Origin of the sequence: Bradyrhizobium sp. CCBAU 53351 (genome assembly GCF_015291745.1) — a bacterium.
In the GTDB taxonomy this organism is placed as follows: Bacteria; Pseudomonadota; Alphaproteobacteria; order Rhizobiales; family Xanthobacteraceae; genus Bradyrhizobium.
The window spans coordinates 4700103-4814636 of the sequence record NZ_CP030059.1 but is presented as its reverse complement, the minus strand read 5'-3'; the positions used below and the strand labels follow the sequence as shown (position 1 = coordinate 4814636).

General features: G+C 62.9%; 108 protein-coding genes and 3 tRNA genes (1 of these 111 cut by a window edge). 72 read left to right on the top strand and 39 right to left on the bottom strand.

Going from position 1 to position 114534, the window contains the following annotated elements; genetic code table 11:
* Positions 1-1827, top strand: partial view of a bifunctional diguanylate cyclase/phosphodiesterase gene (locus XH83_RS22815; RefSeq protein ID WP_194402978.1) — the 3' portion only. The gene continues 636 nt to the left of window position 1, outside the view; 1827 of the gene's 2463 nt are visible here — the last part of the coding sequence; its start codon lies off the left edge, out of view; it ends in the stop codon at positions 1825-1827.
* On the opposite strand, the gene XH83_RS22810 is transcribed toward XH83_RS22815, so the two are convergent.
* Together XH83_RS22810 and XH83_RS22805 are read right to left on the bottom strand one after the other, a co-directional pair.
* Positions 1813-3081, bottom strand: coding sequence for a serine hydrolase (locus tag XH83_RS22810; RefSeq protein ID WP_194402977.1), 1269 nt, complete (start codon positions 3079-3081; stop codon positions 1813-1815). The two genes, XH83_RS22815 and XH83_RS22810, sit on opposite strands and share 15 nt — an antisense overlap.
* 63 nt (positions 3082-3144) lie before the next feature.
* Positions 3145-3708 carry a nitroreductase gene (locus XH83_RS22805; RefSeq protein ID WP_194402976.1) on the bottom strand — a complete coding sequence of 188 codons (564 nt, stop codon included), beginning with the start codon at positions 3706-3708 and terminating at the stop codon, positions 3145-3147.
* 142 nt (positions 3709-3850) lie between these two features.
* On the opposite strand from XH83_RS22805, the gene XH83_RS22800 reads away from it, so the two are divergent.
* Both XH83_RS22800 and XH83_RS22795 read left to right on the top strand, forming a co-directional pair.
* Complete coding sequence (locus tag XH83_RS22800) at positions 3851-4153, top strand: type II toxin-antitoxin system HigB family toxin (protein WP_194402975.1); 303 nt, start codon at positions 3851-3853, stop codon at positions 4151-4153.
* A gap of 10 nt (positions 4154-4163) precedes the next feature.
* Positions 4164-4535 carry a type II toxin-antitoxin system HigA family antitoxin gene (locus XH83_RS22795; RefSeq protein WP_194408370.1) on the top strand — a complete coding sequence of 124 codons (372 nt, stop codon included), beginning with the start codon at positions 4164-4166 and terminating at the stop codon, positions 4533-4535.
* Between the two features lie 6 nt (positions 4536-4541).
* Here XH83_RS22795 and thrS read toward each other — a convergent pair whose 3' ends face one another.
* Positions 4542-6587 (bottom strand): threonine--tRNA ligase, encoded by a 2046-nt coding sequence (gene thrS / locus XH83_RS22790; RefSeq protein WP_194402974.1) that lies wholly within the window; start codon positions 6585-6587, stop codon positions 4542-4544.
* 187 nt (positions 6588-6774) lie between these two features.
* Between thrS and XH83_RS22785 the strand changes: the two genes are divergently transcribed.
* Both XH83_RS22785 and XH83_RS22780 read left to right on the top strand, forming a co-directional pair.
* Positions 6775-7947, top strand: coding sequence for an MFS transporter (locus XH83_RS22785; protein WP_194402973.1), 1173 nt, complete (start codon positions 6775-6777; stop codon positions 7945-7947).
* Positions 7948-8037: 90 nt separating this feature from the next.
* Positions 8038-8427, top strand: a complete 390-nt coding sequence (locus XH83_RS22780; protein ID WP_194402972.1) for a hypothetical protein — start codon at positions 8038-8040, stop codon at positions 8425-8427.
* A gap of 48 nt (positions 8428-8475) precedes the next feature.
* On the opposite strand, the gene XH83_RS22775 is transcribed toward XH83_RS22780, so the two are convergent.
* The gene (locus tag XH83_RS22775; protein ID WP_194402971.1) at positions 8476-8802 is read right to left on the bottom strand and encodes a GrlR family regulatory protein; all 327 of its coding nucleotides are present in this window, start codon (positions 8800-8802) and stop codon (positions 8476-8478) included.
* 167 nt (positions 8803-8969) lie between these two features.
* Positions 8970-10292, bottom strand: coding sequence for an alpha/beta hydrolase (locus XH83_RS22770; RefSeq protein ID WP_194402970.1), 1323 nt, complete (start codon positions 10290-10292; stop codon positions 8970-8972).
* Positions 10293-10611: 319 nt separating this feature from the next.
* Here XH83_RS22770 and XH83_RS22765 point away from each other — a divergent pair, with 319 nt between their 5' ends.
* Both XH83_RS22765 and XH83_RS22760 read left to right on the top strand, forming a co-directional pair.
* Complete coding sequence (locus XH83_RS22765; protein WP_194402969.1) at positions 10612-11979, top strand: APC family permease; 1368 nt, start codon at positions 10612-10614, stop codon at positions 11977-11979.
* A 2-nt stretch (positions 11980-11981) separates the two neighbouring features.
* Positions 11982-13196, top strand: coding sequence for a hypothetical protein (locus XH83_RS22760; protein ID WP_194402968.1), 1215 nt, complete (start codon positions 11982-11984; stop codon positions 13194-13196).
* Here XH83_RS22760 and XH83_RS22755 read toward each other — a convergent pair whose 3' ends face one another.
* Both XH83_RS22755 and yidD read right to left on the bottom strand, forming a co-directional pair.
* Positions 13197-13406, bottom strand: coding sequence for a hypothetical protein (locus tag XH83_RS22755; RefSeq protein WP_194402967.1), 210 nt, complete (start codon positions 13404-13406; stop codon positions 13197-13199).
* Positions 13407-13498: 92 nt separating this feature from the next.
* Positions 13499-13837, bottom strand: coding sequence for a membrane protein insertion efficiency factor YidD (gene yidD, locus XH83_RS22750; protein WP_194402966.1), 339 nt, complete (start codon positions 13835-13837; stop codon positions 13499-13501).
* A gap of 228 nt (positions 13838-14065) precedes the next feature.
* Between yidD and XH83_RS22745 the strand changes: the two genes are divergently transcribed.
* Positions 14066-14965, top strand: coding sequence for a hypothetical protein (locus XH83_RS22745; RefSeq protein ID WP_194402965.1), 900 nt, complete (start codon positions 14066-14068; stop codon positions 14963-14965).
* Positions 14966-15101: 136 nt separating this feature from the next.
* On the opposite strand, the gene XH83_RS22740 is transcribed toward XH83_RS22745, so the two are convergent.
* Positions 15102-15557, bottom strand: a complete 456-nt coding sequence (locus XH83_RS22740; protein WP_126257965.1) for an iron-sulfur cluster assembly scaffold protein — start codon at positions 15555-15557, stop codon at positions 15102-15104.
* A gap of 242 nt (positions 15558-15799) precedes the next feature.
* Here XH83_RS22740 and folE point away from each other — a divergent pair, with 242 nt between their 5' ends.
* The 4 genes from folE (at position 15800) to XH83_RS22720 (ending at position 19473) form a co-directional block, all read left to right on the top strand.
* Positions 15800-16477 (top strand): GTP cyclohydrolase I FolE, encoded by a 678-nt coding sequence (gene folE / locus XH83_RS22735; protein ID WP_194402964.1) that lies wholly within the window; start codon positions 15800-15802, stop codon positions 16475-16477.
* Positions 16478-16501: 24 nt separating this feature from the next.
* Positions 16502-16924 (top strand): phosphoribosyl-AMP cyclohydrolase, encoded by a 423-nt coding sequence (hisI, locus tag XH83_RS22730; RefSeq protein WP_194402963.1) that lies wholly within the window; start codon positions 16502-16504, stop codon positions 16922-16924.
* A gap of 108 nt (positions 16925-17032) precedes the next feature.
* A complete protein-coding gene (locus XH83_RS22725) occupies positions 17033-18094 on the top strand; it encodes a lytic transglycosylase domain-containing protein (RefSeq protein ID WP_194402962.1) in 1062 nt (353 codons plus the stop codon).
* A gap of 203 nt (positions 18095-18297) precedes the next feature.
* Positions 18298-19473: a DUF2336 domain-containing protein gene (locus tag XH83_RS22720; protein WP_194402961.1), complete on the top strand. Its 1176-nt coding sequence runs from the start codon at positions 18298-18300 to the stop codon at positions 19471-19473.
* 103 nt (positions 19474-19576) lie between these two features.
* Here XH83_RS22720 and XH83_RS22715 read toward each other — a convergent pair whose 3' ends face one another.
* From XH83_RS22715 to XH83_RS22705, 3 genes are all read right to left on the bottom strand, one after another.
* Positions 19577-20155, bottom strand: coding sequence for an Hpt domain-containing protein (locus tag XH83_RS22715; RefSeq protein WP_194402960.1), 579 nt, complete (start codon positions 20153-20155; stop codon positions 19577-19579).
* A gap of 29 nt (positions 20156-20184) precedes the next feature.
* Positions 20185-20730 (bottom strand): response regulator, encoded by a 546-nt coding sequence (locus XH83_RS22710; protein WP_008549760.1) that lies wholly within the window; start codon positions 20728-20730, stop codon positions 20185-20187.
* A 97-nt stretch (positions 20731-20827) separates the two neighbouring features.
* Entirely contained in the window at positions 20828-21607 is a 780-nt protein-coding gene (locus tag XH83_RS22705) for an NAD kinase (RefSeq protein ID WP_194402959.1), read from the bottom strand.
* Positions 21608-21849: 242 nt separating this feature from the next.
* Here XH83_RS22705 and XH83_RS22700 point away from each other — a divergent pair, with 242 nt between their 5' ends.
* Positions 21850-23418, top strand: a complete 1569-nt coding sequence (locus tag XH83_RS22700) for a S10 family peptidase (protein ID WP_194402958.1) — start codon at positions 21850-21852, stop codon at positions 23416-23418.
* Here XH83_RS22700 and XH83_RS22695 read toward each other — a convergent pair.
* Positions 23408-24793: a serine hydrolase gene (locus tag XH83_RS22695; RefSeq protein ID WP_194402957.1), complete on the bottom strand. Its 1386-nt coding sequence runs from the start codon at positions 24791-24793 to the stop codon at positions 23408-23410. The genes XH83_RS22700 and XH83_RS22695 overlap by 11 nt on opposite strands.
* Positions 24794-24901: 108 nt before the next feature.
* A complete protein-coding gene (locus XH83_RS22690) occupies positions 24902-25447 on the bottom strand; it encodes a tetratricopeptide repeat protein (protein WP_194402956.1) in 546 nt (181 codons plus the stop codon).
* A gap of 248 nt (positions 25448-25695) precedes the next feature.
* Here XH83_RS22690 and XH83_RS22685 point away from each other — a divergent pair, with 248 nt between their 5' ends.
* The 4 genes from XH83_RS22685 to XH83_RS40400 all read left to right on the top strand — a co-directional run bounded on the left by XH83_RS22685 (position 25696) and on the right by XH83_RS40400 (position 28192).
* Complete coding sequence (locus tag XH83_RS22685) at positions 25696-26061, top strand: His-rich protein BRANT (RefSeq protein WP_194402955.1); 366 nt, start codon at positions 25696-25698, stop codon at positions 26059-26061.
* A gap of 203 nt (positions 26062-26264) precedes the next feature.
* The gene (locus tag XH83_RS22680; RefSeq protein WP_194402954.1) at positions 26265-26699 is read left to right on the top strand and encodes a hypothetical protein; all 435 of its coding nucleotides are present in this window, start codon (positions 26265-26267) and stop codon (positions 26697-26699) included.
* Positions 26700-26986: 287 nt separating this feature from the next.
* Positions 26987-27694 (top strand): outer membrane protein, encoded by a 708-nt coding sequence (locus XH83_RS22675; protein ID WP_194402953.1) that lies wholly within the window; start codon positions 26987-26989, stop codon positions 27692-27694.
* Positions 27695-27949: 255 nt separating this feature from the next.
* Complete coding sequence (locus XH83_RS40400; protein ID WP_194402952.1) at positions 27950-28192, top strand: DUF6719 family protein; 243 nt, start codon at positions 27950-27952, stop codon at positions 28190-28192.
* A 27-nt stretch (positions 28193-28219) separates the two neighbouring features.
* On the opposite strand, the gene XH83_RS22665 is transcribed toward XH83_RS40400, so the two are convergent.
* The 3 genes from XH83_RS22665 to XH83_RS22655 all read right to left on the bottom strand — a co-directional run bounded on the left by XH83_RS22665 (position 28220) and on the right by XH83_RS22655 (position 29624).
* The gene (locus XH83_RS22665; RefSeq protein WP_194402951.1) at positions 28220-28474 is read right to left on the bottom strand and encodes a hypothetical protein; all 255 of its coding nucleotides are present in this window, start codon (positions 28472-28474) and stop codon (positions 28220-28222) included.
* A gap of 305 nt (positions 28475-28779) precedes the next feature.
* Positions 28780-29154, bottom strand: coding sequence for a hypothetical protein (locus XH83_RS22660; RefSeq protein ID WP_194402950.1), 375 nt, complete (start codon positions 29152-29154; stop codon positions 28780-28782).
* A 269-nt stretch (positions 29155-29423) separates the two neighbouring features.
* On the bottom strand, positions 29424-29624 hold the full coding sequence (locus XH83_RS22655) for a hypothetical protein (protein ID WP_194402949.1): 201 nt from the start codon (positions 29622-29624) through the stop codon (positions 29424-29426).
* Positions 29625-29930: 306 nt separating this feature from the next.
* Here XH83_RS22655 and XH83_RS22650 point away from each other — a divergent pair, with 306 nt between their 5' ends.
* The 3 genes from XH83_RS22650 to XH83_RS22640 all read left to right on the top strand — a co-directional run bounded on the left by XH83_RS22650 (position 29931) and on the right by XH83_RS22640 (position 33065).
* The gene (locus tag XH83_RS22650; protein WP_194408369.1) at positions 29931-30638 is read left to right on the top strand and encodes a class I SAM-dependent methyltransferase; all 708 of its coding nucleotides are present in this window, start codon (positions 29931-29933) and stop codon (positions 30636-30638) included.
* Positions 30639-30726: 88 nt separating this feature from the next.
* Positions 30727-32556, top strand: coding sequence for a PQQ-binding-like beta-propeller repeat protein (locus XH83_RS22645; RefSeq protein ID WP_194402948.1), 1830 nt, complete (start codon positions 30727-30729; stop codon positions 32554-32556).
* A gap of 95 nt (positions 32557-32651) precedes the next feature.
* On the top strand, positions 32652-33065 hold the full coding sequence (locus XH83_RS22640; RefSeq protein WP_194402947.1) for a GFA family protein: 414 nt from the start codon (positions 32652-32654) through the stop codon (positions 33063-33065).
* Between the two features lie 13 nt (positions 33066-33078).
* Here XH83_RS22640 and XH83_RS22635 read toward each other — a convergent pair.
* Both XH83_RS22635 and XH83_RS22630 read right to left on the bottom strand, forming a co-directional pair.
* A tRNA-Thr gene (locus XH83_RS22635) sits at positions 33079-33153 on the bottom strand.
* Between the two features lie 157 nt (positions 33154-33310).
* Positions 33311-33805: a hypothetical protein gene (locus XH83_RS22630; RefSeq protein WP_194402946.1), complete on the bottom strand. Its 495-nt coding sequence runs from the start codon at positions 33803-33805 to the stop codon at positions 33311-33313.
* 284 nt (positions 33806-34089) lie between these two features.
* Between XH83_RS22630 and XH83_RS22625 the strand changes: the two genes are divergently transcribed.
* Positions 34090-34572 carry a hypothetical protein gene (locus XH83_RS22625; RefSeq protein WP_194402945.1) on the top strand — a complete coding sequence of 161 codons (483 nt, stop codon included), beginning with the start codon at positions 34090-34092 and terminating at the stop codon, positions 34570-34572.
* A gap of 45 nt (positions 34573-34617) precedes the next feature.
* Positions 34618-35091 carry a hypothetical protein gene (locus XH83_RS22620; protein ID WP_194402944.1) on the top strand — a complete coding sequence of 158 codons (474 nt, stop codon included), beginning with the start codon at positions 34618-34620 and terminating at the stop codon, positions 35089-35091.
* A 61-nt stretch (positions 35092-35152) separates the two neighbouring features.
* Here XH83_RS22620 and rlmB read toward each other — a convergent pair whose 3' ends face one another.
* On the bottom strand, positions 35153-35983 hold the full coding sequence (gene rlmB / locus XH83_RS22615; protein WP_194402943.1) for a 23S rRNA (guanosine(2251)-2'-O)-methyltransferase RlmB: 831 nt from the start codon (positions 35981-35983) through the stop codon (positions 35153-35155).
* 216 nt (positions 35984-36199) lie between these two features.
* Here rlmB and XH83_RS22610 point away from each other — a divergent pair.
* Positions 36200-36285: transfer RNA gene (locus XH83_RS22610), tRNA-Tyr, on the top strand.
* Between the two features lie 103 nt (positions 36286-36388).
* On the opposite strand, the gene XH83_RS22605 is transcribed toward XH83_RS22610, so the two are convergent.
* The gene (locus tag XH83_RS22605; protein ID WP_194402942.1) at positions 36389-37420 is read right to left on the bottom strand and encodes an LLM class flavin-dependent oxidoreductase; all 1032 of its coding nucleotides are present in this window, start codon (positions 37418-37420) and stop codon (positions 36389-36391) included.
* Between the two features lie 149 nt (positions 37421-37569).
* Positions 37570-38436 (bottom strand): LysR family transcriptional regulator, encoded by an 867-nt coding sequence (locus XH83_RS22600; RefSeq protein WP_249132135.1) that lies wholly within the window; start codon positions 38434-38436, stop codon positions 37570-37572.
* A 168-nt stretch (positions 38437-38604) separates the two neighbouring features.
* Between XH83_RS22600 and XH83_RS22595 the strand changes: the two genes are divergently transcribed.
* The 3 genes from XH83_RS22595 to XH83_RS22585 are packed head-to-tail and all read left to right on the top strand — an operon-like array spanning position 38605 to position 41722.
* Complete coding sequence (locus XH83_RS22595; RefSeq protein WP_194402941.1) at positions 38605-39963, top strand: MFS transporter; 1359 nt, start codon at positions 38605-38607, stop codon at positions 39961-39963.
* Complete coding sequence (locus XH83_RS22590) at positions 39960-40457, top strand: GAF domain-containing protein (RefSeq protein WP_194402940.1); 498 nt, start codon at positions 39960-39962, stop codon at positions 40455-40457. Before XH83_RS22595 ends, XH83_RS22590 begins: the two co-directional genes overlap by 4 nt.
* Positions 40458-40474: 17 nt before the next feature.
* A complete protein-coding gene (locus tag XH83_RS22585) occupies positions 40475-41722 on the top strand; it encodes an amidohydrolase family protein (protein WP_194402939.1) in 1248 nt (415 codons plus the stop codon).
* Positions 41723-41758: 36 nt separating this feature from the next.
* Here XH83_RS22585 and XH83_RS22580 read toward each other — a convergent pair whose 3' ends face one another.
* Positions 41759-42739, bottom strand: coding sequence for an NADPH:quinone oxidoreductase family protein (locus tag XH83_RS22580; protein ID WP_194402938.1), 981 nt, complete (start codon positions 42737-42739; stop codon positions 41759-41761).
* A 55-nt stretch (positions 42740-42794) separates the two neighbouring features.
* Complete coding sequence (locus XH83_RS22575) at positions 42795-44852, bottom strand: ATP-dependent helicase (RefSeq protein WP_194402937.1); 2058 nt, start codon at positions 44850-44852, stop codon at positions 42795-42797.
* 121 nt (positions 44853-44973) lie between these two features.
* On the opposite strand from XH83_RS22575, the gene XH83_RS22570 reads away from it, so the two are divergent.
* Positions 44974-45564, top strand: coding sequence for a TMEM175 family protein (locus XH83_RS22570; protein WP_194402936.1), 591 nt, complete (start codon positions 44974-44976; stop codon positions 45562-45564).
* Positions 45565-45573: 9 nt separating this feature from the next.
* On the opposite strand, the gene XH83_RS22565 is transcribed toward XH83_RS22570, so the two are convergent.
* On the bottom strand, positions 45574-45954 hold the full coding sequence (locus tag XH83_RS22565) for a YciI family protein (RefSeq protein ID WP_194408367.1): 381 nt from the start codon (positions 45952-45954) through the stop codon (positions 45574-45576).
* A 197-nt stretch (positions 45955-46151) separates the two neighbouring features.
* Here XH83_RS22565 and XH83_RS22560 point away from each other — a divergent pair, with 197 nt between their 5' ends.
* Positions 46152-46337 (top strand): hypothetical protein, encoded by a 186-nt coding sequence (locus tag XH83_RS22560; protein WP_194402935.1) that lies wholly within the window; start codon positions 46152-46154, stop codon positions 46335-46337.
* A 23-nt stretch (positions 46338-46360) separates the two neighbouring features.
* Entirely contained in the window at positions 46361-46564 is a 204-nt protein-coding gene (locus XH83_RS22555; RefSeq protein WP_194402934.1) for a hypothetical protein, read from the top strand.
* Between the two features lie 10 nt (positions 46565-46574).
* Here the strand turns inward: XH83_RS22555 and XH83_RS22550 are convergent, their stop codons facing one another.
* Complete coding sequence (locus tag XH83_RS22550; RefSeq protein WP_194402933.1) at positions 46575-47288, bottom strand: ABC transporter substrate-binding protein; 714 nt, start codon at positions 47286-47288, stop codon at positions 46575-46577.
* A 337-nt stretch (positions 47289-47625) separates the two neighbouring features.
* On the opposite strand from XH83_RS22550, the gene XH83_RS22545 reads away from it, so the two are divergent.
* The gene (locus XH83_RS22545) at positions 47626-50037 is read left to right on the top strand and encodes an ATP-binding protein (RefSeq protein WP_194402932.1); all 2412 of its coding nucleotides are present in this window, start codon (positions 47626-47628) and stop codon (positions 50035-50037) included.
* A 343-nt stretch (positions 50038-50380) separates the two neighbouring features.
* A tRNA-Gly gene (locus XH83_RS22540) sits at positions 50381-50454 on the top strand.
* Positions 50455-50526: 72 nt separating this feature from the next.
* Here XH83_RS22540 and XH83_RS22535 read toward each other — a convergent pair.
* Both XH83_RS22535 and XH83_RS22530 read right to left on the bottom strand, forming a co-directional pair.
* Positions 50527-51600 (bottom strand): hypothetical protein, encoded by a 1074-nt coding sequence (locus tag XH83_RS22535; protein ID WP_246776302.1) that lies wholly within the window; start codon positions 51598-51600, stop codon positions 50527-50529.
* Between the two features lie 1446 nt (positions 51601-53046).
* Positions 53047-54402, bottom strand: coding sequence for a hypothetical protein (locus XH83_RS22530; RefSeq protein ID WP_194402930.1), 1356 nt, complete (start codon positions 54400-54402; stop codon positions 53047-53049).
* Between the two features lie 98 nt (positions 54403-54500).
* Here XH83_RS22530 and XH83_RS22525 point away from each other — a divergent pair, with 98 nt between their 5' ends.
* Positions 54501-55343, top strand: coding sequence for a hypothetical protein (locus XH83_RS22525; RefSeq protein ID WP_194402929.1), 843 nt, complete (start codon positions 54501-54503; stop codon positions 55341-55343).
* On the opposite strand, the gene XH83_RS22520 is transcribed toward XH83_RS22525, so the two are convergent.
* Both XH83_RS22520 and XH83_RS22515 read right to left on the bottom strand, forming a co-directional pair.
* Positions 55324-56307: a hypothetical protein gene (locus XH83_RS22520; protein ID WP_194402928.1), complete on the bottom strand. Its 984-nt coding sequence runs from the start codon at positions 56305-56307 to the stop codon at positions 55324-55326. The two genes, XH83_RS22525 and XH83_RS22520, sit on opposite strands and share 20 nt — an antisense overlap.
* 328 nt (positions 56308-56635) lie before the next feature.
* Entirely contained in the window at positions 56636-57442 is an 807-nt protein-coding gene (locus XH83_RS22515; RefSeq protein ID WP_194402927.1) for a serine protease, read from the bottom strand.
* Positions 57443-57499: 57 nt separating this feature from the next.
* Between XH83_RS22515 and XH83_RS22510 the strand changes: the two genes are divergently transcribed.
* The 8 genes from XH83_RS22510 (at position 57500) to XH83_RS22475 (ending at position 70034) form a co-directional block, all read left to right on the top strand.
* Positions 57500-58432: a MazG nucleotide pyrophosphohydrolase domain-containing protein gene (locus tag XH83_RS22510; RefSeq protein WP_194402926.1), complete on the top strand. Its 933-nt coding sequence runs from the start codon at positions 57500-57502 to the stop codon at positions 58430-58432.
* 61 nt (positions 58433-58493) lie between these two features.
* Entirely contained in the window at positions 58494-59420 is a 927-nt protein-coding gene (locus XH83_RS22505) for a hypothetical protein (protein WP_194402925.1), read from the top strand.
* A 271-nt stretch (positions 59421-59691) separates the two neighbouring features.
* A complete protein-coding gene (locus XH83_RS22500) occupies positions 59692-59880 on the top strand; it encodes a hypothetical protein (RefSeq protein ID WP_194402924.1) in 189 nt (62 codons plus the stop codon).
* Between the two features lie 125 nt (positions 59881-60005).
* Positions 60006-61037: a DNA cytosine methyltransferase gene (locus tag XH83_RS22495; protein WP_246776301.1), complete on the top strand. Its 1032-nt coding sequence runs from the start codon at positions 60006-60008 to the stop codon at positions 61035-61037.
* Complete coding sequence (locus XH83_RS22490; protein WP_194402922.1) at positions 61034-63946, top strand: ATP-binding protein; 2913 nt, start codon at positions 61034-61036, stop codon at positions 63944-63946. The genes XH83_RS22495 and XH83_RS22490 overlap by 4 nt, the downstream gene beginning before the upstream one ends.
* A 65-nt stretch (positions 63947-64011) precedes the next feature.
* On the top strand, positions 64012-65835 hold the full coding sequence (locus XH83_RS22485; protein ID WP_194402921.1) for a response regulator receiver domain: 1824 nt from the start codon (positions 64012-64014) through the stop codon (positions 65833-65835).
* Positions 65835-66287, top strand: coding sequence for a very short patch repair endonuclease (locus XH83_RS22480; RefSeq protein ID WP_194402920.1), 453 nt, complete (start codon positions 65835-65837; stop codon positions 66285-66287). The genes XH83_RS22485 and XH83_RS22480 overlap by 1 nt, the downstream gene beginning before the upstream one ends.
* 93 nt (positions 66288-66380) lie before the next feature.
* The gene (locus XH83_RS22475; RefSeq protein ID WP_194402919.1) at positions 66381-70034 is read left to right on the top strand and encodes a hypothetical protein; all 3654 of its coding nucleotides are present in this window, start codon (positions 66381-66383) and stop codon (positions 70032-70034) included.
* 112 nt (positions 70035-70146) lie between these two features.
* Here the strand turns inward: XH83_RS22475 and XH83_RS22470 are convergent, their stop codons facing one another.
* The 3 genes from XH83_RS22470 to XH83_RS22460 are packed head-to-tail and all read right to left on the bottom strand — an operon-like array spanning position 70147 to position 71767.
* Positions 70147-70872, bottom strand: a complete 726-nt coding sequence (locus XH83_RS22470; protein ID WP_194402918.1) for an SOS response-associated peptidase — start codon at positions 70870-70872, stop codon at positions 70147-70149.
* Positions 70873-70875: 3 nt separating this feature from the next.
* On the bottom strand, positions 70876-71325 hold the full coding sequence (locus tag XH83_RS22465) for a hypothetical protein (RefSeq protein ID WP_194402917.1): 450 nt from the start codon (positions 71323-71325) through the stop codon (positions 70876-70878).
* A gap of 46 nt (positions 71326-71371) precedes the next feature.
* Positions 71372-71767 carry a hypothetical protein gene (locus XH83_RS22460; protein ID WP_194402916.1) on the bottom strand — a complete coding sequence of 132 codons (396 nt, stop codon included), beginning with the start codon at positions 71765-71767 and terminating at the stop codon, positions 71372-71374.
* 145 nt (positions 71768-71912) lie between these two features.
* Between XH83_RS22460 and XH83_RS22455 the strand changes: the two genes are divergently transcribed.
* Both XH83_RS22455 and XH83_RS22450 read left to right on the top strand, forming a co-directional pair.
* Positions 71913-72845 carry a Ku protein gene (locus XH83_RS22455; protein ID WP_194402915.1) on the top strand — a complete coding sequence of 311 codons (933 nt, stop codon included), beginning with the start codon at positions 71913-71915 and terminating at the stop codon, positions 72843-72845.
* A gap of 146 nt (positions 72846-72991) precedes the next feature.
* The gene (locus tag XH83_RS22450) at positions 72992-73609 is read left to right on the top strand and encodes a cell envelope biogenesis protein TolA (RefSeq protein ID WP_194408366.1); all 618 of its coding nucleotides are present in this window, start codon (positions 72992-72994) and stop codon (positions 73607-73609) included.
* 27 nt (positions 73610-73636) lie between these two features.
* On the opposite strand, the gene XH83_RS22445 is transcribed toward XH83_RS22450, so the two are convergent.
* Entirely contained in the window at positions 73637-73900 is a 264-nt protein-coding gene (locus tag XH83_RS22445) for a hypothetical protein (RefSeq protein WP_194402914.1), read from the bottom strand.
* A gap of 927 nt (positions 73901-74827) precedes the next feature.
* On the opposite strand from XH83_RS22445, the gene XH83_RS22440 reads away from it, so the two are divergent.
* The 7 genes from XH83_RS22440 to XH83_RS22410 all read left to right on the top strand — a co-directional run bounded on the left by XH83_RS22440 (position 74828) and on the right by XH83_RS22410 (position 86312).
* Positions 74828-75790, top strand: coding sequence for an ArdC family protein (locus XH83_RS22440; RefSeq protein WP_194402913.1), 963 nt, complete (start codon positions 74828-74830; stop codon positions 75788-75790).
* A 97-nt stretch (positions 75791-75887) separates the two neighbouring features.
* The gene (locus XH83_RS22435; RefSeq protein WP_194402912.1) at positions 75888-78005 is read left to right on the top strand and encodes a ParB/RepB/Spo0J family partition protein; all 2118 of its coding nucleotides are present in this window, start codon (positions 75888-75890) and stop codon (positions 78003-78005) included.
* Positions 78006-78189: 184 nt separating this feature from the next.
* Positions 78190-82512 carry a strawberry notch-like NTP hydrolase domain-containing protein gene (locus XH83_RS22430; RefSeq protein ID WP_194402911.1) on the top strand — a complete coding sequence of 1441 codons (4323 nt, stop codon included), beginning with the start codon at positions 78190-78192 and terminating at the stop codon, positions 82510-82512.
* Positions 82512-83573: a toprim domain-containing protein gene (locus XH83_RS22425; RefSeq protein WP_194402910.1), complete on the top strand. Its 1062-nt coding sequence runs from the start codon at positions 82512-82514 to the stop codon at positions 83571-83573. Before XH83_RS22430 ends, XH83_RS22425 begins: the two co-directional genes overlap by 1 nt.
* 338 nt (positions 83574-83911) lie before the next feature.
* The gene (locus tag XH83_RS22420; RefSeq protein WP_194402909.1) at positions 83912-84835 is read left to right on the top strand and encodes a DUF2493 domain-containing protein; all 924 of its coding nucleotides are present in this window, start codon (positions 83912-83914) and stop codon (positions 84833-84835) included.
* Positions 84832-85485 (top strand): hypothetical protein, encoded by a 654-nt coding sequence (locus XH83_RS22415; RefSeq protein WP_371746116.1) that lies wholly within the window; start codon positions 84832-84834, stop codon positions 85483-85485. Before XH83_RS22420 ends, XH83_RS22415 begins: the two co-directional genes overlap by 4 nt.
* Positions 85486-85991: 506 nt before the next feature.
* Entirely contained in the window at positions 85992-86312 is a 321-nt protein-coding gene (locus XH83_RS22410; RefSeq protein ID WP_018454792.1) for a DUF736 domain-containing protein, read from the top strand.
* Positions 86313-86570: 258 nt separating this feature from the next.
* Here the strand turns inward: XH83_RS22410 and XH83_RS22405 are convergent, their stop codons facing one another.
* Entirely contained in the window at positions 86571-86798 is a 228-nt protein-coding gene (locus XH83_RS22405) for a helix-turn-helix domain-containing protein (protein WP_092215863.1), read from the bottom strand.
* 230 nt (positions 86799-87028) lie between these two features.
* Between XH83_RS22405 and XH83_RS39750 the strand changes: the two genes are divergently transcribed.
* The 23 genes from XH83_RS39750 (at position 87029) to XH83_RS22295 (ending at position 107582) form a co-directional block, all read left to right on the top strand.
* A complete protein-coding gene (locus XH83_RS39750) occupies positions 87029-87301 on the top strand; it encodes a DUF2285 domain-containing protein (protein ID WP_246776299.1) in 273 nt (90 codons plus the stop codon).
* Positions 87302-87466: 165 nt separating this feature from the next.
* On the top strand, positions 87467-87661 hold the full coding sequence (locus tag XH83_RS22400; RefSeq protein ID WP_194402908.1) for a transcriptional regulator domain-containing protein: 195 nt from the start codon (positions 87467-87469) through the stop codon (positions 87659-87661).
* A gap of 79 nt (positions 87662-87740) precedes the next feature.
* Positions 87741-88238, top strand: coding sequence for a DUF2285 domain-containing protein (locus XH83_RS22395; RefSeq protein WP_194402907.1), 498 nt, complete (start codon positions 87741-87743; stop codon positions 88236-88238).
* A gap of 133 nt (positions 88239-88371) precedes the next feature.
* Positions 88372-88653 carry an AlpA family transcriptional regulator gene (locus XH83_RS22390; protein WP_194402906.1) on the top strand — a complete coding sequence of 94 codons (282 nt, stop codon included), beginning with the start codon at positions 88372-88374 and terminating at the stop codon, positions 88651-88653.
* 22 nt (positions 88654-88675) lie between these two features.
* On the top strand, positions 88676-89557 hold the full coding sequence (locus tag XH83_RS22385; RefSeq protein WP_194402905.1) for a replication initiator protein A: 882 nt from the start codon (positions 88676-88678) through the stop codon (positions 89555-89557).
* Positions 89558-89846: 289 nt separating this feature from the next.
* Positions 89847-90311, top strand: coding sequence for a DUF2840 domain-containing protein (locus XH83_RS22380; protein WP_194402904.1), 465 nt, complete (start codon positions 89847-89849; stop codon positions 90309-90311).
* Complete coding sequence (locus XH83_RS22375) at positions 90308-90820, top strand: S26 family signal peptidase (protein ID WP_194402903.1); 513 nt, start codon at positions 90308-90310, stop codon at positions 90818-90820. Before XH83_RS22380 ends, XH83_RS22375 begins: the two co-directional genes overlap by 4 nt.
* 152 nt (positions 90821-90972) lie before the next feature.
* On the top strand, positions 90973-91653 hold the full coding sequence (locus XH83_RS22370; RefSeq protein WP_371746115.1) for a lytic transglycosylase domain-containing protein: 681 nt from the start codon (positions 90973-90975) through the stop codon (positions 91651-91653).
* A 418-nt stretch (positions 91654-92071) separates the two neighbouring features.
* Entirely contained in the window at positions 92072-93835 is a 1764-nt protein-coding gene (locus XH83_RS22365) for a DUF3363 domain-containing protein (protein ID WP_194402901.1), read from the top strand.
* Positions 93836-93871: 36 nt separating this feature from the next.
* Complete coding sequence (locus XH83_RS22360; RefSeq protein WP_194402900.1) at positions 93872-95854, top strand: conjugal transfer protein TraG; 1983 nt, start codon at positions 93872-93874, stop codon at positions 95852-95854.
* Positions 95855-95860: 6 nt separating this feature from the next.
* A complete protein-coding gene (locus XH83_RS22355; protein ID WP_194402899.1) occupies positions 95861-96286 on the top strand; it encodes a CopG family transcriptional regulator in 426 nt (141 codons plus the stop codon).
* Between the two features lie 134 nt (positions 96287-96420).
* A complete protein-coding gene (locus XH83_RS22350) occupies positions 96421-97758 on the top strand; it encodes an MFS transporter (protein ID WP_194402898.1) in 1338 nt (445 codons plus the stop codon).
* Positions 97759-98035: 277 nt separating this feature from the next.
* Positions 98036-98950 carry a P-type conjugative transfer ATPase TrbB gene (gene trbB / locus XH83_RS22345; RefSeq protein ID WP_194408364.1) on the top strand — a complete coding sequence of 305 codons (915 nt, stop codon included), beginning with the start codon at positions 98036-98038 and terminating at the stop codon, positions 98948-98950.
* A gap of 1 nt (position 98951) precedes the next feature.
* On the top strand, positions 98952-99278 hold the full coding sequence (locus tag XH83_RS22340) for a TrbC/VirB2 family protein (protein ID WP_194402897.1): 327 nt from the start codon (positions 98952-98954) through the stop codon (positions 99276-99278).
* Positions 99278-99541 carry a VirB3 family type IV secretion system protein gene (locus XH83_RS22335; protein WP_027531664.1) on the top strand — a complete coding sequence of 88 codons (264 nt, stop codon included), beginning with the start codon at positions 99278-99280 and terminating at the stop codon, positions 99539-99541. Before XH83_RS22340 ends, XH83_RS22335 begins: the two co-directional genes overlap by 1 nt.
* A gap of 10 nt (positions 99542-99551) precedes the next feature.
* Positions 99552-101993: a conjugal transfer protein TrbE gene (gene trbE / locus XH83_RS22330; protein WP_194402896.1), complete on the top strand. Its 2442-nt coding sequence runs from the start codon at positions 99552-99554 to the stop codon at positions 101991-101993.
* Positions 101990-102721, top strand: coding sequence for a P-type conjugative transfer protein TrbJ (trbJ, locus tag XH83_RS22325; RefSeq protein ID WP_194402895.1), 732 nt, complete (start codon positions 101990-101992; stop codon positions 102719-102721). Before trbE ends, trbJ begins: the two co-directional genes overlap by 4 nt.
* Positions 102721-103092: a putative entry exclusion protein TrbK-alt gene (gene trbK-alt / locus XH83_RS22320; protein ID WP_194402894.1), complete on the top strand. Its 372-nt coding sequence runs from the start codon at positions 102721-102723 to the stop codon at positions 103090-103092. The genes trbJ and trbK-alt overlap by 1 nt, the downstream gene beginning before the upstream one ends.
* A complete protein-coding gene (gene trbL / locus XH83_RS22315) occupies positions 103089-104318 on the top strand; it encodes a P-type conjugative transfer protein TrbL (RefSeq protein WP_194402893.1) in 1230 nt (409 codons plus the stop codon). The genes trbK-alt and trbL overlap by 4 nt, the downstream gene beginning before the upstream one ends.
* Before the next feature lie 103 nt (positions 104319-104421).
* On the top strand, positions 104422-105105 hold the full coding sequence (gene trbF, locus XH83_RS22310) for a conjugal transfer protein TrbF (protein WP_194402892.1): 684 nt from the start codon (positions 104422-104424) through the stop codon (positions 105103-105105).
* A 35-nt stretch (positions 105106-105140) separates the two neighbouring features.
* The gene (gene trbG / locus XH83_RS22305; protein WP_246776512.1) at positions 105141-106127 is read left to right on the top strand and encodes a P-type conjugative transfer protein TrbG; all 987 of its coding nucleotides are present in this window, start codon (positions 105141-105143) and stop codon (positions 106125-106127) included.
* Positions 106124-107338, top strand: coding sequence for a TrbI/VirB10 family protein (locus XH83_RS22300; protein WP_194402890.1), 1215 nt, complete (start codon positions 106124-106126; stop codon positions 107336-107338). Before trbG ends, XH83_RS22300 begins: the two co-directional genes overlap by 4 nt.
* Before the next feature lies 1 nt (position 107339).
* Entirely contained in the window at positions 107340-107582 is a 243-nt protein-coding gene (locus tag XH83_RS22295) for a DUF2274 domain-containing protein (protein ID WP_194402889.1), read from the top strand.
* Here XH83_RS22295 and XH83_RS22290 read toward each other — a convergent pair.
* The 5 genes from XH83_RS22290 to XH83_RS22270 form a co-directional block, all read right to left on the bottom strand.
* Positions 107555-108493, bottom strand: coding sequence for a LysR family transcriptional regulator (locus XH83_RS22290; protein ID WP_194402888.1), 939 nt, complete (start codon positions 108491-108493; stop codon positions 107555-107557). The two genes, XH83_RS22295 and XH83_RS22290, sit on opposite strands and share 28 nt — an antisense overlap.
* A 190-nt stretch (positions 108494-108683) precedes the next feature.
* The gene (locus XH83_RS22285; protein ID WP_194402887.1) at positions 108684-109166 is read right to left on the bottom strand and encodes an SgcJ/EcaC family oxidoreductase; all 483 of its coding nucleotides are present in this window, start codon (positions 109164-109166) and stop codon (positions 108684-108686) included.
* Between the two features lie 104 nt (positions 109167-109270).
* Entirely contained in the window at positions 109271-111049 is a 1779-nt protein-coding gene (locus XH83_RS22280) for an autotransporter domain-containing protein (protein WP_371746114.1), read from the bottom strand.
* A 384-nt stretch (positions 111050-111433) separates the two neighbouring features.
* Positions 111434-113623, bottom strand: coding sequence for a molybdopterin cofactor-binding domain-containing protein (locus XH83_RS22275; protein WP_371746366.1), 2190 nt, complete (start codon positions 113621-113623; stop codon positions 111434-111436).
* Positions 113624-113684: 61 nt separating this feature from the next.
* Positions 113685-114158 (bottom strand): (2Fe-2S)-binding protein, encoded by a 474-nt coding sequence (locus XH83_RS22270; protein WP_194402884.1) that lies wholly within the window; start codon positions 114156-114158, stop codon positions 113685-113687.
* Positions 114159-114534 lie beyond the last annotated feature (376 nt).

Genomic DNA, 114534 nt, shown 5'->3' with positions numbered 1-114534 from the left:
CTGCTGGCTCTGCCCGAGGTCATGGACTTTCTGCTCAAGGCCGTCGCGGGCGGCCGCGGCGAGCAGCTCGAGATCGAGAGCGAGGGGCGGCATCTCCGTCTCAGTGCCACGGCCTTCGCGGACGTGGTCTCGCTGACGATCTCCGATGTCACCGCGTTGAAACGGCGGGACGCCTCGTTCCGCCTGCTGTTCGACAACAACCCGATGCCGATGTGGGTGTTCGACGCGCAGACCAAGCAATTCCTTGGCGTCAACGACGCCGCTGTCCAGCATTACGGCTACAGCTGCGCCACCTTCCTGCGCATGAAGTTGCACGAGATCTGGCCGGAGGACGAGTGGGAAAGCCACGCCGAGGCGCTGGAGCGCGTCGGCGACGCCTATCATTCCTCGCGCAACTGGCGGCACCTGCGCTCCGACGGCAGCGAGATCGAAGTGCTCACCTTCGGCCGCCGCGTGGCCTTCGATGATCGCGACGGTTATCTGGTCGCGGTGGTCGACATCACCGAGCGGCGCAAGGCCGAGGCGCGCATCGCGCACATGGCGCACCATGACGGGCTCACCGACCTGCCGAACCGCGAATATTTTCAGGAGCGGCTGAAGCAGGCCCTGGACCAGGCCGGGGACAAGCGCGTCGGCGTTCTCTACATCGACCTGGACCTGTTCAAGAACATCAACGATTCCTTCGGTCATCCCGTCGGCGATCGCCTGCTCAAGGACGTCGCCGGGCGCCTGACCAAGGCGGTCCGCGGCGCCAGTCTCGCGGCCCGGCTCGGCGGCGACGAGTTCGCGGTGATCCTCAGTGCCGACGTCTCGCCAAACGAGGCCAGCGCCTGCGCGAGCCTGCTGATCGACATGCTGAAGGCGCCCTATGATCTCGACGGCCAGGAGATGGTGATCGGCGCCAGCATCGGCATCGCGCTGTCGCCCGGCGACGGCACGACGCCGGGGGAGCTGATGCGCAATGCCGACATGGCGCTGTACCGGGCAAAGTCCGATGGCGGCGGCGTGCACCATTTCTTCGAACGCGAGATGGACCTGCAGGCGCAGAAGCGCCGCGACCTGGAGCTCGATCTGCGCCGCGCCTTCGCCAATGGCGAGTTCGAGCTGCACTACCAGCCGCTGGTGACGATCGCATCCGACCGCATCTCAGGCTTCGAATCGCTGCTGCGCTGGCGTCATCCCGACAAGGGCATGATCTCGCCGGCGGAGTTCATTCCCGTCGCCGAGGACATCGGCCTCATCACCCAGTTGGGGGAGTGGGTGCTGCGCGAGGCCTGCGCCGAGGCGGTGAAATGGCCTGCCGATGTCAAAGTCGCGGTCAATCTGTCGCCGGCGCAATTCCGCAGCCGCAATTTGGTGCAGGTGGTGATCTCGGCTCTCGCGCAGTCCGGCCTGTCGCCGCGACGGCTCGAGCTCGAAATCACCGAGTCGATCTTCCTGGCCGAGACCGACGCCAATCTCGCAATCCTGCACCAATTGCGCGAGCTCGGCGTCGGCATTTCCATGGATGATTTCGGCACGGGCTATTCCAGCCTCAGCTATTTGCGCAGCTTCCCGTTCGACAAGATCAAGATCGACCGTTCGTTCGTGAAGGACCTGGCGCAGCGGCCCGATTGCAGCGCGATCGTGCGCGCGATCTCCGGCCTCGGCCGCAGCCTCAACATCACGACGACGGCCGAGGGCGTCGAGACCGAGGATCAACTCGACTGGCTTCGCGCCGAAGGCTGCAACGAGGTGCAGGGTTTTCTGTTCAGCGCGGCGCGGCCCGCGGCCGAGATCGCCAAGCTGCTCGCCGATTTCGGTCAGCGCGCCTCACGGGCGGCGTAGCCCCTCGGGGTAGCAGTCGTACACCAGCGCCTTGAAGGCGGGCGTGATGCGGCTGCGCTCGTTCTGGGTCTGCTGCATCATGAGGTAGACCATGTCGAGCTTGGGATCGACGCCGAAATAGGTGCCGCTCCCTGAGTCCCATTTCAATTCGCCGAGCGAGCCCGGCGGCGGCGGTTTCGCGTTGCCGGGATCGGTCCGTACCGCAAGGCCATAGCCATAGCCGAAGCCGTCGCCCGGAAAATAGAAGTAGTCGCGTCCGACGCCGGAGCCGGGGCCGATATGATCGGTCGTCATCGCCTTGAAGGCGGCCGGGCTCAGATAGCGCTTGCCCTCGAACTCGCCGCCGTTGAGCAGCATCTGCGAGAAGCGCTGATAGTCGGTGATGGTCGAGAGCAGGCCGCCGCCGCCGGACTGCCATTCGGGATGGTCGAGACGCTCGCGCTCGGCGGCGAGCAGGATGAAATCGTTCGGCAGCGGCCGCGCCATCCGCGCCAGCTCGTCCTCCGTCGCCAGAGCGAATTTGGTGCTGGTCATGCCGAGCGGATCGAAGATGCGTGCCTTCAGGAATTCGTACAGCGTCTGGCCCGAGATGATCTCGATGACAGCGCCGAGCACGTCGGTGGAATGGCCGTAGCGCCACAGGGTTCCCGGCTGCCGCGCCAGCGGCAGCTTGGCGATGCGGTCGGCGAACTCCCTGTTGTTGAATTGGCCTTCGAAAATGTTGGCGGCCTTGTAGGCCTGCTCGACCCATTTGCCACCGATGTAATCGTAGCTGATGCCCGAGGTGTGCCGCAGCAGGTCCTCGATGTTGACGGGCCGGACCGGCGGCACGAGGTCGAGCTCCAGCTTGCCGTCGGGCAGGGTGACCTCGAGGCCGACCTTGGTGCCCGCGAACAGCGGGACGTATTTCGACACGGGATCGGTGAGCGCGAGCTTGCCCTCGTCGATCAGCATCATCGCGCCGAGGCAGGTGATCGGCTTGGTCATCGAGTGGATGGCGAAGACCGTATCGGGCGTCATGGCAAGGCCCGTCCGGGTGTCGCGCACGCCGAATGTCTTGAGATAGACCGGTTTGCCGTGCTGCTGCACCAGGATCACGGCGCCCGGCAGCCGGCCGCTCGTCACCTCGTCGTTGAAATACGCCGTGATGCGGTCGAGCCCGTCCGGCGACGGGGCGGGGATGTCGGCAGCGCGGCTTTGCGCCATCGTGCCGGCGAGCATCGCGGCCCCGACCAGAAATTCACGACGTCTCATCCGACCTTCCTCCCTCGGCGCGATCAAAGCCGCAAGACGCGAGAGGCGTCAACACGACATCGCTTAAAAACGCGTCACGATTTCCGAAAGGAACGGTCGCGGACGGTCTTCGCTCGGCTTGGTCGGCTTGCCCACGTGAATGAAGCCGGCGAGCTTCTCGTCCGGCTTGAGGCCGAGGCCGTCGAGCACGTCGCGATCGAACGAGAACCAGCCGGTCAGCCAGCAGGCGCCGTAGCCGAGCGCGGTCGCGGCCGTGACGATGTTCATGGCGCTGGCGCCCGCCGACAATTCCTGCTCGAACGCCGGCACTTTCGGATGCGGCTTGGTGAAGCTGACGATGCCGATCACCAGCGGCGCATCCATGAGGCGCTTGCGCTCGATCTCGACGTCGGCCGCCGGCGCGCAGGGATTCTTCCGGGCAAAGACGTTTGCGATCACCTCGCCGGCACGCTGGCGGGCATCTCCCTCGAAGATGATGAAGCGCCAGGGGGCGAGCTTGCCATGATCAGGCACGCGCGCGCCAATGGTGAGGATGGTCTCGAGCTCGGCCGCAGAGGGGCCGGGCCCGGTCATCTCGCGCGGCTTGACCGAGCGGCGGGTCTTCAGAAGTTCGATGGCGTCGGGCACGGGGCGTCCTTATGGCTTGCTACTTCCGCCCGGAGATAGGCATGGCAGACGACGAATGGAAGAGATTTTAGAGGGATTATGAGTCTACTGGCCCGGCCAGAAAGTTGTGGTCCCAATTTGGGACTATGCTAAGATGAATAGAATGAGGATCATAGCGCTCAGCACGATCAAGGCATTTCTCGATCGGGCGAGCGAGCCTTCCGACGCTCGCGAACCTCTGATGGCTTGGTTTCGGCAGGTCAAGCGGGCCGATTGGGCGAAGCCCGCGGACGTCAAGCGAGATATCAGAACCGCTAGCATCCTCAGGGATGGCCGCGTCGTCTTCAACGTCGCCGGCAACAAATATCGTGTCGTGGTCTGGATCAATTACCCATACCGCGTAGTCTATGTCCGCTTTGTCGGAACGCATCGGCAATACGACGCAATCGATGCGCAAACCATTTAGAAGGTCGATGATGGAAATCGCGCCAATCAAGTCTAACCGGGATTATCGTCGCGCCCTCAAAGAGATCGAGACGTTGATGAGTGCGCGCCGAAACTCGCCTGAGGGCGATCGGCTTGATGTGCTTGTGACGCTCGTGGAGGCGTGGGAGCGTAAGCATTACCGGCTCGATCTGCCGGATCCGGTAGAAGCCATTAAGTATCATATGGAGCAGAGCGGCCTGCAGCCAAGGGACTTGATTCCCTTTATCGGCAGCCGCAATCGGGTTCACGAGGTGCTCAACCGGCGGCGCGAATTGACGCTCAGCATGATCCGACGCCTGCATGAGGGGCTCGGCATTCCGGCCGAGTCCCTCATTAAAGTTGGGCAAGACAGGGCGGCTTGAACGACGTCAGGCGGTCCCGCGCGCTCGCTTCACATCCGGCGGCGTCGCCTCGTCGACCAGCGCGGCGATCGCCTCGGCGGTCGTCATCACCTTCTGGCCGTCGCTGCCGAGCCGGCGGACCGAGACCGAATGCGTCTCGGCCTCCTTTTTGCCGACCACGAGCAGCGCCGGGATCTTGGCCAGCGAGTGCTCGCGGACCTTGTAGTTGATCTTTTCGTTGCGCAGGTCGATCTCGACCCGAAGCCCGGCGCGCCGAGCCTGCTCCATCACCACCTTGGCGTATTCGTCGCCTTCCGAAGTGATGGTGGTGACCACCGCCTGCACCGGCGACAGCCAGAGCGGGAAGTTGCCGGCATAGTGCTCGATCAGGATGCCGATATAGCGCTCCATCGAGCCGCAGATCGCGCGGTGCACCATCACGGGCGGTTTCTTGCCGCCGTCATGGTCGATGTAGAACGCACCGAACCGCTCCGGCAGGTTGAAGTCGACTTGCGTGGTGCCGCACTGCCAGTCGCGGCCGATGGCGTCGCGCAGCACGTATTCGAACTTCGGTCCGTAGAAGGCGCCTTCGCCCGGGTTGATCTCGGTCCTGATGTGGTTGTTCTGCGTCTGGATTTCGCGCAGCACCGTCGCCATCACGCGCTCGGCGTGATCCCACATCTCGTCCGTGCCGACGCGCTTTTCCGGCCGGGTCGACAGCTTCACGGTGAGATCGCCGGTGAAGCCGAAATCGGCATAGGTCGACAGGATCAGGTCGTTGATCTTCAAGCATTCCTCGGCAAGCTGGTCCTCGGTGCAGAAGATGTGCGCGTCGTCCTGGGTGAAGCCGCGCACGCGCATCAAGCCGTGCATGGCGCCCGAGGGCTCGTAGCGATGCACCACGCCGAACTCGGCGAGGCGCAAGGGCAGGTCGCGGTAGCTCTTCAGGCCGTGCTTGAAGATCTGCACGTGGCCGGGGCAGTTCATCGGCTTCAGCGCAAACCAGCGCTTGTCCTCCGCCTCGTCGCCGGCCGACTGCGCCGCGAACATGTTCTCGCGATACCAGCCCCAATGGCCCGAGGTCTCCCACAGCACCTTGTCGAGGATCTGCGGCGCGTTGACCTCGCTGTAATCGCCGGTCAGGCGGCGGCGCATATAGGCGATGAGCTGCTGGAAGATGGTCCAGCCCTTCGGGTGCCAGAACACGACGCCCGGACCTTCCTCCTGGAAGTGGAAGAGGTCCAGCTCGCGCCCGAGCTTGCGATGGTCGCGTTTCTCGGCTTCCTCGATCTGCTTGAGATAAGCGTCGAGGTCCTCCTGCTTGGCGAAGGCGGTGCCGTAGATGCGGGTCAGCATCGGGTTGTTGCTGTCGCCCCGCCAATAGGCGCCGGCAACCTTCATCAGCTTGAACGCGTTACCGACCTTGCCGGTCGAGGTCATGTGCGGGCCGCGGCACAAATCGAACCAGTCGCCCTGGTAGTAGATCTTGATCGGCTCGGTGCCGGGAATGGCATCGACCAGCTCGACCTTGAAGGCCTCGCCCTTGTCGCGGAACACCTGTTTGGTTTTCTCGCGGTCCCAGACTTCCTTGGTGAAAGGCTTGTCGCGCGCGATGATCTCGCGCATCTTTTTCTCGATCGCGGCAAAGTCTTCCGGCGTGAACGGCTCGTTGCGGAAGAAGTCGTAGTAGAAGCCGTTCTCGATCACCGGACCGATGGTGACCTGCGTGCCCGGCCACAGCGTCTGCACGGCTTCGGCGAGCACGTGGGCGCAATCGTGGCGGATCAATTCCAGCGCGCGCGGGTCGTCGCGGTTGACGAGCTCGATCTTGGCATCGTCCTCGATGGGATCGTTGAGGTCGGTGAGCACGCCGTCGAGCGCCATCGCAACCGTGCGCTTGGCCAGCGACGGCGAGATGCCCTTGGCGATATCGAGGCCCGTGATGCTCTTGTCGTATTCGCGCTTGGCGCCGTCGGGGAAGGTGAGGGTGATTTTGGCGGCTGGGGTCACGGGCTTGAGATTGGAGAGGCTGTACTGGAAGCCGGACTCGGATTTGGGGGGCTGTTCGGTCATTGCTTTTCTCCTGAGGCTCACTCCTGCGAACGAGCGCAGGTAAGCGGGAACGAGCGATATATCAGGCGATTCGGCCTGCGCAATCCGGCAATTCCAAGAAATCGGCGCGCAAAAGCCGGGGCCTGGCACGAACTATTTCGAGCAACGGGGCTTTAACGGGCGGCGGGCCTGCTCTACATGCACTTGCATGGAAAAATCCCCTGCCGCCGGCCGTTTCGCGCCAACTGCCCTCATGCTTGGCAATCTCGTCACCGGCTGCTCCGTGCTGGCCCCGGCGGGCATGCTGCCGGAGTTGGCGAGGGGGCTCGACATCAGCATTCATGCCGCCGGGCTGCTGATCACCTTCGGCGCGGTGACGCTGTGCATCGGCTCGCCGCTGACGGCCTGGCTGACCAGCCGCATCGAACGGCGCACGCTGCTGACGACGACGCTCGCGGTGCTCGCGCTCGGCAATCTCGCCTCGGCCCTTGCGCCCGGCTACACCAGCCTCCTCGTCATCCGTCTCGTGATGCTCGCCGTCGGTGCGCTCTATACGCCGCAGGCTGCCGGCACCGCGGCGATGATCGTGCCGACTGAGCGGCGCGGCAGCACCATCGCCTATATCTTTCTCGGCTGGTCGCTGGCTGCCGCCGTCGGCTTGCCGCTGATCACCTTCATCGCCAGCCGCTACGGCTGGCAGGCGGCCTATGGCGGGATCGGCGCGCTCGGTTGTCTCAGCGTCCTGCTGTTGCTGCTGCGCTTGCCGGCGGGCTTGAAGGGGGTGCCGGTGGATCTGAAGACCTGGCGCGAGGTCGGCCGCGACAAGACAATTCTGCTGCTGCTCGCGATCACCATGCTGCAGATGTCGGGGCAGTTCGTGGTGTTCACCTTCATGGGTCCGCTGCTGGGCAAGCTCACCGGCGCCGGCCCCGATGCGATCGGCATGGTGTTCGCGCTCTACGGTGTCTGCGGCTTCCTCGGCGTCGTCATCGCCACCCGCATCGTCGACAGTTGGGGGCCTTATCGCACGTCGCTGCTGTTCGCCTGCCTGCTGCTGACCGGCATCGCCGGCTGGGCGATCGGCGCAGGCGCGCTTGCCTTCATGGCGGCCGGGGTCGCGGTCTGGGGTCTCGGTTTTGCCTCGACCAATTCGATGCAGCAGGTGCGGCTGGTTGCGGCCGCGCCGCCCCTGGCATCGGCGACCGTCGCGCTCAACACGTCGGTCCTCTATATCGGCCAGGCCGTCGGCTCCGCCATCGGGGGATTGTTGTTCGCCCGCGAGCTCCTGCATACGCTCGGCTTCGTTGCAGTCGGTTTCGTCGTGCTGGCGCTGATCCTGATCGTCCTGACCCGGCCCCATCGGGTTGCCGCCGCGGCCTGACTGCCGCGTTTCCTGTGCGCAAGGTGCTTGGCAAACCGCGCGCGGGAGCGCTAGAAGGCCGGTCATGGGGACCAAAGAGAGTTGACTGAAATGAGGATGATTCTGGCGGTTGCCGCGGTGCTCTATTCAGCCTCCGCGTTTGCGCAAGCCGACAAGCCACCGATGGTCGGGGACAAGCCCTTGGTGCAGGTCAAGCCCAAGGGTACCAAGGCGGGGACCAAGGAAGCGGCGGCGAAGCCGGCTGCGGCGCCGAAGGGCAAGCCGCAGTCGATCGCGGTGCGGCTCCAGGCCTGCCTGGAGCTCGATGACGGCACCAAGGACCGGCTGAACTGCTACGACGCCATTATCCCGCCGGCGCCGAAGCCGAAACCGGCGAAGGCCAAGGGCTACGCCGATTGCAAATTCTTCAAGGAAGAGGACGAGCGGCTCGCCTGCTACAACGGCTTCGCCGAGAGCATCCCGAAGCTGCCCAAGAGCTGAGGCTGCTAGACCTGAGGCTGCAAGAGCAGAGGCTGGATCGGCTGAGGCTCAGTCGCTGATCCGGCTGAGCACGGCCCGGAAGGCAACGCCCGGCGCCTGCAGTGCGTTGCCCTCGAATTCCGCGGTGTCGCCGTCCTCCCGGCCGGCGAGCGCCAGCGTGATCCGGTCGACGCCAAACAGCGCCTTGAAGGACGGGTCGTCATTGTAGCGCTGGGTCGAGATCTTGACCTTGATGCTGTCGCCTTCGCCCGTATAGGTGCCGATGAAGGCGAAGGCGGAATTGCCCCCGCGCATCCTGCCATCCATCACATAGACGACGCCGCAGCCCGTTCCGTGCACGGTGTGGAAGTCGACCTTGTACAATCCCTGACGCACTGCCGCCCCCGCAGAATTCCAATCACAAACCGGCCGGCAAAGTATGAGCCTTGCCGGCGGAAGCAATCCGGCGGCTTCCGGGGATTTCGGCCATCAACATCACATTTTGATCAAAGCCTGCGAGAATTGCAGGCAACGCAGCCGAATACCGCCGCGCGCAAAATCGGTTAGCGGCTCGCCGCCGACGGATTGGTGGAGGCCACCCGCGTCACCGCCAGCGCTGGCGTCGCAGCCATCTTCACCAGCACGTCCTTGAGCGGATCCCGCGTCCAGGCGCGGGTGACATAGTCGCGATGGGTGATGCCGTCGGCGGTCTCGACGAACACCACGCTGCCTGGACGGAGCGGCTCATCCATGTCCTCGGCGACGCTGATGCCTTTCTGGCGGAGCGTGCTCATCAGCTCGCGGTCGCGCCGCGCCGTGCCGCGGGTGTAGGCGCTGACGAAGAAGCCGGAACGATGGCTCTCGATCCAGGATGCGAACTTGTCCATTTCGCCATAGACGGCGTCGAGCAGCACGACGCCGCGGACGCGGTCGCTGATGCCGCCGACCTCCAGGCTCCAGGCCGTCGGCAGGAAGCCGCCGCTATAGCCGACGATCACGATCGGCATGTTGGCAAAGGCGCGCGCGCTGTTGGGATCGCCGGTGACGCGGGCGAGGTGGTCGGCCGATTCCGCCATGAAGCGCTTGAAGCCGCCCGGTTGCCAGAACTTGCCGGCGCTGGAATCGGCGGCATCGACGGCCATCTGCGGTGCAAGCAGCACGGCATTGGCGCCGGAATCGGTGATCTGCTTGGGCACCAGCTGGCGATCGCGCACGTCGCGTTCGAGCGTTGCGCCGTTGCCGTGGAAGAACACCACGATCACGCCCGGCTTACGCACGTCGAAATGCTCGGGCACGTGCACCAGCACGCGGCTGTCATTGTAGGTCTCGTCCTGCCAGAACACGCGACCGGAATAGCTGCGATGACCGCGGCGGTCGCCCTTGGAGATGTTGAGGAACGGCGCGTCGGAGGCGGGGTTGTTGCCGAAATAGGGGAAGGCCGACGACTTCATGCTGACGAGGGTCGTCAAATCGTCGCGTGGCGAACGCTTATAGGGGACCTGCGGCTCGAGCGATGCGACCTTGTAGGGCGCCTGCTCCGGCGGCTGGTGCTGTACGGCGTGCTTGGGCGAGAAGTCCGACATCTGCCGTTGCAGGAGACTTTCGCTCGCCGACGGGAAGCGCTCCCTGAACTGGGGGGCCGGGAAGCGATCCTCGAACGTGTCGCCGCTCGCGACTTGGGTGTTGGTCTTGACGACCACCTGCACATTGGCCTGCGAGTTCGCCGCGAGCGCCGCCGGGTTCGGCGCCTTGCCGCATTGAACCAGCGTCAGCGACAGCGGCACCAAGGCTGAGATCAGGCAGGCCGGGAGCGCACGACCGCGCCGACCGGACGGTGTCCGATCAGCACGATCATCAGCTCTCGGTTTCGGAACGGCCCCGACCATCCACCCATGACCCCAAAGTCACGTCCATCGGCATTATTGAGACAATTGAGCCGACCGGCGTTTAGGCGACGTTAAGCGTCCGGAGAAACTTCCCCACATCCGGAACGCTCAAAAGGACCACGCAATCGTGTCCTGATTGTGGGGAGAAGGAGCGGGACTTTCCGGTGCTCGGCGGCCTTTTCGTCTGACAGCGGGGATAAGCGGTGCTGAAATACCCGCTGCCGCTGCCTCATTTAACCCTTGTTAACCCTGCTTGAATTGACTGGGCCAAACTGCACGATGCGCCCGCGAGGCGAGACGCCTCGGCTTAAGGACCCCGATGACGGCATCAGATGCGGGAACGGCACCCTGGACTGGCCGGCTGACCGGAGGCGGGACAGGGGTCTCGGTTCTGGTCGCAACCGCCATCGTGGTGGCCGACATGATCGGGGTCGGCGTCTTCACCAGCCTCGGCTTCCAGGTCAAGGATATCCCGTCCGGCTTCTCGATCCTGCTGCTGTGGACCGTCGGCGGCATCGTCGCGCTCTGCGGCGTGTTCGCCTACAGCGAGCTCGGGGCGATGTTTCCGCGCTCGAGCGGCGAGTACAATTTCCTCGGCCGTGCCTATCATCCGGCTTTCGGCTTTCTCGCCGGCTGGGTGTCGGCGACGGTGGGCTTCGCAGCGCCGGTCGCGCTTGCCGCGATGGCGTTCGGCGAATACGCCAAGTCGGTCGTGCCAGACCTGCCGCCGATCCCGCTTGCCATCGCCGTGGTGTGGCTGGTCTCGCTGGTGCAACTGACCGGCGTCAGGCACTCCTCGACCTTCCAGCTGATCTCGACCATCATCAAGGTTGCCCTGATCGTCGCCTTCCTGGTCGCCGGCTTCGTCATCGGCGTGCCGCAGCCGATCGCCTTCACACCGCAGGCCGGCGATCTCGCCCATATCGTCAGCGCGCCCTTCGCGATCGGGCTCGTCTTCGTGATGTATTCGTTCTCGGGCTGGAATGCCGCGACCTACATCATCGGCGAGATGAACATGCCGCAGCGGGACCTGCCGCGTGCGCTGCTCGCGGGCACGCTGATCGTGCTCGTCCTGTACGTCGCGCTGAACGCAGTGTTTCTCTACTCGACGCCGGTTGGCGCGCTCGCCGGCCAGCTCGATGTCGCCAGCGTCGCCGGCAGTGCCATCTTCGGCGGTCTCGGCGGCAGGATCGTCGGGGCGATGATCTGTTTCGGCCTGATCTCCTCGATCTCCGCGATGATGTGGATCGGCCCGCGCGTGATGATGACGATGGGGGAGGACATTCCGGCCCTGCGCGTGTTCTCGAAGCGATCGACGAGCGGCGCGCCGGCCTATGCCATCCTGTTTCAGCTCGCGATCGCCAACCTTCTGCTGTTCACGCGCAGCTTCGAGGCGGTGCTCGACTTCATCCAATTTGCACTGCTGTTCTGCTCGTTCTTCACCGTCGCCGGCGTCATCAAGCTGCGCATCACCGATCCCGACTTGCCGAGGCCCTATCGCGCCTGGGGATACCCGTTCACGCCGCTGGTTTTCCTGCTCGTGACCGGGTTCATGATGTACTACCTGTTGACCGAGCGGCCTGTGCAGTCGCTCTCGGGGATGCTCGTCATGCTCTCGGGCCTGTTGATTTATGCTGTTTTCCGCAGGCGGCCGGTCGCTGCTGGCCATTCACATCATCGCGAATAGATATGTTTCGACCCCTCAGAATCGTGGCCGTCGCTCTTGCCTTGCTGGCTGCGGCCGTCTCGTCCGCCCGTGCCGCCGACGTCACTTTCGATGACACCGCGCGCTTCCTTGCGGGCATGCAGCCTTCGGCGGACTCGCCGCTGCTGCCGCTCACGAGGGATCCCGGCTGGCAGCGCCACGCAAAATTCTTCGACGGCGCCTTCGCCCAGCTCGAACAGCGCCAGCTCTCGAAGATCCGCGATTGGGCCGACGTCAATCTCGCCGCGCCCCGGCCGACCATGTTCTACATGTTCAGCGGCCCCGATTTCCTTTACGCCAACGCCTTCTATTCCAAGGCCAGCACCTACGTGCTCGGCGCGCTGGAGCCGGTCGGCGCCGTGCCCGATCTGACGCGGCTGCCGCGCGGCTCGGTCGGTGCCGCGCTCTACAATGTCGAGCGTTCGCTCGGCTCGATCCTGAGCTTTTCCTTTTTCATCACCAAGCAGATGAAGGTCGACCTGCACGCCAACCAGGTCAACGGCACCTTGCCAATCCTCTATGTCTTCCTCGCGCGCTCGGGCAAGACCATCCGCAACGTCGAGATGATCGCGCTCGACGACAAGGGGGCAGTGCATGTCGGCGACGACAATCCCGGGCGTAACGCGACGCGCGGCGTCCGCATCACCTTTGCAGGCCCCGATGGCGAAGCGCGCACGCTGTATTATTTCTCGACCGACCTTTCCAATGCCGGCGCGCGCAACACCGGCTTCCTGAAGTTTTGCGAGACGCTGGGGCCCGGCAACAGCCTGCTCAAGAGTGCATCCTATCTTCTGCACAAGAGCGATTTCGCGGTGGTCCGCGACTGGCTGCTCGCCAACAGCGCCACCATTATCCAGGACGATTCCGGCATTCCGCTCGCGAACTACGGCGCCCGGCAATGGCGGTTCTTCCCGTTCGGCCGCTATCTCGGGCCGATCGGCGAATTCCCCGGCCGCTACCAGGAGCGCTACGCCGAGCTGTTCACACGCGCCCAGCCGATCGACTTTGGCGTCGGCTACCGCTGGCGGATGCATGAGTCGAACTTGTTGCTGGCGGTGAGGGTGCCGGGCACCGAAACGCCGCCGGGCGGGGAGGCCACCTCGTCGGCCGATCCGACGCCGAAGCCGCCGCGTCCGAAACGGCTGCGGCCGCCCGAGCCGATTCCGCCGCCGCCCGGGCGCTTCTACTGGTTTCGCTGATTACCAGTGCACGTTCTGGCTCGGCACGATGAACGCCGTCGTGCTCGCCGGTGTCGCAAGGCTCGATGCCAGATACCAGCCGGAGCCGAGCACGAGCGCCAGCAAGGCGACGATCGCGAGCAGGTCCATGGTTCTGGGATCGTGATGCCGCCTGGAGCCGGGGGTGGGCCCAAGCTTGGCGTGAATATGAGGGCTGATTTTCCAGCGCATTGTTGTTTCCTCCCGGGGGAGCATCGAAACAACGCGGGAAGATTGTCTCAGGTTCCGCTCAGGCTACCGATGCACTAAGCATCGCAGCAATCTCAGGATGCATTGACCCCGCGCCAGCGGCCGTAGCGCCATGGCAGATACCAGCGCGCACCTTGCGGCGCGGTGAGCGGTACGTTGTCGATGCCCGAGGTGCCGAAGGGATTGCAGCGGAGCAGCCGCGCGAGCGTCATCCAGCCGCCGGCCCAGAGCCCGAACCGTTCGATCGCCTCGTCGCCATAGACAGAGCAGGTCGGCAGATGCCGGCAGTTGTAACCGACCAGGGGCGAGAGCGTATGTCGGTAGAGCCAGATCAGTGCCCGGCCGAATCTGCGTGGGAGCCGAAGCGCCCCTTCGACCGAACTGGAACAATGCCCGCAGGCTGAATGCTTCATGTGCGCCGTGATGCGATGTTGAGCGAAGGATTGCGCGGTTCCGCGGCAGGGAACTGTAAGCTGTTGTTTCCACGCCATATTTTGCGTGCTTTTTGAGAGCAGTGCAGCAAGTGCCTATGGACGATCTGTATTCGCCCGGATACCATTTTTGTGACGTCCATGTGTAGACTCATCGGACGCTAAACGGGGCTTGCCTGAATCGCTTTGGGGCTTGGGGAAGGGACCAGTTTGAAAGTTCTGACGTCGCTCAATCTTCGCGGCTGGTTGCTGGTGGGAACCGCCGTCTGTGGAGTCGTGCTGGCTGGCGCCGTTGCGACACTCGGGTCGTCGGCCCGCGCCGGTGCTGTGCTCGAAGAGCGCAAGCTGCCGATGAAGTTCAACTGGGTCGCCTGCGAGCCGAACTGCCGCGGCTGGGTCAGCGCGGTCGGCATCATCACCGCCGATACCCCGAAGGATTTCGAGGAGTTTTCTCGCGGCCGCCAGCTCGGCGGCGCCACTGTGGTGCTCGATTCCAGCGGCGGCTCGGTCAATGACGCGATCACGCTCGGCCGTCGCTTCCGCAATCTCGGCCTCCTGACCACCGTCGGCGTCAGCCTCCGCGGCGGGCAGTCGGCTCGTCCGGCGGTCGCGCCCGAGGCCTATTGCGAATCCATGTGCGTGTTCCTGCTGCTGGCCGGCAAGAAGCGCTACGTGCCGGAAGCTGCCCATGTCCGGGTTCACCAGATCTGGATGGGGGATCGCGCCGATGATGCCAAGGCGGCGAGCTACAGCGCGCAGGACCTGATGATTGTGGAGCGGGACATCGGCCGTCTCGCCAAATACACGTTCGACATGGGCGGAGCGGGCGACCTGCTGTCGCTCGCGCTCAGCGTTCCGCCCTGGGAAGACCTGCATGAACTGGACGCCGGCGAGCTCAAGCTCACCAATCTCGTGACGACCGATCTCGTGGCCGACGTGCTGCCGCATGTGGACATTTCCGCGCCGGCGATGGCGGAGCTTGCTCCGAAGACGCAGGCAAGATTTGGCGTGGAACCGGAGCAGGCAGCCAAGTCGACCAAGACGGCGGAAGCCGTGGTGCCAACGGGCGGCGTGGCTGCCGCGCCGACCGCTGCGGCGACGCCGAAGTAAGCTCTTCGATCTGGCTTGTCATTCCGGGGCGAGCGTAGCGCTGACTATGGTGCGCAATTGCGCGCCTGAGAATCTCGCGCTGCAATCTCGGGGATCCAGGTCCGTCGCTTTGCGACGCCCCGAAACGGCGCGGCGCTTACCCCTGCGCCGCGGCCGGCTGCTTGGCTTTGGCCTCGATCTGGCCGATGGCATCGACCACGGCATCGAAGGTCAGCAGCGTCGAGGCATGGCGGGCCTTGTAGTCGCGGACAGGCTCGAGGAATTTGATCTCCTCCCATTTGCCTTCCGGCGGCGCGCCGTTCTCCTTCAGCATCTTGCGAACAGTTTCGCGTAACTCACGGAGTTCGCTCGCAGTCGAGCCGACAACCCGACTTGCCATGATGGATGAGGAGGCTTGTCCGAGTGCGCACGCCTTCACGTCATGGGCGAAGTCGGTGACGGTATCTCCGGTCATCTTGAGGTCGACCTTGACGGTCGAGCCGCACAGCTTGGAGTGAGCGGTGGCGGAGGCATCGGGGTCCGGCAGCCGTCCGAGGCGCGGAATATTCCCGGCGAGTTCGATGATCCGCTTGTTGTAGATGTCGTTCAGCATGTGATGGAGTCCAGCACTTCCGCGCCCGATCGGCCTTGGCGGGCGCCATTCAGGGTCCTATATAGGGGCGGAACTGGTGGAAAAACAGTCCAGCGGTGCAAGGCGGTGATCCGGATCTGCGCCGCCAGCGTTGTCAGCTCAGGACCTTTTGCGCCAAAACTGTTCTCTTCAGGCGTCCGGCGGCTTGGCCGCCCCGTCTGCCGGTGACACTCCGGCCGTTAAGGCCGTCGAACGGAGTCGATATGGACGCGACAATCAAGCCGATCCGCCCCAACAAGCTGCCGGAGAGCCGTCCGGCCGAGCTTGATCCCGCCGAATTCCTCGCGGCCGCCGTCCGTGCCGACCAGCCGCGCCCGGCGCGCGCCGAGGCGGAAGCGGCGGTGAAGACGCTGCTCGCCTATATCGGCGAGAACACCGAGCGTGAGGGCCTGCTCGACACGCCGCGCCGCGTCGTCGAAGCCTTCGACGAGCTGTATCAGGGCTATCACCAGTGTCCGGCCGAGGTGCTGGACCGCACCTTCGGCGAGACCGCCGGCTACGACGATTTCGTGCTAGTGCGCGACATCGAGTTCACCTCGCAGTGCGAGCATCACATGATGCCGTTCTACGGCAAGGCGCACATCGCCTACACGCCGGTGGAGCGCGTCGTCGGACTGTCGAAGCTCGCCCGCCTCACCGACATCTTCGCCCGCAGGCTCCAGACCCAGGAGCATCTGACGGCGCAGATCGCCGCCGCCATCGACGAGGTCCTCAAGCCGCGCGGCGTTGCCGTGCTGATCGAGGCCGAGCATACCTGCATGTCGGTGCGCGGCGTCGCCAAGCATGGCGCCTCCACCTTCACCAGCCGCTTCACCGGCATGTTCCGCGACAATCCGGCGGAGCAAGCCCGCTTCCTGTCCCTGGTGCGAGGCACGCGCTGACCTCGCGAATAGATCGGCAAGGTCGTGTCCGCCCACTCCCATGAGACCGAGGAAGGTCTCGCCTTCCTGCCCAAGTTCGACGCCAGCGGCCTCGTGACCGTCGTCGCGACCGACGTTGCCACCGGCGACGTCCTGATGGTCGCGCACATGAACGACGAGGCACTGCGCAAGACGATCGCTACCGGCGAGGCCTGGTACTTCAGCCGCTCGCGCAATGCCTTGTGGCGAAAAGGTGAGACCTCGGGTCAGACCCAGCGCGTGATCGAGATGCGCACCGATTGCGACCAGGACGCAGTCTGGATCCGTGTCGAGCAGATCGGGGCTGCCTGCCACACCGGGCGACGCTCGTGCTTCTATCGCAAGGTCGAGGGCGAGGGCGGCGGCGCCAAGCTGGTCTTCACCGATGCGGAGCGGCTGTTCGATCCGGATGCGGTCTACAAGAAGTAGCTCGCTGCATTCCGGGGCACGCGAAGCGCGAGCCCGGGATGAGGGTGAGGGCTGAATTAACCCCGCATTAACCATACCTGTCCCACGGTGAAACGACAGGCGTCCGAATTGCCGGCGCCGCTCAACGCCGCACGGGGCGGGCACTTCATCATGTCGGTCGACAATTCCAGTGCCACGCAGACGGTCGGTCTCGATCCGACGCGGGCGCGCGTCGCCGGTGCGATCAAGCAGGCCTCGAACGTCAGCGGCGTCAGCTTCCAGTACATGCTGACCACCGCCAAGATGGAATCGGATTTCGATCCCACGGCAGGGGCCACCACCTCGTCCGCGCATGGGCTCTACCAGTTCATCGACCAGACCTGGCTCGGCACCGTGAAGGAGGCCGGCACCCAGCTCGGCTACGGCAACTATTCCGACGCCATCACCAGGACGTCGTCGGGCGGCTACAGCGTGGATGATCCCGCGATGAAGCGGTCGATCATGAAGCTGCGTGACGATCCGGAAGCCGCCTCCAGCATGGCGGCGGCGCTGACGCAGTCGAACAGCTTCAAGCTCACCGGCCTGCTCGGGCGCAGGCCGAGCGACAGCGAACTCTACATGGCGCATTTCATGGGCGTCGGCGGCGCCGCAAAACTGATCGCGAATGCCGAGGACAATCCGCAAGCGGTCGGTGCGCGGCTGTTTCCGAACGCCGCCTCCGCCAACCGCTCGATCTTCTACGCCAAGGACGGCCGCGCCCGCAGCGTCTCCGAAGTCTATTCGGTGCTGGACGCGCGCTATGCCAGCGCGGCCAATTCGAAGGTGACCCGCAGCGCGATGGCGATGTATGGCGGCACGCCGTCGACGACGCAGGTTGCGAGCGCGAATGGGGTGCAGCCCACCGCGCCGATGGTCGACAACGCTGCTTATCTCCAGACCTTCCCCAACACGAACGCCGTGACGCCAGTCAGTGCGACATCGCCGACAACGGTCGCGGACAATACGCCGACAACGCCGGCCTTCCGCTCGATCTATCAGCCCGGCGATACCACGCAGCCGGTCTCGACCACCGTGCAGAAATTGTGGGGCAACAACGCCTCGCTCACCTCGGTCGCCTCAGCTGCGCCTGACGTGCGGCCGCCGCAGCCGCTCGATCTCTTCAGCGATCGCAACGGCACGTTCTCGAGCTAGGTCTCGCGTCCCTTACGCGCAGCAGCGCGAAGCGCTGCTGCGCTACGTCCGGGGGCACGCATCCCAAGCGGCTTTGTTCCCTTAACAAATCCTCAACAAAACCAGCCAGTTATGGTGAACGCTTTGTTAAGCGTCGTGGTTTATTTTGTGTTGCAGGTGACGAGCCGTCACCCTTTTCGTTTGTTGTGTAAGCCGGAAGCAGCATGATTGTTCGGCAGTTCATCAATTGGATCAGAACGGCGCCCGCCGGCGAGCGGGCCGAGGCAACACGGGCGTTGGCCCGGGCCTGGCTGATCTCAGACCTTTCGACAGGCGACCGCATCGCCGCCGAAGGCGCGCTGTTGATGCAGCTCGACGATCCCTCGCCCCTGGTGCGGCAGGCCATGGCCGAGGCCTTTGCGCGCAGCCTCGATGCTCCGGCGTCGATCGTGCGGGCGCTGTCGGCGGACCAGCCGACCGTCGCGCTGCCCGTGCTCGAACATTCTCCGCTGCTGATCGACGCCGATCTCGTCGATATCGTCGCCACCGGCAATGACGAGGTGCAATGCGCGGTCGCCCGCCGCATCGCGCTGCCGGTCTCGGTCTGCGCTGCCATCGCCGAAGTCGGCTGCGCCGCGGCGGCGCTCGAGCTGATCGAAAATCCCCATGCCGAACTTGCGCCGTTCTCGTGGAATCGCATCGTCGAGCGCCATGGCCATCTCGCCGCGATCCGCGAGGCGATGCTGGTGCTGGATGACCTGCCGTCCGCAACCCGCGCCGCGCTGGTGGCAAAACTCTCCGAGACGCTCGCGCAATTCGTCGTGGCGCGGAACTGGCTGAGCGCCGACCGTGCCGACCGCATCACGATCGAGGCGCGCGACCGCTCCACCATCAACATCGCGGCGCGCTCGCGCGGCGAGGACATGCAGGGCCTGGTGCATCATCTGCGCGTCACGGGCCAGCTGACGGCCGGCCTGATCCTGCGCGCGCTGTTGTCGAGCAATCTCGACCTGTTCGACGCGGCACTCGCCGAGCTTGCCGATCTGCCGCTGGCGCGCGTCTCCGCGCTGCTGCATGACCGCGGCGGCAACAGCCTGCACGCGCTGCTCCGGCGCGCCGGGCTTCCGGAGGCGACGTTTGCGGCATTCCAGGTCGCGCTCGATGCCTGCCACGAGCAGGGCTTCGTCGACAGCGACGATGGTGCGGTCCGGCTGCGCCGTCGCATGGTCGAGCGTGTGCTCACCCATTGCGAGACCGACCGCGGCGTCGCCGAGCCGTTGATGGTCCTGCTGCGCCGCTTCGCCACCGAATCGGCGCGGGAAGAGGCACGGCTGTTCTGCGACGAGCTGGCCGCGGATGATGCGGTCGACCCGGTGTACGACGATCTGATCGCGGCGTGATGCCGTAGGGTGCGGGCGAAGCGACGAAGCAATCCAGAATCTCTCCGCGGAGGGATTCCGGATTGCTTCGATGCGCTCGCAATGACGGGGAGAGAGCCGAGCCTCACTCCGCCGGCGCGATGCTCGGCGCCAGGATCACCTCGAGATGTTCGGGCCGATCGCGGTTGACCTGCGCGAGATAGTCGTCGGCGACCTTGCGCAGGCGACGGCTGAGCTCGGCGGAGACGCTGATGCGGTCGAGCCGGGTATTCTCGTGCACGATGGCGAGGATGGCGTTGATGTGGTGCGTGAACAGTTCGGCCGGGACCTTTTCCAGATCCGGCGCGTGCTCGATGACGCGGCACAGGCTCTCGGCTACTCCCGCCGCGGCCGGATAGCCGAATGTCACGGCGTCGCCCTTGATGTCGTGAGCGGCGTGAAACAGCTCGTCGCGCCGCTCCTTGGTGAAGCCGTCGTTGCGAACGGCGACATAGGCGGCCGACAGACGGTTGACCTCGGTCGTCATCCAGTCCTTGAACTCGCCGGAAAGGCCCGCGAGCGCCTGTTCGGCGCGGCCGACCGGATCGTCCAGGTCCTTCTCCTCGACGCGGCGCAGAACCTTGCGCAGCGGGTTGGGCTGCGTGATGACCTGATGCGTGGCGAAGGCCTTGACCTCGATGTCCTTTGCACTGTTCTTCGCCATGATGCCTGCCTCGTCTGAAGACGCCTGCGCTAGATGGAGGAGCGGGCCTTGTCGAGCAGCGAGGGCTGTTGCAGCACCTCATGCTTTTCGCCGACGCGGCGCTCGGGACCCATATAGGCGGAGTTGGTGTTGCGGCGCCGGTCCGGCCCGAAATAGGTCTTGGTTTTGATGAAGGGGCGGGGATTGGCGACCACGTTGAGGATGCGCTGATAGAGCCCCTTGGCCGAGATCGGCTTGGCCAGGAATTCGGTGACACCGGCATCGCGCGCGACGGTGACGCGGCGCTTCTCGGAATGGCCGGTCAGCATGATGATCGGCGCGTAGGGGTTGCCCTTGGATTCCGGCTGCCGGATCATCTGCGCAAGCTCGAGTCCGTCGAAGATCGGCATCGCCCAATCGGTGATGACGATGTCGGGCACGTAATGGCTGTACATCTCGAGCGCGGTGGCGCCGTCCTCGGCTTCATAGACTTCGCGTGCGCCGAAGGAATGCAACAGCGTCCGCAGGATGCGGCGCATGTGCGGATTGTCGTCGCAGACGAGGAAGCGCAGCTTGTTGAAGTCGATACGAAACATGACGCCCGGGCCAAAGGGTCAACCTTCGTTAACCATATCGTGGCGAGGGTTAACGAAGGGTTGCGACCGAAGCCGCATCGGCGGGCGGAGGGTGGTTCTAGTACCCGAACTGCTCGCGCAGGATGCGCTCTTCCAGGCTGTGGCCGGGGTCGAACAGCATGCGCATCGAGATGCTCTTGTCGGAGAGGACCTCGACGCGCCGGACCCTGCGTACCTCCTCATGGTCGGCGACGGCCGCCACCGGACGCTTGTCGTCCTCCAGCACCTCGATCACGACATAGGCGGTGTTGGGCAGCAGCGCGCCGCGCCAGCGCCGCGGCCGGAAGGCGCTGATCGGGGTCAGCGCCAGCAGGGCGGCGTTGATCGGCAGGATCGGTCCCTGCGCCGACAAATTATAGGCGGTCGAACCGGCCGGCGTCGCCACGATGATCCCGTCGGCGATCAGCTCGGGCATGCGCTCGCGCTCGTCGATCATGATCCTCAAGCGCGCCGCCTGGGAGGTCTGCCGGAACAGATAGACCTCGTTGATGGCGTGATGCAGGTGGACGCGGTCGTTGCCATCGGTCGCGCGCATCAGAAGCGGATTGATCTCGGTTTCATGCGCCGCCTCGAGCCGCGCGCGCAAATCGTGCGTCGAGTATTCGTTCATCAGGAAGCCGACGGTGCCGCGATGCATGCCGTAGATCGGCTTTCCCGTGTGCATGTTCTGGTGCAGCGTCTGCAGCATCAGGCCGTCGCCGCCGAGCGCGACCACGATATCGGCATCCTTAGGGTCGCAATTGCCATAGTCCCTGGTGAGCTGGACATAGGCGGCCTGCGCCTCGCTGCTCGGGCTGGCGACGAAGGCGATCCGGTCGTATCGCGGGGATTTGGTCATGGCTTGTCGGGCAGGCCCGCTGGCTGGAGAAAGTTCCGCCGGGCTCGTCTATACGAGGTGCCCCTGTATTGTCGAGGATGACCGCCGCTTAGGGCAAATGGGCGATTGTCGATCCGGAGAACAAAACAGGTTGATTTGAGCCGGCTTGGGACGCACCGCCGACCCTCGATCCTGCAAACCGTCGCAATTCCTCGCTAGCCTCGCGGCGCACCGGCTATAACAGCCGGGCAGGGAGAACGATTATGCGCGCGATCTTGCCGAGGCTGCGACGAACCGGGCTGGTGCTGGCCGCGTCCGCGGTCGCATTCGCAAGCGTTGCGCGTGCGGAGGATCCGCCGCAGCCGCGCTCCGAGACGGCAGCGCCCGCCGGACAGAAGGGCGGGCGCGCCGGCAATGCGCAAGGTGCGACGCAGGCTGCGCCGTCGGCGGGCGAGCCGCATCGCCTGCCGCCTGATACGACCACGAAGCAGACGCTGGAGCTGCCCGGCCGTACCCTCAACTTCGCCGCGACCGCCGGCTCCATCCGCGTGTTCGACGGCAAGGGTGAGCCGCTGGCCGACATCGCCTACACGTCCTACCAGCTCGACGGCGCCGACCGCGCCACGCGCCCCGTCACGTTCCTGTTCAACGGCGGACCCGGTGCATCCTCGGCGTGGCTGCAGTTCGGCGCGGCCGGTCCATGGCGGCTGCCGCTCGATGGCGATGCGCTGTCGCCGTCGGCATCGCCCGAGGTGAAGCCGAACGCCGAGACCTGGCTCGATTTCACCGACCTCGTCTTCATCGATCCCGTCAGCACCGGCTACAGTCGCTTCATCGCGAGCGGCGACGATGCGCGAAAATCGTTCTATTCCGTCGACGGCGACGTCAACGCGATCGCGCTCGTGATCCGCCGCTGGCTCGAGAAACACGACCGCCTGACCTCGCCGAAATACGTGGCGGGCGAGAGCTATGGCGGCATTCGCGGGCCCAAGGTCGTGCGCCAGCTGCAGCTCCAGCATGGCGTCGGCGTCAAGGGCTTGATCCTGGTGTCGCCGCTCTTGGACTTCCGCGAGTTCACCGGCACCAGCCTCCTGCAATATGTCGCGACCTTGCCGAGCTATGTGGCGGTGGCGCGCGAAGCTAAAGGGCCGATCAAGCGCGCCGACCTCGCCGATGTCGAGGCTTACGCGCGCGGGGAATTCCTGGCCGACCTCGTCAAGGGCGAGGCGGACAAGGAGGCCACCAATCGCCTGGCCGACAAGGTCGCTGCGCTTACCGGCATCGACCAGGCGGTGAGCCGCCGCCTCGCCGGGCGCTTCGACGTCGGCGAATTCCGCCGCGAATTCGACCGCAAGAACGGCAAGGTGACGGGACGCTACGACGCCTCCGTGCGCGGCTTCGATCCCTATCCGGATTCGAGCAGCTCGCGGTTCGGCGATCCCTCGGGCGATGCGCTTCAGGCGCCGCTGACGAGTGCGGCCGTCGACGTGCTCTCGCGCAAGCTCAACTGGAAGCCCGACGGCTCCTATGAGGTGCTGAACGGCACCGTGGAAGGTCATTGGGATTTCGGACGGGGCATCAACCCGCCGCAATCGGTGTCCGAGCTGCGCCAGATCCTCGCCACCGACGCCAAGCTGAACGTGCTGGTCGCGCACGGCCTGTTCGATCTCGCCACGCCCTATTTCGGAACGAAGCGTGTGCTAGATCAATTGCCCGCTTTCGAGACGCAGCGCGTGAAGTTCGTCGTCTATCCCGGTGGCCACATGTTCTATTCGCAAGGCGGCTCGCGGCAGGCGTTTCGCAGTGAGGTCGAGGCCCTGATCAGGGAGTAGGCCTGCTTTTGCGCGGCTTGTATCTCCGCACGATCTCCTTCGCGACGACGCGCTCCGGCTTCACGTTGGCGCCCGCGACCCAGATCTCGCTGATCTTGCCGCGTTTGTCGCGGATCCGGCGCACCGGCTCGCCATGGCTGGAATAGCCGGCAGCCCAGGAGAGCTTGCCGGTGTCACGGCCGGTGACCTCGATTTCGGCGGCATCCATGAAGGGATTGTTGAATTGCGGATTGGCGACGAGCACGCGGTTGCCGGTGGGCACGAGATCATTCGCTCCCCAGATGGTCCACCAACGGCCGGTCCAGTCGCGCAGACGGCGGTCAGGTGCGCCGCGGGTCTGGAAGACGCGCAATATCTGCATCGCGCCGTCCATCCAGAACGGCGCCGCGCCGTCGATTGAATTGCTGAGGATGCTGATCGAAAGCTCGCAGGCCGGGATGGCGCAGGTTCGCGAGATATAGCCCTGGAAGCCGCCACCATGGCCGAACCAGTCCCAGCCGTCGGTCTTGCCGGCATTGACCCCGAGGCCGTAATAGCCCTCGAAGCTCTGGGGGATGCGCCAATGATGACGCGTCATCTCGCGGCGGCTTGCGGCCGACAGCACGCTTCTTCTGGCATTCGGCGCAAGCTGCGCGAAGAAGCGCGCGGTGTCGCCGGCGGTCGCCATGAAGCCTGCGGCCGACGCCATCGCGTGCGCGGGGTTGTCGCCGGGGATCACACAACGCTCGCCGAGCGGAACCTTTCGCGTATGGCCGCGCGCGAACGGCGCACCCTTGGCAAGCGGTGCGTCCGGCTCGGTCTCGCGCAGGCCCGCGGCCTCCACGATCTCGCGCTTGATCCAGACGGAGTAGGGCTCCTTCGTCACGGCTTCGATGACGAGGCCGAGCAGACCAAAGCCGTGATTGGAATATTTGAAGCGGGTGCCGGCCTCGATCGCGGTCGGCAGCTTCAATTCCGCGAGCAGCTCCTTGGCGTCGAGATAGGGGCGGCGGTCGATGAACTGGCCGGAATCGACGCCGTCGCGCGTCAGCCCGGCGCTGTGTGAGAGCACCTGTGCGATCGTCGTCTCGGCGACGCGCGGATGCAGGCCGCCGACATGGTCGCCGATGAGGTCGTCGAGCCCAAGCTTGCGCTGCTCGCGCAGCTTCATGATGCCGGCCGACGTAAAACTCTTCGAGTGGGAAGCGATCCGGAAGCGATGGCGCGGGGTCAGCTTCTCGCCGGTGTCGAGATTGGCGAGGCCGAATGCATGCTCGGCGACGATCTCGCCGCGATGCGCGATTGCGACGATGACGCCTGGCTGCTGGATTGTCGTCAGTTGGAATTCGATCCAGGAGCCGATGTAGTCGATCGCGGATCGCAGCCAATTGTCCATTGCACACCAATTTTTGCGGGGAGGATTGGTGCGGGAGGCTAGCCGAGAAAGCGGAACGGGCACAACCGGGAAGGTTGTGCCCGTTCGCGTCATGCGACGATGCGAGGTTCAGTAGACGAGCGTCGCGCCGGTCGGCTTGTCGAGGGCTGCCGCAAGCGAGCGATATTCGGAGCTGTCGGTGCCGGCGAGCGAGGCGATCTTGTTCAGATGATACTGCGCCTGTTCGCGGTTGCCCTGCTCGAGTTGCCAGAGGCCGTAATACTGCCAGGTGCGGACGTGGTTCGGATCGTCCTTCAGCGCCAGCTCGTAATAGACCTTCGACGACTGATAGTCGCCGAGCTTGCGATAGGAGTAGCCGATCAGATTGGCGACGTCGGCGACGTCGTCGCGCTTCAGCGACTTCAACTGACCGATCGCGCCGGAGTAGTCGTGGTTGTCGTAGATCGCGGTGTAGGCGGTGCGATAGGCGGAGAGGAATTTGGGATCGCTGACGGAAGAGCTCTTCTTCTTGCCCTTCTTGGACGAGGACGAGTCCGACTTCGGCGGCGAGGAGGGCTCGTCGCTGCCGGCGGCATAGGCGCTCGACAGCACCGGTGCGGCCGCCAGCGACATGGCGACAAGTCCCGGCACGACAAGCATTGAGAGTTTGCGCATCTAAATTCTCCCGTATGGAACGTGGCGATCCTACACGATTGCCTGAAGACCGAAACACCCGTCAGCCAAAAACATTCCCGCATCGCACGATCTGGTCGTCCAGGGCAGATGACAAACTAGTCATCGAGATGAACGGAAGCCTGCAAGGGGCTTCAGATTGGGTTCAGTGCGCCGTCCCTAGGCTCCACCTACGATCGAAGGGTAGGCGAGAGGGCGCCGCCTCGAGATCCTTCCAAGAGGAGACCACCATGCTGAAGACCATTTCCGCAGCCTTGCTCGCAGCTACCGTGATCGCAGCCCCGGCCTTCGCCGCCGAGGCCGGCAAGACCACCACGACCGCCCCGGTGATCAAGGCGGACCAGAGCCAGACCAAGGCTTCGACCACCGTCGCGAAACCCGAGGCCGGCCTCAAGGCCGACACCAAGGCGACCGACGTCAAGGCGGACGCCAAGGTGGATACCAAGTCGAAGGCGATGAACGCCAACGCGGCCGTGACGCCGGACGAGCACAAGACGGTGCGCACCCATCGCCATCACCACAAGCACCTGTCGGCGAAGAAGCTGAAGGCGCAGCCGGAGGCGACCAAGCCGCTGACCACCGAGAAGCGCAGCTAACGTCTGATCCCGCGCGGCGGCACCGTGCATTGCCCGCCGCCGCGTACGGATTTCAGGCCGTCCCGGCACCTGCGCGAAAGCGCGAGTGCCGGCGGCGGTGCGGCGCGTTGCTGACAGGGCCTCTCGCGCAGGACTGAATTCCCTTTGCGCGCCCTTGGGGCTAGAACATCCCCGTAAGTCTGTTCGCGTGGAGAGCGGAATCTGTGGGGCGATTGGCGAAATTTGCGGTGCGCTTGGCATCCGTCCTGGCCTTGCCGTTGGCGCTTGCGGCATGTTTCGGCAGTGATGGTGACCGTCCAACCTTCATCGGCGGGACCCAGGCCGGAGGGCCGCAGCCGTTTCCCGACAATTTCCGCAGCGACACGCTGGCCCTGATGCGCACCTACCTGAACAACCCGGTCGGCGTGCGCGAGGCCAGCATGGCAGAGCCGGTCCAGCGCGAAGTCGGCGGCCGGCAGTTCTATGTGAGCTGTCTGCACTTCACCCCGCGCGAGACCGATGGCAGTTACAAGGCCATGCGGGAACGCGCCGTGATCTTCGTCAACGGACGCGCGGACCGTGTCGTCGACCGCACCAGCGAGCTCTGTGCCGGCGCGGTTTACGTACCCTTTCCGGAACTCGAAAAGATGACGCGGTAGCGCAAAGCCCGCTTTCATCGGTCGGTGCTAGAAAGGCTGGTGCCGGAGCTCGCTGGATCACATTTCGGGGAGCTTTGAACGGGGCGGTTTCGTGTTGCGACAAATTGTTACGGCAGGACTTCCGCAGGCGACAAAAACAGTCGGCGCGGGCGACGTGACGGAACAAAATCGCGATGTTGCCACCCCGTCACAGTAACGAACGATCAACGTTCCGGCATCGCCGCGAAGCAACCCAATTCACGCCACGTTGTTTCCTGAGTGTCGTAAATGAAAGAACGGGGATGATCATGAGATCGATTTTGCTGGGTGCAGCCGCTGTGCTTGCGCTGGCCGCGCCGGCTGCAGCCGCGGACATGCAGCCGCGCACCTACACCAAGGCGCCGGCCTATACGCCGCCACAGGCGATCTACAACTGGACCGGCTTCTACATCGGTGGCCATGTCGGCGGCACGTTTGCCGGCGACAGCAGCTTCCAGTCCAGCGACGCCCGCTTCCTGGGCGGCGTGCAGGGCGGCTTCGACTACCAGTTCGCGCCCAATTGGGTGGTGGGTATCGAGGCCCAGTATTCCTGGCTGCCGACCAACAACAATGGTGTCACGTTCCCGCTGGGCACGCAGGTGACCTCCAACACCGACCAGCTCGGGTCGGTGACCGGCCGCATCGGCTACACCTGGGGACCGACCCTGCTGTACGCCAAGGGCGGCTACGCCTGGCGCAATAACAATCTCGGCGTCAACATCGCCGGGGTGCCGCAGGCCTTCACTGCGACCGGCAACAGCAAGGACGGCTACACGGTCGGCGCCGGCCTCGAATACATGTTCGCGCCGAACTGGTCCGCCAAGGCCGAGTACCAGTACTATAATTTCGGCAGCACCACCTTCACCTCCGGTCCGGTCGACGTCGTCGGCGTCCGCGGCCGGGAGGACGAGCATACCGTCAAGGTCGGTGTGAACTACCGTTTCGGCTGGGGCGGTCCGGCAGCCTCGCGCTACTGACCCGCACCCAGACGACCACGCATCCAGGCAAAGGCCGGCTCCGCCGGCCTTTCGCTTGTCCGCCCGCCCGGCGGCCACCCCAGTATTTGCAATGCGTGAACCATCTGGCGCGTCATTTGCAGACAAACATTCCGACGCGCGCCTTCTCACGCGTGTCATGGGGCTCGGGTAAAGCAAAAATAATTTTTGCCGCTTACGGAACTCGCGCTCCGGAACGCGTTATATGAGAATTACCGGGCTGGTGGGACGACGGACATGCGTATCTTGGTGTCGGCAGCGGTGCTCTCGTGCTTCTTCTGTGTACCGTGCTCTGCACAGACAATCCTCAAATCCGAGCCTCTGATGTTGGCACCTTACGAGGTGGCCTTCGTCAAGGACGCGTCCTGCCCGTCGGGCAAGGTGCTGAAGGTCACCGGGGCGATCCGCGGGCTGCACCGCCGCAAGGCCTGTGTGGTGATGCCGGGTGAGCAGGCCTCGCTGGCGACAGCAACGCCCTGATCCCCTGCGGCGTCCGCCGGCGGCACCTCACGAATTCAGCTCGAGCTCGATCTTGGACTGGCGCTCGGCCTCGGCCTTGTTCTTGGCAGGGTCCTCGCCCTGGGCGGCTCGGCAGGGCCTGATCTCGTAATCATTGTCGAGCACTCGGCGTGGCCCCGGACGGTCCTCGTCGGGGCTGACATCGACGACCAGGCCGCTCCGCTCCGCGAGCTGCCAGATGTCGGATTCGCTCGGATAGGCCTTGCTGATCTGGGCGTCGTTGCAGAACAGGGCGTAGGGCATCTCTTCCCGCTCCAGGAAAGCCCGTTAACGGTCGGGCCGGCCGGCAGGTTCCGGGCGAGGGGTGATCACGGGGCCGTGATCGCGCGTGCCGGGCCGTGAGTCCTTAACGAGTCCTGAATCGCGAAAAAAAGAATCCCTGGGACTCGTTTGGCGGAATCAGCGGATGTTTTCCGCCATGACGAGCGACCTGAAGACCTCCTGCGGGCACATGCTCCTGCCGCTGACGCTGGCGCTATTCGGCGCCTGCGCGGCCAATCTGTGGCTGGTGTGGTCTTGGCTATAGGTCCTCCCGCGGGAGGGGGACCTTACTTTTTGGCCGGCGGGCTAGGGACGTCGCGGATGGCGGCGCGCAACTTGGTCAGGGTTTCGGCACAATATTCCTCGCGCTCGCGCTCGAACCGCTCCTGATGCTTACGGAAATTGGCAATGCGGGCCTGCATCTCGGTACGGAAATCACCGACCGCCCGCGGCGGCGAATGCCGGGCGGGCTGAGGATGCGGAGGGGGTGGGGGCGGCTTGATCTCGACCATGACGGCCTCGACCGGGACGGCCTCGACGGTTGCCGCCGAAGAATCCGACGGCGCATCCGGCTGAAGGAGGTCGTCCTTCTTGCCGGTCACCGATTGGACGAAGGCCATCGTCTGCGCGATGAGCGCGTCGCGCTCCCTGATCCACTTCATGCTTCACCTCAGCCGGGCCCTATTCCAGCAAAGCGACCGCGCCGAATCAAGGTCGTTCGCAAGGGATTGCATATTTTTCCCGGTCGCACGACATTAGGCGGATGGATTCCGGAAAAGAACGGTCGCACGAAGTGGAGGGCCTGAGGCTCATCCGCGCGTTCCTGTCGCTCCCGCCCCACAAGCGGGCGGAGGTGATCGCGTTCGTGGAGGAATTGGCACGTGCCCAAAGCCGGCCCCAGGAGGGCACGGAGGCATCGCCGAGGTGAGGGCTATCGCGCGCGCGGATTAACGTTGGGCTCGAACGGTGCGCCCACCACCCGAACCGGAGTTTGATCCGATACCCGGGTGACGTCGATCATCGCTCGCTCGGCGACCTGCCTTTCGGGGGCCGGCCCAAGCGTCGGCTCGAGCAGCGTCAATGTGCCGGCAACTGCGGTACAGCACAGTGTCACTGTCACCAGCAGAAACATGTTTCGGTTTTCTTCGCGGATTCGCATGGGTCGAGAACGAACCAGGTGCGCCTTTGGTTCCGATTTGGCCCCATGTTCGGGGTGCTCATGCCACCTAGGGCGCCAGCAGAAATGCCATGGCGATTGCAAACAGCACCGCCGTCATCACCACGGCCGTCACCGCACCGGCGGCGATCCTGGCCGTCTCTTTGGTCGTCATGGAGCGCATCGGGTCCGGATGTTGGCTGACGCCCGGTCAGGCAATTTCGAATGGGATGCACGCGATGTATGGTGCTTGCGACCAAATTTCGACCTGTGTCTGATCCGATGATCGCCAATCGTCCCCCCGTGCTGGCCCACGAACGCTTCGTCGCCGACCGCGACAATTTCGCGGGCCTCGATCTCGCCGCGCGGTTCGAGCGGATCGAGCGGACGAACCTCTGGGGCGCTGCCAGCTCGGTCTCCGGGCTCGGGTCGGAGGACATGGCGACCGCCGCGGTTCGGGAGGCGCTTCCACCGCTGCTGCAACGGCTCGGCGCGCGTTCGCTGCTCGATGCGCCCTGCGGCGATGCCGGCTGGATCGGTCGCATCAAGCTCGATATCGACTACGTCGGCATCGACATCGTGCCGTCGCTGGTCGAGGCCAACAACAAGCGCGTGGCGGATGGCGAACTGGCCGGCCGATTCCTGGTTGCCGATGTCACGCGCGATGCACTGCCGCGCGCCGACCTGATCCTGTGCCGGGATTGCCTGGTGCATCTGAGCTTTCAGAACATCGCCCGCGTCACCGCCCGCTTTCGCGAGAGCGGCGCGCAATTCCTGCTCGTCACGACGTTTCCGGAGATCGAGGACAATCGCGATTGCGAGGACGGCGACTGGCGCGCGCTCAACATGACGAAGGCGCCGTTCGACTGGCCCGCACCGCGCGAGCTGATCGACGAGCGCTGCGAGGAGGGCGACGGCGGCTGGCGCGACAAGAGCCTCGGGCTCTGGCGGCTCGACGAGTTGCCGGATCCCGATCGCACGGGTGCGTGACAGAAGCAGGCACAACGTCCATTGCGCCCGCGATCGCGGCGGCGATAGACTTCGGGTTGTGTGAAGCGATCGCATGCCGGAGCCCACCATGAGCGCTCGTGCCATCTCCGCCGCGTTGCTGATCTGGTGCAGTGCGCCAGCGTTGGCACAGGAAGGGGCCGCGCTCTATGCAGCGCATTGCGCGCAATGCCACGACAGCGAGGCGCAGACCCGCGTGCCGGCCCGGAGCGCCATGCAGGCGATGTCGTTCGACCACGTGCTGGGAACGTTGACCTCCGGCAGCATGGCGGCGATGACGAAGGATCGCAGCGATGCCGAACGCCGCGCCATAGCGTCCTTTGTCACCGGCAAGATGCCGACGAGCGGCGCTACCGCCGACGCGGACGGCCGCTGCGCGCAGCCGGGAAGCGGCTTTCCGCAAGCCCTCGACGGCCCGCGCTGGAACGGATGGGGCGTCGATGCCGGCAACAGCCGCTTCCAGCCGGCCGACATGGCGGGGCTGACCGCGGCGCAGGTGCCGCGTTTGCGGTTGAAATGGGCTTATGCCTTTCCCGGCGCATCGGTGTCGTTTGCGCCGCCCGCCATCGTCGGCGGGATGCTGTTCATCGGCGGCACGGATCGCAAGATGCACGCGCTCGACGCGCGAAGCGGCTGCACGCTGTGGACGTTGGCGATCGATGCGGCGGTGCGCGCCGCGATCAGTTTTGCTCAGCTTCCGGGCTCCGATCAGTACGCGATCTTCTTCGGGGATTTGCGTGCCAACGCCTACGCCGTCAATGCGCTGACCGGCGCGCTGATCTGGAAGGCCAAAGTCGAGGAGCATGCCGCCGCGCGCATCACCGGCGCTCCGACGCTGCATGCCGGCGTGCTCTACGTGCCGGTGTCCTCGATCGAGGAAGCGGCAGGCTCGCAAGCCGGTTACGAATGCTGCACCTTCCGCGGCAGCGTCGTGGCGCTGGACGCCGCGACCGGCAAGACGATCTGGCAGGCCTATACGATTCCGGAAGTGCCGCATCCGACCGGCAAGAATGCCAGGGGCACGCAGCTCTTCGGTCCGTCCGGCGCCGCGATCTGGTCGGCGCCGACGATCGATGCGAAGCGGGGCGCGGTCTATGTCGCGACGAGCAATTCCTATTCGAATCCGCCGGCCGCGACCGCCGATGCGATCCTCGCTTTCGAGCTCGCGACCGGGAAGCTGCTGTGGAAGCAGCAGGCGACGCCCAAGGACGCCTTCGTCGTCGCCTGCTACAATGCAGACAAGACCAATTGTCCCGAGGATCACGGGCCCGATCACGATTTCGGCCAGTCGCCGATCCTCGTGACCTTGCACGACGGCAGGCGCGTGCTCGCCATCGCGCAGAAATCCGGCGTCGTGCACGCGCTCGATCCCGACGACGGCGGCAAGATCCTGTGGCAAACCCGGATCGGGAAGGGCGGTTCGCTCGGCGGCAGCGAATGGGGCTCGGCCGCGGACGGCGAGCGCATCTATGTCGCGAATTCCGACCTGCGCTTCAAACGGGACGGCACGCGGCAGCTCGATTCCACGCAAGGCGGCGGCTTGTTCGGCCTCGACCTCGCCAGCGGAAAAGTTGTGATGGAAGTGCCGCCGGTCGCCTGCGGCGAACGCCCGCAATGCAGCCCCGCGCTCTCGGCGGCGGTGAGCCTGATCCCGGGCGTGGTGTTTTCCGGCGGCGTCAGCGGCTTCCTGCGCGCCTACGCTCCCGACGGCAAGCTCGTGTGGGAGTTCGACACCGCGCAGGATTTCAAGGCGGTGAACGGCGTCCCCGCCCATGGCGGCGCGATCGATGGCCCCGGCCCGGTCATCGCCGGCGGCATGCTCTACACCAATTCCGGCTACGGACAATGGAGCGGCGTCGCCGGCAACGTGCTGCTGGCGTTCGAGGTCGGGACGGAGTGAGGCTCTGAGGTGTGCGGAGCGCGCTGCAACGTGTCATTTGAGACGGGCACCGCTGCCTCTTCAACTCTATCTGCCGTCAAGGGAGACCAGATTCCATGATCGATGCCAGATGCAGCTGCGGCGCGCTTTCGTTGTCGCTTCCGGGACCCTCGCGCCTCGTCGTCGCCTGTCACTGCCTCGACTGTCAGCGACGGACCGGCGCGCCGTTCGGTATCGGCGTTTTCTACGCCGCAGAGACCGTCACGATCTCTGGAGCGTCAAAGCCCTATGTTCGGACCGCCGCGAGTGGCGGCAAGGTGCGCAGCCATTTTTGTCCCGACTGCGGGTCAACGGTCTATTGGCAAGCCGACAATCTGCCGGGAATGATCGCTGTCGCCGTCGGCGCGATCGCAAATCCGGACTTCCCGGCGCCGGTCAGGTCGGTGTTCGAGCAGTCGAAACATCGCTGGGTGGAGATCACAGGTGCCGAGCACTTCCAGCAGAGCAGCGCGGCAAAGCGCGCGGGATGAGGGTGTCAGAGGCTGGTGCCGGCTGAGGGGATTGAACCCCCGACCTTCGGTTTACAAAACCGCTGCTCTACCGCTGAGCTAAGCCGGCGACGCGGGCAGGGCCGGCTGAGCCGGGGCTGTCTGCCCGTGCGCGCCGCAATACCAGACTTGATCGGAAAGTGCCAGAACCCCAAGGCGCGTCCTGGCGGACATGAATCAGGCGGCCTTGACGGCCGCCTGATGTTTCGCGCTAGAGCTGAATCGCCTTACTGGCAGATGTGCCGGCGGCCGTCTTGTCCCTTGAACCAGGTGCCGGGCGTACAGACGAAGCCGTTACGCTGGGCGTAGGTGCGGGTGTCCCAGCCGCGATTGTCCCAACCGCGGTTGTCCCACGAATTGTCGTAGGCATAGGAATTGTCCCAGGCGCGGAACGGCGCCGAGGCAATCGCGCCGGCGGTGCCGATCGCGGCGCCGGCTACGCCGGCCGCGACGTCGGTCGGCCAGAAGCCGGTGCGGCTCCTGTTCCAATCGTTATTCCAATCGCCATTGGCCTGACGATAGGTGTTGGTCTGACGGTAGGACATGCGGTGATGGCGGGATCCACGATCGGTGTAGGGATTGCCGGGGCCGAGGTTCTTGCAGTTGGCATTGGGGAATTGCGCCGCGCAGCGGCCGGGTTCGTTGACGACCGCCTGCGCCATGGCAGAGCCTGCCAGCATGGTCGCCGCAATCGCCGTCGCTCCGAGTAGCTTGATGTTCATGGTTGTTGGCTCCCATTTTGTTGACGAGAGCTAAACGCTTGCGACGCCGGACGTTCCGATGAAACCGGTGGATTTTCGTTACACCAAGGTCAAACGGATGTGAGCGCACGGCGCGGTTCCGCGGCGGCGACACCATGCGCCGTTAACGCTTCGCTAGCCCGCTTTGCAGCATTTGAGCGGCGCGCGATCCTTACGCATTAGGCTTACCGGAAGTTGGTGAGCAGGCCTTAACCCTCTCTGCGTGGTGATCGGGTAGGTTGCAGCCGGATAACCGGGGTTTCCTCATGCGCGCTGTGGCGCTCGCCACCCTTCTGATCGGACTGCCTGCGACGGCTTTTGCCGGCGGCTTCGACGTCGTCGTGCCCGGCCGCCCCGGCGTGCCTATCATCATCAACAATATCGATGCGTCCTACGCCGTCGTCGAGGGTGTCTGGGGCCTCGGCAAGAACCAGCAGGTGCAGCCCACGATCTATGGCGGGCGCTATGTCGCCGAGCGGCAGCCCGAACATGTCGGTCATTATTATCCGACGCTGGGCCTGCGGCCCGGCTACGGCCGGCTCGAGGTCGAGCCGCCCGCGAACCGCAAATTGCCCAAGCCCGCCGAGAGCTATCACCAGAGCTGGGGTGCGCAATCGGCGCCGCTTCCGGCGCAGATGGATCCGCCCGTCGATCCGCCGCCGGTGATCTACGCGCCCGAGATCAACGATCGTCCGCGGCCACCGCGACCGCGGCCGCACGTCCAAGTCCCCGGCAGGCCGCCGGGTTAAGAAACGTCAAGATCCAACAAAAACGGAAATCAACAGGAGAGAGTAATGCGTCAGATGATTTCGGGACTGGTCGCGGCAGCCGCCGTGATGTTCGTCGCCACGGCACCAGCCGCGGCCTGCGGCTTTAACCCGTGCCAGCCGGTCGCGCCGGTCTATTCCGGCTGCAACACCGGTTGCGGCGGCTATGGCTACGGCGCCTATGAGCGTCTCGCCGAGCCGACCACGCAATATTACCACGTCAACCAGGGTCCGACCTACACCGGCCCGGGCGCCTTCGCGCCGTATCCGACCTATCGTGAAGACGCGGTCGTCGCGCCCGCCAATTACGGCTACGGCTATCGCGCCGCTGCCGCTCCCTATCACCGGCCGTATTACCGTCCGTATCGCTATGGCTATGGTCCGCGCTACGGCTATCTGCCGCGCGTGCACTACGGCCACGGTCCGCGCTACGGCTACGCCCACCGCCACGCGCCGATGCCGTACTACGGCGGTCACCGCGTGCTGCGCCGCTATTACTGATCTCTGATCGGTCGAGTGACGAGACGCCCGTTCGCGCGATGCGAACGGGCGTTTTGCTTTTCTACCGCTTCATCAGCCCCAGCCGGCTTGCGCCGACATAGAGCGAAAGCACGGCGGCATTCGACACGTTGAGACTCTTGATCTCGCCGGGCATGTCGAGCCGCGCCACGACGCTGCAGGTCTCGCGCGTCAATTGCCGCAGACCCTTTCCTTCGGCGCCTAGCACGAGCGCGAGCGGCTCGCGCAGCGCGACGTCCGAGAGGTCCTCGCTGCCTTCGCTGTCGAGCCCGACGGTCTGGAAGCCGCGTTCGTTCAGCGCGGTGAGCGCGCGGGCGAGGTTCTGCACGGTGATGATCGGCACCAGCTCGAGCGCGCCGGATGCGGCCTTCGCCAGCACGCCGGTCGCCTCCGGACTGTGGCGTGCGGTGGTGACGATCGCCTTGACCGCGAACGCTGCGGCCGAGCGCAGGATGGCGCCGACATTGTGGGGGTCGGTGATCTGGTCGAGCACCAGCACCATGCCTTCCTGCTTCAAGGTCTCGATATCGGGCGAGGGCAGGGGATCGGCTTCGGCGAGCAGGCCCTGGTGCACGGCATCGGGTGACAGCAGGCGGTCGATCTCCTGAGGCCGGACGATCTCGGGCGTGACTGGGGTCGCGATGTTTTCGTCCGCCAATCGCTTGGCCGCGTTCTCGGTCAACGTCAGTTTGCGAATCCGCCGCTGGGGGTTGGCCAGCGCCATGGAAACGGAGTGCCAGCCATAGAGGATGACCGGCCCGTCGGTTGCCGAATCGCGGTCGCGCCGGGCCGGGCGACCGGCCGATTTCTCGGCCTTCTTGAAGGGCTTACCGTCCCGGCGACGGCCCTTGGGTGCGAATTCTCGATCGTTCATGGCTGCGCTTGTGTCACGGGTTCCGGAATATGGCAATTTGGCCATCTCCTGAGGCCATTATGGACCATTTTCCCCGAACGCCTCGGTTGACTTTACCCCACCGCTTCGCCCATAACCGCGCCCGGTCGCGCCCCCATCCGGGCTGTCGCGGCCTCACGTTCCATGGCCGTCTTCGGTCCGCCGGCAAGGTCCGGCCCGATTGTGCTGCCGTCGAGCGGGGGAGTGTCCCGAGTGGCAAAGGGAGCTGACTGTAAATCAGCCGCCTCATGGCTTCGCAGGTTCGAGTCCTGCCTCCCCCACCACGCTTCGCCCTTCGGGCTACGCGTGGCGCAGCCACGCGATGCCTGAAGGGCGAGGCGTGGTGTCCGGCGAAGCCCGAAGGGCGAACGGACTGACGCGAGTTTCTCACCCCATCATCTCCCGCACCATCGGCACCACCTTCCGCCCATAGAGCTCGATGCTCTTCATCAGCTTCTCGTGCGGCAACGGCCCTGCCGAATACTTCAGCTGAAAGCGCGAAATGCCGAGCGCCTTTGCGGTCTTCGCGATCTTGCGCGCGACCGTCTCCGGCGAGCCGACATAGAGCGAGCCGTGCTCGGCTTCGCTGACGAATTCGTCGCGGCCCATCGGCGGCCAGCCGCGCTCCTTGCCGATGCGGTCGCGCATCGCCTTGTAGTCGGGCCATAGCTCTGCGCGCGCCTGCTCGTCCGTCTCCGCGACATAGCCGGGCGAATGCACGCCGATCGGCTGGGCGGTGCGGCCGAACTCCTTGGCGGCGCGGTGATGGAGATCGACGAAGGGCGCAAACCGCGCGGGATCGCCGCCGATGATCGCGAGCATCAACGGCAGATCGTAATGAGCGGCGCGCACGACCGACTGCGGGCTGCCGCCGACACCGATCCAGGTTTTCAGCGTGCCGTTCTCGACCGGGGGATAGACCAACTGGTCCCGCAGCGGTGGACGCAGCTTGCCTTCCCAGGTCACCGGCTTCTGCGACAGCAGCGCCGCGAACAAATCGAGCTTCTCCTCGAACAGCTCTTCATATTTGCGCAGGTCGAAGCCGAACAGCGGAAAGGATTCGGTGAACGAGCCGCGGCCGAGGATCACCTCGCCGCGTCCGTTCGAGAGTGCATCGAGCGTCGCAAAGCGCTGGAACACCCGGATCGGATCGTCCGACGACAACACCGTCACGGCCGAGCCGAGGTGAATGCGCTTGGTGCGCGAGGCGATCGCCGCCAGCACGGTCTCCGGCGAGGAGATCGCGAAGTCGGCGCGGTGATGCTCGCCGAGGCCGATGAAGTCGAGGCCGAGCTCGTCAGCCAGCACGGCTTCGTCGACGACGTTGCGGATCACCTGCGCATGGGGAAGCACCGCGCCTGAGGCGTCCTTGGTGACGTCGCCAAAGGTGTCCAGTCCGAATTGAAGGGGGGCGGTCATTGATCAGTCTCTGCGGACGCAGCTTGCGCCGGTCACTGTGGGGAGGGCATCGTTTCGGTGGAGCTAGGCCGCGGTGACCGGTGCAACAATACTGGTTCGAGAAACCCACCGTTTCCTTTTTGGATCGTGTCGGGTTTCGGCCCGCGTCGTCAGTCGGTTTTGGCGAACATCCCGACCAGGGTCTCGCGCAGCCAGCGCTGCGCCGGCACGGTGTCGTTGCGTTGGTGCCAGAACAGGCTGACGATGCGCGCTGGCGCGCGAAGCGGAAGCGGCATGGCGTGCAGGAACGGCGCGTGCCTTGATTGCGAGCGCAGGTCGCTCGGCAGCACCGCGATCAGGTCGGACTGGCGCACGACCTCGTAGGCGGCACTGTAGTGATTGACCGTAGCGACCAGGTTACGCGACAGTCCGCGCGAGGCAAGGAAGAGGTCGTAAGACGGCAAGGTCTTGCCGGCAAGACTCACGTCGACATGTCCGGCGTTGAGGAAGCTGCGTGTGCTCAGCCGCTTCTGTGCGGCGAGCGGATGTCCGCGCCGCATGAAGCAGGCGTAATCGACCGTCCACAGCGAGCGCGAGCGGATGGCGGCCGGCTGCTGCGCCTCGTTGACATAGACGCTGAGCACGCAGTCGACGCGATTGTCTTCGAGCTGATCGGCGATCTCCAGGATGGTGTTGGGGACGGTGTGGACGCGCGCCTTGGGTGCGACCTTGCCGAAATGGCCGAGCAGGTCTGGCATCACCAGCGAGGCGACGTAGTCCGACATCGAGAGGCTGAACTCGGTCTGCGCACGGCTCGGATCGAACACCTGCTCGTCGAGCGCGCCGCGAACGCGCTCGAGCGCCTCGCCGATCGGCTCCCACAGCACCACGGCGCGCTGGGTCGGACGGATTCCGGTACCGGACCTCACGAACAGGGGATCGCCGAGCGCCTCGCGCAGCCGCGCCAGCGCGTTGCTGACCGCAGGCTGGGTCATCGTCAGCGCGTTTGCGGCGCGCGTGACACTGCCCTCGGTCATCAGGGCTTCGAACACTTTCAGCAGGTTGAGGTCGAGCGATCGAAACGACAGAACATTCACCACAGTGATGTACTAGATCATGATTATAAATTATGACGATAATATCTCTTTGTCTATGGTTCCCCCAGGGAGTTGCGGAGGCCGGGCCGCCGGACAGAGGGGACTGACATGTCGATGATCTCGGCGCGTATCGAGCGCCTGCCATACGCGCGCTTCCACACGCACCTGCTGTTGATGGGCGGGCTCGGCTACATGTTCGACGCGATGGACGCGGCCGTGCTGGCGTTCATCCTGCCGGTGCTGCGCACCGCCTGGAATCTGACGAGCGTGCAGATCGGCGTGCTCGGCAGCAGCACTTATATCGGCTTCCTGTTCGGCGCGCTGCTGGCGGGTACGCTCGGTGATCTGATCGGCCGCCGCGCGGTGATGATGTCGGCGCTGGCGCTGTATTGCGCCGCATCGATCGTCAGCGCCGCAGTGGACAGCTGGTCGTCGTTCTTCGCCGCTCGGGTCGTCGCGGGCATGGGCACCGGCGCGGAAAGCGCGATCATCGCGCCTTATCTCGCCGAGTTCGTGGCGCGGCGCTTCCGCGGCAGCTTCACCGGCGCGCTGGCGGGCTTCTTCTCCTTCGGCTTCGTCGCGGCTGCCTTGCTCGGCTATTTCATCGTTCCCGCCTATGACAATGGCTGGCGTATCGTGCTGGTGATCACCGCGGTGCCGGTCGTCATGCTGCTGTGGTGGCGCAGGGCGCTGCCGGAATCGCCACGCTGGCTGGAGAGCCGGGGCAGGGCGAAGGAGGCCGAAGCGGTGCTGGACAAGATCGAGGCCGGCTTCGCGCACCAGGGCGTTGTTCTGCCGCAACCGGTCGTCGAAGCAGCAGCGCCCGCCGTGACCGGCGGGACGCTGCTCGCCAATTTCGCCGCATTGCTGGCGGGCCGCCAGGCGCGCATCACCATCATGACCTGGATCATGTGGCTTGCGATCACCTTCAGCTATTACTCCTTCTTCGTCTGGATCCCCGGCCTGCTGGTGCAGAACGGCATGAGCATCACCAAGAGCTTTGCCTATTCGATCGCGATCTATTGCGCGCAGATCCCCGGCTACTTCAGCGCCGCCTGGTTCAACGAGCGCATCGGCCGGCAGGCCACGATTGCCTCCTACATGGTGCTCGGCGGCATCAGCGCGCTCGGGCTCGCCTTCGCGCAGACCGACCAGCACATCATGGTTGCCGGCATTTTGCTGTCGTTCTTCATGAACGGGACCTATGCCGGCGTCTACGCTTATACAGCGGAGGTGTTTCCCACGCCGGTGCGGACCACCGGCGCCGGCCTCGCTTCGGCGATCGGCCGCATCGGCGCGATCGTGTCGCCGATCCTGGTCGGCTACCTCTATCCCAATTTCGGCTTCGCCGGCGTGTTCGGCATCACTACCAGCGTCCTGCTGATCGGCGCACTCACCGTCGTGGTGATGGGCGTGCCGACCCGCGGCCGTTCGCTGGAAGACATCGCCGCGGGCGAAGTCGCATGAGGCAGACGACATTCCGAGCCGACCCGCTGCTCTGCGCTGTAGCGGCTGCGCAGGGCAGGGTGGATCAGCCCGATGCGCTGTTCTCGGCGCTGGACCAGGCCTTGAAGTCGGCGATCGGGCACAAGCTGTTCACGATCCTCACTTATGACGACGGCAGCGGGGAAGCGGCGCGGATCTATTCCAATCTTCCTGGGCCTTATCCGACGGGCGGACGCAAGCGCCTGGCGCCCGGCCCGTGGACCGAGGCCGTGCTCGATCGCGGCGAGGCCTATGTCGGCTACACGATCGACGATCTGCGCCACGTCTTCTCCGATCACGAGCTGATCGCTTCACTCGGCTGCGAGAGCGTGCTCAACATGCCCGTGCGCTGGCGCGGGCGCACGCTCGGCTCGCTCAACCTGCTCCATGAAGCGGGCTGGTACGGCGAGGACGATGTCGCCGCGTGCCTTCCGTTCGCCCAGCTCGCCTTGCCCGCGCTGCTCACACAGTCCTGACCAGACAGGAAACGACCATGCCCAGCACCCTCTTCAAGAATGCCGCTCTGCTCGATCCGCTTCAGCCGGATCTGCTGGAAGGCTATCACCTGCTGGTCGAGGACGACGTGATCAGGGAGGTCTCGGACCGGCCGCTCAATGTCACGGCCGATCGCACCATCGACCTGAAGGGCAAGACGCTGATGCCCGGGCTGATCGATCTGCATGTGCATGCGATCGCGGTCGAGCTCAATCTGGCACAGCAGGTGCACATGCCGAACGTGCTGGTGACGCTGCGCTCGACCCTGCTGCTGCGCGGCATGCTCAGGCGGGGCTTCACCACGGTGCGCGATGCCGGCGGCGCCGGCCACGCGCTGAAGCAAGCGATCGAGACAGGCCTCACCGACGGCCCGCGGCTGTTCGTCTCCGGCCGCGCGCTCAGCCAGACCGGCGGCCATGGCGACATGCGGGCGCGCTCGGATTATCTGGCCAGCGACGCGCCATGTCCGTGCTGCGTGCGGGTCGGCGCGCTGGCGCGCGTGGCCGACGGTGTCGACGGCGTGCGCAAGGCCGCGCGCGAAGAGCTGCAGATGGGCGCCGACCAGATCAAGATCATGGCCTCCGGCGGCGTCGCCTCGCCGACCGATCCGGTCGGCGCCTTTGGCTATTCCGAGGACGAGATCCGCGCCATCGTCGAGGAGGCGCGCGGGCGCCAGACCTATGTGCTCGCCCATGCCTACACCGCCGCTGCCATCGAGCGCGCGGTTCGCTGCGGCGTGCGCACCATCGAGCACGGCAACCTGGTTGATGCGCCGACCGCGCGCCTGATGGCCGAGAAGGGCGCCTATGTGGTGCCGACGCTCATCACCTACGAGGCGCTGGCGAACGAAGGCGCCCAATACGGCCTGCCGCCGGAAAGCGTCGCCAAGATCGCCGATGTCCGCGACGCCGGGCTGCGCTCGCTTGCGATCTATCGCGACGCCGGCGTCAAGATGGGGTTCGGCAGCGACCTGCTTGGCCCCTCGCAACGCCTGCAGAGCGACGAATTCCGCATTCGCGCCGAGATCCTCGGTCCCCAAGCGGTGATCGCCAGCGCGACAGTGATTGGCGCCGAGGTGCTCGGCATGGAAGGCAGGCTCGGCCGGATCGTACCCGAGGCCATCGCCGACCTGCTGGTGGTCGACGGCAATCCGCTGCGCGATGTCACCTGCCTGCTCGGCCAGGGCGAGCACATCCCGATGGTGATGAAATCAGGCAAGGTCCACTTCGACAGGTTGAGCGCGTAGCCGGCGCTACCGCCACATCCCGCGCGGCGATGCATCCTATTTTGAGATCCGCACGACCATCTTGCCGAGCGCCCCGCGTGTCTGCATGGTCCTGAACGCGTCCCGGAAATCCTCGAGCGCGAAGACGCGGCCGACCACGGGCTTCAGCTGGCCGTCGGCGAGCCAGCCCGTCAACTGCGACATCAGGTGCTTCTGCACCTCTGGCTCGCGCACCGGAATCTGCGCGAGGTCGACGCCGAGCAGGGCGCCGCCTTTCAGCAATGGCAGGTTGAATGGCAATGCCGGAATCGCACCAGCCGCAAAACCGACCACGAGATGGCGGCCGCGCCAAGCGATGGAGCGAAACGCCTGCACCGAGATCTCGCCACCGACGGGATCGAAGATCACGTCCGCGCCGTGTCCTCCGGTCAATTCCTTCAACGTGTCCCGCCAGCCGGTCTGCGTGTAGTCAATCACAGCGTCGGCGCCGTGTTGTTGCGCGAACGTGCGCTTGTCTGGTGTCGAGGCCGCTGCGATCACACGGGCGCCGAGCAGTCTGCCAATCTGGACCGCCGCGATTCCCGTGCCGCCGGCCGCGCCCAGCACCAGGAGCTGTTCGCCCGCGCAGAGCGAGGCGCGTGCACTGAGCGCATAGAGCGCGGTGAGATAATTGGCGCGAAACGAGGCGGCGACCTCGGCCGCAACACCGTCCGGCAGCGGGTAGACCGCTTCGGGCCTGACGACGATCTCCTCGGCGAGCGCACCAGACCGCGTCATGCCCATCACACGCATGCCCGGCTCGAAACCGCCGGGGGCGCCGGGAGCCTCGGTCACAACGCCTGCGAATTCCGTTCCCGGAATGAAGGGCAGGGGATCCTTGGTCTGATAGCGTCCCTCGATCTTCAAACCGTCGACGAAGCCGATCCCGGCGGCCTCCACCCGGACACGCAGCTGTCCAGGCTCGATGCGCGGGGACGGAACGTCCTGCAGCTCGATCTGATCGATGGGGGCGTATTGCTCGACGACGACGGCTTTCATGTCGGACCTCTGTGTTCCACTGATCCTGACAGGTCTCGCGACCGGCCTCTTGCGTCTACCGCCACATCCCCCGCATCCGCGCCCCGATGTCGATCTTCGGCCCCTGCGCCGCGGTGCGGGCTGCACCTGGGGCGGACTTCGGCCAGGCGGTGCGCTCGAACAGATAGACCAGCTGCTCCGGGATGAAGCGGGTGCGCGAGGCGTAGACGTGGCGGTCGCCCTTGGCGGCCTGGCCATGGACGAAGAAGCGCTGGGGCACGACGAGGTGCAAATCGTCCTTGGCGCGCGTCATCGCGACGTAGAGCAGGCGGCGCTCCTCCTCGAGCTCGGCGCTGGTGCCGGCGCCGAGGTCGGACGGCATGCAGCCATCGACGACGTTGAGCACGAACACGGACTTCCACTCCTGGCCTTTGGCCGAGTGGATAGTGGAGAGGATCAGATAATCCTCGTCGCGCAAGGGCGGACCCGATTTGTCGCTGGTCGCGTCCGGCGGATCGAGCGTGAGCTCGGTCAGGAATTTCTCGCGCGAGGGATAGCCGCTTGCGATCTGCTCGAGCTGCATCAAATCGGCGCGGCGCGTCTCGGAATCCTCGTGGAGGCGATCGAGATGCGGCTCGTACCACAGCCGGACGCGTTCGAGATCGACGGGCCATTCCGAATAGCGCAAGTTCTCGACCGTGCGGACGAAGGCGATCCAGTCGTCTCCGGTGCGTGCCGGCACCGGGAGATGCGCCAGCGCGTGCAGCGGGTCCATGCTCTCCGCCATCTGATCGAGCACGCGCTGCGCTGTCGCGGGGCCGATACCCGGCAACAGATGCAGGATGCGGAAACCTGCGACGCGGTCGCGCGGGTTCTCGGCGAAGCGCAGCAAGGCCAGCACGTCCTTGACGTGCGCGGCGTCGAGGAATTTCAGCCCACCGAATTTCACAAAGGGAATGTTGCGGCGGGTCAGCTCGATCTCGAGCGGGCCGGAATGCGAGGACGTCCGGAACAGCACCGCCTGGTGCTTGAGCAGCGCGCCTTGCTCGCGGTTCGCCAGCACCTCCTCGACTATGTAGCGGGCCTGGTCGGCCTCGTCGTGCACGGTGACGAGCTGCGGCTTGTGCGAGGCGGTGCGGTCGGTCCAGAGGTTTTTGGTGAAACGCTCGCGTGCGAGTCCAATCACGCCATTGGCCGCGGCGAGCACGGCCTGGGTCGAGCGGTAGTTGCGGTCGAGCGTGATCATCTCCGCGCGGGGCGAGAAACTCTGCGGAAAATCCAGGATGTTGCGCACGGTGGCGGCGCGGAACGAGTAGATCGACTGGGCGTCGTCGCCGACCACGGTGAGCCCGCGTCCGTCGGGCTTGAGCGCCAGGAGGATCGAGGATTGCAGGCGGTTGGTGTCCTGATATTCGTCGACCAGCACGTGGTCGAAGCGGCCGCCGATTTCTTCCGCGATCAGCGCATCGCTCATCATCTGCGACCAATAGAGCAGCAGGTCGTCGTAATCGAGCACATGCTGGGCCTGCTTGGCCTCGACATAGGCTGCGAACAGGCCCTTCAGCTCGGCGGCCCACCCCGCACACCAGGGATAATGCTGGCCGAGCACCTTCTCGATCTCCATCTCGGCATTGACGCAGCGCGAGTAGATCGACAGGCACGTGCCCTTGGCCGGAAAGCGGCTCTCGGTCTTCGACAGCCCGCGCTCGTGCCGGACCAGGTTCATCAGGTCGGCGGAGTCCTCGCGGTCGTGGATCGTGAAGGCAGGGTCGACGCCGATCCGCTCGGCATATTCGCGCAGCAGCCGCGCGCCGATGCCGTGGAAAGTGCCGGCCCAGGTGAGGGCATCGCGCATGATCGCGGCGTTGTTCTCGCCCAGCACCTTACGGGCGATGCGCTCGACCCGGCCGGCCATCTCGGCCGCCGCGCGTCGGGAGAATGTCATCAGCAGGATGCGGCGCGGATCGCTACCTGCGACGATCAGATGCGCGACGCGGTGGGCCAGCGTGTTGGTCTTGCCGGAGCCGGCGCCTGCGATGACGAGCAGGGGGGCGCCCACGGTCGCGCCGTCGGCCACGCCATGCTCCACGGCGCGGCGCTGCTCCGCATTGAGCGTGTCCAGATATGTTGCCACGAATCGCCCCGGTGAAAGGGCGAGAGTCGGCGATCCCATCGCGAATCGCAATGCGGCTGGACGGAACCTGAATTAGGATTTAGGGGAGGACGGCCCGAAGTTCCAGCTGCGCACACCCGACATGACCGAGCTCAAGCCCGACCAGTTCGAGATGCGGCGGCTGGAATCGCTCAGCAACACCATTTTCGGTGTCGCCATGACGCTTTTGGCCTACGACCTGCCCAAGGCCGCGGTGTTTACCAGCGCCCCCGACTGGAGCGACCTCGCCCATGTCTATTCCGGCAAGCTCGCCGGCTTCGCGCTCAGCTTCATCATCGCCGGCGTGTTCTGGATCAGCCATCACCGGCGGCTGGCGCGCCAGCCGGTCAGCAGCCGCGGCGCGGTGATCCTCAACCTGTTCTTCCTGCTCTCGATCGTGCTGCTGCCTGTCACCAACGGCCTCTACACCAATTACGGCAGGAGCAGTGCAGTCGCGGTGCTCTACGGCCTGCACCTCACCGCGATTGCCGGGCTCAATGCCTGGCTGTGGTGGACGATCCTCGGCAGCTGGCGCCACGAGATCATGGCCTCGCTGTTTCCGCTTCTGGTGTTCATCCCCGGCACGATCGTGGCGGCATTTGCGCCGCACGTCGCGCCTTTCGTCTGGTTCATCGCCTTCGGCGGGCTCCTGATCCAGCGCTTCTATGGTGCGCGGACCGGGCCGGGCGGCTAGGGCTGCGCCTCACCCGGACGTCGCGCCGAACCCATCGGCAGGCACGTAAAGCTTGACCGGGCGGATTTCGTAGACCGCGGTCGGATTGACCGCACGCAGCTTCCGCGCCGCCGCGATCGCCTCGTCCTCGGTGGCGCATTCCATCAGGTGGAAGCCCAGGAGCTGCTCCTTGGTCTCGGCAAACGGCCCGTCCAGCACCATGCCTGCACCCGGGCCACGCAAGGTGCGCGCCTTTCGGGTCCCATCCAAACGGGCGGCCGGCCCAAACTGTCCGCTTGCCCGCAAGGGCTCCTGAACCGCGATGACCTTTGCCACGACCGCGGCGTCATGCTCCGGCGTCCAGGACGTGACCTCGTCTTCCACATGATAGGCCAGAATGGCGTAAAGCATCGTCACCTCGTTGTTTTCTGCACAGATCCCAAGGACGTCCCACCGCAGGCGGTGCCGACATTCCCGAAGCAAAATATTGCGCGGGCCGCAAGCGACGAAACCGTCCTGAAACCCGATTGCGGCCCGGCCGCGTGAACGCCGTCGGAAGCGGTCGCGACTGATGACCACAAACAACAAGATTTCTGCTGGAGGCGGCAATGTCGGGTCACATCATCAAGATCATCTGCGACGCGCGTCGGGCCGGACGATCGGAGACGGCCGATCTACACGACCAAAGCGGTCACCACCGCTATTACGGCAGCTCGGCCGAGAATGGCGGCGAGCGCATCGTGGAAAGCCGGCGCGGCAAGCGCCCGCGTGCACCCGGCGGCTGCGGCGTCTGAAGCCTCACGACACCGTTTCCTGCATGGACCTTCTGCAGATATCGATCGCGGCGATGCCGTTTCTCGTCTCGCTCGTGAGCCGCAACGGCAAGGCCATCGCGCCGTGCCTGCTCGCGAGCATCTTCACCGTGCTGCTCGGCGGGGAGCCTCACCGCGCAGTCGTGGCCTGGTGTGTCGGCATATTGATCGCAGCCGTCGCATTGCGCGAGCGGCTTCGGATGAGCTGACTGACGGCTCTCACGGCCCGCTCAGGACCTGCTTGACCAGGACCTCGCGCAGCGCCGCCAGTTCGCCGCTCGCCTCCATCTCAGCGATCACCTTGCCCACTTTCGGCACCAGATCGCGATGGCGTTCATGCAAATAGTGGTAGATGTGGATGCGCTCGAGCGGCGGCGAGAGCGGGTAGATCTTGGCCTGCAGATTGAGTTTCCTCACCGCGGCAAGGCCGCTGAAGAGGTCGGTGACCATCACGTCGAAGCGGTCGGCGTCGAGCATCCTGACCATGTTGTCGAGGCCGGTGGTCGCCGTGACGCGGGCCATGCCGCGCGTGCCGGCTTCCGAGGAGCCGACGCCGCGGACGATGCCGATGCTGTAGTCCTTGATCGAATCCCAGCCGGCGACGTCGAACCGGAGCCTGGTCGCGAACACTGCGGGCTCGATGTAGTTGATCGCCGGCGTGACCTGGACCAGCGTCGGGTAGTCGCGCGCGAGCGTTCCGATCCGCTGGATCTCGCCGTCGACCTCGCCGGCGCTCGACAGCGCGAGCGCGCGCTTGCCGGGGACGTCCTCGAACTCCAGCCTGATGTTCAGCTTGGCATAGACAGCCCGCAGCATCTCGCCGCCGACATATTGATCGGGGATGTCGGCGATGCGCGCCAGCCGGATCACATCCTGCACCTGGGAGGGACCGGCTGCGAGCAACGACAGGCAGGCGACCATCAGCCGCCACATGAGGCGCCTCCTTTGGTTGCTACCACTGGATTCGGACGTCCGCGCGATCTACCGGAAGTGGGCACCTGGGGGCCGGCAACCGTTACCGCTTGCCCCGCGAGCGACTCCGCACTTTCACCGATGTCATTCTAGCACGCGCAGTGGTAGTTTGCGCGGGTATCCTGCTGCTGGGCGCAAGACATGACTTGTCGACCTCAAGCCGCCCACGGGCCGACAGGATGATTGCGCGCGGGGTGACGAGGCGGGCGTCTCAACTCCTGGATTGCTACTTTTGGATTGCTCGAGACTGCAGCCGGCTGGCCGGAGCAGGGAGCCGCCATTTCCGAGGATGTGGTGCATGGCCAACGCAGGCGACGAGGACCCCAAGCACAGCCGCGCCGTCGCGCCGGCGGCTGCGAAGCCGGGTCTGACCGGCGTCGGGACCACGCTCGCAGCTCCGGTGTTCCCGTCGCTCCTGTCACGGCTCTTCAACTGGTCGCGCAGCGGCGTCGGACCACGGCTCCTCGCCGCCGTGCTACTGTTCTCTTCGGTCGTGACGCTGACGCTGACTGCGCTTCAGCTCTATCTCGATTACGATCGCGAGGTCGCCCTCATCGAGACGCGGCTCGACGAGATCGGCCGCAGCACGACCGGCAGCCTCGGCGAGAGCCTGTGGAATCTCGACCAGAACCAGCTCAAGCTCCAACTCGACGGCATCCTGCGGCTGCCTGACATCCGGGCCGCCGAAGTGCGCGAGATCGCCGATCGTCCCGATCCGATCCGCCTTGCGGTGGGCGAGCCCAGCACCCGCTCCGTGGTGACGCGCGACTATCCCTTGAACACGACAGTGCAGGGGACCGCGCGCGAGATCGGCCTGCTCCACGTCGAGGCGACGCTGACCGACATCTATCAGCATCTGCTCAACCGGGCGCTGGTCATCCTGGCCAGCCAGGCGGCAAAGACATTCCTGGTCTCGCTGTTCATCATCTACATGTTCCATCTGCTGGTGACGCGGCATCTGGCCGCCATCGCCGAGTTCGTCAGCAAATACAGCCTGGCGCGGCCGCCGCCGCCTTTGCGCCTGGAGCGCCGGCCGCCCTATGAAGCCGATGAGCTCGACAAGGTGATCGACGCCTTCAACGCGATGTGCGCGAACCTCGAGCGCGCCTATGGCGAGCTGCGAGAGGCCAATGCAAATCTCGAGCGCGATCTGAAAATCCGCCGGCGCGCCGAGGAGGACGCCCGGGCGAGCGAGGAACGTTTCCGCGACTATGCCGAGACCGCATCGGACTGGTTCTGGGAGACCGGCCCGGATCATCGGTTCACCTACCTGTCGGACCGGGTGGTCGCCTTCGGCATGGATCCCAAGGTTCGGGTCGGCACGCGCCGCATCGATACCGCGCTCGACCGCGAGACCGAGCCCGAGAAATGGCGCGCGCACCTGGCGGCGCTGGACCGTCACGAGCCGTTTCGAAAGTTCGAATATCGCGGGCACGACACCAAGGGCCGGATTCATCATTTCAGCGTCAACGGCAAGCCGGTCTTCGATGCCGACGGACGCTTCACGGGCTACCGCGGCTCCGCGACCGACCTCACCGCGCAGCACGAAACCGAGGAGCGCTTACGTCAATCCCAGAAGATGGATGCGATCGGCCAGCTCACCGGCGGCGTCGCGCACGATTTCAACAATGTGCTCACGGTCATCACCGGCACCATCGAGATCATCCGGGACGGGCTTGCGGACAAGCCCGAGCTCTCCGCGATCGCGCAGCTGATCGACGATGCGGCCGCGCGCGGCGCCGAGATCACCTCGCAGCTCCTGACCTTCGCGCGCCGCCAGCCGCTGGCGCCGCGCGAGATCGACGTCAACGCGCTCGTGGTCGAGACCGCGAAGCTGCTCAAGCCCATCCTCGGCGAGCATATCGAGATCGACATCCGGCTCGCCGACGACGCCTGGTCTGCGATGGCGGATCCCTCGCAGCTCTCCTCCGCGATCGTCAACCTCGCGGTCAATGCACGTGACGCGATGCCGGGGGGCGGCAGGCTCACCCTCGAAACCGCGAACCGGGAGTTCGAGGGCGCCGGCAGCGTCGCCGACGGCGACGCCGTGCGCGGCGCCTTCGTGATGGTCGCGGTCGGCGACACCGGCCACGGCATCCCGGCCGACATTCGCGACCGGGTGTTCGAGCCGTTCTTCACCACCAAGGGCGTCGGTCGCGGCACGGGGCTCGGGCTCAGCATGGTCTACGGCTTTGCCCGCCAGACCGGCGGCACCGTCGCAGTCGAGAGCGAGGAGGGGACCGGCACGGTGATGCGGCTGTTCCTGCCGCGGTCGAAGGGCGAGGCGCCGGCCAGGGCGACACCGGTTCAGGCGCCCGTCACGGCACGTGGGCAGGAGACGATCCTCGTAGTCGAGGACGATCCGCTGGTGCAGGGTTATGTCATCGCCCAGCTCGGCAGCCTCGGCTATCGCACGCTCGTGGCCGGCGACGGCGCATCGGCGCTGGCGCTGGTCGACCAGGGCGCCAAATTCGATCTCCTGTTCACGGACATCATCATGCCCGGCGGCATGAACGGGCGGGAATTGGCCGACGCCGTCCGGCTCCGCCGGCCCGGCGTGAAGGTGCTCTACACCTCCGGCTACACCGACGATGCCATCGTCCACGAAGGGCATCTGGATCCCGGCGTGACGTTGCTCGGAAAGCCCTACCGGAAGTCGGAGCTGTCGCAGAGAATTCGCGAAGTGCTTGCGGGCGAGCCGCCGGCCTGAGCCCCGCGACCGACAGAAAGGCCGGCGACGAAAAAGGCGCGGCGGGGAAGCCCCGTCGCGCCCGATTTCGTGCTCGCTGGTCCAGGGCTGAGAGCGCCCCGATGCCAAGCCTTATTCAGAGCTTAGCGGGCGATCCCAGCGAGGTGACAGCGCTTGGTAAAAGACACTGGATCACCTCCTTTCGTTGGTTGCGGAAGATTTCAATATAGGCGGCATTGCCGCCGCTGTTAAGGGGCTGCGGGTCCGGAAGGAACCGGCGGAATTCGCAGGGCTGAGAACACACCCGAAAGCGGCGTCCTGGTAGTTGAGACCGCCGCCCGGCCGTGTTAGGGAGCCCCGTAGCGCGGGTGTAGCTCAATGGTAGAGCAGCAGCCTTCCAAGCTGAATACGAGGGTTCGATTCCCTTCACCCGCTCCAAAGTTTTCAATGACTTAGCTCGTCAAGGACTTCTCATTCTGACAAGCTACCGATTTCCATTCTGACAAATGTTCACTTTACGGCCGCTTGCTTCGCCAGTTTTGCGCGCCGCTTGATGCGCTTCATCTGCGCGTCCTGCTTGGCTTCATCATCGTCGTGCAGGTAGTGCGCCATTGCCGCTGTCGACGACCACTGGCCCTTCTGCATCAACTGCGTCTCGGTCAGTCCGGAGGTGCTCGCCTCCGTCGTACCGCCGTGGCGGCCGAATGAGGTAAAGGTCAGCTCTGACCGCAGTCCTGCTGCCATGATGACCTTCTTCGAAATACGCTGAACCTGGGTGAGCATCTCTCCCTTGCCAAACCAGGGCAAGCTGCTGCCGTCTCGGCGCAGCATCAGCCCACCCGTTGGCCGCAGTGCTTTGATTGCGTCGAGTTCAGCCATCAACACCGGATAGAGCGCCTTGCCCTTGGCATTGAACAATGGCTCCCAAGACCCGGTGCTCGTCTTGTAATTGATGACATAGACGTGGTTTGGCCGGCTCGGCGGCCGGTAATGGTCAGCCACGAAACGGACGAACATGTGCGCCTCGCGCTGAAGCAGTTCCCACCCGATCAGAGCCCCAGTTGCGAGCGAGGGATAGCCCATTTCGATCGCCTTGGCGCGAAACGCCGCCAACTCCGCAAACGTTGCATGAGGTGTTTCGCGCGAGTTTGATTGTAGGCCCATCTTCTCGAACGGATTCTTCGGCGGGAAAACGCTCGGGTTGGCGCGCGACACCGTATTCCACGCAGTGCGCGCGGTCTTCATTGCGTGATTGACAGTGGTGCGGCGCTCTACCTTTTTGCCTTTGACCTCCTTGAAAAGAAGTTTCCCAAAGAGGTCATCGACGAAAGCCGTGTCGATGCTCGAGACTCGGCGGGTCCCGAGGCGCCTGCCGTCCTTTAGCAGATATTCGCAGATCATCTTGATACCCGTCTCGTGCACGCGGCATTGACCCGGGCTCAAGGCTTGTAGTCGCTTGGCGGTTTTCTGCGACCACGTGCGGCGATATTCGTGAAACATCCAGTCCAGTGTGCCGACGACCACGCCGGCAACGGAAGTAGCGTCCTCACCACCGGTGCGCCAGCTATCGAACGCCGGCAGCAAGATCCTCTCCGCCCGCTGTACCGCTCTGTCGTAGTCGGCACCCAGCGGTTCGTTCTGCAATGGGCAACCTTGCTTGCGCGCCCAGCTTGGGACGTTAAAAAAATAGCCCCAGCCGGTCTTGAGCTGCTTGTGTAACGTATAGCGAGGTAGGGGGAGTGTCGATCGTCTACGTCTCACAGAAGCCTCCGCGACACCTCCGGATCGTCTTCCGGGTCTATCGAGCGGTGTTTGTCCTGTTTGACTGTAACCGATATCCGTCCGTCAGGCCAGATTTCTACGCTCAGGACTCTTCCACCGCCGTCGAACACGCCTTTGACCGCACGCCTGACATCGGCTTCGGTGAATTTTGACTTCGACATTTCTGACTACTTCGGCTGAATATGCACTGGAGCTAGTCGCCGCAGACAAACGCTTGCAACGCTCGGGTAAGTCGCTAAGGCGAACTCCACCCATCTGCTGAACCCCGCCGTCTGAAAAGACTTTGTCGGCCTGAATGAAACGTTGGAGGGCGTTGGCGAAGATTCGGCCAGGTTGCGAGTACCGACCCAGGGCAGCCGATTACGGAATTTGGGCGCGCGATCTTCGGTGGCGAAGGCGCTCTGCCTAACGGTCAAAGGGCTCTACATTGATATGCACGCCCCAACCCGCGACCAGACTGCTACAAGCGCCGGATAGCAATTGGATTCATTGATCAAGCTGACTTTCGCACAAATCCAATCGCGTTCGTTACATTTCGGTTGGTCGTTTCTAGTGCGAAACTGATGCAGTAACGCCGCCATCGCGGAACTATCCTCACGATTGTTCATGAAGGGGATCGACTCGACCCTCTCAAGGCTGAAACAGGGGTTCGATTCCCCTAGGGAGCGCCAGAAATTTCAATAACTTAGACCTGTGATAGAGAAGTCGTCGAATATCCGTTGAATAAGCGGCAGCGGACGTTGGCGGACTCCGACACACTGATTCCGTAATCCGACTACGCAGGTTCTCGCGCGTAGATCCGACAGCTCCTTTGTCAATTCGAGGGGCAGTGACAGCCACGACGACATGCAATCCGCCTCCAAGCCCACGAAGTGTTCGCATCTCGTTGGCCGCGCTCCATGCGTTGAATGCGCGATGTTTTCCTTGCCGCAAATGAAGGCTTCCCCATCTTCGGCGGTGCAACCGAGTTCGGACTCGGTCCAGAAGAATGCCGTACCCGCGGCAGCGATCGGGAATAACATTTTGTTGGGCGACGAAACGCCTTGCAAGCGTCGTCTAATATAGCGCGCGCATGGTCTCGTATTGCGACGTGGTCGATTGCCCTCCGGCTTCGCGATCTCATGTTGGATCGAAGCGGGCCTTCCGCCGAAGGCGGTTCAGACGCTTGCCGGTCATTCCAGCTTGCAGGTGACCATGGATCGGTACGGCCATCTGTTCAAATCGGATCGCTTGCGCCCGACTAGATCCTTACGTCAGAGAACCGTTGACGCTTTCAAGCAAAGCCTCGTCGTCAAGGGCGGAGGCATAATCGAGGACACTTTCAAAAAAGCCGCGCGAATATCGTTCAAGCGGACTCGTATATAAATGCTCACCAAGATTGGTAAGCTCTAGGCGTTCTAAGCGAGCGCTCGCCCGAGGATGACTGTCCATTTTTTCTCGAACCCGGAGGCGCCCCGCTAATCGTGTTTTCAAGAGCTCGCCCGCTCGCTGGATGAAGTCCATATAAGTGAACAGCAGGTAGACGCCGCCAAGACCGCTTTGATAGTCATGTAGTGCTTCGGTGATGCGCGAAACGCGCTCATTGCCAGGCTTGTCCGGCGTATCTATCGCGCCTCGCGTATACTTCACGAGCTTCGATCTCATCAGCCCAAGCGCAAATGAGTCGGCGGAGAACTCAAATTCGTGCTGGATGGTACCGGAATTGCTTCCGCTCGCGCGTTCGGCTTTCAAGCGGTTCGGGTGGTCGAGTGCAACATGTCCCAGTTCGTGCATCAAAATGAAATCAAGTTGCTCGGCGGTGAGCCGGTGGGCCATCATACTTAAGTGATCCTCGTAGAGGATGATGGATGATCGTGTAATCTGCGTTGCGGCAACGTCCGACCAAAAAAATAGGATGGTTGGAATGATCCCTTCCCACGCCCGGACAAGCCGCACAGGACCAGCCATATCCTTCGTGCCGAAATAATGAAGCAGATAACGGTTTAGATGCTTCAAAATAGGCTCAAGGGCGTAGTTGATGCCAACGATAGGACCGTTTTCGAATGCGAAAGTGGTCGCGTTGAACTTGGCGCGCTTCACAAGCGCACAAGCGACCTTATCAAGACCATAGCGAGCTATGTTTTCAGTAGGCAGCTCTACCATCACACGCAAGAAACTTAACCGTCCCCAATACGGCAGAAGAGCCGCGGGTGCTTTGAAGTTTCCGGCAAGATCGAGTGCAGTATCGGCCAGTATCTTGTTGAGTACGAAATCGAATGCGGCCGCAAATCGGATGTCATCATCGCTTTCGGGCGGCGGCCAGTTTGCCTGAAACAATGACCGCAAACCCAGAAAAATCAATTCTTCGGGACGTATGGGTCCTGCCGCATGCAATGCGGCAATGGTCTGACGCTGCTCTGCCGAAACGCCGCCCAAGGTACCGTAGTCCGCGACTTGGAGGTGTTCGAGGTCAAGCATAAGAGTAGGCTTAGGGCCCAAGCCAAGCCTAGCAGCCACACGAACGAGCGCTTCCTTGAAAATGGCGTCAATCCGTTTCGGATCGATCACCGGAAAGCAGAGGTTGTTATCCTGGCCGAGCCAAAGCTCATAAGGGTTCGCGTTCATGGCATAATCGACTTGCAGTCGGCATTATGAGGATCCAACCGTTACGTGTATCATCCTTCTGGCGGTTTCAGCGAAACCAATTTAGCGACAAGCCAAAAATGTCCACGCTTTATCTCGATCATAGTATCGTCACGCATCCTGCGTCATGGACGCCGGTTGACGAGGTCCTTACCAACGGAAAAGCGCAGTTGGCGCTGTCCCTTTGGAACTTGTTCGAAATCGGATCGGCTTCCGACAGAGCGCAGCAGGACCAGCGGCTAACCTTTCTGATGAAGGCCAAGCCGCTTTGGATCTTGGAACGCGTGCAGATAGAGCGGCGCGAGGTGCGGGCTTTTCTTTGGAAGGAAAAGCTTCAGGTCGCGCCCGAGCCAATTGACGCCTTTCGGCGTCACCTCTCCGAAGTCGAGTCATTCATGGTTGGCTCCAAGACGCGGATCGGGGTCACGCCGAGACAGTGGATAGATACAATCGATTTTAAGAGGTACGCCCCATCCAAGGAGCTTGCGCCTACAGCCCTGCGCCAGCTTCAAACGTTGGGGCCGAAGAAGGTCGCCGAGCGCCAGGACGAAATCTTTGAGAGATGGATTGAAGGCCTGCTGCCGACGAAGTTGCCGGATGGCTCAGCGTGCTCGAAGGCAGAATTGTTGGAGTTCTCAAAGTTTTGTTTAGACAACCAAGCAGCATTCTACGCGGCGTGCCCGGCGATGGCAGTCGAGAATGCCCTGACGCGAGCACGTACCGCTACGGCGTCTCGCAATCCGCAAAATTCTGACGGAATTGATCTCATGCACGCAGTCGTCGCTCTTGCCTATTGCGACTATTTCTTACTACGGGACGGTTTCGTCTTTCAGTGTTGCGAGCAAGCGCACAAGGAGTTGGCGGGCAGGCCGCTTGCAGCCGTGTTCAGGGACGCTGAGGACCTCAAGAAGGCGCTCCCTTAGCCACGGCATTCTGATCCGTTGGCGCGCTTTTCTCTTTGGCCTCCGCTGCAAGCTCGTTCATGGGCTTGTTCATCACGTGCGAAACGCAGGACAAGACGCCTTTTAAGGCCTGGCTCCACGGCACGCCAGCGAGTGGAATTAATCCGCCGTGGTAGCGGGCCTTTAGGCCGACCATGAAGTCGGTCGTATCGATGATCTGTTCCGGGGTGCAGTTCTCGATCGGGCGCCCCTCGCAAATGCGCTCTAGCCGCTTTTCTTGGATTTTGTCGACCAGTTGCACGAACAGGTGATAGACGCGTGCGGCATCTTCGGCGATGTCCAAATCTTCAAGGATGATCTGCTGAGTCAGTGCGTCGCCAGCCGTCAGGTCGAGATCGCATGAGTTAGTTGTCGCAGCAAGCTTGGTGCCGAGCTTTGAGCCGTGTTCATCGCCGTAGATTTCAGCTTGGTTGAAAAGGAAATCATGAACGTCGCTAACGGCATTGGAGGTCTCGGAATACTTGTATCCGAACGCGCGCACGGAGGCCGCCTCGTCGAGCGCTTCGGCTTCCATCTTCTCAGCCTTTGCCAAAAACCGGATTCCGGAATCCACGGCAGCAAGCGCTTCACGGACGCGAGCCGTGGCAACGCCCGGGTCCATCTCGAATTTCTCGTACCGGGAAGATAACCATTCCCGATAGTAACCTTCGAGGCTCTTCCAATCGGCGCCGGGCGAAAAGCTCCACGAATTGCCGTCCTGAACGGTCTCGGCGGCGAAGGCATTGGGGAACGCCTTCTGGGCGGTGTCGAATTTCACTTTGTGATTGCGGGGAGGTTCCTGGCCGCTGTGTAATAGGAGCGCCGAGAGCATGGCATCTACTGCAGAATAGCCGTCAGCAATCGCTTGGCGTGGGGTGCCCGCAAAACGCGCGTGGTGCGCGTATTGCTTGGCAAGCGCAAGCTGCAACAAAGTGTCCTCGTTCATGGCAGCGTTCCGAAGGCAGGAGGGCCTTAAAACCGGCGCCCAGAAAGGGGCAATTTGGGGCGCTCGGCAAGGGGTGCCGCCAATTCTACATGGCACACCTCGATCAAGGCAATTTGCCCCAAGCTGCGCGAAAGAGTTCGGCTGTTTAACCCCTTTTTATGCGCGGAAAGGTCCATGAATCGTTGAACAAATTACTACGCAACAGTGAGCGTCGCCGATTTCGCTACCGGCTTGCGAACGTCGGTGCCAGGCCTTGGCCGCCGCAATCCGCAAGCAAAGCCCGCTGCACACAACAGGTCGTGCCGACATCCAAGCGCCCCCCGCGGAGTCATGGCGGAAACGGATTGACGCCTCTTTTCCCGTCGCGAAGGATGCCCTCGACCAGGTCGATAGGAAAGACGCGGCCGAGCTGTAGCTTCTCGAGATCTTTATTCCCGACCGAGCCTGCGTAGACGCCTGCAAGCTCGAGCTTCATTCGCTCCCCAGCCTGGCCGACGGCGTAGGTGCTGCGAAATGCCTTCCTGTCCGAGGTACGCAAAGTTCGCTTATAGACGGGCGAGCCGGACATGCCGGGTGTGCCGGGGGTATCGACCAGAATCCACGGCCTACGCTCGGCGGAAGTATCTTGGCCGCTCGAAACCATCGCGCTCTTCCAGACCGCAGAGTTCGTATGGTCTCCGAGTTTGAACGGATGTCCGACGATGACGACATCCATGGCCGGCTCCAACGCGAAACAGGAATTGGGGGCAAAGCTTTGGGTGAACGGTAGGCGGAAACGAGGGGGGGCGGTCAGTCGCACCAGCGCCAGATCGACTCCATGCTCGCGATCACCTTCGATCCACGTGGGCCCGTCTGCATCGTAGAGTGGGACCTCCATATCTTGCGGCTTAGAGCCGGCCGGATCGTGGATGGTGAAACGCAGCCAACTGGGACTGTGCGGCTTTCCGCCGACTAGGGAGCCCGGGTCATCTGGCCTCCGCCCCGTCACGACATGCCAGTTCGTCACCAGCCATCGTGTGCCGTTCGGGCCAGCATACAGAAAGCCCGTCGCGAAGCCGAACGGCTCCGGTCCCTTAACCGTGTTTACGATACCCTGTAGATAGATGCTGCAGCAGGACGCCGGGGACGTGGCCATTCTGTTCCTGTAACACTGCTGCAGAGCCTGGAAAACACGTGAAGAGGAATGGACGGCATGAAAGTTCTGGTGGACCACGAGATCGCCGATGCCATCGCTCGCAAGGAGCTCGTGCTCGATGGGGACCCGGAGGGCTGCAAGGGAGCCTGCTACGAGCTTCGAATGGGCAACGTCTATTACGACTTGACCGAGGACGAGAAGCGTTATCCGGTGCCTGCCGGAGGAGAGGTCCTTATCAAGCCCGGTCATCGGGTGGTACTGATCACGCACGAACGCCTTGCGCTGAACGATAAGGTATTCGCGCGCATCGTCAGCAAGGGATCGTTGTTTAGCATAGGCTTAAGCGCAGTCGCGACGTATGCCGATCCCGGCTTTCACGGACGTATTGGCATCGTGACGCAAAATGTCAGCAGCAAGTACATCGTCTTGCCCTTGCTTGAGCCCATCGCGAAGGTGGACTTCACCGTTCTCGAAACTTCCGCCTCGCATCCCTACAGAGGACAACACGGATACGAGACCAAGATGTGGCCCGTTAAAACTGAACTGCAAAGGACGCGCGAAGAATTGGCCGGTGATCCGCGGTTACTTGCGTCGGATTCGGCCAAGATCGATGAAAACTCCGCACCTGCTGCTGATTCCCTTGCCAGCTTGATCCGTCGACAGATCGACGCCGACCGCGCGCATGGCTTTCCCGTCGACTTCGCCGACGACGAGGAGCGATGCGGTCAAATTTCAAAGGATTTGGTCGGGTTGTTGGGCGAAGTCGGAGAATTCGCCAACCTCATTAAGAAGGTTGAACTGACTACCACGCGTCCTGGTTATGTTGGTACAAATCTCGCGGCGGCGGAGCCGGAGCTCAGGCGGGAGCTCGCGGACGTTCAGATCTATCTGCTCCGACTCGCGCATTTGCTCCGAGCGGACCTTGGGAAGGCCGTGATTGAAAAGATGCAGACGAACGATGGTCGCTACGCCTATCTCAGAAAGACCTAGACGGACCTTCTTCGTCGGTCTGAATACGGGCTATGTCGAGGATGGCGCGCCGGATGAGCGAATGGTCGCCTTCTATGAAGAGCGCAGTTCCGCCCGATTGTCGTGTGCGATCGTCGGCAACGTAGTGTTGCCTGGCGGACACCCGGTCAATTCGATGACCGCGATGATGTCTTCAGGCCGACGTTGGAAAACATTAGCTGCATCGATTGCTGCGCAAGGTACGATGCCGGGCATCCAATTGGCGACAGCGTGGGAAAACTACGAGGGCGCAACAAGTTTCCGCCCGAAGTACTGGGCGGAGACGATCGCCAAAAGCCGTGCTCTCGCAAATTCGGTCGGACCAACCCGGTTACGACAGCTCTTCGCGGGTCTTCACACAGGAACAGAGATGGCGGCCGAAGCAGGTTACAGGCACGTCCAGCTTCATGCCGCTCATGGCTACCTTTTCAGTTTGCTGACGGATCGGCGCCTCTATGATGGGGCAGCCGAGTGTCTCGAATTCGTCAGGTCTTGGGCGCAAACTTGCCGCGAAACCGGCCTGGAAACCTCGGTGAGAATTTCACTAAGGACTGGCGACGCCGACTTCGATCACGTCGGTGCGACGACCTATCAAGACGTGGTAAGCTCCTTGCCGGTCGACATCGTCGACGTTTCGTCGGGTTTCTACAACATAGATAAGCGACTGATTTATCCAAGCACGCGCTCGGTCTTATGCGACCGCCATCGCGAGACATTTGAGCTTGCCGCGCGCCATCCCGGGACACAATTCATCCTGTCAGGGAAGGCGTCGGGCGTAGTGGACGACCTGCCGCCGAACGTCCATCTAGGCGTTTGCCGCGACCTCATCGCCAATCCGGCGTTTCTCGACGGCCGCTCCGACGGCTGCAGGAATTCGGGAAAGTGTCATTATCACTCCCGTGGTGCACGCAGCGTGTGGTGTCCGATCTGGGGTCGGACCCCAAGGCATTCCGGGATTGCGTCGTCCTGACCGCCCACAACGCATCGACGATCGATGCATCGGTTCTGCCGTGGTCATGCGGCCGACTAGATGTCGTTGTCGGTCTTGCCCCACGGTATCCCTCCACCCCCGGGGCGAAGGCCTTGCTTCGCCAGCGCGCGTTGAGGTTGATGGGTGACCGGCCGGGACTGGCGAAATCGCGTCAGACGGCGAAAAATTGCTATTGAATGCCAATCCGAGCGAAGGCTGTTGCTCAGAAGACAAACCCTGTTACCATGGTTTCATGATATAAGGATTTCCGATGAAACCGCAGGGCCAGTCGAATGAAGAGAACCTTCAGATCACCGTCCCGGCGGCGACCAAAAGAAGTCTGAGGCTCAAGGCCGCGGAAAGCGGCGAAACGATGCGGGTCATCGTCCTGAAAGCGCTTGCTGACGCGGGCATTCACGTCCCAAGCAAGGAGTTGCTGGACCGAAGGAAGAGTAAGTAATGGGGCGTAAGGGGGGCAAGACGAGGGGAACCGGGCGTGCTAATCCCAAGCGAAGCCGTTCCACCGCACCGGTCGTTTCCTGCGATCTTTTCGCAGGTGCCGGCGGATTCTCGCTGGGCGCGCACATGGCTGACATAGAAGTCGCCGCTGCCGTTGAGATGAACGAGCATGCCTGCAAAACGTACCGCAGGAATCTGATCGACACGGGTTTGACGTCGACGCACTTATTCGATCGCGACATCACCGAATTAAGCCCGTCCGAGCTGATGAAGAAGAGCGGTCTCGACGCCAAGAAGTGCGACATACTTCTGGGCGGGCCCCCTTGCCAAGGCTTCTCGGCACATCGCCTTAGCGATGCAGGCGTGAACGATCCGCGCAACGCGTTGCTGCTGCGTTATTTCGAATACGTCCGAATCCTTCGACCTGCGTTCTTTTTGGTCGAAAACGTGCCTGGCATGCTTTGGCCGAAGCACAAGTCCTTCGTGGACGCGTTCTACAGCTTGGCGAAATCCGCGCGTTACGGTGTGCTCGATCCGGTCGTGATCAATGCCCGAGACTACGGCGTGCCTCAAAACCGCCGCCGCGTCTTCATCCTGGGCTACGATCGTAGGCGGATCAAGGAAGCGCCCGCGTGGCCCCCGAAGCCGACTCATGCCGATCCCGGCGCCGAAAGTGCTCTTCCACATTGGCGCCCCGCATCGCTTGTGTTCGATCGGCCTGCGTTGCGGAGCGATCCCAACGACATTCACATGATGCACGGCAAGGAATTGGTTGCCACGTTCGCTCGGACACCCGCGAACGGGGGATCGAGGAAGGACTCGGGGCGCGTTTTGCCGTGCCACGAGGACCACGATGGCCATCGCGACGTTTATGGCCGCATCGATCCGAAGGCGCCCGCGCCGACGATGACGACGGCGTGCATCAATCCCTCGAAGGGTCGGTTCGTGCATCCTACGAAACACCACGGCATCACTCTGCGCCAAGCCGCGCGAATCCAGTCTTTTCCGGACTGGTTCATCTTCGAAGGAGGGCTTATGGCGGGCGGCGTGCAGGTCGGAAACGCGGTGCCCGTGGACTTGGCGAGGGCGCTGCTGGCGCCGCTCAGGAAAGCTGTCCTGTCGATCCGGGCAGCCGAAGAAACGGCGGCGGCCGCATGAGCCAAGGCGTCGCATTCCAGACGCGGGCGCGTACGATCGATCATCTCGGTCGCGGTCAGATAGCCGACGCGCCCACCGCCGTAAGCGAGCTTTGGAAAAACGCGTTCGATGCCTATGCCAGAAACGTCGGTCTCCACATCTTCGACGGCGACTGCAAGGTAGGTGCCATCTTCGACGATGGCGTCGGTATGAACCGCGATGACGTAATCAACCGTTGGCTGGTCATCGGAACGGAAAGCAAGATCGAAGCCTTCGATGCCGGCCCGATCGACACTCTCGGACTCCCGGTACGCGTCCGCCAAGGCGAAAAGGGAATCGGTCGACTTTCAGCGGCGTTCCTCGCGCCGGCGACCGTCCTGGTGTCGAAGCGAACTGGCTTCCCTTTCGTGGTCGTCATCGTGGATTGGCGCCTGTTCGAAAATCCTTTTCTGGCGCTGGACGACATTCAACTTCCCGTCGGCGAGTTCGAAACGCTCGATGCTGCCCTTTCGGCGTTTCCCTCGATGACGGCGACCCTGCTTGCCAATCTGGGGCGCGGCTCCGACAAGCGCGCGAAGCGCCTCGCCGAAAGCTGGAAACACTTCGCCGAGTTCGAAGCCGGAACAGTCGTGCCTTCCACGGCCTCCGTGGTGCAAGGGCTTTGGAACGGCTCAGCTCCACTCACCCGGCGACATCTCGATGAGTGGGACGTAACCCACGGCCTTGCCGACCACGGCACGGCCATGTTCATGATCGACCTGAATCACGAACTCGCCGTCTGGGCGACGCCTTCGGAAGTCGGCGACGAGGTGGAGCTCATAAAGCAGAAGCTTTATTTCACCCTGACCGCGTTCACCGACCCGTATTCGCGGAAGCGAATTGACTTCAACTATGAGGTCTACTCGCATGTCGGCGACGCCGACAAGCGCGAGATCAGCTCGACGGAAGTATTCGATATACAAGAGCTCCACGAACTGGAGCACTACATAGACGGCAGTTTCGACGACCGCGGCACGTTCACCGGTCGCATCGTCGCCTTTGGACAGGATCTCGGTGTTAAGACCATCGCTCCCGCGCGGATCCCGTCCCAACGCGGCCGAGATCGATTGGGCCCGTTCGACTTTGTCATCGGGACGTTCGAGCAGGACGAACGTCGATCCACTCACGATGCCAACCAGCATGCGTTGCTCCTGAAGCAGGCCGAAAAGTTCGCTGGCGTCGCCATGTACCGGGATCAGCTTCGGATCATGCCTTACGGAAGGCCGGATGCGGATTTCCTTGGCATGGAAGAGCGTCGCTCCAAACACGCTGGTCGCGAGTTTTGGGCGCATCGGCGCACCTTTGGGCATGTCGCCTTCTCGCGGCAGGATAATCCCTATCTGAGAGACAAGGCCGGGCGCGAAGGCCTGGTCGACAATCGCGCCTTCAGAGAGATGAGGCTTCTCATCGAACAGCTACTGAGGGACACGGCCAGAAGATACTTCGGTACCGACGCGCCTCTCCGCGAAGAGCTGATGCCCGGGATCATGGAGCGCAAGGCGCTTCAGAAGGAGGCGGCTGACAAGGCCCGCGCACGGCGCCGCAAAGGGATGCGTCAATTCCTAAAGGAGCAGGCGGAGCCGCTCGACGAGGCGCTGCAACGCGCCGATAGTCTTCTTGCCTTGGCTAAGGATACGCTTGCATCCAAGGACCGCGTTCAGGCCGTAGTTCTGGCGGCGCGCACCCAGGAGATGCGCGTCATGAGTGAAACTCTCCGGCCGCCGACGCCACCATCGCGGATGGGCGACCTCGAAGAGGAGTGGCGCGCCTATCGAGACGGATACCAGTCGTTTCTGGACAGACTTCAGGAACTGACCAAGCTAAGCGCGCAGGTCGACGCCACGGTACAGGCGGAAGATCCCAAAACGCTTCTCCGGAAGCGTTTCGATGAGCAGAAAAAGCAGCTCGCGACCCAGCTCGAAGGCTTCACGAGACTCATCGACGAGGGCCTCTCCAAGCTGAGGGCGGATTGGCAGGAGAAACGATCGGCGGATGAGGACGAGCTGGAGAAACGCGTCGGCCACGTGCTTGAAGCGAAAGCCACCGCCGCAAACCTCATCGGGTTCCTGAATCTGATAGACGCGAATCGAGCGGAGCTCTCCGACGCCTTCTCCGCGAAGTATCTCGCTTTCCTGAACAGTATCACTCAGCTGATCGAGGGCATCGACCTCGAAGGTGCATACGCGGCGACCGAAGACGACCGGGCAGAACTCGAAGCCAGGCTGCAGGACATCCAGGCCGTAGCGCAGGTTGGCATCACCGTCGAAATCATTGGCCACGAATTCGAGACATTGGAAGCGGAAGTCCGTCGCAACCTGTCGAAGTTGCCGGAACAGGTGCGAGGAACGGCCGCGTTCAAGAAAGCTCTCCATGCACACCAGGCTCTGGCGGATCGCCTGCGGTTCCTGTCTCCGCTCAAGATCGCCGGCTACCGATCCCGCGAGACCATCACGGGGGAGCAGATCGCGGATTATATTTCGGACTTCTTCTCCGGCATATTCCGAGCCCAGCGAATCGAGTTTACGGCGACCAAAGCCTTCCGCGAGACGGCGATCACCGACATTCCTTCGCGCATCTTTCCGGTATTCGTGAACCTTGTGAACAATGCGGTCTATTGGGCCTCCCAATCCGAAGAGCGGCGCATCGTGATCGACTTCAAGGACAACAAGACGATCGTGGCGGATACGGGCCCGGGCGTGGACCCGGAGGACGTCTCGCGCCTATTCACCATCTTTTTCTCGCGCCGCCGTATGGGTCGGGGGGTCGGTCTCTATCTCAGTCGAGTAAACCTCGCCGTCGCGGGTCACAAGATCCGGTACGCGGGCGAGGGCGATCCGAGGGTGTTGCCGGGAGCCAACTTCATCATCGAGTTCAAGGGGGTCCGGAGTTGATAGACCCTCAATACTCCGATGCGGTGAAGAGCTCCTTCATCAAAAAGCCGCTCAGAACGGTGTTGATGATCGACGACGCGTTTCCGACTTATTCCGATCTCTGCAGCGGAACGGCGACGCACGATCAGAAGGACCGTGCGGCCGCTCTCTACGGTGGCTTCCGCGCTCTGGACATGCTCTGCGACATCGAGAACACGATCGAGGAAGTCGACGCCGATCATCTCCGCAAGAGCGACCTGATAGTCCTGGACTATCACCTGACCGTTAATTCGAACGATAACACCAAAGCGATCCAACTGCTGCGCCAGCTTGCCACCTCGCATCACTTCAATACAATCGTGGTCTACACGGCGGCACCGGATCAGGACGCGGTGTGGCTGGACGTCATCGCCTCGCTTTCCGGCGGGTGGTCGAAGATCACCGCCAGTCTCGACGGCGAGCCCAAGCAGCACTGGGAGCAGCTCAAGGAAGCTGGAATGCTTCCTTCTCCCACGAAAGAGGCCGTCATGCAGTTCGCCCGAGGGGGCGTCCTGGGAGCGATCGAAAAGCCCACGCTCAAGATCGCGATCGACGAACTAACCGGTCTAGGTGTTCCGGCCAACCATTGCAGCAAGATCGTCGAATATCTGGTGGCCAAGGAACTCGCGGACAGGGCCGGCGAGTATGCGGCCGAGCCGAGCGGACACGCCGTCGGCAACTTCGCCAACGGCAAGCGCTGGATCCAGGTTGGAAACGCGTTCGTCGTCATCATGCAGAAGACGGACGGCACGGAAGCCGTCTCGGAGACCGCAGCCATCATGGCGGCGCTGAACGAGGCGTTGCTGGATTGGCGACCCAACGTGGTCCAGGTGCTCATATCCGAAATCCAAAACGCGCTCGAACTGGAAGGCTTCGCCGGCAGTGACACCGTGCTGCGGAAGCCCGACATGCAGGCCGCGCTCACCTATAATCTGCTGCGGGAACTCGGGCCAGTCGATCTGTCGAAAACCGTAGATGCCCGCGTGCCCGTGATGAGCCTCGTGGACAAGGTCGTCGACAGCGTGAGGAGACGGCTATCGACCCACGAGGATCTTCTTGCCCAGGTCGAACGGACCCTGATCGGAGATCTGAAGTCGTCGGGATGGACGCTCGACAAATGGCCAAAGGAGACAAAGCTCGTCAGTGCGGCGACGGAACTGGCGCGTACGGAGGGAGCCAAGAACGCGACGATCATGTTTCGGCTCAATCATTTCCTCAGCACGGAAAAGTTTCGGCGCGCTCATCTGACCACCGGCACGGTGTTTCATCACCGCGCCAAGGACGAGTACTTCGCCGTCGCGTCGCCGGCTTGCGATCTCGTTGCCGGCCAAGGAAAGCCGATGCAGCTCTGGGCGTCGGCGATCAGCCCGATGCTGCCCATCGTCGTGATACGCCTCCATCCCGCTTCGAGCATGGACAAGGCGCTCAGCGCGGCCTCGCAGGCCGAGCATCTGTTTCTGGAGATCGGAGACGAACCAAGGGCGTTCAAGGTGGATAGCGGCGTCGGGCATCAGCCGTCCTACGAAGTGATCTTCGCCCGCGACGAGGGACGGGTCCGCACCCAGGCCGGAAAGATCGTGTTCGATGGAGCCCGCCTGCTTCTTCGGGAATCGCCGCAGAACGGAGACGGCCCGCCGGACAAGCCTTCGGAGGACGGGGGCGCCGCATTGAGCAGCGCGGCGGAAGCGCTGGCCGCTACGGTGGCCGACCCGGCGACTTCGGCGGGATCCGCCGCAGGCGCGGTCTTCGAATATGATACCTTCGAAATCGTGGAACAACTGCGCGGCGTTAATGCGATCCATCTTCTGCAGTTGGTAGGACAGCATCTCTCGCGCGTCGGCCTCGATTTCGTCAGCACGCCGGGAAGCTGATGGATCGAATGACGACCGAACAGCGGAGCAGAGTCATGTCGCGGGTCCGCGGCAGGGACACTGCACCCGAAATGACGGTCAGGCGGATCGCCCACGCGCTCGGGCTGAGGTTCCGGCTTCACCGTCGGGATTTGCCGGGCACGCCGGACCTGGTCTTTCCCAAATCGCGCACCGCGGTCTTCGTGCACGGCTGCTTCTGGCACCGGCATCCCGGATGCAGCAGAGCGTCAATGCCTCAAACGAGGATCGAGTTTTGGCGTTCGAAGCTCGCCGGGAATGTGGTGCGAGACCGCGCGGCATCGGCGGCTCTGAAAAAGGCGGGATGGAAGGTCGCCGTCGTATGGGAGTGCGAAGTCAAGAATCCTGATAAGGTCGGAAAGCGTCTCCTCGATGCGATCAAGCGCGCTCGTCCGCGCGCGCCGCGAGAGGGACGTCGCGAAGGCGGATGTTGACGCGCTTTCCGCACTTCGATCTCGTCCGTCGACGCCTCGCACAATGCGGGACCGGCGCCCCGCGTTCGATCGTCCTGATGCCGGAGCCGCTGCATGTCAGAACTTGGTAAATTCTGCTGTTTCGTCTGCCCGGCTCCGGATCAGACCGTCCGGCGCCTCGACGACCATTGCCCTACCTGCGGTCGCCAATACGGCTTTCCGCTAAGAGACGTCCCCGCATCCATCGGCGAGTTCGAGGTGGTGCGATCGCTCAGCCGCGGCTTTTACGGAGCGACCTTCGTTGCGCGTCGCCGCTCGGGTCTGAGTCGCACTCCCAAGGTGCTCAAGGTCAGCCCGGCAGACATGTACAGTTTCTTCAAGAAGGATTTCGGTGCCGAGATGCGTCGGCATGCCGAGGCGGCCGAAGGCGCGGCTCACATCGTCGGCGTCGACGACATGTTCGACGCCGACGTCGCTTTCGGCGACGTGACTCTGCGTTGCCACGTGGGTGTGTTGGATTTCGTGGACGGGGATCCGCTTGCCCGCTATCTCTCGGGAGCCGTTCCTCTCTCCGCGGCCGAGGCCGCTCAGATTTCATCGGATCTTTTCCGCATGAAAGAGGAGTTCGAGCGGCGCCTGGTCAACCACAACGATCTGCATGCATCGAACATCATCGTCGAGCGCCTCCCGCCAAGTCACCGCCGCGCCGATGCGATCGAGCCGAGCATTCGCGCGATGGCAATCGACCTTGGTTCGATCGCACCGGATCGAAGATCCGGCAGCGGATACCTAGGAGATCTTCACTGGATCGGAAGACACATCCATGCGATGGCAAGCCGTCTTCTCGTCCCGATCGACTCCGCCGGAGATCTGGAGAATCGGATCGGACTGAAATTGCACGGTATCGCCCAAGGTCTGGCGAGCATCACCGAGAACCAGCGGACACCGTCCGCGGACGATATGATCAGAGGCATTCAGGAGGAATATCATCGAACGGCGGAGCCGTGGAGGCCGTGGCGAAACCAGAGAGTCCTGAAGACGTTCGCTGAATCGTACAACGCGCAAACTCTGGACGCATGGTACGTCCCGCAGCTCCTCGTCGATCCAGAAGGCGCATGGCTCGCCCGCGTCAGCGCCCCGGGTCCGCTCGTTATGACGGGAATGCGCGGGTGCGGCAAGACGATGCTTCTGCACTCTCTGCAGTTCCACGCCCGGGCAGCGGTTCAGCCCCACGAAAGTGACGTGGACGCGCTGCGCCGGATTAGAGAGGACGGTTACGTCGGTCTCTTCGTTTCGGCGCAGCGGTTGATTCCGGTCGACCCTACTGCCGAGCGCCCCTCGACCGATCAACTCTTCGCCCGTCTCCTCGTCGCCTACGCAGTCGCCGCGTCGCGTGCGATGGCCCATCTCGCTGATCTCGACGGCAAAGCATTGGCTTTCGACGCTTGCGCGGGCATGGTGCAGGCCGTAGCTAATTCGCTGAAGCCGATTCCCGAAATCGGTGATCCAGCAAACACAGAGCAATTGGAGCGATTTCTCGGCAACCTTTTGGCGCGCGTGAGTCGCAGCGACAGCGAATATCGACTTGCCACGAACGCAAACGCAGCGTTTCCTCTCGTGGCGGACGCGATCCGACGGGCATCGCCCATCTGGGCCGACTCCCAAGTCCTATTTTTGCTCGACGATGTCTCGACGCGCTATCTTGACGCGCAGCGCATCGAGGACTTGCTATCATCGCTCATTTTCCACAATCCTCATTGCGCGTTCAAGCTGACGTCGGAAGCGCAGACCATATTTCTGTCTCTAAAGTCGCCCGGAAAAGTGCACGCCGCAGCGGCAGGCCGAGACTTCGAGACCTTCGACCTCGGTGCCCAGGTCCAAGCCAGGCTGAAGGATCGAAGCGGAAGAGCCTTCGTATTGGACGTTCTGAAGGCGCGGGCCAGACTATATGCAGGACATCGCAGCTCCACGCCGGACCAGGTGCTTGGCGACATTGATCTGGAATCGATCGCCCGCAGCATCGCGGAAACGCAGACTCGTTCGAGAGAACGCAAGCGGCTTTATCACGGTCTAAGAGCGCTTGCCGGAGTCTGCGTAGGAAATATCGGCACTGTGATCCAGATCTATCAGGAGATACTTGCTAATCACCCAAAACTGTTGCCGGTATCTCCGGAGCGGCAGAACGAGGTGTTCCAGGAGTTTTGTGCGCGTCATCTCTACAGTCTTGATCGGCGAGGAAGTGATCTCAAAGCGGTGGCCACTCAATTCGCAGAGGCTTCGCATCAGCTGCTCATGGAGTCGGGTAAAGAAAGACCGACCGGGAGAATCCGTCAGTACACCTCGATCTATGTCCGAGTGACGTCGGGCGACGTCCGTGCACAAATGAACCGGCTCCGCGAACTTGTCGACGCCGGTGTTTTCGTCTTCACGGGGGGGACGGCCAGGACGAAAACCCACGACTCCGATCCGATCCAACAGTTCAAACTAACGTTCATGAAAATCTTCGGCTTAGCCAATTTCATCGGTCTGGCGGACCGGGATCGATTCGAGCTGTCTGGCGCCGACCTCGAAAAATGGTTGGATGAACCAGAACTCGGCCGAGAATTGCTGCTGAGGAATCTGTCGAAAGCCGTTCCGCTCGTAGATGGCGAAGCCGGGTCGGACGAGGAAGCGGACGAAGATCCGTCCGATCGAATGTTGGAGGCCAAGCCCTACGCAGCCGCGCGGCAGATGGACTGGCTCGACGGGTTGGGCGCCGGCAAGCAGGAGTCCGAAAGCCCGGCGTTGACCATGTCCATGCCGCCCCTTCCATCCGTGACTGAACAGAAGGCGAGGGATCTCGGCGAAGAGCAGGTTGACACCCTAGTCGTGGGGCTGGGATTTGAGGAAAGGACGCCGGCATCGCTTAACCGCCTGTTGAAACATTTGAAGCCCAAACGGGTTTTGGCCGTGAGGTATGAAAATATCGGCCGCTCCGACGCCATGCGAGCCCTCGTTGCCAAGACGGGTCTGCGCGTCGATGAGGTGGACTATGCCGCCGTCGCGTCCGGGGATGCCCCCGAACTCGGCGGGCGCGCGATGATCGACGTAACCGGCCTAGCCAAATCCGCGTTGTTCGGCTTCGTCCGGTCTGGACTGTCAGCGTGCGAAAGCATCCTGATCGCTTACACGGCCGCCAAGCAGTACTATCCTCTGGAAACCGAGTTGCGCTCGGTCCTGGACGCGTACAGGTCCGACGATCCTCACTCTTTGCTGACCGCCTTGCGAGGAATCCTGACGGGCGAAGTTGGGCCTTATAGATCGATCCCTCTCCTAACGGCCGAATCGGATCAGACTCGTCTGCGCGCGTTGTCCGCATTCGCCTCGTCGAAGCACGAGCGACTGCTGCATTTGGTGGGCGAGCGAGAGTACGACATCATCGAAGTGCTTACCGACAGCGCCAGGACGTCGCGGGCCAATGTTGGCAGGATCGCAGCTCGAGTAGCAATGGAAGACATTCCCAACGGCCAGCCGACACCGGTCGATGCCGCCGATCTGTCGGCACTGGTGCAAGCCCTCGGTCGTCGCCACCAGGATTGGTACGTTCGCGGGGGGCTGAATTTCGAAATCGGCCTCACAGGCAACAAGATGCAGGCCACGGCGGCAGCCGTGATCAGCGCCGCCTTACCGGTCAATCAAGTTTGGTACGTAAGGCCCGCGATTTTCGACGAGACGCGCTTCACCCACGGCGTCGGTCGATCCCGCTTTTTCCGAGTAGATCTGCACTAGATTCTTATCATCTACTGACGCGCCGCATGGCTATCGTATGTTGCGGGTCCGGCATGTGAATCGACCCCGCATCCTGCGTTGGCGGGGCTAGGCTCTGCCTAGTCATCGTCGGTCACGTTGCCTGCCCGGCCTGGTCTTCCTTGACGCCGCGGGCCACGATCCGGAGGCTCCCGTCCGGAAGCGGCCGCTGTAGCTTCAGGACCTCGTCCGGAGGAGCCGTCATCCAGGTCTCGACTTCTTCCGGCGTTGTCAGGATCACGGGCATTGCCTTGGGGTGGACGGCGCCGACCTCGGCATTCGGCTCTGTCGTGAGGAACGCATAAAGGTCGTTGGTCGTCTCGCCTTCCTTGACCTTCCGAACAGACGTCCAGTTGGTCCAGATGCCGGCGAAGCAGGCGAGGGGGCGGGTCTCGTCGAGCGCGAACCAGATATCGCCACCCTCGGCCTTGTTAAACTCGCTGAATGAATTGAACGGCACCACACAGCGATTTTCGGTTCCCAGCCATCGCGTCCAGTGCTTGCTCTTTACATTGCGGATGTTGGTCGTCCCGCCGTCCGGCTCCATTCTGAGCAATTCCTTGAAATCCACTGCCTTGCCCTTGGCCTGCAGCTTCTCGGCTCGCTTCTTCGTGGCGTCCATCAGCGCCTTTGACGACGACGGCATTCCCCATCGCGCCGTAGCGAGTTCGCGGCCCTCGACCCCGTTGCGCACGATCGGTGCCTTGTAATCGGGAAACACGCCGGGCATCGGCGCTAGATTACCTACATATCGGTTCACGACGCGGAACAACGCGCTGATCGCGGCTTGGTTTGTCGTGATCGAATAGAGATTGCACATCGGTCAGAATTCGGTTCGAGGGTGGCGCGGCTGCCACGTCAACTGTAGCAGAGTCGCGGATGGACGCCGGCCCGCCTTGGCGCATTTGCGGCAGCGCAGCCGGCTGGCGAGATCGTGCACGAAGGTCGTCGGCGGGTGCTTCATCGCCGCGAGGTCCACGTCGCTCGGCGTCTTGCAGCGCGCGCACCTGATCTCCAGCCAGGGGAAGCCTCCGTTCACGGCTTGGTCGATGGTCGGCGACGGATCGATTGGCTCGCCATCACTCCACATCCGCTCGTTCCAGCTTTCGCAAAGCAGCCTGTCGGCTTGCTGGATCATCGCCTCGCCTTTGGCCCGCATCTCCGCCGATTGGGTAGCCAGAATGTTAGCCATCGCACGTGCCTTGCCGAGCTCTTTTGCCAGAGCCTTGCGATCGCCGCCCGACAGGGGCGTAGGGTGATACTTCGGGGCCATCCGGACATCCAGGCGCAGAGAGATCGGATCGGCAAATCCAGAGCGACTACGGCCTCTCGAACGCTGGCCAGCACCCATCTTCTTCATGCCTGCCGCTGCGCTGCTGGCAGGTGTTGTCGAGCAGCCGCTGCGCCACGTCCTTCCAGAGCGCGTTGGCGCCATACAACCGGACAGCATCGGCGGTCTGGATTTCCAAGGTCCGCTCGCAGCGGCGGCAGGAGACGCGGAGCACGTGGCGCTGAATCTCGGAAAGGCGTCGCTGCCGCATTTGGGCCCCGGTCGTGCCGGCGCGAGGATCTTCGAGGACGGAGTCCCAGTATCCGGCCGGAAGCTGTGCATCTGGAGCCGCAGTGGAAGCGCTCGGCCTACGGGCGGCTTCAGCGGCCAGCTTTTCCATCTGCTTCGGGGTCGGCATACGCCAGCTCGCGGGTCGGTCGGTCATGCCTGAATTAGAACATAACAAGAACAAATGTCGAGTCCGACCAGGGCAGCTGTTGAGAAAAATCCTCCTATGGGACGGGTCGCGATGTCGGAACCAAGCCGGTTGGTTCGTCTTGAATCCGGCATCAGTAATGGAGTTCCCCGCGATGGCCCCCCGCGCCAACTGGAAAGGCTTCCTGCGTCTTTCCCTCGTCACCTGTCCGGTCGCGCTCTATCCTGCCACGTCGGACTCCGAAAAAGTCTCCTTCAACCAGTTGAACCGAAAGACCGGCCATCGGATCAAGTACGCCAAGGTCGACGCCGACACCGGCGAGGAGGTCGACAACGAGGACATCGTCAAGGGCTACAAGGTCGACACCGACACCTTCATCGAGGTGACCAAGGAGGAACTCGAGAACGTCGCGCTGGAATCGACGCGAACCATCGAGATCGACGAGTTCGTCGACCGGAGCGAGATCGATCCGCGATATCTCATTCGCCCCTACTACCTGCGTCCCGACGGTAAAGTCGGGCACGATGCCTTCGCCGTGATTCGGGAAACCATCCGCGAGATGAACAAGGTGGCAATCGGCCGTGTGGTGCTGACCAATCGCGAGCACATCATCGCGCTCGAGCCTCTCGATAAGGGCCTGATGGGCACGCTACTGCGCTACCCCTACGAAGTCCGTTCCGCGGACGAGTATTTCGACGACATTCAGGATGTCAAAGTTACCAAGGACATGCTTGATCTCGCCAAGCACATCGTCAATCAGAAGGCGGGCCACTTCGAGCCGGACAAGTTCGAAGACCAGTACGAAACCGCCCTCATCGATCTCATCAATCAGAAGCGCGCCGGCAAGCCCATCACCGCGAAAGCGCGTCCTCGAGGTGAGAACGTCGTGGACCTGATGGACGCGTTGCGCAAGAGCATCGGACGAGAGGCGACGGCCCCGACTGAGGCGCCGAAGAAGCCGGCCAAGAAGCCGCGCAAGGCGGCCGCTGCGCAGAAGGAAATGCTGATGCCGATCACCGGCAAAAAAGCGGCGAAGGAGGGCGCGGCGAAAAAGCCGGCCGCAAAGCCGCAGCGAAAGTCGGCCTAGCCCATCGTGAAACATCCGGTGACGCCGGGCGGCCGCTATTTGTGGTGCGGACCGCCCGTGCTCTGCGCTCGCTTCGAAGAACCCCAGCTCGTGAGGTAGACTGAACGCCGGAGCAAATGGTCGCGTCGATAGGCGGGAAGCGTGTGGTGGCGAGAAAACTCCAGACCTACCAGACTTCGCTGGGCTTCTTCGATCTGGCGATCGCCGCTCCCTCCATGAAAGCGGCCCTCGAAGCCTGGGGCGCCCACAGCAATCTCTTCCACCAGGGCGTGGCGAAGGAAAGCGACGATCCGGACGTCATCGCCGCAGCCATGAAGAAGCCTGGCGTTGTTCTCAGACGCCCGGTTGGACCCGACGGATCTTTCAGCGAGCATGCCGAACTGCCCACCGATCTTGGTGGCGGCGGAAGACGGACGAAAGTCGAGCGCAAGTCGAAGGGCCCAATGGCGAAAAGGCCTTCCTTGCGTCCCATCGGCAAGGCGGCGGAGCGGAAGGCTGCGCTCGCCTTCGAAACGGAGCAGAAGCGGCGCCAGCTTGAACAGGCGAAGGAAGAGACTGCCAGGCAGAAGGACCGGGAACGGCGTCAGCAGGCGATCGACAAGGCGCAGGCTGCGCTGGACAAGGCTGAGCAAGAGCACGCGAAACGGGTAGCCGCCGTCCAGGCCGAGGTCGAGGCTCTCGAGAAGAGATCGCAAGCCGAAAAAGCCCGCTGGGACAAGGAGAAGGAGCGATTGGAAGTTACGCTGCGGCGCGCGCGGAGTTAGCTTCCGTCACGCTGGGCGCCGGTCCTTCTAATCAGGAGGGCATTCTGGGCAGGTATCGCCGATCGAGTTCAGCACGTCACGAACCTCGGCCGCCGCTGCATCAGGGGAGACGCCTGGGGGCGGGTCTACGCGGGCGATATCGAAGGCCCGCTCCCTTGCATGCGGATCGGCGCGGTCCTGCATCCAAACGTGCTCCTCGCACTCGCGGATGGCGCTGGCTTCCTGGAGGACATGGATCGCCCATCCGCGCAGCGTCCGTATCGGCGGCCTTCGTTCACGCGTCATCAGCATCGAAATGGCTCCCGATAGGACGAATCGTTGTGTCCGCCATTCGTTCCCCTCCTATCACCAGGGCGGGCTTTGCCGAGAAACACTAGAGAAAGGCAGCGGGTGGGCGTGTCCGATGACGCCACTCCCGGCTGTCGTTTCTGACCGATTGGATGTGCAGGCTCAGAAAGGGGGTGGCGATTTGATAGTTGCGTGTTCCGCCACTGCCATGTTGACGGGCGGCGGCGCATGTTTCCGGCCATGACGCAGCCATGGGAATCGGGAGAGGACTACGCGTGTCCGCACTGCGGTGCGACATACGCGGTGACGCTCACCCAATCACTTTCAATCGACGATGACGGAAAGCCTTGCATGGAATGTGGGGACGCATTGGCATGGTGGCGCAGCACGACGGTGCCGCACTTCAAGCTAAAGGTGCGAATGAATGGGGATCCGGCATGATCCCGAAGCACCATCGCAACAAGCAAAATGCTGAACTGTGGTCCTCAGCTCGAGCAGAAACGCAAGGACTGGCTGGGCGCGTGCGGCAATGGCCGCACCGGGCTCTTGTGAACCGAGCCGCGCTGCGTCTCGGCCGTGCGGCTTCGATCCCTCGCGCTAGAGCTTTGGTGCTCCTCGCCGGGGGCACTCAGGAAAGGGGCCCGCCGTCATGAAGTATGCCGGCGTCGCTATCACTGCCCCGTTCCCGGGTGCCGCTATTGAACCGGTCTCGTCGCTGCACTCGGACCCGCGTGTCCCTTCGGGTCGCTATGCTCACGCTCTCCGGGTGCCATTTTCCGTTGAGGCGATGCGCCCCTGGCGCACGCCTGATCGGGCCTGCGGTCCCAGGTAGATGGCGCTGAGAGCCGAGAGTGAGAGTGCGGGCTGGGTTTTCCGTGACGGGTTACAAGCTGCGAGAGAGGCTCGCGGCGCCCGTCGCGGAGACCCGCGATGTCAAACCGTACTGCTTGCGCGCGCGCCGGCCAGGACCGGGCGAACCTCTATAATGAAATCTCCGACAAGATCATTGCCGAGCTTGAGGCCGGACGCGTCCCCTGGGTTCAGCCCTGGGGTACGGCCGCGGCGAAAGCGCCGCTGGCGATGCCGAACAATGCGTCGACGAACAGGCAATACAGCGGCGTCAACATCCTCATCCTCTGGGGAGCCGTTATCGAACGTGGATTCACCGGGCAAAGTTGGCTCACCTTCCGTCAGGCGCTCTCGCTTGGCGGCCACGTTCGCAAGGGAGAGCGCGGCACCACTGTGGTCTATGCGGATCGTTTCGTGCCGAATGACGCAAAGCGACGCGCCGCCGAGACCGGCGAAGACGCGCAGGCGATTCCATTCCTCAAACGATTTACCGTTTTCAACACCGATCAGTGCGATGAACTGCCCGACAATATTGCCGCCGTTGCGCCGCCACCGCCGGCTGGCCTCATCGAACCCACGGTCGACGCCCTGATCAAGGCCAGCGGAATTCCATTTCGGATCGGCGGGGATCGCGCATTCTATGCCACAGCCGAAGACTATGTTCAGGTCCCACCGCCCCAGGCCTATTTCGAACCCATCAACTGGCACCGCACCGCGTTGCATGAACTCGGTCATGCGACCGGGCACTCCTCGCGTCTCAACCGCGACCAGAGCGGATCCTACGGTACGAAGAAATATGCCTTCGAGGAGTTGGTTGCCGAATTAAGTTCCGCGTTCGGCTGTGCGTCGCTCGGGATCGCGCCGACCGTGCGCCATGCCGACTATATCGGCTCCTGGCTCGAAGTCCTGCGCGAAGACAATCGCGCCATCGTGCGGGCCGCCTCGCAGGCGAGCAAGGCCGCGGACTATTTGCTCGGCTTCGTTCCCGGGTCCATTGAGTCCGCGTCGCTGGATTCGGCTGTCGCCGATCACGAGGCGGCGTGATGCTTGGCCTCGCGCGAGAGTGAGAGGAGGGGAGGCTGTTCGCGACGGGTTGGAAGCCGAGAGAGAGTCTCACGGCCGCCCGTCGTGGAGAGCCAAAATGACGAAAGCCGTACAAAAGATCACGCTGTCGCCTTCCCGGGATATTCCGTTCAACAAGCTCGTGCTCAGCCAGTCGAACGTTCGCCGCGTCAAGGCCGGTGTCTCGATCGAACAGCTAGCCGAGAGCATCGCGCAGCGTACGCTTCTGCAAAGTCTAAGTGTCCGGGCCGTCGTTGATGCAGATGACAACGAGACCGGCATGTTCGAGGTGCCGGCGGGCGGCAGGCGCTATCGTGCCCTCGAGCTTCTGGTGAAACAGAAACGCATGTCAAAGACGCAGGCGGTGCCGTGCGTTGTGCGTGAAGGGGGCATTGCCGCGGACGATTCGGTGGCGGAGAACGATGAGCGGGTCGGTCTGCACCCGCTCGATCAGTTTCGGGCCTTCCAGACTCTCCGCGATCTCGGCATGACCGAGGAAGACATCGCCGCCCGGCACTTCGTGAACCCTGCGATCGTGAAGCAGCGGCTGCGGCTGGCGTCGGTGTCGCCGAAACTGCATGAGGTCTACGCCGAAGACGGCATGACGCTCGAGCAGCTCATGGCGTTCTCGGTCACAGCCGATCACGCCCGCCAGGAGCAAGTCTGGGAGAACGTCAGCCGTTCCGGTTATGACGAGCCTTACCAGATCCGCCGGCTGCTCACTGAGAACACCGTGCGCGGGTCCGATCGCCGGGCGCAGTTTGTGGGCCTCGATAAATATCAGCACGCGGGTGGCGGCGTTCTGCGGGATTTGTTCGAGCACGACGACGGCGGCTGGCTTCAGGACGTCGTGTTGCTCGACCGCCTCGTAACCGAAAAGCTCAAAGCCGAAGCTGAGACGATTGCTGCCGAAGGCTGGAAGTGGATCTCAGTCGCCGTAGACTTCTCCTACGGTCACACACAAGGCCTACGAGAAATCGAAGGCAGACCTGTCGATCTCTCGCCTGAGGAGCAGGCCACCATCGATGCGCTGAACGCCGAGCAGGCCAAGCTGGAAACCGACTACCAGGATGCCGACGAATTGCCCGAAGAGGTCGATCAGCGTCTCGGCGAAATCGAGTCGGCACTGGCGGCATTTGAAGACCGGCCGATGCTTTACGAACCGACCGAGATCGCCCGAGCTGGTGTCTTCATCAGCATCGATTCCGAAGGACGCCTCTCCGTGGACCGGGGTTACGTCCGGCCGGAGGACGATGTGCTGGAAACTGATCCTGATGTCGGGCAGAACGCCGACGTGTCGTCGACTGAAGGGCAGGAGCCTGGCACTTCAGTTCAGCGCACGATCATCGCAGTCGCAGGTGGCACTCTTGATGCCGAAGAGGATGATGAGGACACGGCCAAACCTCTGCCGGATCGGCTGATCACCGAGCTGACGGCGCATCGTACGCTGGCATTGCGAGATGCGCTGGCAGAAAATCCTGCGATCGCGTTTCAGGCGGTGTTGCATAACTTCGTGCTGACGGCCTTTTATCGGTTCGCATCGTCCGGGAACTGTCTGGAGATCGGCCTTCGTACACCGACCTTTCCTGCCCAAGCTCCCGGGCTGAGGGAAAGCGCGTCTGCGAAGGCTGTCGAGGCGCGGCATGAGTCCTGGAAGGCACGGTTGCCGAGGAGCGAAAACGATCTCTGGGATGCGCTCACGGCTCTTGACGGTGGTGCACAGGCATCATTGTTCTCCCACTGTGCATCATTTGCGGTCAACGCCGTCTACGAGCCGGCCAACCGCTACAATCAGAGCCGTGTCTCCGCTCACGGTGTCCGCACGCGTCTCGACCAAGCTGATGTGCTTGCGCGCGCGGTCGGACTCGACATGGTGCAGGTCGGCTGGCGACCGACCGTCGACAACTATCTCGGCCGGGTCACCAAGCCGCGAATTCTGGAGGCGGTGCGGGAAGCCAAGGGCGAGTCGTCGGCACAACTGATCGACCATCTGAAGAAGGCTGAGATGGCAAAGGAGGCCGAGCGTCTACTCGATGGCTCGGGCTGGCTGCCGGAGCCGCTGCGCCTCGTCGATCCCGATGCGGCGCCAGTGGCGCAGGAGGGCGGAGCGGGCCCGCTGCCCGAATTCCTCGCCGACGAGGAGGATTCGGAAAACGTCAGCGATGATGATCCGCGACAACTCGATGCGGCTGAGTGACATCATGTGGCGGGACGGCTGAGGCTGTCCTGCAGTTGCTTGGGGACCGGTGAGTAGCGCCGGTCCCCATTTTTATTGAGTGAGCGCTGAGAGGGAGAGCCGGGCCGGGAAGGGTTTGAGCCGTTGGGTCAAAGGAGAGCGCCTGATGGTTCGACCCGTTCCCGCTCTCCCGAGAAATCTTGCCATGACCGAATCTCTCGCCGGCGGCGCTGCCGCCGCGCCGCTCTCGATGCGTGCCGCTGCCACTCTCACCTCTGCCGTCCTCAAGGCCGCCCGACAGATCTTGACGGATCTCGAACGCGGACGTCGCATCGATGCCGCCGTCCTGTGTGGCGCCATGGAGGCTGCATTCGGTGCCTCGGACGCAACCGGAGCCTGGAATTGGAAGACCGCCTATGACGTTTGCGAGGCGGCAACCGTTCTCTTCCTGCGCAAGTTCGGTCCGGCCATGCGCGCCAAGGCTGGCTCGACGGCTGCCATGCTGCCAATGCTCGCGAGAACCGCGAGCTGTCTGCCGACCCATACACGGCGTTCCGAGGACAGTCAGGCGCTTCAGCAATTCTCGACGCCGATCCCGCTTGGGCTGGCCGCATGCGCCGCGGCCGGCATTACGCCTGCCGACCGCGTTCTGGAGCCATCCGCGGGGACCGGCTTGCTCGCCATCCTTGCCGAGCTCGCCGGCGGCTCTCTGATGTTGAACGAGTTGGCCGATAGCCGAGCGGCGTTGCTAGACCATTTGTTTGCCAACATTGAGGTTACGCGGTTCGACGGCGCGCAGATCGATGATCATCTCGACGCGAGGGTAGTGCCGAGCGTCGTTCTGATGAACCCGCCGTTCTCAGCGGTGGCGAATGTCGATCGACGGATGGCGGACGCTGCTTTTCGGCACATCGCTTCGGCGCTCGCGCGTCTTTGCGACGGTGGACGCCTCGTCGCCATCGCTGGCGCGGGCCTTGCGCCGGATAACCCGGCGTGGACCGACTCCTTTGTTCGCCTCCAGGAGTGCGGACGGGTCGTGTTTTCTGCCGCGATCGACGGCGCCGTCTACGCCAAGCACGGCACTCAGACGGACACGCGGCTGCTTGTGATCGACAAGCTGCCTGCTGCCGATCCGAAGGCTTTTCCTGCCTCGCAAGGCATGGCCGGCGATGTCGCCACCTTGCTCAATTGGGTAACCCTGCATGTGCCTCCGAGGCTGCCCCTCGCCGCGCCGGTCGTGGCCGACGTCGTCAGGCGGCGTGCAATGTCTCGATCAGCTGGCGCTTCTGCATCACGCCTGTCGTCCACTTCGGAAAGTGCAGCGTCAAATGGCGTCGAACTAACGTACGAGACGGTCGAATGGTCGCCGCCGGAAGGCGCCCGGCTAACCGACGCGCTCTATGAGGAGTACGGATTGCAGTCGATCCGCATTCCCGGATCGTGCGCGCATCCGACCAAGCTCGTGCAATCCGCGGCGATGGCGTCCGTTGCGCCGCCGAAGCCGTCTTACCGGCCGCATCTGCCTTCAGGCCTGGTGGCAGATGGAGTTCTGTCGGACGCTCAGATCGAGAGCGTCATTTATGCCGGCGAGGCGCATTCCGAATTTCTCGCTGGCTCCTGGACGGTCGATACGACGTTTGATGTTGTGGCCGCCGCGCGCGACGACGCGAAGACTGCCGTCCGCTTTCGCCGCGGCTGGTTCTTGGGCGATGGCACCGGCGCGGGCAAGGGGCGGCAGGTCGCAGGGATCCTGCTCGACAATTGGCTCAAGGGCCGCCGCCGTGCGATCTGGGTCAGCAAATCCGACAAACTGATCGAAGATGCCCAGCGCGACTGGTCCGCGCTCGGTATGGAGCGACTGCTCGTTACGCCTCTATCCCGGTTTCGCCAGGGCACCCCGATCCGGCTTTCGGAAGGTATCCTTTTTGCCACCTATGCCACGCTACGCACCGACGAGCGTGGCGAGAAGCTTTCGCGTGTCGGGCAGATCGTTGAATGGTTGGGTTCTGACTTCGACGGAGTGATCGTCTTCGACGAGAGCCACGCCATGCAGAATGCGGTCGGCGGCAAGGGCGAGCGCGGCGACCAGGCGGCCTCTCAGCAGGGGCGGGCGGGCTTGAGGCTCCAGCATGCCTTACCAAACGCTCGCGTGATTTACGTGTCGGCGACGGGCGCTACCACGGTCCACAACCTCGCTTATGCCCAGCGCCTCGGCCTTTGGGGCGGCGCCGATTTCCCATTCGCCACACGCGCCGAGTTCGTTGAGGCAATCGAGGAGGGTGGAGTTGCGGCAATGGAGGTGCTGGCGCGCGACCTCAAGGCGCTCGGTCTCTACGCTGCCCGCTCATTGTCCTATGAGGGCGTCGAGTACGAACTCGCTGAACACCAGCTTACGCCGGAACAGGTTCGCATCTACGACGCCTATGCCGACGCGTTCAGCATCATCCATAATAATCTCGACGCGGCGATGCGGGCCGCCAACATCACCGGCGAAACTGGAACGCTGAACGGGCAGGCAAAATCCGCGGCCCGATCCGCCTTCGAGAGCGCCAAACAGCGCTTCTTCGGCCATCTGCTGACCTCGATGAAGACGCCGTCGCTCATCCGATCGATCGACCGCGATCTCGACGCCGGCCATGCCGCTGTCATCCAGATTGTCTCAACGGGCGAAGCGCTGATGGAGCGCCGGCTCGCCGAGATCCCGACCGAAGATTGGGGCGACGTCCAGGTCGACATCACCCCGCGCGAGTATGTGCTCGACTATCTCGCCCATTCCTTTCCGGTCCAGCTCTACGAGCCCTTTACCGACTCGGAGGGCAACCTGTGCTCTCGGCCTGTCTATCGCGATGGCCAGCCGGTTGAGAGCCGGGAAGCCGTAACACGACGTGGCCGCCTCATCGAGAAACTCGCCTCGCTGCCTCCGGTACCCGGCGCGCTGGATCAAATAGTGCAGCGCTTCGGCACCGACATGGTCGCCGAAGTGACCGGCCGCTCGCGCCGCATCATCCGCAAGGACGACCGGTTGGTGGTCGAAAACCGCGCCGGTTCGGCCAATCTCGCTGAGACCTCGGCCTTCATGGACGACGTCAAGCGCATCCTCGTGTTCTCCGACGCGGGCGGCACGGGGAGGAGCTACCATGCCGAGTTGTCGGCGCGGAATCGCCGCTTGCGGGTTCATTACCTGCTTGAGCCCGGCTGGAAGGCCGATGCCGCGATCCAGGGGCTCGGCCGCACAAACCGGACCAATCAGGCACAGCCGCCGCTGTTTCGTCCCGTCGCGACAGACGTGAAGGCCGAAAAGCGCTTTCTCAGCACCATTGCCCGCCGGCTCGATACGTTGGGAGCCATTACGCGCGGCCAACGTCAGACCGGAGGACAGGGCCTGTTCCGGCCCGAAGACAATCTCGAAAGCCAGTACGGACGTGATGCGTTGCGTCAGCTCTACACGCTGCTCGCGCGAGGCAAGGTCGACGGCTGCTCGCTTGGGAGGTTCGAGGATGCGACCGGTCTGAAGCTCATGGATGCCAATGGGCTCAGGGATGACCTGCCGCCGATCACGACCTTTCTGAACAGGTTATTGGCGCTCACCATTGACCTACAGAATGTGCTGTTCACCGCCTTCGAGCAGCTCTTGACCGCTCGGATCGAAGGCGCGGTTGCATCCGGCACCTACGACGTGGGGTTGGAAACCCTCCGTGCCGAGAGCTTTGTCGTCACCGACCGGCGGACGATCTATGACCATCCGGGGACCGGCGCCGAGACCCGGCTGCTCACGGTCGCCCAGCGCCAGCGCAATCATCCGGTGAGTCTGGATGATGCTCTTGCTCGTCTTTCCGATCGTCAGGCCGTCCTGCTCGTCAATGAGCGCTCGGGACGAGCCGCCGTGCAGGTCCCCGCGGCGAGCGTCATGCTCGATGACGGCGAGATCGAGCGGCGCGTCCGTCTGATCCGGCCGATGGACCAGCACACGGTCCCCTTGACCACCATGGCCGAAAGTCATTGGGACGAAGCGGATCGTAAACGCTTTGCCTCGACCTGGCTGGCGGAGCTTGCCGAGGTGCCCGAGTTCACGGAAAGCACGATCCACGTTGTGGCGGGCTTGCTGTTACCGATCTGGAAGCGGTTGCCGAACGAGTCGACCCGCGTCTATCGGCTCCAAACCGATGCGGGCGAACGCATCATCGGACGCAAGGTCTCTGCTGTCTGGGTCGCAAGCGTCCTTGCGGCGGACGCGCCTTCGCTGACGCCGGATGCTGCATTTGCCGCGCTGGTGGAAGGACGGACCGTCCTCGATCTAACGGAGGGGCTCCAGCTTCGTCGAGTCCGGGTGATGGGTGCATATCGCATCGAGCTGTCGGGATTCAACGACACGATGCGCGATCGCCTCCGTGCTTACGGCCTCTTTGGGGAGATCATCTCCTGGAAGCTGCGCATGTTCGTACCCACGGATGCGAGCGGCATTGAGGTCCTGTCGAGGGTGCTCGACACCTATCCGGTTACGGGCGTCAGTGAGCGGGAGGCCGCGTGATGTCCGGCGATGTCTCCGAGCTGGCACGCCGCCTCGCGCGCGAGGCCGAGGCGGTGTGCCGACACTATCTCCCCAATGGTAAGCGGGCGGGGCGCTACTGGGTGGTTGGCGACGTCCACAACACCCCGGGCCGCTCGTTATTTGTGCGGCTCCAGGAATCGCCGAAGGGCCCAGCCGGCAAATGGACCGATGCCGCGACCGGGGGGCATGGCGATCTCCTCGACATCATCCGCGAAAGCCTTGCCTTGCGAGACTTCCGCGAGGTCGCCGAGGAGGCGAGGCGCTTTCTGAAGCTGCCTCGTTCTGAGGAGCAATCACTCCCGAGACCCGTTCGTCCAGTCGTGCCGGCCGGATCGCAAGAAGCCGCCCGTCGACTTTTTGCGATATCCGGTCCGATCGAAGGGACGTTGGTGGAAACGTATTTGCAACGTCGTGGAATAAGCCAAATCCACCATGGTGGTAGCCTGCGCTTCCACCCACGTTGCTACTACCGACCGGACGAGCATTTGCCGACTGAAACCTGGCCGGCGATGATAGGCTCTGTCACGGACCTTGAGGGACGGATCACGGGCGTGCATCGCACCTGGCTAGATCCACACGGCTTTGATCGCGTGCGGCTCGGCAAGGCCCCGATCGACACGCCACGACGGGCCATGGGCGACCTGCTTGGTAACGCCGTTCGCTTCGGCGTGGTGGACGACGTGCTCGCTGCGGGCGAGGGGATCGAGACCATGCTGTCGCTGCGTTATGTACTGCCGACCTTGCCTATGACCGCTGCTCTCTCGGCCAATCACCTCTCAGCCATGTTGCTGCCGTCTGGCCTACGCCGACTCTATATCGCCCGTGACGCAGATGCCGCCGGAGATGCCGTACAAGCTATTCTCACCCAGCGCGCAGAAGCCGCCGGCATTGAAGCGATTGCATTGTCGCCCCGGCTGGGCGACTTCAACGAAGATCTGCACATTTTCGGCCTCGAGGCCCTCCGAGCAGCGTTGCGACTTCAACTCGTACCGGAGGACGTCGTCCGTTTCCTGCATTCGTCGATGGCAACCGCGGAATAGCCCCGGCAATTCGATGGGCGTCGACAGGTCGGTCGCGGTGCGGCCACTGCCGGAAGAGGACGCGACCACGGCCTTCTAGAGGGCGATCGGACGGCAAGCGGCTCGGGCCGGCAATGGCTGCGTCCGGCTATTTTCCGCCGCGCGCCGGCGACGAGAAAACACATTAGCCATCTGGCGAGCGCGCTTTGCATCGCGAAGCAAAATAGCCGGCCTCCGCCATCCTCCGCTGCGCTTCGGCCCTCCGCTCTGCTCCGGCTTCTGGCCCGTTCCGCCTGCTGTCTGAGTGATCGCCACGAAGGCCGCGATGGTCGCGGCCGATCCGGCAAAGGATCGCCTCCATGACCGACCACGATGACATCGAACCGCCGCACGCCGCATCTGCGACCGAACACGTTCTTACCGAATTGCAGCTCTTCGGTTACCGCCCCTTCGACGACCAGCCCGATCCACGGCCGCTCCCCGAGGGCAGGATCATTACCGGTGCCGTCGCTGACATCTTCGATGCCCTGGTCGCCACATTGAGCGACACGCGGCTCGAGCCGGACCTTGACGATCTGCTCTGGTCGACTGTCAACCTGTTCCATCGTGCCGTCGACCGCATCGGTCGCCAACTCGACGACAACGAACAGGCGCAACAGAAGAGTCAGCGCGAGCAGAACGGTTCCGAAGTTCGATCCGTCGAACTCGAGCGCATCACGGCGGAAGGCATCACGCTGATTGAGCGCCGCAACTGTCTGGAGCTCTTCCGTGATCACGCCATAGAGCGCTTCGAGACTCACACCGGCTCATTCTGGCGCCCCCGATCGGGATCGCTGGTGAACCATCGTACGCTGACCGCAGCGATGATCGACTCCCGCGACTTCATCGCGGCCAAGCGCCGCGCCGAGACCGAGGTCATGCTGCCCGCTGGGCCGAAGATCGCACTCACCGGAGGGCTCGACTTCAACGACCATCATCTGATCTGGGATCGCCTCGACAAGGTTCACGCCAAGCATCCCGACATGGTCCTGCTCCACGGCGGCTCACCGAAGGGGGCCGAATTTATCGCCTCCAAATGGGCGACCACTCGTAAGGTGGCTCAGATCGCCTTCAAGCCCGACTGGACGAAACATGCCAAGGCAGCACCGTTCAAGCGCAACGATGCCATGCTCGAACTGCTGCCGATCGGCGTTATGCACTTCCCGGGCACGGGCATCCAGGACAACCTCGCCGACAAGGCGAAGCGGCTCGGCATCCCCGTCTGGAGGTTCGGCGGCGCGTGAGCGCCGTCTTCTCGACTGAAGTCTTTGAGGCGAAATTGCTAACGCCGCAACTCCGCCTCGTTTCGGTCTCATATCCAAAGTTGCGCCGTGGTGGTGGTGGAAGGCGCAACTGGTACATCTATGCACATGGAGCCACCACCATGCTCGCTATTTGGCTTGTTCTCAACACACTCGGCATCGGCCTGTTCTGCTGGGCGATTTTCGCGCTCGCAGTGTATGCCCTGCCGTTTTTCGTCGCGCTGAGTATCGGGATGACTGCGTTGCAGACCGGCACTGGTGTCGTCGCCGCGCTTCTTGTCGGGACGGCCGGCGGCGCGCTGACGCTCGTCCTCGGCCAGATCGCCGTCGCTGTTACTCGGTCCTTGGCCTTGCGCATCGCGATCGCGACAACATTTGCTGTTCCCGCCGCGGTCGCCGGCTATCATGTGGTCTTCGCCCTGTCCCCGATCGGGGTGCCTTCGCTGGTTTGGCGAGAGGTCTTCGCTTGCCTAGGCGCGGTTTGCATTGGCCTCACGTCGTGGATGCGCTCATTCGTTTTGGCGGAGACCCGCCCCTTCGAGCCGGGTGGTGTGGTGGAGAGCCGTCCTAACCAGTTCTTACGGCCGAAAGCTGACCGTCTACCGCCTTCATCGTCGAACAGGTTCGCATAGTTCGGCGCGCTGAATGGGAGATGATCGAGACCTGAGCGCGGGAGAGGCAGTCCTGCTCGGAACTCCTCGATCAAGCTGCCGGCATTCGGTCCGGCCCACGCAGCCGCGGCAGAGCGATCTTACCTCGATCGGTTCTTTGGAGGCGATGCCGCCCTTTGCAGGAGATTGTTTCTCTTTCCGCGCTGAATCGTTCCGATCCCTTGTTCATCAAAACCGAGATAGCCACGCTTCTCCAGAGTTGTGGTTCAGCACGCGGACGCACGTGGCCTCGTTGATGGCTTGATCTGGCCGAAGACCGGCTTTGCCTCGATCGTCTGAGCCGCAACGCCGTTGATGCGACTTTCTTCCCCTGGGCTTCGCCCATTCCTCGCGAGACAAGAAAGTCGCCGCAACGACGTCCTCCGCTGCGCTCCGGCCCGGACGGGTGCGTCGCCGATCGTCCTCGGCCCTAGATCGCCATCGAGGCCGCGGTGGTCGCGGGCTCGAAACACAACAGGAGAAGTGACATGGCTAACATCGGTTCTTTCAAGAAGGTCGGCAACGATTTCCAGGGCGAGATCGTCACCCTGAGCCTGCAAGCCAAGGGCGTCCGTATCGTCGCCGAGACGAACCGGTCCAACGACAACGCGCCCAGCCACCGCATCTACGTGGGCCGGGCCGAGATCGGGGCGGCCTGGTCGAAGCGCTCCGAGGAGGGCCGCGACTACCTCTCGCTCAAGCTCGACGATCCCTCGTTCAACGCGCCGATCTACGCGAACCTGTTCGACGACGAAGGCGGCGAGGGCTACACCCTCCTCTGGTCGCGGCCGCGAAAGAACGGCGAGTAAGCGCGCCTCACCAAGCCCCGTCCGGTCCGCCGGGCGGGGCTTTCCAAATCCTCCCTCGGCCGATGATCGAGCGTTGAACCACTGTGCTAGGTACTTGCTGCCGATCTGAGCAAAACTTCGCTTGATGGCGCGCTCGGCGTGTCCTTTGGAACACGCCTGTTCGAGACCTGCTCGACGCCGCTCCAGCAAGCTGGATCGCCAGTCGTAACGCGTGTCCACATCGCGACTTCCCGGGTCGCGGGCCCGGCTCAGGGAAGGTCAGGACCGAGCTTTGGACACCTTCTCCTCAAGCAGATCTGCTGGCCTGACCCCCAACGCTTGGGCAATCTGCCAGATTGTGAGCAGTGTCGCGTTTTGAAGCCCTCGCTCCATGCTGCTCACGAAGGCCCGGTCAACGCCCATGCGTTCCGCTACGGCCTCTTGGCTCAAGCCAAGGGCGAGTCGAAATCGGCGCGCGTTTGCTCCAAAGACCTTGCGAATGTCCATCCGCAGGATAGGAAGCAATCGCGTATTTTGGCGCTACGTGTTATAATACGCGGACCTGGCTGTTTAGGGTCTCTGACGGAGCTCTAATTAAGGAAAATATTGGAAATGCCGCTTCTAGAACGCTCGCCCGAGGAGGTGGCATGCCATATGCTGCAGCAGGGAATTCTTCGAGCCGGCGAGGCTGGCGCCTCGCCATTTGATTTTGAATCTTGCGCATATTGTCGTCTCTGATGTCGAAGCCGCCGCTAGATCCTGACGTCGCGGATGTCGCGCCGAATGAGCCGGCGCTGACTGCCTATGACGAACAGCATGTCGTCACGTACGTTCGCCTTCTGCAGGCGGAAGGTGAGGGGGCGGACTGGCGCGAAGTGGCTCGAGTGGTCTTGCATATGGACCCCGAGCGAGAGCCAGACCGTGCGCGAAGCGCATATCAGAGTCATCTTGCGCGCGCCAAATGGGTGACTGAACAGGGCCGCCTATTACGTGGCAGGGGCTCCAAGTAGAAGAAAATAGCCGGCTGCCGACTTGCCGGCAGAACTATTTTCTTTTGCTGACGGGTGGTCATTCCGGGGCACCACGTGGTGCCAAACTAGGGGCTTCCTACAACCGCTTCGTTCATACCTATTGCGCCGCAATCGTTGTTAGCTGCGTGCAATGGGGCGGAAGCAATGCCTGAATTCGACTGGCGGTCGCCGGAATCCTACAAGAGCCTACAAGACGCCGAAATCACCGACATCGCCTGGGAATGCCTCCGCCGCAATGCGGACTATCGACGCGACTTTGAGGCGATGATCGCCAACAGTCCGGATGGCGAAGTGACGCCAGAGTTCAGGAGGAGGTGGGGCCTCTGCTTTCGCCCATGACCCGCAGAGGTCCTTCGACGAGCAGACGATCTTTTGGGCGCCAGAGGTTTTAGCGGCGGTCGTTCCGGTCAAGGTCGCAGTGCCTGAAGACGGCGGGGCGCCGTCTCAGCCACTGCTCGACCTTACAGCTGGCCAGGTGCGCCGCGCTGTCGACGGCTGGCATGCCGTGCTGCGCATCGGTTCAGTGGATCACCGCATTTGGTCCAAAGAGCCGCCGGTGCTCGGCGCGTCATACGCAGCCGAACTGCCGTTTAATGGCGATTTCGACGCACGTGCGTATGCAGCCCGACGGCTATGGCGCGCGATGAATGGACGCGCGCCAGGTCCTGCATTTCACACACTATCTAAACAGCGGCGCGAACGCCTGAGCGCTGCGATCCGCGCGCTCGATGCGCATAGCGCCGGCGGCAGTTATCGCGTTATCGCCGAAGCCCTCTTCGGCAAAAAGCGTATCCCCGATCGCGCCTGGAAGACGCATGATCTGCGCAATCGAACGATCCGCCTGGTGCAAGGCGGCCTCGCGTTGATGCGCGGCGGTTACCGCAAACTTCTGCGGCCCGGGCGCAAGGACGAGTAGTGCCGCCCCGGAGGGATGCCGAAAATGGCCTCCTGAAACTTCGGCATCCCCCTCCGACAACCTGCTTCTCCATGATGACCGCACACACGCTGGCGCCGCCACGCGTTGTGCGCTGTCATCCTGGAGTCCTCAAATGTCCGATCCGATGGCCGGTCTACCCCCGCGCTTCCTGCGTACCCCGGAGGCCGCGCGTTACCTTGGCCTCTCCGGCCGCACGCTGGAGAAGCACCGCACGTACGGCACTGGACCAACATACCGGAAGATTGGCGGACGTGTCGTCTACGCCGTCGATGACCTGAAAGCGTGGGCCGACCGCGGCACCAAGACGTCGACATCCGATCCCGGCAAAGGGACCGTGCTGCCCGCCAAGAAGCATCCGGCCCTGCGTCCCTACGCAGGTCAGGAACGTCGCTAATAGCCGCGTGAGAGCAGTGACTATGCGGCGCAAACACCATTCCGAGCGCGATCAGCTTGAGCTCTTCCGGGCGCTACCCGGCGATCTTGCGCCCCGCGATGCGCAGGATCTAATGGCATATCCGTTCTTTTCGCTGGCAAAGACCAAGCGAATTGTGCCGATCGATTTCCGTGCGGGTGCGATCGCAATTCGTGTTGAAGCGGTGCCGGAACACGGCATGGCGACCATCTGGGATGCAGACGTTCTGATTTGGGCCGCGTCCCAGATTGTCGAAGCCCGTGACGCAGGCTTGAAGACCTCGCGCCTGATGGCTGCAACGCCTTACGAGATTTTGACGTTTGTGGGCCGCGGCACCAGCGCACGTGACTATGACCGCCTGAAGGCTGGTCTTGACAGACTTCAGTCAACGACCGTGCTGACGTCGATCCGTCAGCCGGCAGAACGACGGCGACACCGCTTCTCCTGGATCAACGAATGGAAGGAGACGGCCGATGCAAACGGTCGTCCATTTGGGATCGAGCTGATCCTGCCGGATTGGTTCTACGCTGGCGTCATCGATGAAGCGCTCGTGCTGACGATCGATCGTGCCTATTTCGAGCTCACGGGCGGGCTTGAGCGGTGGCTCTATCGGCTCGTGCGCAAGCATGGCGGCCGCCAGGACAGCGGCTGGAGCTTTGATCTTCTGCACCTCCATGCCAAGTCCGGCATCCTCTCGCCGCTTAAGCATTTTGCTTACGACGTCCGCCAGATCGTCCAGCGTCAGACATTGCCCGGCTATCAGCTTGTGCTCACGCGCGATCCGAACGGCACGGAGCGGCTGAACTTCGCTCCGACGCCTGTTGCTCCCTTAACGGCACGCCTGCGCCGGCGCGGTCTCGTTCAAAATTCGGAGGACAACCTGTGAATCAGCTCGTGCTATCGGGGACCGCAACCCTCGTGCTATCGGGGACCCGATCCTCGTGCTATCGGGGACCGGAATCGAGCTTAAGAGCTTGTTTCTCCGTGCTTTCCAGCCCCTCTAACTTTACTAACCAGAAATCCTTCGGATTTCTTCTAACGGACCAGACGACCAGCCGCATTAGAGGTGACTTGCAGCGGGGGGCCGTCAATCCTGCTCGCCGGCAGAAGCCATGCCAGTTCTTCGCTGGCCCCAACGCTCACCGCACTCCGTTCCAGAATCCGGGAGTGGTCGCATGAGCGATCTCACCGAAGTGGAGGTTCTGTGGCTCGAGAAGCGTATTGAAAACCGCATTCGGTTCGGTCGCATTGTCAAAGAAAGGAAGCTTGATGGGCGCCGGCGTGTCCTGTCATTCGCGCCCGGCAGCATCTTTGCCTTCGTCCGATGGACTTCCAACGACTTTGGCACGATCATTTCGCGGATCGACATCTTGCGCGCGGTCGCCCCGGGACAGCGCTGCTCGACGGTTCCTTATGTGACACCCGGCGGAGAGATTTTGCTGCGTCTGTCCGGCTGGCCGAAGGTCGAGCGAGTGCTGCAAATAACCGATGCCATTGAGGCACTCGGCATCGATCCAGCTGATGTCGCTCCTGATCATTGGCATCACGTTCATAACCGCCTGTCCGTCAACGAAAGCCCGCGGCCGTATACGAAAGCGCGCCATCAGGCCTGGCTTCATCGCCAAAAGGTGATGCGATGACGGGCCGCCTCATGATGCTGGCCGTGACGATTGGGGTCGCTGCCGCGCTCATCGCGACGATCGTCCTGGAGCCGCTTCCGCTTTACATCTGGAACGCAACCGCCAGCGTGCCGATAGGTCTCTACCGCCTCCGACCGGCGGACAAATTCCAAGTCACTGAATTGGTCGCGGTGCAGCCGCCGGAACCGCTTGCGACTTTCCTCGACCTTAACGGCTATTTGCCCGTCGGTGTCCCCATGCTCAAGCGAGTCTTGGCGCTACCAGGGCAGACGGTTTGCAGGAGCGGGCTCACGATTTTGGTCGATACCATCGCGGTGGGCGAAGCGCGGGATCGCGATGGACGCGGCCGGCCGCTGCCGAAATGGCAGGGCTGCCGCGTCGTCGGCGACGACGACCTATTTCTGATGAACTGGCAGTCGGACGAATCTCTTGATGGCCGGTATTTTGGATTTCTTCCGGCATCTAGCGTGATCGGTCGTGCGATACCGGTGTGGACGTGGGAGGAGTGATCGTGTGTATTCGACGTGCTCTCCTTGCCGTTCCCGTGTTCGATCGATTGCGGGATCATTCCTCCATCTCGATAGGTGTCTGCAAGGCTGGCGCAAGCCCGACCGGGTGCTTGGGTCGCTTGGGCACGCGCGTTTGGGCTGTCGTGCCCCTGATGCTTCTTCTGATCGCGTTCGACGGTGCTGCTTTGGCCCAGAGCGGATCAGCCGCTCAGCCGGGGATCAGTCAGACCGGTCACCCATTTGCCGGCTTCATCGATGAAGCGTCACAACGCTTTGCGATAGCGCCGAACTGGATCCGATCAGTCCAAAGCATCGAGAGTGCCGGTGACGCGCACGCCAGATCGCCAAAAGGCGCAATGGGCCTGATGCAAATCATGCCGGCGACTTGGACGGAACTTCGCGAGCGCTACAATCTCGGGAACGACCCCTACGACCCGCACGATAACATTCTGGCCGGCACGGCTTACTTGCGCGAACTGCTCGATCGGTATGGCTCGCCTGGCGTGTTTGCCGCGTACAATGCGGGACCATCTCGCTATGAAGAGCATCTCGCAGGCGGCTCTTTGCCGGAGGAGACGCGAGCGTATGTCGCAAAGCTTACAAATCAGCTTGCGATCGAACTGCCGCCGAGGTGGACGTCCAGCGGACAGTCATCAGCAGTTGCGGCGCTATTCGTCACGCGATCCGATCTCATGAAAACGCGCGATCGGTTGCTGGCGCTCATGCCGTCTCGCGGTGTCACGACTGCAATCTCGGCGCTCGGTGTTTCGCACATGGTTCCCCGGCCTATTGGCGTGTTCGTCCCTCGATCGGATGCGGGAGTATCGCAATGACCAAGTGTGCGGGTTCGCAAACCTTGGCGTGCTTCACAAAGCAAGTAGCACGTGCTGATGGTGTATGGGCGATGCCTTCGGCCCGCGCTCTACTCGTCGCTTCGCTCCTCACCGAGCCACCCTACGGGTGTCTCGGCCCTTCGGGTAACGATCGCTATCGCAAGCGCTCGGAAGCAGTGCGGGCTTCGCGAGTTGGCTGCCAAGTCACGGCGGCTCTGTCGGGAACCGGCGACTGGGAGACCGCAACGGCAGGACGGCGAGATAAAAGGGGCTCGCCGGTCGAACCGCAAGCCATTGGCATGGCTTGGGTTCTGACGTGCCGGTCGGTCGGGGCGCGTGCCGCGCCTTGTACTTTGCACAATGCAATCAAGGACATTTTCGGCACTGTGGGCGCCTTAGCGCTGTTCGAGGCCCGGCAATGACCGTTGGCGACAGCGATCTGCGTATTCGACCCGGGCGTATTCGCAGCACACGCACGCCTAAGCCGAAGAGCTTCATCAACCAGGTGCTACGTGCCGCGAAGAAAGCTGGCCATACCTCGGGTCAGCCTGCGGCTGGCAAGCGTTCCGCAGCCTTCGGACGCTCGACGTTTGGCCGCGGTAGGCTCGCGTTTAGCCGCGGCCGATTGTTCAGCTCGACGCGGCGCGCCGTGGTGAAAGCGCGCGTTGTTCGTCACAAAGGACGAGCATTCCGCTCGGCGCCGCTGACGGCCCATCTTTCGTACCTGAAGCGCGATGGCGTCACCCGGAACGGTGAGAGAGCCGAGATGTTCGACGCCGGCAGCGACCGCGCCGATGGCGCGGCCTTCGCGGAACGGTGCCAGGACGATCGCCATCATTTTCGGTTCATCATCTCGCCCGAGGATGCCGGCGAGATGACCGACCTCAGGGATTTCACCCGCGATCTCGCCCGGCAAATGGAGATCGACCTCGGCACGCGGCTGGATTGGGTAGCTGTTGATCACTGGAATACGGACAACCCTCACGTCCATCTTCTCGCTCGGGGAGTCGATGAAGATGGCGCTGATCTCGTGATCTCCCGCGACTACATCAGCCGAGGGCTGCGCTCACGCGCTGAGGAATTGGTCGCCATCGAACTGGGTCCGAAACCAGAGCGCGAGATCCGCAATTCGCTAGGGAGGGAAGTCACGGCGGAGCGATGGACGCGGCTCGATCGCGAGATCCGGCTGGCAGCCGACGAAACCGGCTATATCGATCTTCGCCCCGATAATCCGGGCAATTCTGATCCCGAGATCCGGCGCCTGATGGTTGGCCGCCTCCAGCACCTGGACAAGATGGGCCTTGCCGCGTCCGCCGCACCTGGCGAATGGATGGTAGGGCTTGAGGCCGAACGCAGCTTGCGCGATCTCGGCATGCGCGGCGACATCATCAAGACGATGCACCGCGCTTTTGCCGAACGTGGGGAAGTGCGTGGTGTTGCCGACTACGTCATCGAAGGTGGACCGCCGGCATCCCAGATCGTCGGACGCTTGATTGATCGAGGACTGCATGACGAACTGACCGGCGAGGCCTTCGCCGTGATCGACGGAACCGACGGACGTGTACATCACGTCCGCTTCCACGGGATCGAGGCCTTCGAACATGCGCCGCCGATCGGCGGCATCGTCGAAGTCCGACGCTTCGGTCAAGCTAGCGATCCGCGTCCCACGCTGATGCTGGCGACCCGTTCCGATCTTGACCTTGGTGAGCAAGTCACCGCGAAAGGGGCGACCTGGCTCGACCACCGGCTGATCGAACGCGATCCGATGCCGCTCGCCATGGGAGGATTCGGTCGCGAGGCTCGCGATGCCATGGAAGCCCGGACAGAGCATCTGATTAAGGACGGTCTGGCACGGCGGCAGGGCCAACGCATCATCCTGCAACGCGACCTGCTAAACACGCTGCGTCGACGCGAACTGGATGAGGTGGGAGCCAAGGTCTCGGCAGACTCCGGCCTGCCTCACGTGAAGTCAGCATCCGGGGAGCATGTGGCAGGCACGTATCGCCAGCGGCTGATGCTCGCCTCAGGGCGTTTCGCCATGATCGACAATGGGCTCGGCTTTCAGCTCGTGCCTTGGTCCCGCGACCTCGAAAAGAGGCTCGGCCAGCACGTCACCGGCGTCATCAAGGACGGTGGCGGCATCGAATTGGGCTTCGGCCGCAAGCGCGACCTGGGCCTCTAGCTATCTCGCCAATTCAGTTACGGAAGGACCGTCGCGATGTCAGGAACCAAGATCCTCTGGGGCCAGGTGATCGTTGTCGGCCTGATCGTTTTGACGGCCATCTGGGGAGCAACCGAATGGACAGCCTGGCGGCTCGCCTATCAGGCAGAGCTTGGACGCCCCTGGTTCGAGTTGTGGGGTTGGAAGATCTACTATCCGCCGATCTTCTTCTGGTGGTGGTTCGTCTACGACGCCTATGCGCCTCAAGTCTTTGTCGAAGGTGCCTTCATCGCAGCGTCGGGAACCGTCGTTTCGATCGCGGCGGCGATCGGCATGTCGGTCTGGCGGGCCCGCGAGGCCAAGAATGTTGAGACCTATGGCTCGGCGCGTTGGGCCGGTCTGGAAGAGGTGAGAGCGGCCGGTCTTCTCGGTCCGGATGGCGTGGTGCTGGGCAAGCTCGACGATGACTACGTTCGCCATGATGGACCGGAACACGTGTTGTGTTTTGCTCCCACCCGGTCCGGCAAGGGTGTCGGTCTCGTCGTTCCCTCGCTGCTGACTTGGCCCGGCTCGGCCATCGTTCACGACATCAAGGGCGAGAACTGGCAACTGACTGCCGGTTTCCGCTCCTGTCACGGCCGCGTCCTGTTATTCGATCCGACCAACACCAATTCCTCAGCCTACAATCCGCTGCTCGAGGTCCGACGCGGGGAGTGGGAAGTTCGCGACGTCCAGAACGTCGCCGACGTCCTGGTCGACCCCGAAGGCTCACTCGATAAGCGGAACCACTGGGAGAAGACCAGTCATTCGCTCTTGGTCGGTGCCATCCTCCACGTCCTCTATGCCGAGGCTGACAAGACCTTGGCCGGCGTGGCCGCCTTTCTGTCCGACCCGAAGCGGCCGATCGAGGTAACGTTGAAGGCCATGATGACGACGCCGCACCTTGGTGAGCAGGGTGCCCACCCCGTGGTCGCTTCGACCGCGAGAGAGCTTCTCAACAAATCCGACAACGAACGTTCCGGGGTCCTGTCTACCGCGATGTCGTTCCTTGGACTTTACCGTGATCCCGTCGTGGCCCAGGTGACCCGTCGCTGCGACTGGCGAATTGCAGACCTAATCTCCGATCCCCGGCCAGCGTCGCTTTACCTCGTGGTGCCGCCTTCCGACATCTCGCGGACCAAGCCGCTGATCCGCCTGGTGCTGAACCAGATCGGCCGGCGCCTGACCGAGGACTTGCACGCCAGCAACCGCCGGCACCGTGTCTTGATGATGCTCGACGAGTTCCCGGCGCTCGGGCGCCTCGATTTCTTCGAGTCCGCGCTAGCCTTCATGGCGGGCTACGGCATCAAGAGCTTTTTGATCGCGCAATCGCTCAATCAGATCGAGAAGGCCTATGGGCCGAATAACGCGATCCTCGACAATTGCCACGTCCGCGTCAGTTTCGCGACTAACGACGAGCGGACCGCAAAGCGGGTCTCAGACGCGCTGGGTACGGCGACCGAGATGCGGGCGATGAAGAACTATGCGGGTCACCGGTTGAATCCCTGGCTGGGGCACCTCATGGTCTCGCGGCAGGAAACGGCGAGGCCGCTCCTGACCCCTGGTGAGGTCATGCAGCTCCCGCCGCGGGAGGAAATCGTCATGGTGGCAGGGACACCGCCGATCCGCGCCAAGAAGGTGCGCTACTACGAGGATCGGCGGTTCTCCGAACGCGTCCTGCCGCCGCCAGATCCTGCGGCCTCCGGCCGGTCATCGCGGGCGGACGGTTGGTCGACGCTTGGAACCCTTACGCCGGCAGCGACCAGCAGGGCGGAGCAGTCAGAGGAAGACACGGCGAACAGCGGGCTTCGTCGCGAGCCCGAGCTTCCCGATCACGTTGCGATCGTCAAGGAGACGACCGATTCAACGCCGGCAGAGGAATTTGCCGTTGTTCTTGACGACGACGAGGATGCAGTACGCCAATCGCGACTTCTCCGTCAGCAGATGCGTGGCGTCGCCCGTCAGGTCGCCATGGACCCGAATGACGGCATGGAGCTGTGAGCCGACATGCGCGACCGCATGAATGTGTACTTTCCGCCGGAGCTTCTGAAGCAGATCGCGGATCTCGCCGATCGTAAGAATCTTTCCAGGTCTGCGATCGTGGAAGCGGCGGTTGCGTCTTTTCTGTCACCGGACGGGGCGGACAGGCGGGAGGCAGCGTTCACCCGTCGCCTGGACCGGCTGTCGCGCCAGATGCAGAGGCTGGAGCGTGACGTTGGATTGACGGCCGAAACCTTGGCTCTCTTCATCCGCTTCTGGCTGACAATCACGCCGCCGTTGCCAAACGACGCACAGGCGGCGGCTCAACTCAAGGGTCGGGAGCGCTTTGAAGGATTTGTCGAAGCGCTCGGGCGTCGGTTGCAGAAGGGACAGAGTTTCCTGCGCGAGATTCCAGAAGACATCGTTCGTCAGGAGCCGGGCAGCGAAACCTGATTGAACCACATAGGCGAGCTATTTCGCCGGCCCTCCTTTTTCTACGCCAGCCTACGACCGCAGCAATTTAGACGAGCCGAAAAAGAGCTGGACGCGCTATCGGCCCGCATGAGCTGAGGAGCAGGGGAGCCAGCATGCAAATTTCAGCGGCATGGCGTCTTATCGCGCGCGTTTTTCTTCCATTCGCCGCTGGATATTACCTTTCATACCTGTTCCGAACGATCAACGCTCTGATCTCCGGCCATCTCATCTCGGACACCGGGCTCGGGACTGCTGACCTGGGGTTGCTTACGTCAGTCTATTTCCTGGTGTTCGCGGCGGCTCAGATCCCTATCGGGATTTTGCTGGACCGCTTTGGCCCGCGTCGCGTCCAAAGTGCGTTGCTTTTGGTGGCCGCTGCGGGTGCCGGCCTGTTCGCGATGTCGACGGGGTTGCCGTCGCTGTTGATTTCGCGAGCAATGATCGGCCTTGGAGTGGCGGCCGCACTGACGGCCGGGTTGAAATCCATCGTTCTCTGGTTTCCCAGGGAACGAGTGGCCTTGCTGAACGGCTACATGATCATGCTGGGCTCGTTCGGAGCGGTGACCGCCACAACCCCCACCGAATACCTGCTCGCCTGGATCGGCTGGCGACAGCTCTTTGAGATCCTGGCGGCAGTGACCGGTGCCACGGCTGTGCTCATCTACATCGTGGTCCCTGAGCGTGTCATCACCCCGTCAATAGGATCAATCCCCGCCACCCTCAGTTCCGTCTTTGGCGACCGGCGCTTCTGGCGAATTGCCCCGTTGTCGGCGACTTGCGTGGGATCAGCCTGGTCTCTGCAGGGATTGTGGGCGGTACCATGGCTGGCGGACGTCGAGCGACTTGGTCGTGAGGGTCTCGTCGGACAGCTCTTCATCATGTCGATCGTACTTTGTGGCGGTGCCTGGTTGTTCGGCACAACGGTCCACTTCATCCGACGAAGAGGGGTCGGTGCGGAAACAATATTGGCAGTGGTCGCGATGTTTTTCATCGCAGCCGAGCTTGCCTTGATCCTGCGCGCGCCTCTACCATCCATTTTGCCGTGGTCCGTCGTCGCAATTGTTGGAACAGCGACCGTGGTCAGCTTCGCGGTGACAGCTGACTACTTTCCGCCTGAACTCGCCGGTCGCGCCAACGGCGCCGTGAACGTACTGCACTTTGGATGGGCATTTTTGGCTCAATACGGGACAGGCTTGATTCTGGAGCAATGGTCCACGAATGATGGCCATAGGGCCATCCTGGCGTATCAGGTCGCGTTTGGTGTCAACGTAGCGCTGCAGATCGGAGCGTTGGTTTGGTTCGCGCTACCGTCGTCGCTCCGATCCTTCACTGGCTGGATGGGTTCAATTGCCTTCTTCGCGCCGGTTAGCGTTGCCGAGGCAGTTGAACCGGTAGTTCCGTACGAGCAAGCGATCGTATTGATACCGATGGATGGCGACGCGGAGTGGTGAGCCGCGACCCACAACGTTGCGTTCAAACCTTGCTGACGAAGACTGTTCAAAATTCATCGCTACCAAACTTGTTCGTTCGAGCAGGCGTCAAATATCTGTTCCCGATCTTTCTTTTTCTACGCCAGCCTACGATCAACGTAAGCGCTTGTTGCCCCAAATCGATCCGTGGCTTTTCTAATCAACCCATCTGAGGACGCCCTCTAAGCGTCCTCATTCGGTGGGGGCGGCGGTGGCAATCCATTCCTTTCAATCGGAGGCGAATTCGCGTGGTGCGCGAATGCTGCGTAGCGCACTTGGTGCGGCCATTGCGGGTTACCTGGAAGACGACGCAATCATCGAGGTCATGCTCAATCCGGATGGGCGGTTGTGGATTGATCGGCTGTCGAGTGGCCTCACTGATACCGGCGAAACGTTGTCCGCGGCGGACGGCGAGCGCATCGTTCGTCTGGTAGCACACCATGTAGGCGCGGAGGTGCATGCTGGCTCACCACGCGTGTCTGCCGAGCTACCTGGGACCGGCGAACGCTTCGAAGGGCTGTTACCTCCAGTCGTTGCGGCTCCTGCCTTCGCTATCCGTAAGCCCGCGGTCGCGGTCTTCACACTCGACGACTATGTCGCCGCGGGAACGATGACGTCGGATCAGGCCAGCGCCTTAAGGGCTGCGGTCGCCGCGCGCAAGAACATCCTCGTCGCTGGGGGGACGTCGACTGGCAAGACAACGTTGACCAACGCGCTCTTGGCCGAGGTGGCAAAGACCTCCGATCGGGTCGTGCTGATTGAAGATACACGCGAACTCCAATGCAAGGCGCCCAATCTCGTTGCGCTGCGGACCAAGGACGGCGTAGCGACGCTATCTGACCTTGTCCGCTCCTCGCTTCGACTGCGCCCTGACCGTATCCCGATCGGCGAGGTCCGGGGCGCCGAAGCGCTCGACTTGCTCAAGGCCTGGGGTACCGGCCATCCCGGCGGCATCGGCACCATCCATGCTGGCACCGCGCTCGGCGCGCTACGGCGGCTCGAGCAGCTCATCCAGGAAGCCGTCATCACAGTTCCGCGTGCCCTCATCGCAGAGACCATCAACCTCGTCGCCGTGCTCGCCGGTCGCGGCGCCGATCGTCGCCTCACCGAGCTCGCCCTCGTCACGGGGCTTGGGGCTAACGGCGACTACAGCGTTTCACCAGCAGGAGACTGACATGCGTCCGCAATTTCGCTTTCTTCGAGAAGCCGCTTCACTGACGGCTTCCATCACGGTTTTTCTGACGACGGCGCCGGCATGGGCGGCTGGCTCGAACATGCCGTGGGAGCAGCCGCTCAATCAAATCCTGCAGTCGGTCGAAGGCCCCGTCGCCAAAATCATCGCCGTCATCATCATTGTCGTCACCGGGCTGACGCTCGCGTTCGGCGATTCATCGGGTGGATTTCGCAGGCTGATCCAGATCGTGTTCGGCCTGTCGATCGCGTTCGCGGCCTCGAGCTTCTTTCTGTCGTTCTTCTCCTTCGGCGGCGGCGTGGTGATCTGATGGATGAGCCAGTCGCAGGTTTTGTCGTGCCCGTTCATCGCGCGCTCACCGAGCCGATCCTGATGGGCGGCGCGCCGCGATCGGTTGCTATCGTCAACGGCACGCTGGCGGCTGCCCTCGGACTTGGACTGCGGCTGTGGATTGCGGGTCTCGTCCTCTGGTTCATCGGCCACATGGCTGCCGTCTGGGCCGCCAAGCGCGATCCCGCCTTCGTCGATGTGGTGCGCCGACATCTGCGCATTCCCGGTCATCTCAACATCTGAGCCTCTCGTCATGATGAACCTTGCCGAATATCGCCATTCCAACGCCCGTCTCGCGGACTTCCTGCCTTGGGCAGCCCTGGTTGATGAGGGAATCATCCTCAATAAGGACGGTTCGTTCCAGCGGACGGCAAAGTTCCGGGGACCTGACCTCGACAGCGCTGTGCCGGCGGAACTTGCCGGCGTCGCCGGTCGTCTGAACAACGCCTTGCGCCGCCTTGGATCCGGCTGGGCCGTGTTCGTTGAGGCGCAGCGCCATTTTGCCGGTAGCTACCCGCCGAACACTTTTCCGGATGTCGCGTCTGCACTGGTCGACGCCGAGCGCAGAGCACAGTTCGAGGAGGCAGGCGCCCACTATGAGTCCAGCTACTTCCTGACCTTCCTCTATCTGCCACCGGAGGAGGGAGCTGCCCGGGCAGAGCGACTGCTCTACGAGGGGCGCGATCGGACTGTGGCAGCAGACGCTCGCGAGGTGCTCCGCGGGTTTGCCGATCAAACCACCCGTGTGCTTCAGCTCCTTGAAGGTTTCATGCCGGAATGCGGCTGGCTCGATGATCAGGACACGCTGACCTATTTGCATTCGACGATTTCGACCAAGCGTCATCGCGTTCGCGTGCCCGAAATTCCCATGTACATCGATGCTCTGTTGGCTGACCAGCCGCTGACCGGCGGGCTCGAGCCGATGCTGGGCTCAGCCAATATGCGAGTTCTCACGATCGTCGGCTTCCCGGGCACGACGACGCCGGGAATTCTGGATGATCTGAATCGCCTGGCGTTTTCGTACCGCTGGTCGACGCGCGCGATCATGCTCGACAAGACCGATGCCACCAAACTGCTGACCAAAATCCGCCGCCAGTGGTTCGCAAAGAGAAAATCAATTGGCGCGATCCTCAAGGAGGTCATGACCAACGAGGCGTCGACGCTGCTCGATACCGACGCACACAACAAGGCGATCGATGCCGACGCCGCGTTGCAGGAACTGGGTTCGGATCAGATCGGACAAGCCTTTGTCACGGCGACCATCACCGTCTGGGACGGGGATCCCGGTGCAGCCGACGAAAAGCTGCGGCTGGTCGAGAAAGTCATTCAAGGCCGCGATTTCACCTGCATGATCGAGACGGTGAACGCCGTCGAAGCCTGGCTCGGCAGCCTGCCAGGTCATGTCTATGCCAATGTGCGGCAGCCGCCGGTTTCGACTCTCAACCTCGCCCACATGATCCCTATGTCGGCGGTATGGGCGGGCGAGGCGAGGGATCTGCATTTGAAGGGCCCGCCGCTTCTATTTGGCAAGACCGAGGGATCGACCCCATTCCGGTTCTCCCTCCATGTCGGCGACGTCGGCCATACCCTCGTGGTGGGACCGACAGGGGCTGGCAAATCGGTGTTGCTGGCGCTAATGGCGCTGCAGTTCCGCCGTTACCCGAACTCTCAGGTCTTTGCGTTCGACTTTGGTGGTTCGATCAGGGCGGCCGCACTTGCCATGGACGGCGACTGGCATGATCTCGGCGGCGCGCTGTCTGACGGGGACGAAAACCCCGTCGCCCTGCAGCCGTTGGCCTGGATCGACGATCCTTCCGAGCGAGGGTGGGCGACGGAATGGATCGCGGCAATCCTGGCGCGGGAAAAGATCGAGATCACCCCGGAGGTCAAGGATCACCTGTGGTCGGCATTGACGTCTCTCGCTTCGGCGCCGAGGGAGGAACGCACCCTGACCGGCCTGTCGGTCCTCCTGCAATCCAACTCCCTGAAGCGTGCCTTGCAGCCCTACTGCCTGGGCGGTCCGTCAGGGCGCTTGCTCGACGCCGAATTCGAGCGCCTTGGCGAGTCCTCGGTCCAGGCATTTGAGACCGAGGGGTTGATCGGAACGAGCGCGGCCCCGGCCGTGCTGGCCTACCTTTTCCATCGCATTGGAGACCGTCTCGATGGTCGGCCCACACTTCTCATTATCGATGAGGGGTGGCTTGCTCTCGACGACGAGGATTTTGCTGGCCAGCTCCGGGAATGGCTGAAGACACTTCGGAAGAAGAACGCGTCGGTCATCTTCGCCACTCAGTCGCTATCGGACATCGATGGCTCGGCGATCGCGCCGGCGATCATCGAAAGCTGCCCGACGCGCCTGTTGCTGCCGAACGAGCGGGCGATCGAACCGCAGATATCAGCTATCTACCGTCGCTTCGGCCTCAATGACCGACAGATCGAGCTTCTGAGCCGAGCCACCCCGAAGCGCGACTACTATTGCCAGTCCCGTCGCGGCAACCGGATGTTCGAACTGGGTCTCGGCGAAGTTGCGCTGGCCTTTACGGCAGCCTCTTCCAAGACCGATCAGGCTGCTATCGGGCAACTGTTCGCTGAACATGGACGTGACGGCTTCGTGCCCGCCTGGCTCCAGCACCGTGGCGTCTCCTGGGCGCTGGACCTGATCCCCAATCTCGGCAATTTGGAGAGATCGCTATGAGTCGCCTTAGCGCTCTGCTGGCTGCCGGCGCCGTCGCCCTCACGCTTGGCGTCTCAGCGCCTGCGCGGGCACAGTGGATCGTCTTTGATCCCAACAATTACGTCCAGAACGTCCTGACCGCCGCGCGGGAACTGCAGCAGATCAACAACCAGATCACCTCGCTGCAGAACGAGGCGCAGATGCTGATCAATCAGGCGAAGAATTTGGCAAGCCTGCCATACTCGTCCTTGCAGCAACTGCAAGCATCGATCCAACGGACCCAGCAATTGCTGGCCCAGGCTCAGCGGATCGCCTACGACGTCCAGCAGATTGATCGCGCGTTTTCGACCAGCTATGCGCCGGCGACTGGCAGGCAGTCGAATCTGCTTTTAGTCGCCAATGCTCAATCGCGGTGGCAAAATTCCTATGCCGCGACGCAAGACGCGCTCCGGGTTCAGGCCGGCATCGTCGGCAACCTCGATACCAATCGCATCCAGACGTCCGCGCTCGTAACGTCAAGCCAAGCCGCTAGCGGCGGCCTGCAGGCGACGCAGGCTGGCAATCAGATTCTCGCGCTGAACGCGCAGCAGCTCGCCGATCTCACCGCTGTCGTGACGGCACAGGGCAGGGCGCAGAGCCTTGAAGCGGCTCAACGCGCCTCAGCCCAAGACCAGGGCCGAGAACAACTCCGACGGTTTCTGACACCAGGACAGGGCTATCAATCCCAAGACGTGCGGATGTTCCACTGATGACTGACACGGGTCCATTCAAGGCGTTATCGCTACTCACATCAGTCGGGATACTGGTCGTCGCAGCCTGCACGATCCAGCTTCGTGGTGGAGAAGATACGTCTGCACCGACAAAGGCAGAGCAGACCACTGACGTAGGCGGTTCCGATCTCGCCCGCTGTCGCACCGTCACTTCAGACGATGTCACTGGCTATCAGCATTGCCAAAGAGTTTGGGCTGAAAACCGGCGTCGCTTCTTTGGCAGGAAGGACAGTGCTGCCGCATCTCGGGGTTCCGATCCAGTCGCGGGCCAGACGCCCGCGCCGAAGGACGAGAGCCGGATGCCGCAAGGATATCCGTCCGTGGTGCTACCTGACGCGAGCAAGCCATGACGGGTACCGGCATCATCGACCAATTTCTCGAGACGTTTACTCGCTACATCGACAATGGCTTCGGGCTCGTGGGTGGCGACATCGGATATCTCGCAACTACGCTTGCGGCGATCGACATTACGCTTGCCGCTTTATTCTGGAGTTGGGGGCCGGACGAGGACATCATCGCGCGCCTCGTCAAGAAGACGCTCTTCGTCGGTGTGTTTGCTTACCTGATCGGTAATTGGAACAGCCTCGCACGCGTCGTCTTCGAGAGCTTTGCGGGTTTGGGGCTTAAGGCATCTGGCGCGAGCCTCTCTACCTCAGACTTCTTGCGGCCAGGAAAGATCGCTCAAGTCGGTCTCGATGCCGGTCGACCGCTGCTCGACTCGATTTCGAACCTGATGGGCTACATCAGCTTCTTCGAGAATTTCGTTCAGATCGTCGTTCTCTTGTTCGCCTGGATTGTCGTATTACTCGCCTTCTTCATCTTGGCGATCCAGCTCTTCGTCACCCTGATTGAGTTCAAACTCACGACGCTGGCGGGCTTCGTGCTCATCCCTTTCGGTCTGTTTGGAAAGACCGCCTTCGCGGCCGAGCGCGTGCTGGGCAACGTCATATCGTCCGGCATCAAGGTCCTGGTCCTGGCCGTGATTGTCGGCATCGGATCGACCCTGTTCTCGCAGTTCACCTCCGGCTTCGGCGGCGCACAGCCGACGATTGAAGACGCGATGACCCTGGTACTCGCCGCGCTCTCATTGTTGGGCCTTGGCATCTTCGGTCCGGGAATCGCAAACGGCCTGGTGTCCGGTGGACCGCAACTTGGTGCCGGTGCCGCGATCGGAACAGGCCTTGCCGCTGGCGGTGTCGTTGCAGCGGGCGCGGGCCTCGCCGCCGGTGGTGTTGGCCTCGCCAGTGGAGCGATCGCAGGTGCCGCGCGCGGCGGGGGAGCCGTCTTGAGCGGTGCGTCCACAGCCTATCGAAGCGGCGGGCTGGCCGGCGTCGCTGAAGCCGGCAGTTCGGCGGCCATGAGCCCGTTACGTCGTTCGGCCGCCGCATTCACTAACACTGGGCAGGCGAGTGAACCGGCCACGAGCGCGCCCGCGGACGGGCAGCCTGATTGGGCGCGGCGCATGAAACGCGCCCAGACAATTCAACATGGCGCATCGACTGCCGGCCACGCCGTCCGCTCCGGCGATCATGGCGGCAGCGGCTCCTCCGTCGATTTATCTGAAGGAGAGCGCTGAAACGCTGCCAAGCTTCGCCTTCCACCCACCGTACGCAGTGACGTGCCTTATTACGAAGCTGCCCGACATCACACCGATCACTCGATCCAATGGGGCAATATCGATGTTCAAACGACCTTCCGTTCACTACGGGCGCATGCCCGGGCCGATTACGCCATACCAAAAGGCAGCACAGGTCTGGGACGAACGCATTGGATCCGCCCGCGTGCAGGCCAAGAACTGGCGCCTGATGGCGTTCGGCTGCCTCATGCTATCGACGGGCCTCGCCGGTGGACTTGTCTGGCAATCGGCGCAAGGATCGATCACGCCCTGGGTGGTTGAAGTCGATCGGCTCGGCCAGGCCCAGAGGGTCGCGCCCGCCAATTTCGACTATCAACCCACCGACGCGCAGATCGCCTACCATTTGGCGCGCTTTATCGAAGATGTCCGGGGGCTGCCGGCCGACGGCATCGTTCTGCGCCAGAACTGGCTTCGGGCCTACGACTTTGCGACCGATCGCGGCGCGGCCGCCCTCAACGACTTTGCGCGTAACAACGATCCCTTTGCCAGGCTGGGTAAAGCGCAGATCTCCGTGGATGTCTCCAGCGTCATCCGCGCCTCACCAGACAGCTTTCGGGTCGCGTGGACCCAACGCATTTACGACAACGGCTCGTTGAGCTCGACCGAACGCTGGACCGCGATACTCACGGTCGTGATCGAGACGCCACGCGATGCCGAACGGCTGCGCAAAAATCCTCTTGGCGTCTACGTCCGCGCCATCAACTGGTCGAAGGAGCTGGGTCAGTGACCAAGACGACGCCGAACGCTTATGAAAAGCCTTCCATTACTCACCGCAGGCTCAACGCCGGTTTCGTAACCTCAAAGCGAGCGGTTTTGTCCGCCCTGCTGCTTTGTACGTCGGCCCTTGGAGGTTGCGCGACCTATATTCCGCCGGAGATCAGCTATGACGCTGAAGTGCCGGCGTTGCCAGCCCCTCCAGTGCCTGTCGACGACAGATCGAAACCGCTTCACGTTCCTCCGCTTTGGAAACCAGCTCTTGGCGGCAAGTCAGGAGCAAAAGAGGAGGCCGAACCTGTAAGCCGGGTTGAGACGGCAAACGGAGCGTCTCGCGTCGAGCCGCGCAAGCGAGGGTATTTCAACGCCGCCCAGATCTACGCGTACAGCCCGGGCGCGCTCTACCAGGTCTACGCTGCACCTGGCCAGATCACGGATATTGCGCTCGAGGAGGGAGAGCAACTGACCGGATCAGGGCCTATCGCGGCGGGCGACACAGTACGCTGGGTTGTGGGCGATACCGAGAGCGGAAGTGGTGACGCGCGACGCGTCCATATCCTAGTCAAGCCGACGCGGGCTTCGATCGAAACCAACCTTGTCGTCAATACCGACCGGCGCACCTACCTGATCGAGCTCCGCTCCCGCGAGCGGCCATACATGCCATCCGTTGCATGGTACTATCCGGAAACCGTTCGCGAACGATCGCGAGCGGCCACTCTCAGACCTGTTCTTCCCGATCCGGGCCAGCGTGTCTTTCGTTACGCAATCGAAGGGGGCAGCCCACCGTGGCGGCCGCTTTCAGCGTACGATGATGGCCGCAAGGTCTACGTCGAATTCCCGCAAGGAATTGTCCAGGGCGAGATGCCGCCGCTCTTCGTCATCGGCCCCGACGGAAAGACCCAACTCGTCAACTATCGCGCGTACGGCAACGTGCTGATCGTAGATCGGTTGTTTGCCGCCGCAGAATTGAGGCTCGGCGGTGAGCACCAGCAGAAGGTCAGAATTGTCAGGACTGACGGGAGGCCGTCGTCATGAACACCCAGAACGATCGCGAGCAGGCGGTTCAGCCGCAAACACCGGACGAGCAGTCCAGTAGTTTCCGGCTAAGAGCGGAGCCTCCGCGCGTGACGCGTCTGTCACGGAAGATCCTGGCCGGAGGGAGCGCGGTTGCCTTGTTCGTCATCGGCGGCGCAGTGTTGTGGTCTCTCCAAAGCAATCGATCCCGAAATCAAGTCGCCGACGAACTCTACAGCACTGAGCATCACAATATTGCTGATGGTGTTACGACGCTACCGAAGGACTATGCGGGTGTTCCGCGCCAAGCCATCCCGCAGCTTGGTCCGCCACTTCCTGGCGACCTTGGCCGGCCGATCCTTGCTGCTCAGGGGCAGTCGCCAACCTTTGGCACCACGGCTCCGGATGCAGAACAGCAGCGCCGGGATCAGGAAACCGAAGCGGCCCGCGTAAGCCACTTGTTCGCTTCCTCCAATGGGAGAGAAGTGCGGCCACCTGCTGTCGCGGCTCTGGGGAGCGACCGATCTGCTCCATTGATCCCGGCCACGAATAGCGATGAAGGATCGACGCAAAGCGGTCAGGACAGGAAGCTCGCCTTTGTCAATGCATCCGTGGATCGCCGTACAGTAAGCCCCGACCGCGTCACCAGGCCGGCTTCACCATATATTGTGCAGGCCGGTACTGTCATTCCGGGAGCATTGATTACCGGGATTCGGTCGGACCTTCCGGGTCAAATCACCGCGCAGGTGACGGAAAACGTATTCGATTCGCCGACCGGGCGCCTTCTGCTTGTCCCGCAAGGAGCGCGCTTAATCGGCGTCTACGACAGCCAAGTTGCGTTCGGCCAATCTCGCGTCCTGCTGGTTTGGACCCGCTTGATCATGCCGAATGGTCGTTCAATCGTTCTGGAGCGGCAGCCAGGTGCCGATGCGGCTGGGTATTCAGGGTTGGAAGATGAAGTCGACAATCATTGGGGCGAGCTGTTCAAGGCTGCTGCTCTATCGACGCTGCTGGCCGTCGGTACCGAGCTCGGTACGGGTTCGGACACAAACAGCAATGACAGTGCCATTATCCAGGCCCTGCGACGCGGAGCGGGGGATTCACTGAATCAAACCGGCCAACAGGTTGTCCGCCGTAGCCTCAATATTCAGCCGACGCTGACCATTCGTCCGGGATTTCCAGTCCGTGTCATCGTCAATCGGGATCTCGTTCTCGAGCCATACAGAGGGTGACATGACCAAGCTCAAGATAGGGGCGCTTCCAGACGAGAGACCGGTCAAGGTTAGCGTTGAATTGCCGGCTTCCGTGCACCGGGATCTGGTCGCTTACGCGGCAGCTCTTGCGCGAGAAACGGGTCAGGCGGTCAGCGATCCGGGTAAGCTGATAGCGCCGATGCTGGCGCGATTCATGGCCACTGATCGTGAATTCGCAAAACGGCGCCGCATGACTCAATCACGCGCCGTAACCGAAGGATAGCGTTCGGCCAAGAGCTTGAGAAGGCTTTTCAGGGCAGGGTTGCTGTTATCGGCCCGCCAATGCGCCGAAAAGTCAAACCGTGTCGACCCGGTCCCGTCGCGCAATTCGCGATAGACCAAGCCCGCAAAGCTCGCGCCAACATCCGATTCCAAAACCAAGCTGATCCCAAGCTTCATGCTGATAAGGCTCTTGATGATTCCTCGGCTGACATCATGGCGCTCGATCCTGGGGCGATCTTCAGGAGAAACAAGCTTTGATATCACGAGATCCTCAAGCTCACGTCCGGGATCGTGCTGGCTCAATAGCACGGTCTCGTTCCGAAGGTCCGTCCAATAAATTACGCTCCGCGCGGCCAATGGATGGTCTTCAGCCAGCGAAACCAGGATGCGCTCGCTCCAGAGCGGGCGAACGTTATTGTCGGGCAGTGGCACCTCTCCAGTTACGACAAGTATATCGACCGTACCGTTTCGCAGTGCAGTTGCCAGCCGTGTTCGAGATCGCTCGACGGTTGCGAGCTCGATCCGAGGAAATCGGCTCTTGAGTTCTGTCAGTGTCGCTCGCAGATTGCCCGCGGAAATCGAGGTACAAAAACCGATCGAAAGGCGGCCAGCTTCCCCGCGTCCATTCGATGCTGCAGTTGCGACGAGAACGTCGACTTGCTCCAGAATTAATCTGGCCATCCAGAGAACGCTTCGCCCCACTGGTGTTGGCTTTACGCCTCCGCCCGAACGCTCAAACATGTCGGCGCCGATCAGATGCTCAAGCTGACGAATAGATCGGCTCAGGATTGAATGGCGAACGGACAACGAGTCCGCGGCTTGCCGAATACTCCCGTAATCTGCGGCGGCGACGGCAAACCGGAGTTGCTGCAAATCAACAGCGCGCGCCCGGGACGTGCGTGGCTGGTCCATTGCTTCGTTTCCCACGACTTCCGAATCGAGCGGATGAGTTGCGTCGCGCTACTCGAACGCTCGTCCAGTTCCGAGCCTCCGATCGAATCCCCGCCCGACGGTTCTCGTTAAACGGCCGGCTCCAGAAATCGACACCGCCCTGACGCGCGAGAGGCGGTGGGGCGGCGAACTTCACCGCCCTACCAATGCCTCACTTTGTTTCATTCTTTTCCGGCATCATTGATGAGTGCAGGTGATCAATCTTCCAACTGCCGCGATCAAAACGGTAGATGAAGCTGTAGCGGGCCTTAACGTCCTGGCTGGCTCCGGAATCGTCCTTTAGCGTGACAGTCCACTCACCCACACGAGACGCGGTCTTGCAGTCGAGTTTGATTGTGCTTGTGTCGATCCGCGCTGACGGATTCTTCTTCAGGAAAGAGACGAAGTAGTCCCGCACACTCTCCGGACTTGTGCGCGTCTTGTTAGATACGGTTGGAAGCAGGACGGCATCGCGAGTAAATAGTCGGGCGACCTTGTCGGGATCCTTGGTCGCCCAAGCCGCGTTAAAAGCGGAAAATTGGCGCTCGATCTCGGCTGTCGAAGACGCCTGACAGTTTACTGGCGACCTTGCGACGGCGGATCCCGCGATCGAGAGCGCGGGAATCAGCGCGACGGCGAGGGTAGTCAGTCTCATCGATATCTCCTTGCGTCTGTCACTCTTCACCAAAGACGAAAGTGGAGGGCTGATTCGGTGTAGCGACCCAGTACCGATCGACCCACGGCTTCCGTCTCAAGCGTTTAGAATGAGATTTTGAGGCCGCCATTTCCGTAGAAATCATTGCCACCCTGACGCGCGAAGGTTTGTGATACGTTCGCGGTCAGCGCAACGTTGCTCGATACCGGGGCGACTACACCAGCCGCGACGCGACCATAGATGTGTTGCGATGTCGCGTTCGGCACCGTCCAGTTGTTGATGATCAGCGGTGCTGAAGTCGCTCCGAACTGGATAATCCGCCCGTTGCCGATGAAGTCATCGTCCGCTGTTAGGTTGATATAAGGGTTGATCAACCGGCCGGAGAGCATGAACGGAAAGCGGAACTGGGCGCCGACGCTTCCGATCAGCGTTTCCGCCGTCTGCTGGCCGACATTCAGGGTCAGCACGGGATCCCCGGCTTCGGTATATGCGTTGACCCTAGCGCGGGCGTAGGTCAGCCCGCCGATCGGACCGATCTGCGAATTACCGGCATCAAACAGGTATCCGACCTTGCCCGCGGCAACGAAACTCGTTCCATCGGGATTGGAGGTGATGGTATCGACAACGCCCGATCTAGTGTTGCGATAATTCTGCCAGCCGAAGGTGGCGAGGCCTTGGGCAAAGAAGTGCGCGCTGGTCCATGCGCCGTAGGCACCGAATTGGTACGCGTTGGCTTCGGTGGTGCCGGCATTGTTGAAGAACTTCGCTTTTGGATTGGAGTAGTCGAACGCCCCGCCGATGAAGGCATTGTTGTTGATACGATACTCGATACCGGCGGTGCCGCCGACGCTGTCGAGATTGAAGCCGTTGGACGCAACCGTCGCCTGACGATCGCTATAGGCACCGTTGCCCAGCATATAGAACGACCATGGATTGGCCGGCGCTGCTATTGGTCCCTTGGGGTAGGGCACCTTGGTGTACGCGGCGTAAGCGTTCATCGCCGAGGATACCATCGTCATCTCCCGAAAATTATCGAGCCTGCCGAACAACGTGGAGGCGAAGCCCATTGCCGACGACCTGCCGAGGTCTCCCTGCGCCGGCAGCGTGAGTGGCGCGTTGAGGCGATTGACAATGTATTCGCCTACAATCGTGTTTCCGAGCGACGTCAGATGGATGCCGTCGACATAGTACAGGTATTGGTTTTGCAGCGCCGTATTTCCGATGCAGGTCACGGGACACGCGCCGAGATTCGCGACTCCGTAACGTGAAGGGTTCGCGCTGATCTGGTTTACGAGCAAGGGAACGTCGATCAGTTCAACGCGCACGCCGGAACGTGCAATGCCGGCGAGCGCCGCCTGCATTTGGGCATTGTAGGCCTGGTTGTACGCCGAGCCGACCGCCGCATTGGGATTTCCGACAGCTTCCGGGAATTGACCGACGTCCAGGGTCGCAAAAACCAGGTTGCGGGCACCTGCCCCGACGAGTGCGTTGATGCCAGCCATCGTCTGATTGACGCTCACCGTGACAGCCGCGGGCACGCCAGCCGGTGCGCCGCCAGCCAGATAATACGCACGGGCGTCGTTACCGCCCATGCTTAGTTCCACAAGATCGGAGGCCGCAATCCTCTTTCCTGAGGCAATGAACCCCTGCCACTCCTGAGCAAACCCCGGAACACCCGGACCGACGCTATTGAGTGATCCCGTCTGGGCGCCGCCGATGGCGTAACTCGTTTGAGGAATTCCCAGCAGGAGCGACGTGGTGTCGACAAAGTTGGTGCCACCGCTGAAACGCCCGGTCGGATAGGCTGGTAAAGGCCCGACAATCTTGATCAGGTTGCCGGTATCCGCAAAACTATCACCGAATGCCTGGATCGTCGAAAACACCGTCTGTGCTGCTGCTTGGTTTCGACCCGGCGGAAAAACTGTCCCTGCACCGATTAACGCACAGAGTAGACCTGCCTTCACTGCGACTCTCATGGTATCCCCCCAACGATTCTTGGTAACTGACGCTTCACGGCTCCGCTTTGAGCCCCCATTGACTGCTGCCGGCGCTGTTGTTCATCTGTTGTTGTTCATTGTTTTCCTCCGTTGTTTTTCATCACTTTCCTCGAACAAGAATTACGAACGAACGCGTGCCCTCATAGGGCAATTTTGCAAACATGCCGGGCAGATGAGTTCTCGCCAGTCTCGCGAGCGCGCGCACCGTCGCCTTGTTGTCCGCAAGGCGCATCGCGCAGCACCACGCCGTCCTGTTTGTCACCTTCCACCTCACGCGAGGTTGAAGGGAAGCTGTCGCAACGGCTTGCCGGTCAGCCGCGCGATGGCATTGGCGAAGGCGGGTGCCAGCGGCGGCAGACCCGGTTCACCCATGCCCGTGGGCGGCTCTGCGCTGGGCACGATGTGGACATCGAACTCGGGTATGTCCGTGATGCGGGCCACGGTGAAACCGTCGAAATTGCCTTGCTCGACGACACCGTCCTTAAGCGTGATAGCCGCGCCTGGCAGGCACATCGAGAGGCCCATGACGGCCGCGCCTTGTAACTGGGCTTCCACGGTGCGCGGGTTCACCGCCAGATTGCAGTGAATGCCTGCAGTTACCCGGTGCAGTATCGGGCGGCCGTCCCGTACCGATGCTTCCACTACATAGGCCACGACGGTTTGGAAGGATTCGTGCACTGCCACGCCAAAGGCGCGGTCGGCGGGCAGGAGCTTTTTGCCGTAGCCGCTTTTCTCGACCGCCGTCTGCAACGCGGCGCGATGGCGCGGGTGCTTGTCGCCGAACAAATCCATTCGGTAGGTCACCGGATCCTGCTTCGTGGTGCGGGCGATCTCGTCGATCAGGCTCTCCATCACAAACGCGGTGTGGGTAGAACCTACGCTGCGCCACCACAACACCGGCACGTTGAGCTTGGGGTGATGTGCGGTAAGCCTCATCGGCAGTCCGTAGGGATCCCGCATGCCCTCGGTCGCCGTGACGTCGATACCGTTCTTTACTCGGAACTGCTCAAACACCGAGCCCGTAGTGATGGATTGCCCGACAATGACGTGGTCCCAGGCCAGCACCTTACCGCGCTCGTCGAAGCCAATGCGCGCGTGGTGCAAATGCATGGGGCGGTAGTAGCCACCCCGCATATCGTCTTCACGGCTCCACAGCGTGCGCAACGGTGCGTTCAGGCCGGCAGCACGCGCCGCCTTGGCGATCTCGCAGGCCTCGACCACAAAGTCGCTGCTACTCGAAAAGCGCCGGCCGAAGCCGCCACCGGCCATCTGGACATGGACCTCGACCTGCTCGGGTTTCAATCCCAGCACGCGCGCGACCGCGGCGCCGTCGAGACCGGGACACTGGCTGCCGGTCCAGATTTCGGCGCGGCCCTCAGAGAGCTGAACGGTGCAATTGAGCGGCTCCATCGCCGCATGGGCGAGATATGGAAACACAAACTCTGCTTCCAGTTGCCGCGGCGCTGTGTCGAGCGGGGTCATGTCGGCGTCGAACTGGCGCGCGCCTGCGCGACTGGCGAGCTCGCGGTACTGGACCAGTTGCCGTTCGGTGTCGACCTTCTCGACTGCCGACGTGTCCCACTGAAGCTTTAGCGCCTCACGCCCCTGCGTAGCCTGCCAATATCCATCTGCCACGACCGCCACGCCTTCGGCGCCGCGGTCCAGAGGCACGCGCAGCACAGCCCTCACGCCTTTCACGGCACGCGCCGCGCCGTCGTCCACCGAGGCAAGGCGCGCCCCGAACACAGGTGGGCGTGCGACCACCGCCGTCAGTTGGCCAGGCAGGCGAACGTCGATACCGAAACCCTGCTGCCCGCTGCTCTTGGCGCGCGCGTCGAGGCGCTGGGTCGGGCGGCCGATGATACGGAAATTCTTGGGATCCTTCAGCGTGACCTTCTCGGGCACCGGCTGCGCCATCGCGGCCTCGGCCAGTTCGCCGTAGCCGAGCTTGCGGCCATCCGGATTGAGCACCGTACCGGACTGCGTGCGCAGGGTGGCCACATCCACGTTCCAGCGCGCAGCGGCGGCACCGAGCAACATGGCCCGCGCGCGTGCGCCAAGCTCGCGATACTGCGCAAAACTGTTCTTGATCGAATTGGAGCCGCCGGTCAGGTGAATGCCGAAGCGCGGGTCGATGTAGGCACCGTCATTCGAACCATGCCGGCTGCGTACCAGGCTCCAGTCGGCGTCGAGTTCTTCAGCCAGGATCATCGGCAACGCGGTCTGCACGCCCTGTCCGAATTCCAGCCGGTTGATCGTGACGGTCACTTCGCCATTGGCGGCGATCTGTACGAACGCCGACGGTTGTTCGGTCGCCTTGAGTGCGCTCGCCGTTTGTGCGGTAGCCTGCGCTATTAGCAAGTGAGGAAACGCACCGAGAGCCAGACCGCCAGCGCCTGCCAATTTGAGGAAGCTGCGGCGCGGCAGCGTGACAGCTTTATCGAGTCGACTGTTCCCCATCAGGCGCTCTGCTACGTTCGGTAGATCGCCGGACTTTATGTTGGGCAACATGGCGGCTCCTTCAAGCGAGTGTGCGCGCGGCGTCGCTCACGGCGGCACGGATGCGGGAATAAGTACCGCAGCGACAAATATTGCCGTCCATCGCCGAGTCGATCTCGGCTGCGGTCGGTGACTTGCCGAGGGGCAGCGATTTGAGGAAAGCGATCGCGCTCATGATCTGGCCGCTCTGGCAGTATCCGCACTGCGCCACGTCGTGTTTGACCCACGCTGCATGCACGGCAGCGCCGATGCGGTCGGTGCCATCAGTTGCCGTTTCGATCGTGGTGATCTTCTTGCCTGTGGCTTCGGAGATAGGCGTGATGCAGGAGCGGATGGCCTCGCCGTCCAAGTGCACGGTGCAGGCGCCGCACAGTGCAGCTCCACAGCCGAACTTTGTGCCGGTCAGCCCGACGATGTCGCGCAGCGCCCAAAGCAGAGGCATGGCGGGATCGGCGTCGATCGCTACCTCTCGGCTGTTGACGGTAAGCTTCATCATTCTCCTCCTTGCGGGGTATCAACTTGAGGCGATCGTCAATAAGACCGGTCGCGCTTCATCGGAAATTCAGACGTCCTGACTCTTCCGGATATTTGGAAGGACGCACTGTCCATCCGGCGCTTGATCCGGCTCGCGGCGAGTTGCCGGTGCGTCTCCCTCCCGAGAAAAAGCAACAAAGTGCGTCTAATGCAGCCAGATAGCCCAGCCGTGCACCCCCCAGACCGCTCGGACATGGTCGAGGGCGTCACGGTCGAGCGACGTCTCCGACACGTTTAGTGCAACTGGGGTACCGCGATTAGATCGCAGATTTGCATGTAGTATTGAATAGGATTCAATAATTGGGGGTGGCAGGACGCCGCTTAGACTTGAGCGCCGC

Coding starts and splice junctions, on each gene's coding strand:
- XH83_RS22755 (WP_194402967.1), bottom strand. CDS start 13,406: ATGCGCTGGAAAATCAGCCCTCATATTCACGCCAAGCTTGGGCCCACC.
- XH83_RS22715 (WP_194402960.1), bottom strand. CDS start 20,155: ATGGCGAAGAACAGTGCAAAGGACATCGAGGTCAAGGCCTTCGCCACG.
- folE (WP_194402964.1), top strand. CDS start 15,800: ATGGACGCGACAATCAAGCCGATCCGCCCCAACAAGCTGCCGGAGAGC.
- trbB (WP_194408364.1), top strand. CDS start 98,036: ATGCTGCGTAGCGCACTTGGTGCGGCCATTGCGGGTTACCTGGAAGAC.
- XH83_RS22660 (WP_194402950.1), bottom strand. CDS start 29,154: ATGAAGTGGATCAGGGAGCGCGACGCGCTCATCGCGCAGACGATGGCC.
- XH83_RS22705 (WP_194402959.1), bottom strand. CDS start 21,607: ATGACCAAATCCCCGCGATACGACCGGATCGCCTTCGTCGCCAGCCCG.
- XH83_RS22340 (WP_194402897.1), top strand. CDS start 98,952: ATGCGTCCGCAATTTCGCTTTCTTCGAGAAGCCGCTTCACTGACGGCT.
- trbL (WP_194402893.1), top strand. CDS start 103,089: ATGACGGGTACCGGCATCATCGACCAATTTCTCGAGACGTTTACTCGC.
- XH83_RS22655 (WP_194402949.1), bottom strand. CDS start 29,624: ATGTTTCTGCTGGTGACAGTGACACTGTGCTGTACCGCAGTTGCCGGC.
- XH83_RS22410 (WP_018454792.1), top strand. CDS start 85,992: ATGGCTAACATCGGTTCTTTCAAGAAGGTCGGCAACGATTTCCAGGGC.
- XH83_RS22580 (WP_194402938.1), bottom strand. CDS start 42,739: ATGAAAGCCGTCGTCGTCGAGCAATACGCCCCCATCGATCAGATCGAG.
- XH83_RS22595 (WP_194402941.1), top strand. CDS start 38,605: ATGTCGATGATCTCGGCGCGTATCGAGCGCCTGCCATACGCGCGCTTC.
- XH83_RS22600 (WP_249132135.1), bottom strand. CDS start 38,436: ATGACCGAGGGCAGTGTCACGCGCGCCGCAAACGCGCTGACGATGACC.
- XH83_RS22630 (WP_194402946.1), bottom strand. CDS start 33,805: ATGAACATCAAGCTACTCGGAGCGACGGCGATTGCGGCGACCATGCTG.
- XH83_RS22695 (WP_194402957.1), bottom strand. CDS start 24,793: ATGGACAATTGGCTGCGATCCGCGATCGACTACATCGGCTCCTGGATC.
- XH83_RS22375 (WP_194402903.1), top strand. CDS start 90,308: ATGACGGGCCGCCTCATGATGCTGGCCGTGACGATTGGGGTCGCTGCC.
- XH83_RS39750 (WP_246776299.1), top strand. CDS start 87,029: ATGTCGAAGCCGCCGCTAGATCCTGACGTCGCGGATGTCGCGCCGAAT.
- XH83_RS22500 (WP_194402924.1), top strand. CDS start 59,692: ATGAAACCGCAGGGCCAGTCGAATGAAGAGAACCTTCAGATCACCGTC.
- XH83_RS40400 (WP_194402952.1), top strand. CDS start 27,950: ATGCGTATCTTGGTGTCGGCAGCGGTGCTCTCGTGCTTCTTCTGTGTA.
- XH83_RS22740 (WP_126257965.1), bottom strand. CDS start 15,557: ATGCTGAACGACATCTACAACAAGCGGATCATCGAACTCGCCGGGAAT.
- XH83_RS22700 (WP_194402958.1), top strand. CDS start 21,850: ATGCGCGCGATCTTGCCGAGGCTGCGACGAACCGGGCTGGTGCTGGCC.
- XH83_RS22455 (WP_194402915.1), top strand. CDS start 71,913: ATGGCCCCCCGCGCCAACTGGAAAGGCTTCCTGCGTCTTTCCCTCGTC.
- XH83_RS22485 (WP_194402921.1), top strand. CDS start 64,012: ATGATCGACGACGCGTTTCCGACTTATTCCGATCTCTGCAGCGGAACG.
- XH83_RS22270 (WP_194402884.1), bottom strand. CDS start 114,158: ATGATGAAGCTTACCGTCAACAGCCGAGAGGTAGCGATCGACGCCGAT.
- XH83_RS22285 (WP_194402887.1), bottom strand. CDS start 109,166: ATGAGACTGACTACCCTCGCCGTCGCGCTGATTCCCGCGCTCTCGATC.
- XH83_RS22665 (WP_194402951.1), bottom strand. CDS start 28,474: ATGCCCTACGCCCTGTTCTGCAACGACGCCCAGATCAGCAAGGCCTAT.
- XH83_RS22465 (WP_194402917.1), bottom strand. CDS start 71,325: ATGGCCCCGAAGTATCACCCTACGCCCCTGTCGGGCGGCGATCGCAAG.
- XH83_RS22390 (WP_194402906.1), top strand. CDS start 88,372: ATGTCCGATCCGATGGCCGGTCTACCCCCGCGCTTCCTGCGTACCCCG.
- XH83_RS22475 (WP_194402919.1), top strand. CDS start 66,381: ATGTCAGAACTTGGTAAATTCTGCTGTTTCGTCTGCCCGGCTCCGGAT.
- XH83_RS22460 (WP_194402916.1), bottom strand. CDS start 71,767: ATGACCGACCGACCCGCGAGCTGGCGTATGCCGACCCCGAAGCAGATG.
- XH83_RS22430 (WP_194402911.1), top strand. CDS start 78,190: ATGACCGAATCTCTCGCCGGCGGCGCTGCCGCCGCGCCGCTCTCGATG.
- XH83_RS22690 (WP_194402956.1), bottom strand. CDS start 25,447: ATGCGCAAACTCTCAATGCTTGTCGTGCCGGGACTTGTCGCCATGTCG.
- yidD (WP_194402966.1), bottom strand. CDS start 13,837: ATGAAGCATTCAGCCTGCGGGCATTGTTCCAGTTCGGTCGAAGGGGCG.
- XH83_RS22560 (WP_194402935.1), top strand. CDS start 46,152: ATGTCGGGTCACATCATCAAGATCATCTGCGACGCGCGTCGGGCCGGA.
- XH83_RS22780 (WP_194402972.1), top strand. CDS start 8,038: ATGAGGATGATTCTGGCGGTTGCCGCGGTGCTCTATTCAGCCTCCGCG.
- XH83_RS22625 (WP_194402945.1), top strand. CDS start 34,090: ATGCGCGCTGTGGCGCTCGCCACCCTTCTGATCGGACTGCCTGCGACG.
- XH83_RS22765 (WP_194402969.1), top strand. CDS start 10,612: ATGACGGCATCAGATGCGGGAACGGCACCCTGGACTGGCCGGCTGACC.
- XH83_RS22605 (WP_194402942.1), bottom strand. CDS start 37,420: ATGACCGCCCCCCTTCAATTCGGACTGGACACCTTTGGCGACGTCACC.
- XH83_RS22555 (WP_194402934.1), top strand. CDS start 46,361: ATGGACCTTCTGCAGATATCGATCGCGGCGATGCCGTTTCTCGTCTCG.
- XH83_RS22295 (WP_194402889.1), top strand. CDS start 107,340: ATGACCAAGCTCAAGATAGGGGCGCTTCCAGACGAGAGACCGGTCAAG.
- XH83_RS22400 (WP_194402908.1), top strand. CDS start 87,467: ATGCCTGAATTCGACTGGCGGTCGCCGGAATCCTACAAGAGCCTACAA.
- XH83_RS22380 (WP_194402904.1), top strand. CDS start 89,847: ATGAGCGATCTCACCGAAGTGGAGGTTCTGTGGCTCGAGAAGCGTATT.
- trbE (WP_194402896.1), top strand. CDS start 99,552: ATGATGAACCTTGCCGAATATCGCCATTCCAACGCCCGTCTCGCGGAC.
- XH83_RS22290 (WP_194402888.1), bottom strand. CDS start 108,493: ATGGACCAGCCACGCACGTCCCGGGCGCGCGCTGTTGATTTGCAGCAA.
- XH83_RS22590 (WP_194402940.1), top strand. CDS start 39,960: ATGAGGCAGACGACATTCCGAGCCGACCCGCTGCTCTGCGCTGTAGCG.
- XH83_RS22515 (WP_194402927.1), bottom strand. CDS start 57,442: ATGGCCACGTCCCCGGCGTCCTGCTGCAGCATCTATCTACAGGGTATC.
- XH83_RS22350 (WP_194402898.1), top strand. CDS start 96,421: ATGCAAATTTCAGCGGCATGGCGTCTTATCGCGCGCGTTTTTCTTCCA.
- XH83_RS22585 (WP_194402939.1), top strand. CDS start 40,475: ATGCCCAGCACCCTCTTCAAGAATGCCGCTCTGCTCGATCCGCTTCAG.
- XH83_RS22710 (WP_008549760.1), bottom strand. CDS start 20,730: ATGTTTCGTATCGACTTCAACAAGCTGCGCTTCCTCGTCTGCGACGAC.
- XH83_RS22645 (WP_194402948.1), top strand. CDS start 30,727: ATGAGCGCTCGTGCCATCTCCGCCGCGTTGCTGATCTGGTGCAGTGCG.
- XH83_RS22360 (WP_194402900.1), top strand. CDS start 93,872: ATGTCAGGAACCAAGATCCTCTGGGGCCAGGTGATCGTTGTCGGCCTG.
- XH83_RS22570 (WP_194402936.1), top strand. CDS start 44,974: ATGACCGAGCTCAAGCCCGACCAGTTCGAGATGCGGCGGCTGGAATCG.
- XH83_RS22365 (WP_194402901.1), top strand. CDS start 92,072: ATGACCGTTGGCGACAGCGATCTGCGTATTCGACCCGGGCGTATTCGC.
- XH83_RS22370 (WP_371746115.1), top strand. CDS start 90,973: ATGCTTCTTCTGATCGCGTTCGACGGTGCTGCTTTGGCCCAGAGCGGA.
- XH83_RS22505 (WP_194402925.1), top strand. CDS start 58,494: ATGGTCGCCTTCTATGAAGAGCGCAGTTCCGCCCGATTGTCGTGTGCG.
- XH83_RS22525 (WP_194402929.1), top strand. CDS start 54,501: ATGTCCACGCTTTATCTCGATCATAGTATCGTCACGCATCCTGCGTCA.
- XH83_RS22800 (WP_194402975.1), top strand. CDS start 3,851: ATGAGGATCATAGCGCTCAGCACGATCAAGGCATTTCTCGATCGGGCG.
- XH83_RS22530 (WP_194402930.1), bottom strand. CDS start 54,402: ATGAACGCGAACCCTTATGAGCTTTGGCTCGGCCAGGATAACAACCTC.
- XH83_RS22420 (WP_194402909.1), top strand. CDS start 83,912: ATGACCGACCACGATGACATCGAACCGCCGCACGCCGCATCTGCGACC.
- XH83_RS22640 (WP_194402947.1), top strand. CDS start 32,652: ATGATCGATGCCAGATGCAGCTGCGGCGCGCTTTCGTTGTCGCTTCCG.
- XH83_RS22795 (WP_194408370.1), top strand. CDS start 4,164: ATGGAAATCGCGCCAATCAAGTCTAACCGGGATTATCGTCGCGCCCTC.
- XH83_RS22435 (WP_194402912.1), top strand. CDS start 75,888: ATGACGAAAGCCGTACAAAAGATCACGCTGTCGCCTTCCCGGGATATT.
- XH83_RS22520 (WP_194402928.1), bottom strand. CDS start 56,307: ATGAACGAGGACACTTTGTTGCAGCTTGCGCTTGCCAAGCAATACGCG.
- XH83_RS22335 (WP_027531664.1), top strand. CDS start 99,278: ATGGATGAGCCAGTCGCAGGTTTTGTCGTGCCCGTTCATCGCGCGCTC.
- XH83_RS22770 (WP_194402970.1), bottom strand. CDS start 10,292: ATGGTCGGGGCCGTTCCGAAACCGAGAGCTGATGATCGTGCTGATCGG.
- XH83_RS22565 (WP_194408367.1), bottom strand. CDS start 45,954: ATGCTTTACGCCATTCTGGCCTATCATGTGGAAGACGAGGTCACGTCC.
- XH83_RS22405 (WP_092215863.1), bottom strand. CDS start 86,798: ATGGACATTCGCAAGGTCTTTGGAGCAAACGCGCGCCGATTTCGACTC.
- XH83_RS22785 (WP_194402973.1), top strand. CDS start 6,775: ATGGAAAAATCCCCTGCCGCCGGCCGTTTCGCGCCAACTGCCCTCATG.
- trbK-alt (WP_194402894.1), top strand. CDS start 102,721: ATGACTGACACGGGTCCATTCAAGGCGTTATCGCTACTCACATCAGTC.
- XH83_RS22675 (WP_194402953.1), top strand. CDS start 26,987: ATGAGATCGATTTTGCTGGGTGCAGCCGCTGTGCTTGCGCTGGCCGCG.
- XH83_RS22445 (WP_194402914.1), bottom strand. CDS start 73,900: ATGCTGATGACGCGTGAACGAAGGCCGCCGATACGGACGCTGCGCGGA.
- XH83_RS22545 (WP_194402932.1), top strand. CDS start 47,626: ATGGCCAACGCAGGCGACGAGGACCCCAAGCACAGCCGCGCCGTCGCG.
- XH83_RS22480 (WP_194402920.1), top strand. CDS start 65,835: ATGGATCGAATGACGACCGAACAGCGGAGCAGAGTCATGTCGCGGGTC.
- XH83_RS22720 (WP_194402961.1), top strand. CDS start 18,298: ATGATTGTTCGGCAGTTCATCAATTGGATCAGAACGGCGCCCGCCGGC.
- trbF (WP_194402892.1), top strand. CDS start 104,422: ATGTTCAAACGACCTTCCGTTCACTACGGGCGCATGCCCGGGCCGATT.
- XH83_RS22510 (WP_194402926.1), top strand. CDS start 57,500: ATGAAAGTTCTGGTGGACCACGAGATCGCCGATGCCATCGCTCGCAAG.
- XH83_RS22760 (WP_194402968.1), top strand. CDS start 11,982: ATGTTTCGACCCCTCAGAATCGTGGCCGTCGCTCTTGCCTTGCTGGCT.
- trbJ (WP_194402895.1), top strand. CDS start 101,990: ATGAGTCGCCTTAGCGCTCTGCTGGCTGCCGGCGCCGTCGCCCTCACG.
- XH83_RS22385 (WP_194402905.1), top strand. CDS start 88,676: ATGCGGCGCAAACACCATTCCGAGCGCGATCAGCTTGAGCTCTTCCGG.
- XH83_RS22425 (WP_194402910.1), top strand. CDS start 82,512: ATGTCCGGCGATGTCTCCGAGCTGGCACGCCGCCTCGCGCGCGAGGCC.
- XH83_RS22810 (WP_194402977.1), bottom strand. CDS start 3,081: ATGAGACGTCGTGAATTTCTGGTCGGGGCCGCGATGCTCGCCGGCACG.
- thrS (WP_194402974.1), bottom strand. CDS start 6,587: ATGACCGAACAGCCCCCCAAATCCGAGTCCGGCTTCCAGTACAGCCTC.
- XH83_RS22495 (WP_246776301.1), top strand. CDS start 60,006: ATGGCTGACATAGAAGTCGCCGCTGCCGTTGAGATGAACGAGCATGCC.
- XH83_RS22685 (WP_194402955.1), top strand. CDS start 25,696: ATGCTGAAGACCATTTCCGCAGCCTTGCTCGCAGCTACCGTGATCGCA.
- XH83_RS22300 (WP_194402890.1), top strand. CDS start 106,124: ATGAACACCCAGAACGATCGCGAGCAGGCGGTTCAGCCGCAAACACCG.
- XH83_RS22490 (WP_194402922.1), top strand. CDS start 61,034: ATGAGCCAAGGCGTCGCATTCCAGACGCGGGCGCGTACGATCGATCAT.
- XH83_RS22620 (WP_194402944.1), top strand. CDS start 34,618: ATGCGTCAGATGATTTCGGGACTGGTCGCGGCAGCCGCCGTGATGTTC.
- XH83_RS22275 (WP_371746366.1), bottom strand. CDS start 113,623: ATGGGGAACAGTCGACTCGATAAAGCTGTCACGCTGCCGCGCCGCAGC.
- XH83_RS22650 (WP_194408369.1), top strand. CDS start 29,931: ATGATCGCCAATCGTCCCCCCGTGCTGGCCCACGAACGCTTCGTCGCC.
- XH83_RS22550 (WP_194402933.1), bottom strand. CDS start 47,288: ATGTGGCGGCTGATGGTCGCCTGCCTGTCGTTGCTCGCAGCCGGTCCC.
- XH83_RS22470 (WP_194402918.1), bottom strand. CDS start 70,872: ATGTGCAATCTCTATTCGATCACGACAAACCAAGCCGCGATCAGCGCG.
- rlmB (WP_194402943.1), bottom strand. CDS start 35,983: ATGAACGATCGAGAATTCGCACCCAAGGGCCGTCGCCGGGACGGTAAG.
- XH83_RS22355 (WP_194402899.1), top strand. CDS start 95,861: ATGCGCGACCGCATGAATGTGTACTTTCCGCCGGAGCTTCTGAAGCAG.
- XH83_RS22440 (WP_194402913.1), top strand. CDS start 74,828: ATGTCAAACCGTACTGCTTGCGCGCGCGCCGGCCAGGACCGGGCGAAC.